Consider the following 109242-nt stretch of genomic DNA (forward strand, 5'->3'; position numbering starts at 1 on the left):
GAAAGTGATTCCGCTGCACTCGAGTTCGGGACGCGGCGCGGCTGCGCGCCGTGCTGCCGCCGAGCGGGTCGACAGTTCGCGCCGCCATCCCTCGCTGATGTCCGAGCCGGGCAACCGCGCTTCGGCCGAACAGATCGCCGCCGTGGTGCGCGAGATCGACCAGCGTCGCGGTGCCGCGGCGGGGTCGCCCGCCGACGACGGGACGCCCAACGAGCTCGCCAGGCGCATCGCCGCCGCCGGGGATTTTGTCCGCAAGCGGATGACGGGCGACTACGACGTCGATGAGTTCGGCTTCGATCCCCACCTCAACGACGCGATCGTCCTGCCTTTGCTGAGAGTGTTCTTCAACTCCTGGTTCCGCGTCGAGGTCAGTGGGATCGAGAACCTACCGGAGTCCGGGGCGGCCCTGGTGGTGGCCAACCACGCAGGCGTGTTGCCGTTCGACGGGCTGATGACGTCGGTGGCGGTGCGCGACCAGCACCCCGCGCACCGGGATCTGCGCCTGTTGGCCGCCGACATGGTCTTCGACATGCCGATGGTCGGTCAGGCCGCGCGCAAGGCCGGCCACACCATGGCCTGCACGGACGACGCGCACCGCTTGTTGGCCGCCGGCGAACTCACGGCAGTCTTCCCCGAGGGGTACAAGGGCCTGGGAAAGCATTTCAAGGACCGCTACAAGCTGCAGCGGTTCGGCCGTGGCGGGTTCGTCTCGGCGGCGCTGCGGACGAAAGCGCCGATCGTGCCCTGCTCGATCGTCGGCTCCGAGGAGATCTACCCGATGATCGCCGACGTCAAGTTGTTGGCGCGGCTGCTGGGCCTGCCGTATTTCCCGATCACGCCGCTGTTCCCGTTGGCCGGGCCGCTGGGCGTGATGCCGTTGCCGTCGAAGTGGTACATCCAGTTCGGTGAGCCCATCGACACCGCCGACTACGACGAGTCGGCGGCCGACGATCCGATGGTCACCTTCGAGCTGACCGATCAGGTACGCGAGACCATTCAGCAGACGCTGTATCAGCTGTTGGCGAATCGCCGCAACATGTTCCTGGGGTAGGTAGCCGGGCTACTTCTGACCAGCTGTTACTTCTGACCCGCGACGAACTTCGACAGCGCCGCCTCGCGCCCGGCGGTGACCTTCGCGGTGATCTCGTCGGCCTCGTCGTCGTGGGCGGCCTCGCCCATGACGGTGACGATGCTGGTGACCACCGGGTTCCCGTCGTCGTCGGTCACCTCCCCGCGGATCTCGGTGAGCACCGCGCCGTGCGATTCGGTGACCGAGTCCAGGTAGGAGTCGAACCACAGCTTGTCGCCGGCCAGGATGGGCCGGTGGAAGATCAACTTCTGATCGCGGTGCAGTACCCGCTGCATGTTGATCGGTAGGTCGAACTGGTTGAAGATCTCCTGCTGGACTCGCCGGCCCGCGACCGCCATGAACGTCAGCGACGCGACCAACGCGTCGTAGCCGCACTCCTTGGCCGCCTCCTCCTCGAAGTGCGCGGGATGGTCGTCTTTCACGGCACGGGCGAACTCGCGGATCTTCTCGCGGTTGACCTCGAAATAGTCCGGATACCGGTAGTGGGTTCCGATGATGCTCTCAGCGATACTCATGCGCGATCCGCTTCGCTCCTCGCTTTGACTCGTGCGCTGCGGTCTTCTCCGTTGCTCAGGTGGCGGCGCGAGCCTATCAGCGCGCACTCGGCGGCCGTCACACCTTGTCGCGGCGTGACACCGCCGCCGCCAGCGCACCGCCGACGGCGCCCAACGCCAGCGCCGAAGGCACCCCGATCCGGGCGGCCTTCCTGGCGGTGCGGAAATCGCGGATCTCCCAGCCCCGCTGGCGGGCCAGATCCCGTAGGTCGGCATCCGGGTTGATCGCCACCGCGGTCCCGACCAGCGACAGCATCGGCACGTCGTTGAAGCTGTCGGAGTACGCGGTGCAGCGCCGCAGATTGAGGCCCTCGCGGATGGCCAGCGACCGCACCGCGTGCGCCTTGCCGGTTCCGTGCAGGATGTCGCCGACCAACCTGCCGGTGAACACGCCGTCCACCGACTCGGCGACGGTCCCCAGCGCGCCGGTCAGCCCGAGCCGCCGGGCGATCGTCGACGCCAGCTCGTACGGCGTCGCGGTGACCAACCAGACCTGCTGGCCCGCATCGAGGTGCATCTGGGCCAGCGCCCGGGTTCCCGGCCAGATCTTGTCGGCGATGATCTCGTCGTAGATGTCCTCGCCGAGCGCGATCAGTTCGGCGGTGGACCGGCCCTCGATGAAGGCCAGCGCCTTGCGCCGGCCCGCGGCCACGTCTTCGCTGCTCTCCCGCCCGGTGAGCTGGAATTTCGCCTGCGCCAGCGCGAATCGTGCCAGGTCGGAATAGGTGAAGTACTCCCGGGCGGCCAGCCCACGGGCGAAATGCACCAGAGACGAGCCGTGCACCAGGGTGTTGTCGACGTCGAAGAACGCCGCTGCGGTCAGGTCCGGCGGCGGTGGAGGAGGGGCCGGCGTGACGTCCGGCTCGAGGAGCCCGTCCGCGGCGACCTGCGCGCTGGCCTGGCCCGCGAGTTGCTGTTCGGGACTGTCTAACCCGAAATCAGATCCCCCGGTACCGGACACGACTACCAGATTAGGACACCGGATGGTGATACTGACGTGGTGGACCGGCAGGTGGAGTTGCTGACCCGTCAGGGTTGCCCGATGTGTGTGGCCGCGGCGGCCCAGCTGGCGCAGCTGGCCGGCGAATTGGGCTTCGTTCTCACCGTGACCGATGTCGACGCGGCCGCGGCCACCGGTGACACCACACTGCGGGCGGAGTTCGGTGACCGGCTGCCGGTGGTGCTGCTCGACGGGGCCGAACACAGTTACTGGGAGGTCGACGAGACCAGGCTGCGGGCCGACCTCGTGAGGTGAGTCGGCGCCTCGGCGACGGATCGGGCAAATTTGGTAGCCCAGCTGGTTAACGACTACCGTTGAACGCGTGGTCAGCGTGGTGAGGGAGCCATGAGCGTATTGCTTTTCGGGGTTTCGCACCGCAGCGCGCCGGTGTCGGTCCTCGAGCAACTGAGCACCGACGAGTCCGATCAAGCCAAGATCGTCGACCAGGTGCTCCAATCGTCGCTGGTCACCGAAGCCATGGTGCTCTCCACGTGCAACCGCGTCGAGGTCTACGCCGTGGTCGACGCGTTCCACGGCGGACTCTCCGTGATCGGGCAGGTGCTCTCCGACCACTCCGGGATGTCGCTTCACGATCTGACCAAGTACGCCTACGTCCGCTACGCCGAAGCCGCCGTCGAGCATCTGTTCGCCGTGGCCAGTGGACTGGACTCCGCGGTCATCGGTGAACAGCAGGTGCTCGGCCAGGTCCGGCGGGCCTATGCCTCCGCGGAGGCCAACCACACCGTCGGCCGCACGCTGCACGAGCTGTCGCAGCGGGCACTGTCGGTGGGCAAACGGGTGCACTCCGAAACTGGGATCGACGCTGCGGGGGCCTCGGTGGTCTCGGTGGCGCTCGACCTGGCCGAGGCCAAACTCCCCGGCGGGCTGGCAGGGAGGTCCGCGACCGTCATCGGTGCCGGATCCATGGGCGCGTTGTCCGCAGCGCACCTGGTCCGCGCAGGCATCGGCCGGGTTCACGTGGTGAACCGCACGCTTCCGCGAGCCGAGCGACTGGTGCAGATCCTGCGTGAGCAGGGCGTCGACGCCCACGCGTTCCCGTTCGACCATCTGCCCCCGCTGCTCGCGGATGCCGACCTCGTCGTCTCCTGCACCGGTGCGGTGCGGCCGGTGGTGTCACTTGCCGATGTGCACCGCGGCCTGGCCCACGGCCAGGAGCGCAAGCAACTGGTGGTGTGTGACCTCGGGATGCCCCGCGACGTCGACCCTGCTGTTGCCGGGTTGCCGGGCGTCTCGCTGGTCGACATGGACCGGATCCAGCGGGAGCCGTCGGCCCGCGCTGCCGCCTCCGACGCCGAGGCGGCCCGCACCATCGTCGCCGCCGAGGTAGCCAATTACCTGGCCGGACAGCGGATGGCCGAGGTGACCCCCACTGTGACCGCGCTGCGGCAGCGGGCCGCCGACGTGGTCGAGGCCGAACTGCTGCGGCTGGACAACAGGTTGCCAGGATTGGACACAGCCCACCGCGACGAGGTGGCCAGGACGGTGCGCCGCGTCGTCGACAAGCTCCTGCACGCGCCGACGGTGCGGGTCAAACAATTGGCCAGCGCACCGGGTGGCGACAGTTACGCCGAGGCGCTGCGCGAACTGTTCGAACTCGACCAACAGGCCGTCGACGCCGTCGCAGCCGGTGAACTGCCTCTCGTCGGCGGTGGAGCCGAATTCGCACCGGTCGCTGCCGGTGATGAATTCGACACCACAGCAACAGATCTCGACCAGACCGAGTAACATTCCTGCACCCCGAAAGCCACTAAGTGATCCGTATTGGGACCCGGGGAAGCCTTCTGGCGACAACCCAGGCCGGTGTCGTCCGAGACGCATTGATCGACCGCGGGCACGCCGCCGAGTTGGTCATCGTGTCCACCGCCGGTGACCGCTCCGCCGCACCGATCGCCGACATCGGCGTCGGAGTGTTCACCGCGGCGCTACGGGAAGCCATCGCCGACCGCACCGTCGACATCGCCGTGCACTCCTACAAAGATTTGCCCACGGCCACCGATCCGCGCTTCGTGATTCCGGCGATTCCGGTGCGCGCGGACGCCCGTGACGCTCTGGTGGCGCGCGACGGGATGGTGCTCGGGGAGTTGCCGACCGGGTCGGTGATCGGGACGTCGTCCCCCCGGCGGGCCGCGCAGCTTAGAGCACTGGGTCTCGGTTTGGAAATCCGCCCCCTACGAGGCAACCTAGATACCAGGTTGAACAGGGTAAGCAGCGGTGATCTCGACGCCGTCGTGGTGGCCCGGGCGGGATTGGCCCGCATCGGTCGTCTCGACGCTGTCACCGAGACGCTGGAACCGGTACAGATGTTGCCGGCGCCGGCTCAGGGTGCGTTGGCAGTCGAGTGCCGTGCCGGTGACACGGCGCTTGCGGAACTGTTGGCGGATTTGGACGACGCCGACACCCGGGCATCGGTCACCGCAGAGCGAGCCCTGCTGGCCGAACTGGAGGCGGGGTGCTCCGCACCGGTGGGCGCGATCGCAGAGGTGGTCGAGTCGATCGATGAGGACGGCCGAGTCTTCGAAGAGCTGTCGCTGCGCGGCTGCGTGGCGACGCTGAACGGATCCGATGTGATCCGTGCGTCCGGTATCGGGACACCCGGTCGGGCACGAGAGCTTGGGCTCTCGGTGGCCGCGGAGTTGTTCGAGCTGGGGGCACGCGATCTGTTGGACGAACGCGGGAGAGAAGGATGACTCGCCAGATGAGCCTGCGAGGGCGCAAGGGCAAGCCCGGCCGCATCACGTTCGTCGGCTCCGGGCCCGGGGACCCGGGTCTGCTGACGGCACGTGCCCGCACCGTGTTGGCCAACGCCGCCTTGGTTTTCACCGACCCTGACGTGCCCGAGGCGGTGCTCGCCCTCGTCGGGTGCGAGCTGCCACCGCCGTCGGGCCCGCTGCCGGCCGCCACGGAGCAGCCGGCCAAGACGTCCGGCGCTGCCGACACGTCCGGGGACGCCGCCAAACCGACGGCCGAGCCGGACCCGTCTCCGGTGATCCCGGGGGGCCCCGATGTCCGGCCCGCGCTGGGTGACCCGGCCGAGGTCGCCAAGATCCTGGTCACCGAAGCGCGCACGGGCGTGGACGTCGTACGGCTGGTCGCGGGTGACCCGCTGTCGATCGATGCGGTGATCACCGAGGTGAACGCGCTGGCGCGCACCCAGCTGACCTTCGAGATCGTCCCCGGACTGCCCGACACGACCGCGGTGCCCACCTACGCGGGACTGCCGCTGGGCTCGGCGCACACGGTTGCCGACGTGCGCGGCGACGTCGACTGGGCGGCGTTGGCCGCCGCACCGGGACCGCTGATCCTGCACGCCACGGCCTCTCATCTGCCCGAGGCGGCGCGCACGCTGATCGAGTACGGCCTCGCCGACAACACGCCGACAGTGGTGACCGCCAACGGCACCACCTGCCAGCAGCGCTCCGTCGAGACCACGCTGGCGGGCCTGATGGACAAGTCCGTCCTGGCCGGCACGGGTCCCGACGGGCTGCCCGCGGCGACTGCGGGCGCCCTGGTCGTGACGATCGGACGGACGGTCGCCAACCGCGCCAAGCTGAACTGGTGGGAGAGCCGGGCCCTCTACGGGTGGACCGTGCTGGTGCCCCGCACCAAGGACCAGGCCGGTGAGATGAGCGACCGGCTCGTCGGACACGGCGCGCTGCCCATCGAGGTGCCGACGATCGCGGTCGAGCCGCCGCGCAGCCCGGCCCAGATGGAAAGGGCCGTAAAGGGGCTGGTGGACGGCCGGTTCCAGTGGGTGGTGTTCACCTCCACCAACGCGGTGCGCGCGGTGTGGGAGAAGTTCAACGAGTTCGGACTCGACGCCCGCGCCTTCTCCGGGGTCAAGATCGCCTGCGTCGGCCAGGCCACCGCCGACCGGGTCCGTGCCTTCGGCATCAACCCGGAGCTGGTGCCCAGCGGTGAGCAGAGCTCGCTCGGCCTGCTCGATGAATTCCCGCCGTACGACGACGTTTTTGATCCGGTCAACCGGGTGCTGTTGCCCCGGGCCGACATCGCCACGGAAACGCTGGCCGAAGGCCTTCGCGAACGTGGTTGGGAGATCGAGGATGTCACCGCGTACCGCACGGTGCGAGCCGCGCCGCCGCCGGCGCACACCCGCGAGATGATCAAGACCGGCGGGTTCGACGCGGTCTGCTTCACGTCGAGTTCGACGGTGCGCAACCTCGTCGGTATCGCCGGAAAGCCGCACGCCCGTACCATCGTTGCCTGCATCGGGCCCAAGACCGCGGAAACCGCGGCGGAATTCGGTCTGCGCGTCGACGTGCAGCCGGAAGTGGCCGCGGTGGGTCCGTTGGTGGAGGCGCTGGCCGAGCACGCCGCCCGGCTGCGCGCCGAGGGGGCACTGCCGCCGCCGCGGAAGAAGAGCCGGCGCCGGTAGTTCGGGAAGGGACAGCTTCACATGCCTTTTCCGCGCCACCGCCCACGGAGACTGAGGTCCACCCCGGCGATGCGCCGGCTGGTCGCGCAGACTTCACTCGAGCCGAGGCATCTTGTGCTGCCGATGTTCGTCGCCGACGGGATCACCGAGCCCCGGCCGATATCGTCCATGCCCGGCGTGGTGCAGCACACCCGCGAGTCGCTGCGCCGTGCTGCCGCCGACGCGGTGGCGGCAGGGGTCGGCGGGTTGATGCTGTTCGGGGTGCCGCGCGACGAGGACAAAGATCCCGAGGGCACCGCAGGCACCGATCCTGACGGCATCCTCAACGTCGCGCTGCGGGATCTCGCCACCGACCTCGGCGATGACACGGTGCTGATGGCCGACACCTGCCTCGACGAATTCACCGATCACGGCCATTGCGGAATAGTGGACCGGGTCGGCAGAGTAGACAATGACGCCACCAACCGTCGTTATGTCGAACTCGCTGTGGCACAGGCTCATTCAGGTGCCCACGTCGTCGGGCCGAGCGGCATGATGGACGGGCAGGTCGCCGCCATCCGCGACGGCCTCGACGCCGCCGGGCACTCCGACACCGCGGTCCTGGCCTACGCCGCGAAGTTCGCCTCGGGCTTCTACGGGCCGTTCCGGGAAGCGGTGGCCTCCAGCCTGGAGGGCGACCGTCGCACCTACCAGCAGGACCCGGGCAACGCGCGCGAGGCGGTCCACGAGGTGGAGCTCGACCTCGACGAGGGTGCCGACATCGTCATGGTCAAACCCGCGATGGCCTACCTCGACGTGGTCCGCGCCGCCGCCGACATCTCGCCGGTGCCGGTGGCCGCCTACCAGGTGTCCGGCGAGTACTCGATGATCAGCGCCGCGGCGGCCAACGGCTGGATCGACCTGCGCACCGTCGCGCTGGAGACGCTGACCGGAATCCGTCGCGCCGGCGCCGACATCGTGCTCACCTACTGGGCCGTCGATGCCGCCGGCTGGTTGACGTGACCGAACCGCCGGAGACCAGACCGGCCGGGTCATCCCCCACCCGGCCACCCGATGTCGACACCGGGTTCTGGCTGTGGGTGGTGGCGCTGCCGTTGATGGTGACCGGCTATGTCGTCGACATGTTCACCGCATCCGAGCGCCTGCCCGGACCGGTGGTGGCGTTCTCCCTGGTGATCCTGTTCGTCATCACCGTCGTCGTCGCGACGTTCCTCGTCCTGATGAGGCAGGGATACCGGTGGGTACGCACGGTGCTGACCGGCGGTGCTATCGCCGCCGTGGTGTTCTCGGCGTCCAGCCTGTTCACCGCTGACCGCCATGCGTTCGCGGCGCTGGCCTACGCCGGTCCGGTGATCATCGGCTCGGTGCTCATCGCCGGCGGGGTGTTCCTGCTGCATCGCAAGGACGCCCACGAGTTCTTCACCCGCTGATTCGCTAGGCTGACCCGACCATGACCGACCCATCGCCCGTGCCGCCGACGCGGCCGCGTCTGGTCGACATCGCGTACTGGTGCTGGCTGCTCGCCGGGATTCTGCTGGTGGCATTCGGTCTGCTGCTCGGATCCACCCGCGGGGACATCCCGCTCTTCCTGCGCGGCTTCGGGATCCTCTTTGCGGTGTCCGGTCTGGTGCTGGGATTCTTCGCGGGCAAGATGCGCAACGGTCATCCAGGTTTCCGGCGTGCGGCGCTCGGGCTCGCACTCGGACTGGTGGTGCTGCTGGTGATGTTCACCTTGGTGTCGCGGGGCGGGGTCTGGCTGATAGTGATGATCCCGACGGCCGCCGGAGCGATCTTGCTGACCCGTCCGGACGCACGCGCCTTCTATGAGCAGGAGGGGCGCGAGTGACCTTGAACGGCCCCGATGCCGACAGCTCAGCCGGCGGCGAACCCACCCAGGTCGTGCTGTTCTCCGAACCCGGCGCCAGCTGGCTGTGGCTGCTGGCCGGTCCCGCCGCTGGGATCGCGATGATGCTGATCCAGTTGTCGGCCGGTTACGGCATCCAGTGGTTCGTGCCCGGCCTGTTCTTCGTGCTGGTCTCCGGGTTCCTGGCGATCCAGGTCAAGGCGGCCCGGATCCACACCTCGGTGGAACTGACGGCGCACAAGTTGCGGCAGGGCACCGAGACCACGCTCACCGACGAAATCGTGCGGATCTATCCGGAAGCCACCGGCGCGGAGACGCCGAAATGGCAGTACGCGCGGGCGCTCGGCGAGCTCACCGGAGTGCCGCGGGGACGCACCGGCATCGGTGTGCGGTTGTCCAACGACCGCACGGCCCAGGCGTGGGCGCGCAAGCACCACCACCTGCGGGAAGCGCTGACCAATCTGCTCGAGGAGCGCATCCCGCCGGAGTCGAAGTCGTGAGGTCGCGGCGCGCGGTGCTGGAGTTGTTGCTGGCCGGCGGCGCGGCCGTGGCCTGTGTGTTCAGCTGGCTGGCGGCGAGCTCGGAGGTCGTGGTCGCACCGGTGCTCGAGGGAGAGCCGGCGACGGCATCGGTGGTCTACTACCCGCCGCTGCTCACGCTGTCGTTGCTGCTCGCGACGGCCGCCGGGGTGCTCGCCGTGCTGGGCGTGAGTCGGCTGCGCCGGGGCGCTTCCCCCGCGAAATATCATTCCGGGTCGCTACCAGCACCCAATCCACAGCCGTAGGTTCACTCTCGCGGGCATGCCGTGTGGGCCTCACCACAAGCCCTTGGTACAAAGTGCAAAATCTGTAACACTGTGCGGATGACCGAGTTGGCGGACAAGAGCGGACACCTCGACAGCCCGGTGCCCGAGGCGCTGCCGCTGGGCCCGCAGTCGCTGGTCTGGCGGTACTTCGGCGACAACCGGATGTATCTGATCGGCCCGCGGCCTGCGGTACTGCAGAACATGCTGGCCGAACTCGGCCAGGGTGTGTACGACCACTCGACGTTCTTTGCCGACACTGCCGAGCGGCTGCGGCGCACCATCCCGCCGATCTTCAACACCGTCTACGGCTCCGACGACGAGAACGCCGGCCAGCAGGTCCGCGACTTCCACCACCACGTCAAGGGTGACCTGCCCGGCCCCGACGGTGAGGTGGTCGGTCGCTACCACGCGCTGGACCCCGACACCTACTTCTGGGCGCACGCCACGTTCGTCGAGCAGGTCTACTACTTCGCCGACACGTTCGTGAAGCGGCTGACCGACGCCGAGCGGGAGCAGATCTGGCTCGAATCGAAGACGTGGTACCGCCGCTACGGCGTCAGCGACCGACCGATGCCGGCGACCTACGCCGAGTTCGTGCAGTACTGGAACCGGATCATGGACCAGGTCGTCGTCGCGCACCCCACCGCGAAGTACGGCGTCGGCTACGTCACCAAGGGATTCCCGAAGCCCAAGGCGGTGCACCCGCTGGTGTGGCGGCTGGTCGAACCCGTCTTCAACCCGCTGGCCGCGTTCCTGACCACCGGCGGGCTGCCGCCGCGGGCGCGCGAGCTGCTGCAGCTTCCGTGGACCGACAAGCAGGAGCGCCGCTACCAGCGATTCGCTGCGCTGTGGCGGTCGCGCCCGGTGAACTGGATCTGGGACCATCTGCCGATGCGGGTGCGCTACAGCGGTTACGCGGTCAAGGGTTATGCCCGGTCCTGACGGGGCCACCGAACAGATCCTCGACGCCGCCGTCGTCGAGTTCGAACGCCATGGCTTCCGTCGGGTCGCGCTCGACGACGTCGCGCGCCGCGCCGGCGTCAGCCGCACCACCATCTACCGGCGCTTCGCCAACAAGGACGAACTAGTCGGCGCGGTCGTCGAGCGGGAGAACGTCCGGCTGTTCGCCGACATCGCAGTCGAACTCAAAAATTCTGGGCCGCAGTCGAATTACTACGTCGAAGCGTTCACGCTGTCGATCCTGAAATTCCGCGGGCACCGGGTGCTGCACCAGGTGATCACCGACGAGCCCGGCCTGGTGCTGGAGTTGGCCGGGCGCTATCACCGCGCGGCGATCGAGCGGATGGCCGAAGCGCTGCGGACGATCTTTCCGCCGGGTTTCGCCGAGCGGATCGGCGCCGAGGCCGTCGATGAACTCGCGGACTGCATCCTGCGTTACGCCGCAATGGTGCTGCTGCTGCCCAGCACCCAACCGTTGGACACCGCCGACGACATCCGGGAATTCGCGCGTCGGCATTTTTTGCCGAGCCTGCCTGCGGCGCTGCGGAGCGTGCCGGCCTGAGGTGTTTTGCAGATCACAGTTTTGGGCAGCCCGCACCGCATGGAACAGGAATCTGAGGGCAACAGCCAGCAACTCACCGAGAAACCCGAGGTGACCGACGCGCACAAGGAAAAAGCCCGTAAGGTCGCCGAGAACAACCCCGACGACCAGCCGACCACGACCTTGCCCGGCACCGGCGGCACTGTCGCCGGCACGGCCGTCACCGACTGGGTCGACGACAACGACAAAGGCAAGGTCGAGACCAGCGCCGAAGAAGGCAACGTGCAGTACCGCAACACCGACGAGTTCCGGGAGAAACTCGAGGGTTGACGGCGGTGGTCGCGGGCAGGCCCCGGCCTCCCTAAGCTGGATTCTCGTGACGCCCCTCGACCAGATCGCGCCGGCATTCGTCGACATGGCCCACTCGATCGTGTGGGCATCGGTGGCCACCGTTGATGCCGACAGCAAACCGCGTTCCCGCATCCTGCATCCGATCTGGGAATGGGACGGCACCGATCTGTTCGGGTGGGTCGCGACGGTGCCGAGTCCGGTGAAGCGGGCGCACCTGGCCGTACATCCCGACGTGTCGGTGAGCTACTGGACCACCAACCACGACACCTGCGCAGCCGACTGCCTGGTCGAGTGGTACACCGACGACGAGACCCGCACCGCGGTGTGGGAGAAGTTCGCCACCGGACCTGAACCGGTCGGGTACGACCCGGCCGTCATCCCGATGTGGAAGGACGGGCCCACGTCCGAGCAGTTCGCGGTCCTGCGGCTGGCGCCCTATCGGCTCCGGGTGATGCCGGGTGCGGTGATGACCCAGGGCGCAGGCGAAGTGCTGAGCTGGCACGCGTCATGACCGCGCCCCCCACCGAGGCCGGCCTGCTGCCGCTGGCTCCGAGAAACCCGCTGCCCTATCGGCAGCTTCTCAAGCTGGTCCGCGCGCTGGACACCGGTCAGCTGACCATCCGTGCCGCCGGCGGACCCGTCACCCGTATCCAAGTGGTGCCGAAATGGCTGTTCCCGCCCTTCGTGGCGGTGTTCTCGCCGGACGCCATCCGCGATGTGATCGGCCGCAACGACGCGCTCTCCGAGCGGTGCATCGTGCACGACGAGGTGCGCGACATGGCCGGCGACAGCCTGTTCGTGCTGCCCAACGAGTTGTGGCGGCCGCGTAAGCGAGCGTTGCAGCCGGTGTTCACCAAGCACAACGTGCGGTCGTTCGGCGGCCACATGTCACGAGCCGCCGAGGAGTTCGTGGAGGACCGGCGCGCCGGCGGTGAGGTCGACCTGGACGTGGAGTGCCGGCGCATCACGATGCAGTCGCTGGGCCGCTCGGTGCTGGGTGTCGACCTCAACGACAGCGCCGAGGCCATCGCCGAGCACATGCACGTCGCGTCCGCCTACACCGCCGACCGGGCGCTGCGCCCGATCCGGGCGCCGCGCTGGTTGCCGACACCGGCGCGGCGGCGTGCCCAGTTCGCCGTCAGATCGATGCTGAAGATCACCGCCGACATGCTCCAAGCGTGCCGGGACGACCCCACCCGGGACGCCCCGCTGGTGCGCGCGCTGATGGCGGCTACGGATCCGGAAACCGGCCGGGGGCTGTCCGACGAGGACATCTGCAACGACCTGCTCATCTTCATGCTCGCCGGTCACGACACCACTGCCACCGCGCTGACCCACGCGCTGTGGCTGCTCGGCCGCCATCCCGAGGCGCAGGACCGGGTGGTGGCCGAGGCTACCGCGGTGGGCGACCGGCAGCTCGAACCCGACGACGTGCCCCGCCTGGGCTACACCACGCAGATCCTCCACGAGGCGCTGCGGTTGTGTCCGCCCGCCGCGGGGGTGGGCCGGATGACGCTGCACGACATCGACGTCGCCGGCTACCGCATCGAAGCCGGCACGCTGGTCGCGGTCGGAATCTATGCGCTGCACCGCGATCCGGCGATCTGGCCGGACCCCGAGCGGTTCGACCCGGACCGGTTCAGCCCGGAGAACGTCAAAGCCCGTGACCGCTGGCACTTCCTGCCGTTCCTCGGGGGCGGCCGGCCGTGCATCGGCGAGCACTTCGCCCGACTCGAGACCACGCTGGCACTGGCGACGATCGTGCGGGCGCTGCGGATCGAGTCCCACGCCGCCGACTTCCCGGTCGACGTGCCGTTCACCACGGTCGCTCGGGGCCCGATCCCGGCCCGGGTCACCCCGCGCGGCTGAGCCGTCGGGGCTACAGCCGCTCGATGCCCGGCACCACCCAGTCGCCTTCGAGCACCGCGTCCTGCGGGTCGTAGACACGCAGGTACACCCGGAAAGCACCATCCGGCACGGGGATCCAGTTGACACTCGGGTCCTGCGGATCCTCCTGCGAGAAGACGATGTCGATCGAGCCGTCCTCCTGGTAGACCAGGTTGCCCGACCCGGTGCTGCTGACGGCGTAGATCTCCTGCTCGTTGGGCACCAGGAAGCCTTCGGCGTCGTAGACGGTGATCGACCAGAACGCGTCCGCGGGCGGTTCCTGGCCGGGCTCGAAGTGCAGCTGATAGGAGTTCTTCCCGTTGAGCCGTCGCAGGTTCTCGTCCAGGAACGCCGTCGCGTAGTAGGCCTCCTCGGGTGTGTTGGCACCCAGGCCGATCTTGGCCACGCCGGCACGCAGCAGGTAGTCGGTGCCGTAGTCGCCGATCGCGGGGTCGGGCGAGGCCCAGCCGTCGTTGCGCACCGCCATGCTGTACTGCGCGATGCTCACCAGAGGGTCCAGGAGTGCTGAGACGGTACGCACGGCCGCCTGCGCCGCCCATTCGGACGCCGGGCTGAGGTTGGCATCGGAGACCTCCAGGCCCGGTCCGACACCGATGCGGACGAGCTCGGCGAGCTTTTCCGCATCGCTGTCCGGGGGCGGGCTGGCCACCATCGCCGCACTGATCGCGTCCAGCGCCTCGATTCCGGTCGGCAGGGGCGCCGAGGTGGTCGTGTCGAAGTCCTCGATCGGGTAGGTCTGCGGACCGCCGGGCGGGGTGATGGCGTACTGCCGCATCAAGGCCACGGCCTCCTGCTGGTCGGCTTCGTCGCCGGCGAGGGTGCGGCCCAGCAGCCAGATGTCGGCGTACGGGACGACGATGACCTCCGCGTCCGGTGGGATCTCGCCTTCCGGGCCGTCCTCCCAGACGATCGCGTAACTCGCGGCCTCCGATCCCGTTGTCCGCGAGCCGATGTAGCCGACCACGTTGGTGTACGGGTCCATCAACTGGAAGACGAAGTACCGGTCCTCCATGTCGGGATGCGACAGCACCACCGGGCCCTCGCTGAGATCGAGGTACGCCAGTGTGTAGAGGGTGTCGACGTTGGGCGCGACCACCAGGTGCTGGTCGGGGTCGATATAGCTGGTCAACGCAATCAGGGTGTTGGTTGCCGGCGCTTCGGCCTGCAGGCGTTCGGTTTCCAGTAACGGGTATCCGTAGAGGTACGCCTGGGCGGCCAGCAGTGCCGCCTCGAGCGGCCTGGGCGGCGGCGCGATGCTGACGTCGCCGGCCGAAGTGACCGCCACGTTCACGGTCACGGTGGGCGCCTGGAGTATTCCGGCCAGCCCCAGTAGCCCGTAGTAGTGCGGGGGGTTTCCGGCGGTGTCGTCGACGGTGATGGTGAATTGATCGACCACCGCGGACCCAGCCGGAACGTCGGGCACGTAGGTGAAGTGGCCCTGGTCGTCGACGACGACGGTGCCGTGCGTAGGAGCGCCGGTCACGGAGTAGGTCAGCGGATCGCCTTCGTAGTCCGTGGCGTTGAGGTCTCCGACGACGGCCCCGTCGAGGGTCAGCTCGGTGGACGCGGTCGGGTCGGCGGCAGGGCGCTGGTTGTTCCACTTGTACTGCGACTGGCGCACCAGCAGCCACAGTGACTCCAGGACGCGCGGGACCGGCAAGCCCGGCCCGGGCAGGTTCGTCGCGAACCGACCCAGGCCGATCCAGGTCATGACGTCGGCGACGATGCTCTTGTAGGTCACCGGAGCCGGTTCGGCCGCGGCGGGGGAGCTCAGCGCTGCCGTGACGGCTGATTCCGAGGCGGCGCCGAGCGGCGTCTGGTGGACTTCAGCGGAGGTATCGGCGACGGATATCGCCGCGGTGCGGGTTGCAGGTCGAATGGTCTCGGTCTCCGTATCCCGGAGCCGTGCCGGCCGCCGCTCGTTCACGTCGGATCCCGCAACGGTTGCTTGCCCGGGTTGCGCAGTTGGCCGGCGCGCCGTGTCGGCGTCATCGCGTCCGTCATCGCGGGAACCGGTCGTGGTCGAGACTGCAGGTTCGTCCGGAGTTGCTGTTGTGGACGGGTCATCTTTCGCGGGCGGTTGCTCGGAATCGCCGTCATCAGCACCGGACGTCGGGGTTTCAGCGGATTCCTCGGCCGCTGCGGAATGCGGGTCCCGCCCGGAGCGATCCCTGTGGCGTTTTGCGGCCGGCTCCTCGTCGGCATCGGAGTCTGCCACTGGCGCCGCGTCGACATCGGTGTCGGATTCGTCGACCGCTGGCTGGCGCAGCCGGGCACCGGATACGGGCCCGGTTCTGCTGCGCGAGGAGGGCCCCGCGGCATCAGAGTCGCTGCCTGCAGATCTGCGTGGTCGCTCCGTCGCGGTATTACTGGTGGATGGTCGAGAAACTGCGCCCCTGCGCCCATCGGAATCGTCGCCCGGCGAGGCACTTGCAATCCCCGAGCCGCCGATCATCGCCATCGCGACACCCGCAGCCGCCACAGCAGCAGCTGCAGGCAACCAACGTGGGGCTTCAGACGAAGGTGACAGGGCCGTGCTTACCGGTGCACTTCCGGGGGTTTCGGCGTTCATCTGACTTTCTTTCCTTTGTTGCGGCGGGCACATCTTGCGGCGCTTGGCTCAACGGAAAGTATTAGACATGCATACGTGTCCAAAGGCAAGGCCTGCGATCGTGATCGCGTACCCCGCGCAGGGTGCTGGTTCGCCGAACGGGAGTAACGATGGCCGGATCTGAATCCGCGCCGCAGCCGCTGCCCCGCGGTCGGCACAAGCTCAGCAAACAGGAAGTTCTCGAATCGCAACGTGAGCGCCTGCTGATCGCGATGGAGGAACTGGTCAACGAGAACGGCTACGTGGCGACGAGCGTGCCCAAGGTGGTTCGCCGGGCACGGGTCACCGACCGCACGTTCTACGCGCTGTTCGAGGACAAAGCTGATTGCTTCATCGCCACCTGCGAGCGACACGGTGACCAGCTGCGGGACCTACTGGCTGGCTACGTGCGCGAGATCGAAACGGCCGAGGACCCCCTCGCCGCTTTCGATGCCGGCCTGCACATGTACCTGCAGTGGTGGATGGATCGACCGGGCGGCGCGCGCGCATTCTTCGTCGACATTCTCGTCGTGGGCGATCGAGCCTTCGCGTCGCGGGATCGGCGCGCGAGTATCTTCGCCGATGCGCTGCGGCGTATCGCCGTGGTGCTCCGTAGCCGAGTGGGGGTCCAGGGCGAGCCCTGCGAGGTGGATGCGGTGGCGGCGGCAACGTTGGCCAGCGAACTCGTCGCCCGGAAGGTGCGGGCCGGGCGCATGGCCGAACTACCCCAACTACATTCCGACCTGCGCCGTGTACTCCTGCTGTTGCTGATGGCCGAGGAACCGCGGACACAGAGCTGAAGATTCGGACTGCCGCGCGCCTCCAGGCGTCAGGCGTCAGGCGTTGCCGCCACCGATCCACCATGCGACCGCGGCGAGCACCACCAGCACTGCCGCCGCGATAATCCAGGCGGTGACGCCGCCGAAGCCCGCGCCGACGCCGGCCACCCCGCCGGGATCCGCCTGGGTGATCACAGGTGCGATGAGATCAGTCATGTTCTCGTGTCGTCAGGGATCAACCCCGCCGCAGCAGGACCGCCGATTCGAACGGCAGCCGGGCGAACACCGGTCGCATCATCCCGGTGACGTGAGCCGACGCCTCGTCGCGGCTCATCACCTGCGGCTCGGTGACCGGGAAGGTCCTGCCGTAGCGGCGCATGGTGCCGCCACCGGCCGCGGTGAGGTTCTTCAGCCAGTCCCGGTCCGGTCCGTAGGTGAGCAGCACCGCCACCCCGTCGGCGGTGCTGAACACCGTCAGCGGTGTCCGGTAGTGCTTGCCGGACCGGCGGCCGATGTGTTCGAGGATTCCCATGGTGGGCGCCCAGCCCGCCCACATGCGTTGGATCGGGTTGGTGACGTGGCGGTTGAACCGGGCCAGCCATTGCGGGAGTTGCATGAGACCCATCACACTCTTTGTCCATGGCGTATCTCAAGCCCCCGTGGTTCGTGGCGACCGTGTTCAACAGGTTCGCGATGGCCACCGGGGTGGGCAACAGCGAGCCCCTGACCGTCACGAAGCGGGCCAGCGGGCAGCCACAGCAGATCCCGGTGGTGGTCCCGGAGGTCGACGGCGTGAAGTACCTGGTGTCCACCCGCGGTGAGTCGCAGTGGGTGAAGAACGTGCGCGCCGACCCACACGTCATGGTGGGCTCGGTGAAGTACCTGGCAGCAGAGGTACCGGTGGACCAGAGAGGGCCCATCCTGGCCGCGTACAAGCCCAGGGCCGGCAGGGTGGTCGAGGGGTACTGGCGCAAGCTGCCCGAGGACGCCGATCACCCGGTGTTCGCGCTGACACCGCTTCACTGACACCACTACACCCTGTAGTTGACCCAGGGCGCGCGGCTGGGACACTGGTGCCATGAGCAGTACCGACTTGTCCGCGAAGCTGTTCGCCGACGCGTGTTCCGTGATTCCCGGCGGGGTGAACTCCCCGGTGCGGGCGTTCTCCTCGGTCGGCGGCACGCCGCGGTTCATCACCTCCGCCGCGGGCTGCTGGCTGACCGACGCCGACGGCAACCGCTACGTCGATCTGGTGTGTTCCTGGGGGCCGATGATCCTCGGCCACGCCCACCCCGCGGTCGTCGAGGCGGTGCAACGGGTGGCCGCCGACGGGCTGTCGTTCGGCGCCCCGACCCCGTCGGAGTCCGAGCTGGCACGCGAGATCATCGGCCGGGTGGCCCCGGTGGAGCTGCTGCGGCTGGTGAACTCGGGCACCGAGGCCACCATGAGCGCGATCCGGCTGGCCCGCGGCTACACCGGCCGCGCGAAGATCGTCAAGTTCTCCGGCTGCTACCACGGCCACAGCGACGCGTTGTTGGCCGACGCGGGGTCCGGGGTCGCGACGCTGGGGCTGCCGTCGTCGCCGGGTGTGACGGGCGCCGCCGCGGCCGACACGATCGTGCTGCCGTACAACAACATTCCCGCGCTGGAGGAGGTCTTCGACCGCTTCGGCGACGAGATCGCTTGCGTCATCACCGAAGCCAGCCCCGGGAACATGGGTGTGGTGCCGCCGCAGCCCGGGTTCAACGCCGAGCTGCGCCGGATCACCGCCGAGCACGGTTCGCTGCTCGTCGTCGACGAGGTGATGACCGGCTTCCGGGTCAGCCGATCCGGTTGGTACGGGCTGGATCCGGTCGATGCGGACCTGTTCACGTTCGGCAAGGTGATGAGCGGCGGGCTGCCCGCCGCGGCGTTCGGCGGCAAGGCCGACGTGATGGGCAGGCTGGCCCCGCTCGGGCCGGTGTACCAGGCGGGCACGCTGTCCGGGAATCCGGTCGCGATGGCGGCCGGGCTGGCCACCCTGCACGCCGCGGACGACGCCGTCTACGCCACCCTCGACGCCAACGCCGACCGGCTGGCCGGGCTGATCAGCGGCGCGCTCAACGATGCCGGTGTCGCGCACCAGATTCCGCGGGCCGGCAACATGTTCAGCCTGTTCTTCGGCGATGCGCCGGTGACGGATTTCGCCTCGGCCAAAGCCACCCAGACGTGGCGCTTCCCGGCGTTCTTCCACGCCCTGCTCGACGCGGGCGTCTACCCTCCGCCCAGCGCCTACGAGGCCTGGTTCGTTTCGACCGCGCTCGACGACGACGCATTCGACCGGGTCGCGGCGGCACTGCCCGCTGCGGCCCGCGCTGCGGCGCAGGTTTCGGAGCCGGCATGACGCAGACGAAGACCGTGGTGCACGTGATGCGCCACGGCGAGGTGCACAACCCGGAGCAGATCCTCTACGGCCGGTTGCCCGACTATCACCTCTCCGACCGGGGCCGGGTGCAGGCACAGGCGGTGGCGGACTGGCTTGCCCACCGCGACATCACCCATGTGGTCGCCTCGCCGCTGGAACGCGCCCAGGAGACCGCGGCGCCGATCGCCGCCCGGCACGGACTGTCGATTAACACCGACGACGAACTCATCGAGTCCGAGAATGTCTTTCAGGGAGAGCGGGTCTCGCCCGGTGACGGGGCGTTGCGCAACCCGCGCAACTGGTGGCACCTGCGCAACCCGCGCACGCCGTCGTGGGGAGAGCCCTACGCCGAGATCGCGGCGAGGATGATGCGGGCGCTGCATCGTGCCCGCGCCGACGCCGCCGGCCACGAAGGGGTGTGCGTCAGCCACCAGCTGCCCGTCGAGACACTGCGCCGTGCGATGACCGACAAAGCGCTGCACCACTTTCCGACCAGGCGGATGTGCAACCTGGCCTCGGTCACGTCGTTCTACTTCCACGATGACGTCTGCGTGGGCTGGGGATACGCGGAGTTGGCCGGCAAGTGAGGCGATCGGTGCCCCGGGTCGGACGGTTGGTCACGCTCATCGTGGGCGTGGCCATGCTCGGGGTCACCGGATGCTCCACCGGCAGTGACGCCGTCGCCCAGGGAGGCACATTCGAGTTCGTCGCCCCGGGCGGCAAGACCGNCATCTTCTACGACCCACCGGCGAGCAGAGGTCACCCCGGGCCGCTGAGCGGCCCGGACTTGATGGACACCGACAAGACGCTGTCGCTGACGGACTTCGCCGGCAAGGTGGTGGTGATCAACGTGTGGGGGCAGTGGTGCGGCCCGTGCCGCACCGAGATCACCCAGCTGCAGCAGGTCTACCAGGCGACCCGTGACCAGGGGGTGGCGTTCCTGGGCATCGACGTGCGGGACAACAACATCGACGCGCCCCGCGACTTCATCATCGATCGGGGCGTGACGTTTCCGTCGATCTACGACCCGCCGATGCGCACCATGATCGCGTTCGGTGGCCGCTACCCCACGACGGTCATCCCGTCGACGATCGTCCTGGACCGCGAGCACCGGGTGGCCGCGGTGTTCCTGCGTGAACTGCTCGCCGAGGACCTGCAGCCGGTGGTCGAGCGGCTGGCGTCAGAGACCCCGGAGCAATGAACCTCGACCAGATCGGTGAACTGACGGCCAGCGGTCCGCTGCTTCTGGCGCTGTCGATCAGCGTGCTGGCGGGCCTGGTGTCGTTCGCCTCGCCGTGCGTCATCCCGCTGGTTCCCGGCTACCTGTCCTATCTGGCCGCGGTGGTGGGGGTCGACCCCGGCCCGGCGGCTGGTGCCGGCGCGCCCGGGACGCTGGCGCTGCGCGGCGCCCGACTTCGGGTGGCCGGGGCCGCGGCGCTGTTCGTCGGCGGTTTCACGGTGGTGTTCGTGCTCGGCACTGTCGCGGTACTGGGGATGACGACCACGCTGATCACCAACCAGCTGCTGCTGCAACGCATCGGCGGGGTGATCACGATCCTGATGGGCCTGGTGTTCATCGGTCTGGTTCCGGTGCTGCAGCGGGACACCCGGTTCACCCCGAGGCGGATCTCCACCCTGGGCGGAGCCCCACTGCTCGGTGCGGTGTTCGCACTGGGGTGGACACCGTGCCTGGGACCCACGCTGACCGGGGTGATCGCGGTGGCGTCGGCGACCGAGGGCAGCAATGTGGCACGGGGTGTGGTGCTCGTCGTCGCCTACTGCCTCGGCCTGGGAATCCCGTTCGTACTGCTGGCCTTCGGTTCGGCGCGCGCCGTCGCCGGACTCGGCTGGCTGCGCCGTCACACCCGCACCATCCAGATCTTCGGGGGCGTGCTGCTGATCGGAGTGGGCATCGCCCTGACCACCGGATTGTGGAACGAGTTCGTGTCCTGGGTGCGCGACGCCTTCGTCAGCGACGTCAGGCTCCCGATCTGATGACCGCCCCGCCCCCCGGCGCGCGAGCAGACACAAAAGGCCGCGACACGCCGCATACTCGGGGACCTATGCGTCTGCTCGCGCTGATACGCAACACCTGGCGCACCCTGACCTCCATGGGGACCGCGCTGGTGCTGCTGTTCCTGCTGGCGCTCGCGGCGATCCCGGGAGCGCTGCTGCCGCAGCGAAACCTCAACGAGGTCAAGGTCGCCGAGTACATCGCCGCCAACCCCACCATCGGACCGTGGCTGGACCGGGTCCAGGCGTTCGACGTGTTCTCCAGCTTCTGGTTCACGGCGATCTACGTGCTGCTGTTCATCTCGCTGGTGGGCTGCCTGACACCACGCCTGTTCGAGCATTTCCGCAGCATGCGGGCCAACCCGGTACCTGCACCGCGCAATCTGGGGCGGCTGCCCAAGCACCACACCGCCGAGGTGCGCGGCGACGTCGCCACGGTGGCGGCCGCGGTCGACGAACGGTTGCGGGGGTGGCGGCGAATCACCCGCCGAGCCGGCGCCGGGGACGGAGAGTCCGCCGAGGTCACCGAGATTTCGGCGGAGAAAGGCTATCTGCGCGAGTTCGGCAACATCGTCTTCCACTTCTCGTTGCTCGGTCTGCTGGTCGCGATCGCCGCAGGCAAGCTGTTCAGCTACGAGGGCAACGTCATCGTCATCGCCGACGGCGGGCCGGGGTTCTGCACGGCATCACCCGCCGCGTTCGACTCGTTCCGGGCGGGCAACACCGTCGACGGGACCTCGCTGTATCCGATGTGTGTGCGGGTCAACGATTTCGAGGCCACCTACCTGCCGAACGGGCAGGCGGTGTCCTTCCAGGCGGACATCGACTACCAGGCCGGCGACGATCTCGACACCGGCACCTGGCAGCCGTACCTGCTGAAGGTCAACGAGCCGTTGCGTGTCGGCGGCGACCGGGTCTACCTCCAGGGCCACGGCTACGCCCCGACGTTCACCGTGACCTTCCCCGACGGACAGACCCGCACCCAGACACTGCAGTGGCGGCCCGACGACCAGATCACGTTCCTGTCCTCGGGAGCGATGCGTTTCGACCCGCCCGGTGGCACCTACGCCGACGAACGGGAGCGACGCAGCAACCAGCTCGCGGTCCAGGGGTTGTTCGCGCCGACCGGGGAGCTCGACGGCACCCTGCTGTCGTCGAGCTTCCCCGCGCTGAACGACCCCGCGGTGGCGATCGACGTCTACAAAGGTGACACCGGCCTGGACACCGGGCGCCCGCAGTCGCTGTTCTCGCTGGACCCGCGGATGATCGACCAGGGCCGGCTGGACAAGGTGGCGCGGGTCAACCTGCGCGCCGGCGAGGACACCCGCCTCGACGACGGCACCGTGGTGCGGTTCGACGGCGCCACCCCGTTCGTCAACCTGCAGGTGTCCCACGACCCCGCCCAGATCTGGGTGCTGGTGTTCGCGATGACGATGATGGCGGGCCTGCTGGTGTCGTTGATCGTACGGCGGCGCCGCGTCTGGGTGCGATTGTCGTCGGAGGCTGCAGGTACCGTGAACGTCGAGCTGGGCGGCCTGGCCCGCACCGACAACTCGGGCTGGGGTGACGAGTTCGAGCGGCTGACGGCGCGGCTGCTCGCCGGAAGCGAGACCGGTGCGCCGGTTGGTGAAGACAAGAAGGCGGATCGTTCATGAATTCCACCGATATCGACCTCGGGCTGGCCCGTTACTCGGACTGGGCGTTCACGTCGTCGGTGCTGGTGCTGGTCGTGGCCCTGCTGCTGCTGGCTGTCGAGTTGGCCTACAGCCGCAGCCGGAAGGTCGAGACCCGGGAGCTGGTGGGTGCGGGCGTCTCGGAGACGGTCGCGGTCGACAGCGCCACCCCGGGCGTGGTCGCCGACACCCCGCGGCGGTCGTTGGACGAGCGCGTCGGCTCGGCCGGGCTGGCGCTGATCTACGTCGGCATCGCGGCGCTGCTGGCGTGCATCGTGTTGCGGGGTCTGTCCACCGCACGGGTGCCGTGGGGCAACATGTACGAGTTCATCAACCTGACCAGTTTCTGCGGCCTGGTGGCCGCGGCGGTGGTGTTGCGCCGGCCGCAGTACCGGTCGCTGTGGGTGTTCGTGCTCGTCCCGGTGCTGATCCTGCTCACCGTGTCCGGTCGCTGGCTGTATTCACACGCCGCGCCGGTGATGCCCGCTCTGCAGTCCTACTGGCTGCCCATCCACGTGTCGGTGGTCAGCCTGGGCTCCGGGGTGTTCCTGGTCGCCGGCGTGGCCAGCGTGCTGTTCCTGCTCAAGATGTCGCGCCTCGGCGAGCCGGGCCGCCCCGGCGTCGTCGCCCGCGTCGTGCAGCGACTCCCGGACGCCCAGATCCTGGACCGAATTGCCTATCGCACAACGATCTTCGCATTCCCGGTGTTCGGCTTCGGGGTGATCTTCGGCGCGATCTGGGCCGAGGAGGCCTGGGGCCGGTACTGGGGCTGGGATCCCAAGGAGACGGTGTCGTTCATCGCGTGGGTGATCTACGCGGCCTACCTGCACGCCCGCTCGACGGCGGGCTGGCGGGACCGCAAAGCCGCGTGGATCAACGTGGCCGGCTTCGTGGCGATGGTCTTCAACCTGTTCTTCATCAACCTGGTGACCGTCGGGCTGCATTCGTACGCAGGCGTCGGCTGAGCGCTGTCTGGCGAGCAGGAGGGAGGAGACCGACCCGTGTCTGACCTGCCGGGTGGTTTTCGGGCACAGCAACGGTTCGTCGACCCGGCGGCCGCGGTGCCTGCCGAGTGGACGGCCCCGACCCCACCGCACGGAGTGCCACCGGTCGTCGCTGCCCGCCCACCGGAGCCGGCGCTGCCCGCGCCGGCACCGCCCGATCCGGCCGCCCCCGATCCGCCGCCGTACCTCGATCTGTCCACCGTCGCGCTGCTCGGCAAGCCCAGGCGGGCGCCGTCGGCGGGCTGGCGCAAGTGGGTGTACTGGTCCTCGGCCAAGCTGATCAACCTGGGGGAGAGCCCGAAGGTGCTTCGCCACGACACCCTGGTCGCGCAGCTGCAGCGTCCGTTGCGCGGCTGTTACCGGATCGCGCTGCTGTCCCAGAAGGGCGGTGTCGGCAAGACCACCATCACCGCGACGCTGGGCGCCACGTTCGCCACCAACCGCGGGGACCGGGTGATCGCGGTGGACGCCAACCCCGATCGCGGCACGCTCAGCCAGAAGGTGCCGCTCGAGACGCCGGCCACCGTACGGCACCTGCTGCGCGACGCGGAGGGGATCGCCGCCTACAGCGATGTCCGCCGCTACACCTCACAAGGTCCGAGCCGGCTGGAGGTACTGGCGTCCGAAACCGACCCCGCGGTGTCCGAGGCGTTCAGTTCAGACGACTACCACCGCACCCTGTCGGTGCTGGAGCGGTTCTACAGTCTGGTGCTCACCGACTGCGGCACCGGCATGCTGCATTCGGCGATGTCCGCAGTGATCGACAAGGCCGACGTGCTGGTGGTGATCAGTTCCGGTTCGGTGGACGGCGCGCGCAGCGCTTCGGCGACGCTGGACTGGCTCGACGCCCACGGCTACGAGGACATGGTCAGCAACTCGATCGCCGTCATCAACGGGGTGCGGCCACGCTCGGGCAGGGGCACGAAGGTCGACCTCGCCAAGGTTGTCGACCACTTCGCGCGGCGCTGCCGGTCGGTGTGTCAGGTGCCGTTCGACCCGCACCTGGAGGAGGGGGCCGAGATCAGCCTGGACCGGCTGCGACCACAGACCAGGGAGTCCCTGATCGAACTGGCTGCCGCGGTGGCACAAGGCTTTCCAGGTGCACGTCGGCACGGCGACCCAGCCGTCGACTAGGTCGGCGATGCGCGGTCAGGACCGCGGTTGGTCGTCTCGCGGATTGATCCGCCGCAGGAAATCCGGATCGTCGTCCGGTCCGATCACCCGGGTGCGCGGTCGATTCGCGGCCATCCGGGTGACCCGCCAGCCGACGTAGACCAGTGCGGCCAAGACGATCAGCAGGAGCAAATAAGCCACCTAAAACCTCCTTCCTGTCAATATACGCGTCATGGGTAGGCTCGGTCCGTGTCTGACGGACCGCCCAGATCCCGCCTGCTACTCGACGTGCTCGCCTACGTCGCGGCCCGCCTCGTCCTCGTCCTCGTCACGACGCTCGTGATCATCGGGGTCGGACGCCTGTTCGGGGTCCGGGACTTCCCGGTGGTGGTGGCGTTGCTTTTTGCCATCGTGATCGCGCTGCCGCTGGGTATCTGGCTGTTCACCCCGCTGCGGCGGCGCGCCACCGAGAGCATCGCGACGTGGGATGAGCGCCGCCGCCGCGACCGCGAACAACTGCAGGCCCGACTGCGGGGCGACGCCGCACCTGAAGATCCCGCCGCGCCGGACGGCGAACCCCGCGACGGCTGACGAAAGTCTGACCTATTACGGATCCGTCATCGCGGGTCTATTACTGCATAGCTGAGGCCGCCGCTGGGTAACCCGGGTCACATGACGGAACAGCAGCTGATGACCCGTCACCAGGCCATCAGTAACCACAGGAATATCACTAGCCACAGAACCCCGATTAGCCACAAGGCTCTGTACCGACGGTGGCTGGACGAGTTGTGGGGCGGGTACCGCATCGCCGAGGAACTCGTGTCCCCGGATTTTGTCGGGCACTGGCCCACCCGGGACGTCCACGGGCCCACTGAACTGCAGAAGGTCGTCGACAACACCCGTGGTGCGCTGCGGGAACTGAGGTTCGTGGTCGAGGTCGGCCCGTTCGTCGACGGCGACATGGTGGCAGCCCGGTGGATCGCCACGGGTGCGGGCGCCACCGGCCCGACCCGGTTGACCGGCAACGACATCCTGCGGGTCGCCAACGGAACAGTCGTCGAGTACTGGAGTGGTATCTCGCCCGGTTAGTCGGCTGCGGCGTCGCGCAACAACCGCCGCAGCACCTCGAGGGGATCGCCGTCGGTGGGATCGAGTCGGCGCCCGTCCGGCGACTGCGTGGGCTCGGGGTCGGTGATCGCCGGGGCCGCGGGCGGCGGCAGGTCCGCGGGCGGCGGCGGCGGTGTCACACCGGGCGGGACCAGCGTGCCGAGCGCGTCGATCTTGGCGGTCAGACGCGCCTGCGCGTCCTGGCGCACCGCGCGTCGCTGCGGGTCAGGGTCGTTGTTGCCGTCGAAACATTCAGCTGGCGCATCGGCGATCATCGTCAGGGCGCTCTCGTAGCGGTCCCGCGCGGCGTCCAGCCGGGCTTCCCATGCCTCGATGTCGCCCTGGCGTTCCCGGACCAGTTCGAGGTTGACGCGCACCGGGCACGAGTGCGCCGGGTCGGTAGCGGCCAATACCGTCGAGAACTCCGGTTCGGCGACCTCCAGGCTGGCGCGCTGCTGCTCCTCGCGGGCGCGGCCCTCGAGCACCGCGAGCCCACCTGCGGCGAACGCGGTGGTGTCGGGTTCGAGCACGTCGGCGATGCGCAGCACCGCCACATCAGCGCGCAGCGAACCGATCTCCCCCGACACGTAGTGCTGCTGCGCCGCGCCACCCACGACGACCACGGAGATCAGCTTCGCCGCGAGCGCGAGCACGGCCGCGGCCACCGGAGCCGACGCGATCAGCAGTCGCCGTCGCAACCGCAGCCGGGCCGGCGCCGACACGCGCGTCACGTCAGCACCTGCCGTCGGGTCGACCGGTTCCGGCGCAACTCCCGCGCAGTCAGGTAGATCTCGGCGAGCAGCAGCAGCGACGCCAGCATCGTGAACAGCCAGTAGAGCTCGGACCGTTCGGGGGTAGCCTGCGGGTCGGCGGTCACCTCGGCGGTCGGTCTCGCGCCCGGTGGCACGGGCTGCCCGGGCTCACGCTGGATGTAGGGGACCCCGAGTTGCGCGGCGATGTCACGCAGCGCAGCCACGTCGAGGCCGGGCCCGCCGCCGTAGCCGAACACCGCCCCGCCGTCCACATCGCCGGTGTCGAACTGCCCCTGGGGTGCGGTGGACTGCCCGGCCCCGGAACCGAAGTAGTACACCAGGTTGTCCGCCTGCGGATACTGCTGCCGGGCCGCGATCAGCTGGTAGCGCAGCACGTTGGCGGCGGCACCGGCATTGACCTGGTCGCTGCCCGCGGTGGCGTCGGCGTAGGGGTTCAAGGCCTCGACGACCGGCTCCAGGCTCCAGGTGTCGCTCGACAGCGGCCAGTCGATCGCGGGCCGAGACGCGAACGCGATGACGGCGAACCGGGAGCCGGGGTGCGCGTCGATCAGCTCCCGCATGTCCTGGCGGATCCCCGCCATCCGGGTGCCCTCGCCATGGTCGGCGATCGCCGAGTCGGCAGAACGGTCCACGACGAAGTACACATTCGCCCCCCGGGCCGTCGGGGTGAGTTCTTCGGAGCCCACCGTCCCGGTTCCCGGCCGCGCGGCGGCCACCAGCACCAGCAGCACGGCCAAAGTCGTTCCGCACCAGCGCAGCATCGCGGTCCTGCCGGAGCGGGACCCGGCGGCCAGCCGCAGGGACACCACCCTCAGCGCGAGCAGGGCCACCACGATGACGCCCAGTGCGGGCGGCGGCAGCACCGGGTCGAACGTCATCGCCGCACCGCCATCAGCGACACGCCGAGCAGTGCGGCCAGCGCCAGCGCGGCCACGAGCACGACGACGGGGGTGTCTTCCCGGGAGCCGGCCCGCTCGCCGTCCTGGCCTGCCGGAGCGGCGCGGATCGCGTCGAGGTCACTGCCGAGGCCCGCGGCGTCGAATCGGTGGAACTGCCCGCCGGTCACCTCCGCGAGGGTGGCCAGTGTGTCGGTTTCGCGACCGGGTGTGGCGATGGCATTGACCTGTACGTCGGCCTGCTGTGCCATCTCGGTGACCTGGGTGTCTGTGAACAGCGACGGCGTGGTGTCCTCGGGTGGGCGCAGCGCGCCGGGGCCAAGGTAGATCAGCGACCTGTGGGTGTCACTCGCGGTCTCGAACCCGGGAAAGCCGGTCAGGCACAACGCCAGAACGTCGGCGACGGTCGGCGAGTAGTCGTTGTAGCCCACCGGCGCGGAGAACGAGTCGGTTCTGGCCCGCAGGCCGACGGCTTCAGCCGGGCTCAACGCCGCGGCGTCGGACTGCGCCTGTATCCGTGCCGCTTGTGCGTAGTCACCGAAGCGGCCGGCGGCGAACTGGTGGTCACGGGTCAACGGGACCACCCTGCGGTTCGGCGACGTCAGCCCGATTCGCTCGGTCCCGTAGGTGGTCGCCTGGCGGGCGAAGTAGGTCAGGAACTGGCCGGTGGCAGGGTCGGTGACGGGCTGGCCCACGCACAGCATGATGTCCTCACGCGCAGCGGAGTCGTTGGTGCCCCAGAGCGTTCCGACAGGCCGGGCGCTCGCGAGCACCGTCGTGCCGAACAGCAGTGTCAGCAGGGCCAACAGCACCGCGCTGGCCCGGGTGCGGCGGCGAATCACCGCCCGGTACTCGGGTAGCCCGGTCAGACGTGCGGTGTTGGCCAGGGGCCGGCGGCCGCGGGCTCGTTCGGTGGGCAGCAGCATCGCCAGCGCGCCGGTCAGCACCAGCGCGCCGAGCCCGGCGATCACCACCGCCCACCACATCAACTCCACGAGCGGATCAACTCTTCTGTCTGTTCACCCAACCGGGCCACATCAACGGTCGCGGAACTGTCGAACTGTGCATCACCCAACGCCGAGAGGACCGGTGCGGCGGGGGCCAGATCACCGGCGGCGACCGCGCGCAGTTGCATGTACTGGGCCCGAAGCCCGGTGGCCTGATGCAGGAAGCTGCGCAGGGTGCGGCTCAATTCCGCACCGGCCTGTACGCCGGAGAGCTCTCCGGCGCGGTGCCGGCGGGTGATCGATTGGACCGTCCGGGCGAAGCGGTACCGCAGCACGCGGGCGTGGGCCACCCTGACCACCGGTATCCGGCGCAGCCGTTCGGCGGGCATGGTCGCGATGAAAACGCTGGTATACCAGGCGATGACGACGATCAGCAGGGCCAACCCGAGCCACAGCCATCCGGTGGCGTAGCCGCGCGGTCCACTGACGAACTCGAGCAGATCATCCGGCACGCGACCACACCCCCGTCATCTCGACGATCTTGCGGCGGACCTGATCGCTACCGGAGATCGTGGCGTGCGGAATCGCCTGTGAGGTCATCAGTTCGGCGAGTTCGCGGGCACGTCGCTGCTCGGCGCGCTGGTAGGCGGCGACGACGCGCGGTTCGGCCGTCACGGATCCGAGCACCACCCGCCCGGTGGCGACGTCGTACGCGTCGTCACCACCGGCGGCGGTCGCCGGCAAGTCCGGGACCATCGCCCACATCACGTCGTGCCGCGCGGTCAGCCGGCCGAGCACCTCGTCGAGGCGCTCGTCGCGGTCCGGTTCGTCGGACACCACGATGATCAGCATCGAGTGTCGGTAATGTGTTGCCACATAAGTCAACTGGCAGACGATGTCACTCGGACCGGACGGGGTGGGGCCGGCCGAATGAAGGTGGTAGCCGGCGAGCAGGCTCTCGATGTGGTTCTCGCCGCGGCGCTGGCGGACGTTCACACTGCCGCGGGCATCGCCGTACACCATGCCGACTTCGTCGGTGCGGCCGAGCGTAATCAACCCGATGGCGCCCAGAATGTTCAGTGCGACATCGCTTTTGCGCTCGCCACCCGGTGCGAGGGCCGACATGTTGCGGCCGGTGTCGGCCACGAGGAGAACCTTGTGGTGTTTTTCGGAGACGAACCTCTTGATGAGCACGCTGGCGGACCGCGCCGAGGCCTTCCAGTCGATGTCGCGGACGTCGTCACCCGGCACGTAGGGCCGCAGTTCGTCGAATTCCAGGCTGCGGGTGTGCAACAGCGCGTAGCGACCGCCCTCGAGCATGCCGCGGGTGTCGCTGCCGAAGTGGGCTCTGGCCCGGTGGAGGTGCTTACCCACTGCCCGCCCCGCTCAGGGCACCCGCACCGACTGCAGTGCGGCCTCGATCACCACGTTGGCGGTCACCCCTGCGCTGGCCGCCTCGAACCCGAGGATCAGCCGGTGCTGCAGCACCCGGTGCGCCAGATCGGCGATGTCGCCGGGGATCACGTGGTTGCGCCCGGACAGCACTGCCAGCGCACGGGCCGAGGTGCACAACGCGATGGTCGCCCTGGGGCTGGCGCCGTATTCGATCAGCCTGGCGATCTGCCGCGGCAGGTGGTTGCCCGGGTCGCGGGTCACGCCGACCAGTCGGCTGGCGTAGAGCATCAGGTCACGGCTCATGTGCACCTGGCGGGCGACCCGCTGCAGGTGGCGGATGTCCTCGAGGCCGACCACCGGCGGCGTCCGGTGGTCCCGGTCATATAGCCCGGCGTCGCGTCGGCTGAGCACCTCGACCTCCTGCTCGGGCGAGGGGTACTGGACGATCTCCTTGAGCAGGAACCGGTCGGTCTGAGCCTCGGAGAGCGCATAGGTGCCTTCCTGGTCGACCGGGTTCTGGGTGGCGATCACCAGGAACGGCTCCGGGATGGGATAGACGGTGCCGGCGATGGTCGTCTGGCGTTCCTCCATCGCCTCGAGCATCGCGCTCTGGGTCTTGGCGCTGGAGCGGTTGATCTCGTCGAGCAGCACGACGTTGGCGTGGACGGGTCCGAGCTGGGTGACAAACGACGTGGTGGCCGCGTCGTAGACCTGGGTGCCGATGATGTCGCTGGGCAGCAGGTCGGGGGTGCACTGGATGCGCCGGAACACCCCGTCGATGGACTCGGCGACGACCCGCGCCGCGGTGGTCTTGGCCAGCCCGGGCACGCTCTCCAACAGGATGTGGCCGCCGGTGAGCAGCCCGATGAGCAACGACTCCCGCAGGTGCTCCTGGCCGACGACCTTCGCCGAGAACGCCTCGGAGAGCGCCCTGACGATGCGTTGTGCCTCGTCAGGGTCGTGGTCGGACGGTATCCGGGCTGCGGTCATCCAGCGGTATGTACCACGCGATTCGGGCGTGCAAACCGCCGCTGGGCGACGACTACCACGCCGAAGTCGCCCGGAATCAGCCGAACATCAACGCGCCGGCCACTGCCAGCGCCCACACCAGCATCGCCAGCCCGGTGTCTCGCAGCACCGGGATCAGCTCCTTGCCGCCCTGCCCGCCCCGGACCGGCCTGGCCGCACGCACCGCCAGCGGCAGCGCCACCAACCCCACCGCAGCCCACGGCGTCGCCGGCATCAGCACCAGCGGCACCGCGAACGCCACCACCAGCAACCCACAGAACAGCAGCCGGGTCCTGGCGTCGCCGAGCCGAACCGCCAGGGTGATCTTGCCGGACTGGGTGTCGGTGGGGATGTCACGCAGATTGTTGGCCACCAGCACCGCCGAGGACAGGCAGCCCATCGCCACGGCGAGCGCCCCGCCGACCCAGTCGACGCGCAGCGCCTGGGTGAACTGGGTGCCCAGCACCGCGACCAGGCCGAAGAACACGAACACGGCGACCTCGCCGAAGCCCAGGTAGCCGTAGGGCTTGGAGCCGCCGGTGTAGAGCCACGCCCCGGCGATGCAGACCGCGCCGACCGCGATCAGCCACGGTGCGCTGAACCAGGCCAGCACCAGGCCGGCGACCGCGGCGACGAGCAGGCTCGCGATCGCGGCCGTCAGCACCGACCGGGGCGCTGCGAGCCTGGAGCCGACCAACCGCAGCGGCCCGGCCCGCACATCGTCGGTGCCGCGGATGCCGTCGGAATAGTCGTTGGCGTAGTTCACCCCGATGATCAGGGCGATCGCCACCAGCAGCGCCAGCAGCGCCTTCCACCACGATGCGGCACCCAGCCACGCTGCAGCGCCCGTCCCGGCGATCACCGGTGCGACGGCGTTCGGCAACGTCCGGGGACGCGCTCCCTCGATCCACTGGGCGAAACTGGCCACTGCGTCAGTCTTGCAGGTGCCCGGTTTGCTCCCCGCGTGCGCAGGGTTCCAACCGTGGCACACTGAGCGCATGGACGACCGACTGAGCAAGAACGAGATCCGGAAGGACGCCGTACAGGAGATCGTCGGTGCCGGTGCGTCGACCGTCGGTGAGGTCACCTCGATCATCACGACCGCGGTCAAGGACGTCGCGAACGCCATCGGCGGGCTGGCCACCGACGTGTTCGAGATCCGTGACGGCGCCCGGCGCGCAGCACAGCGCAACGCCGACGAGACCGACGCCGAGTAGTTCGCCGGTCAGCCCTCGGGTCGCTGACCGCGGGTGCCGCCGGCACCCCACACCACCGCGTGATCCGTGGTGCGCGCGTAATTGTCCGGTGTCGCCGGATCACCGGAAACCAGCACCGCCCCCCAGTCGACGTCGGGATGTCCGACCAGCCTGCTCGGCACCTCGTTGAGCTGGCCGAACGTCGCGAGTCCGGCAAACGTCCCGCCCAGGTCGGGGTCGCGGTCCTCGGTGAACCACGGCCGCGGTGACTCGATCACGGTGCGGGGTGTGGTGGCGACGCCCCCCGCCACCTCGGCGATGTCGTGCACACAGGGGAACAGGAACGACTGCGGCCAGCTGATCAGCACGGGTCCGCGGCCGGCCAGGAAGTCGGTCAGCGGAATGATCGTGCGCAACCGGGGGCCGGTGAAGGCCAACCAGCCGGTCTGGTCGGTGCGGTCGTCGACGGCGTGGATGCGTACCCGGTCGGCCCCGGCGGGCACCTCGGCCGAATCCACGCCCACCGAGCGCCACAACGGATGCTCGGGGTCCTCGTCGGATGCGGGCCGGTCGACCGGTTCGGCGGCACCCAGGACGGCGACGGTCGGTCCGTCGGCCCGGCCGAACTCCAGCACCAGCGAGTTGCCGTCCGACGTGCGTCCCGAGACCGACAGGGCCACACCGTTATCCGGCGCCAATGGTGGTAACGCAAACCATCCGGTGACGATCTCGCCGGTGGCCTGCGCGCCGGGGGTCCGGCTGCCCCACAGGTACTCCGAGGTGCCGCTTCCGGGCCGGTCCGGAGGCGGCGCCCCCGGGTAGAAACCCGTCGACTCGGCGAACCCGGAACCCCGCCCGCCCGGTTCCGTTGCCCTGAGCACCTGGCCGTCGGGCAGCACCTCGACGTCGTCTGCCAGCCCGCACACCTGCCCGCCGGCGATCCGGTCGAGGTTCGCCATCGCCAGCGATCCGGCGGATCGGCGCAACGGCGCCGCGACGAAGGAGCCGATGAGCACGGCCAGCGCCGTGCCGAAGGTGACCAGGGTGAGCACCGCGGGCCCGAGCGCCGGCCACTGCGCCGACGGCCTGCGTCGCAGCACGGCCAGCGCCGTCAACATCCCCGCGGCGAGGACGCCGGCCCACAACAGAGGGTTGTCCAGCGGCACGCCGAGGGGTCGGACCGGGCCGTCTGACCACGGCAGGTCGTACACCGCGGGCAACCACCAGGCATTCGGGCCGGCGAAGGCCAGCGCGGCGGTCGCGGCCAGTAGTACCGAGCCGATGACACCGACGACGGCGACGACGCGGTCCGGGGTGCGCGCCCGGCGCACCACCAGCATCACCGCCACGGTCAGGAACGCCGCGAACAGTCCGGCCGTCGCCCCGAAGTGGTAGGACCACTTCGACGGCCCGAGCGCCAGCAGCAGCAGCGCGACCACCACGACGGCGGCCAGTCGCGCCGCCGTCGCACCGAGCACGTCGCGTCCGCGGCGGCGTGCGGCCAGCACACCGACGATCGGCAGCAGCGCGATCGTGAACAGCACCGGCAGCCGCTTGGCGAAGCTGCCCTGCTGGTCGGTCTGCAGCAGGTACCCGTACCGGGTCGGCTCCTCGTACCAGGGCAGCGAGGGGCCGAAGAACCTGTGCCAGTCGGTGGCGGTGACGAGCGCGTCCCACGTCTGGTCGGCGAAGATCACTGTGAGCCCGACGGCGCCCACACAACACAGCAACACCACGGTCGCCGACAGTTCGGCACGGGAGGGAGCTCCCGCCCGCGCCGCCGCCATCAGCCGGGGAGCAAATACCAGGATCGGTGCGGTCACCAGCACGGCGGTCGGGCTGATCGGGATCGTGAGCGCGGCCACGAGCACCAGCCAGGCCAACCCGGCCGGGTCCCGCGCCCGCCACGCCAACGCCAGCGCCGCGGTGACACCGAGCGCGACGTAGGACTCCGGTCGGGTCCCGAGGTTGAACGGCAGCCAGGCGACGAGCAGGCACACCGCGGCGAGCATCCGTATCCGCGCGTTCGCCGGCAGCGCGGCACCGAGCACGCCGCGGCTGAGCACGAACCACGTCGCGACCCCGAGCACGGTGCTGGGCAACCTCAGCCACAACGGGGCGAGGCTGAGCTCGGTCAGCGGTGAGAGCAACTGCTGGCTCAGAGAAAACGGGACCTCGGCGGCGTTCCACCACCGGTAGTAGTTGCCGGGGTCGCCGGTCGCGGCGAAGTTGCGGGCGATCATCGTCGCCCAGCCGTCGTCGACTGCGAGCGGACCGATCACGGCCCACCCGCAGAACACCGCGATCACCGCGGCGTCGATCCACCACAGCCGGTTCCCGCGCAGCCCGGGGCGGCGCCGGCCGGGCGGGCCGCGATCCCGACGAAGTAGGACGAGCGCGGCGACGGCGCACAGGAGCTGCACCCCGACCACGAGCGTCTTGAGCAGCGTCGGCGTCGTCGCGAACGGCCCGGCGACCACCGCGGACACCGAGAGCCCCGCGGCCTGCGCCGGATCGAGGTCGGTGCGGAACCCGAACACCCGGGGCACCGGTTCACCGGCGAGATGGCTGGTGCGACCGGCGGCCTGCCGGACCGCCAGGCCGCCGGGGACCGATTCGATGGTGATCCGGCAGTCCGCGGGGACCGCCGGGACGGGCAGGGGCTGCGTCCGGTCGCCGAGTCGCAGCAGCACGCCGTCCGCCGAACCGGTTACCACCAGGCCGTCACCGTCGGAGCCGGTGGCCAGCACGGTGACCGGCGCAGTCTGGGAGGTCGCTGCGCGCAGCGCCGAGCAGGGAATCGTCGCCGTGAGCTCGGCCGGGCGGTACGGCACCACCAGCGCGCTGGTAGAGGTCGTCGGCTGGTCGGGGACCGGCCACGTGATGGTGGTGCGCTCGGCGATGACGGGGGCGAAGGGTAGGAACAGCGCTGCCGCGACACCGGTCAGGCCGATGAGCAGGGCCAGCCAGGTCCGCTGTCTGGAGGTGTGTGGCCGCATAGAGTTCTCCGTCAGCCTGCCGATTGTTCGCCCCCGCGGCACGGGCATCCGGGGCGTCGTCACCGCAACGTCATGCTTGGTGCGGCATCCCGATGATCCACAATGGTCGGATGTTAGGTGTCATCGGCGGTAGCGGCTTCTACACGTTTTTCGGTCCTGATGCCCGAGCGATCAACCTGGACACGCCGTACGGGTCACCGAGTGCGCCGATCACCGTCGGCACCATCGGTGACCACGAGGTGGCGTTCCTGCCCAGGCACGGCGCCAACCATGAGTTCTCACCGCACACCGTGCCCTACCGGGCCAACATGTGGGCGCTGCGGGCGCTGGGGGTGCGGCGCATCTTCGGCCCGTGCGCGGTCGGCAGCCTGGACCCACAGCTCGGTCCGGGGGCGATGGTGGTGCCCGATCAACTGGTCGACCGGACGTCTGGACGGCCTGACACGTACTTCGACTCCGGCGGTGTCCATGTCGACTTCGCCGACCCGTACTGCCCGTCGCTGCGGGCAGCGGTGACCGGACTGCCCAGCGTCGTCGACGGTGGCACGATGGTGGTGATCCAGGGTCCCCGGTTCTCGACGCGTGCGGAGAGTCAGTGGTTCGCCGGCCAGGGTTTCCGGCTGGTCAACATGACGGGCTACCCCGAGACTGTACTGGCCCGGGAACTCGAGATGTGTTATGCGGCAATTGCTTTGGTCACCGATCTGGATGCGGGCATCGAGAGCGGCCAGGGGGTGCGGGCGGTGGACGTGTTCGCGGAGTTCGAACGGAACCTGGTGCCGTTCAAGCAGCTGGTCCACGAGGCCATAGAAAGCACCGCTCGGGTCAATGAATGCACGCACTGCATGCCGCACGAGGGTGTCGCGCTGCCGATCGAGCTTCCGTGAGAGTGCTGCTGACCGGTGCCGCCGGATTCATCGGCGCGCGCATCGCAGCCCTGCTGGCGGACGCCGGCCATGACGTCGTCGCCGCGGATGCGATGCTGCCCGCCGCGCACGGCGAGGGTGCCGAGCTGCCCGCAGGCATGCACCGGGCCGACGTCCGGGACGCCGCGGCCGTCGCCGAGCTGCTCGCCGGAGTGGATGTGGTGTGCCACCAGGCGGCGGTGGTGGGCGCCGGTGTGGACGCCGCCGACAGCCCCTCCTACGCATCGCACAACGACTACGGCACCGCGGTGCTGTTGGCCGAGATGTTCGCCGCCGGCTGCCGCCGACTGGTGCTCGCCTCGTCGATGGTGGTCTACGGCCAGGGTGGTTACGTCTGCCCGCAGCACGGTGCCGTCGACCCGACGCCGCGCACCCGGGCCGACCTGGATGGCGGGGTGTTCGACCACCGCTGTCCGGTCTGTGGCGCGCAGGTGAGGTGGGATCTGGTCGCCGAGGACGCACCGCTGCGGCCGCGCAGCCTCTACGCGGCCAGCAAGGTCGCACAGGAGCACTACGCGCTGGCCTGGAGCGAGTCGACGGGCGGCTCGGTGGTCGCGCTGCGGTATCACAACGTCTACGGACCGGGCATGCCACGCGACACCCCGTACTCGGGCGTCGCCGCGATCTTCCGGTCCGCACTCGAAGCAGGTTCCCCGCCAAGGGTTTTCGAGGACGGTGGCCAGATGCGCGACTTCGTCCACGTCGACGACATCGCGGCGGCGAACGTCGCCGCGATCGAGGCCGACTCCGACGGTTTCGACACGTTCAACGTCTGTTCGGGACAACCGGTGTCGATCCTCGACGTTGCGACCGCGCTGTGTGACGCGCGCGGTGACTTCACGCCGGTGGTCACCGGCGAGTACCGCAGCGGCGACGTCCGCCACATCGTCGCCGACCCGGCCAAAGCCGAACGGCTGCTGGGGTTTCGCGCCGCCGTCGATCCGGCCGACGGGCTGCGCGCATTCGCCGGTGCGCCGCTGCGCGCGTAGGAGCAGATGCTGGGTCGCCGAGTGGTCCGCCTCGCCGTTATCGTCACGCTGGTGACGTCGGGACTGCTCGGGCTGCTGTGGTCGCAGCAGCGTCGCCTGATCTACTTTCCATCGACCGATCCGGTGCCGCCGGCGTCGACAGTGCTGCCGGGGGCCCGCGACGTCGTCATCCCCACCGCCGACGGACTGCAGCTGGGTGCCTGGTTTCTGCCCGGGGGCCCGGGCCCGGCGGTGCTGATGCTCAGCGGCAACGGCGGGGACCGCACGATGCGGGCGCCGCTGGCCGCAGCCCTGCACGGCATGGGTCTGTCGGTGCTGCTGCCGGATTACCGCGGTTATGGCGGCAACCCCGGGCGGCCCACCGAGGACGGACTGGCCGACGACGCGCGCGCCGCCTACGACTGGCTGGCCCGCCGGCCGGGCGTCGACCCCGGTCGCATCGCCGTCTTCGGCGAATCGCTGGGCGCCGCGGTGGCGGTCGGCCTGGCCGTCGAACAGCCGCGGGCGGCGCTGGTGCTGCGCTCACCGTTCACGTCGCTGGCCGACGTCGCCGGGGTGCACTACCCGTGGCTGCCGGTACAGCGGTTGCTGCTGGATCGCTATCCGTCCATCGACCGGATCGGTGCGCTGCAGGCTCCGCTATTGGTCATCGCCGGCGAGGACGACAACATCGTGCCCTGGTCGCAGTCGCGCCGCCTCTATGAGGCGGCCCCCGAACCCAAGGAGTTCGTCTCCATCGATGGGGCCGGTCACAATGACCCGGCACTGCTGGACGGGCAGCGAATGCTGACCGCCATCCAACAGTTCCTTGCCGCGAACTCGGTGTAGCTCGTCCCGCTCAGCGTGACCAAGTGCGCCGAAACCGGGGTTGTCGAATTATCTTGACGGCCGTCAAGTAATACTGCTGACATGACCTCCAAAGCGCTCTGCGAAAAGTTCGGCGTCGACTTCCCGCTCTTCGCGTTCAGCCACTGCCGCGACGTGGTCGCCGCCGTGACCAACGCCGGCGGCTTCGGCGTGCTGGGCGCCACCGCCTACAGCCCCGAGCAGCTGGACCAGGAGCTGGCCTGGATCGACGACGCGGTCGGTGGCAAGCCCTACGGCGTGGACCTGATCGTGCCGGCGAAGTTCGAGGGCAAGGGTGAGAAGCTCTCCGGTGCCGACCTGGCCGAGCGCATCCCGCAGAACTACCGCGACCTGGTCGACGAGCTGCTGGCCGCCCACGACATCGAACCGGAGCCCAACCGACGGCTCGGTGGTTCGTCGCTGTCCGGCAACACCGGCCGCGAGCTCCTGGATGTCGCGCTGACCCACCCGGTCAAGCTGATCGCCAACGCGCTGGGCGTCCCGCCGGACTACATGATCGAAGCGGGCAAGGAGCGGGGGATCCCGGTCGCGGCGCTGGTCGGCGCCAAGGAGCACGCCGTCAAGCAGGTCGCGGCCGGCGTGGACCTGATCGTCGCGCAGGGCACCGAGGCCGGTGGGCATTGTGGCGAGGTCAGCACGCTGGTGGTGGTTCCGGAGGTGCTGGCGGCGATCGAGGAGATGGGTGCCACGACGCCCGTGCTGGCCGCGGGCGGAATCGTCACCGGACGGCAGATGGCCGGCATGGTCGCGATGGGCGCCGCGGGTGCGTGGACCGGGTCGGTGTGGTTGACCACCGAGGAGGCCGAGACGGCGCCGCACACGGTCGCCAAGATGCTGGCCGCGACGTCCCGCGACACCGTCCGCTCGGCCGGCCGCACCGGCAAGCCGTCGCGTCAGCTGGTTTCGGAGTGGACCGACGCGTGGGTGCCGCACGCCGGCGGGCATCAGCCGCTGCCGTTGCCATTGCAGTCGATGTTGTGTGAGCCGGTGATCCGCCGCATCGACGTGCTGGCCTCGCAAGGGCATGAAGGTGCCCAGGCGCTGGCGACCTACTTCGTCGGTCAGGGCGTCGGGCTGATGAACAAGGTCAAGCCGGCCCGCGAGGTGGTGCGGGAGTTCATCGAGGACTACCTGGCCGCCGCCGAGCGACTCAACGGCTCACTGCCCGGCTGACGCCTTCCCGCGAAATATCGTTCCAGGCTGTGAAAGTGGCCTCGGCGACAACCCGGAATGATATTTCGCGAGCAGACTCAGTCGGTGGCCAACGGCAGGCGCACCTCGAAGCGGGCGCCGGTCGGCAGGTTGTGCGCCGACAGCGTGCCGCGATGGGCCTGCACCAGCCCCGCCGCGATCGCCAGCCCGAGACCCGATCCGCTCGGCAGCGACGAATCCGCCCGCGGGACACGGTTGTTCGACCCGCGGTAGGCGACGTCGAATACCCTGGGCAGGTCCGCCTCGTCGATGCCGACACCGGTGTCGTCGACGCGGGCCCACGCGCTGTCCTGGTCGGAGCCGAGCGCCAACTCGACACTGCCCCCTTCGGGGGTGTGCGCGATGGCGTTGGCCACCAGGTTCGACAGCACCCGGACCAGTGCGCGGTCGCTGCCCACCACCCGCACCGGTTGCGCGGGCAGGTCGGCCTTGAGCTGCACCCCCGCGCGTTCGGCGGCGATCCGGTGCGCGGCGAGCACGTCGTCGACCACCTCGTCGAGGGCCACCTTGTCGAACGACGGGGTCAACGCGCCGGCGTTGATCTTCGACATCTCGAACAGGTCGTCGACCATCTCGGAGAGCCGCACCGACTCGTGTTCGATGTGCTTGGCGTGCACTTTCACCTCGTCGTCGGGGACGACGCCGTCGGCGATCGCCTCCGAGACCGCGCGGATGCCCGCCAGCGGGGTGCGCAGATCATGGCTGACGAACGCCACCAGCCGGCGCCGCGATTGCTCGGCGGCGCGCTCGGAGTCCCGGATCTCGGCTTCCCAGACAGTGCGCCGGGCCTGGTAGCGGCCCAGCATCACGGCCGCCGGGATCGTCACGATCGAGACGATGACCAGCACGACGGCGGTCTGCTCGAACGTCTCGGTGACCATGAACCCGCTGGCGCCCAGCACCCCGGTGAACGTCGCCAGTACCGGGATCAGCACCAGGGCCACCATGCTGACGGCCAACGACCACGTGCGGGCCAGGCGGATGACCACCGCGCCCAGCAGCACGACCGGCACCGAGCAGGCGAGCGCCCATCCGATGATCTCCAGGAAGTCAGTCGTCAGCATCCGGTCGCCCTGACGTCACGCGGGCGGAGGTCCACATGTAGCCGCGCCCCCACACGGTCTGTACTCGATGCATGTCGCCGAGCTTGGAACGCAACCGCTTGACGTGCACGGTCACCGTCGACAGGTCCCCGAAGTCCCAGTGCCACACTTGCCTGAGGAGATCCTCCCTGGTGAACACCGTGTCGGCGTGGGTGAGGAAGAACAGCAGCAGATCGAATTCCCGGTTCGTGAGATTGACCGGCCTGTTGTTGATCGTGACGGTGCGGGACGCGGTGGACACCGTGAGGTCGCCGGCCTTGATGTCCAGCGGCACCACGCCGCCGGGTGAGGGGGAGCGACGCAACACCGACCGGACCCGCAATGCCAGCTCGCGCGGGCTGAACGGTTTGGTCAGGTAGTCGTCGGCGCCCGCCTCCAGACCTGCGATGCGGTCCTCCTCCTCGCCCAGGGCGGTCAGCAGGATCACCGGCACCGTGTAATCGCCGCCCCGCCGCAGGCTGCGGCACAGCGACAGGCCGTCCGGGCCGGGCATCATCACGTCGAGCACGGCCACGTCGATGCGCTGCGAACCGAGCAGCCGCAGCGCCTCGGTGCCGTCGTTGGCGATCGACACGTCGAGTCCGTCGCGCTCCAGATAACGGCGCACCACATCGCGGACGACGTCGTCGTCGTCGGCGATCAGAACCCGGGTCATCACACCGAGGTTAGCCCCACACCTTCACTACCAGCGCCTACGTCACTGTTTTGTCAGCCTTGCACGTCGCGGGACCAGGGGATTTCATTTACCGTATGCGGATATGCCCGACAGCCCGGTCACGGTGGTGCTCCCGTGTCTCGATGAGGCTGCGTCGCTTCCCGGGGTGCTGGCGGCGCTGCCGGCTGGGTATAGAGCTCTTGTGGTGGACAACAACAGCACAGATGGCACAGCGGAGGTGGCACGCCGGCACGGCGCCGACGTCGTCGCGGAACGCAGGCCGGGATACGGGTCTGCGGTGCACGCCGGCGTGGCCGCCGCGACGACGCCGATCGTGGCGGTTCTCGACGCCGACGGGTCGCTGGATCCCCGCGAGCTCCCCGGGTTGGTCGACGACGTCGAGCGCGGCGCCGACATGGCGATCGGGCGCCGCCGCGCGGTGCCGGGCTTGAAGTGGCCGTGGCACGCCCGCCTGGGAACGGCGGCGGTGTGCTGGCGACTGCGGACCCGGCATGGCCTGCAGGTGCACGACATCGCACCGATGAGGGTGGCGCGGCGGGAGCCGTTGCTGGCCCTCGGGGTCGCCGACCGGCGCTCCGGGTATCCGCTCGAGTTGCTGGTGCGTGCCGCGCAGGCCGGCTGGACGGTCACCGAACGTGATGTCGCGTACGGTCCGCGCACCGGGGGCACCTCCAAGGTCAGCGGTTCGGTCAAGGGCAGTGCCATTGCCGCGCTGGACTTCTGGCGGGTGATCTCGTGATACCGGTGAGCGTGTTGGTGGTCGCCAAGGCGCCGGTGCCCGGGCTGGCCAAGACCCGCCTCGCCGCCGACCTCGGGGATGACGCGGCCGCCGACATCGCCGCCGCGGCACTGCTGGACACGTTGGACGCCGTCGCCGCCAGCGGGGTGGCGGCCCGGGTGGTGGCGTTGACGGGCAACCTCGACGACGCCCAGCGCTGTGGCGAGATACGTTCGCGCCTTGAGGATTTTGTCGTCCTCGAGCAGCGCGGGACGGACTTCGCCGATCGGCTGGCCAACGCCCACGCCGATACAGCCGAGGCCACCGGCGGGTTGCCGGTGCTGCAGATCGGGATGGACACCCCGCAGGTGAGCCCGGAACTGATCGGGCGGTGTGCGCAGGCGCTCGCCGCCAACGACGCCGTGCTCGGCATGGCCCGCGACGGTGGCTGGTGGGTGCTGGGCGTCACCGACGCCGCGATGGCCGAATGCCTGCGCGGTGTTCCGATGTCGGTGCCCGACACCGGAAACCAGACGTTGACCGCGCTACGGCACAAGGGCGTCGATGTGGAACTGGTCGGTGAGCTCGCCGACGTCGACACCATCGACGACATCGACACGGTGCGTCGCGACTGTCGGTCCGATTCCCGGTTCCGCCGGATCACCGAAACCGTGGCGCGCTGATGTTCGGCCAGTTGTACGATCGCGCGCTCGACGGGGAACGGTGCTGGGTCCGCCACGACGACGGGCGGGTGAAGAAGCTTCCGGTCCGCAGCTGGCTGGGTGGGCGTCATGCCGACGCCCGGTTCGACCACGCGGTGGTCGGGATGTGCAAGGGGCCGACGATCGACCTCGGTTGCGGGCCAGGACGTCTGGTCGCGCACCTGGTGCAGCGCGGGATCCCGGCCCTGGGGGTGGACCTGTCGGCGACCGCGGTGGCCCTGGCGCGCAGCAGTGGCGCGCCGGCGCTGCGTCGCAACGTCTTCGAGCCACTGCCGGGCACCGGCCGCTGGCAGACGGTGCTGCTGGCCGACGGCAATGTCGGGTTGGGTGGCGATCCGAAGAGGGTGCTGCGCCGGGCTGCGGAGCTGTTGCGTCCAGGTGGCCGTTGTGTCGCCGAATTCGATTCGGCGACAACAGGGATCGATGTCGGTTGGGTTCGGCTGGAGTCGTCGCGGGCGATCGGTCCGTGGTTTCCGTGGGCGTCGGTGGGCATCGACTGCGTGCCCTCGCTGGCCACCGAGGTGGGGCTGGCGCTCGCGGGAATCGAACGGATCGGCAGCCGGGTGGTCGCCAGCCTGGCCGCGACCTGATCGCCTGACTGCTACCAGTTCGTCAGGATCAGGTGGTTGAGCGCAAGCGCGCCGGTGACGTTGAGCGCCAGCCACCATCGGTGCGACGGCCGGGGAAGCAGAGCGGCAGCGGCCACCAGCCACATCGTGAACGGCAACCAGATGCGTTCCGTCTCAGCCTTGCTCAGCCTGGACAGGTCGGCGAACACGATGGCCAGGAGTGCGCCGAGCACCAGCAGGTACAGCCCGGACCGCCGCCTGATCGCGGCGATGTCGAACACCCGCCCGATGCCGGCGACGCTGCCCAGCCCGATCGCGCACACCACGGCCGCGAAATTGGCCCAGCCCCAGTACTGGAACGGCCGGTCGGCGGCGATGCCCTGCCAGTAGCGTTCCTGCACCAGCAGGTAGCCGTCGAACCACCAGAATCCGGCGGCGACGAACACCACCACCACTGCCAACGCGGTGATCAGCGCCGGCGCCAGCGTGCCGAGCGCGGCGCGCCAGGTGGTCGCCGTGAGCAGGACCGCCACCGCCGGAAAGGCCATCAGCACCAGCCCGTAGTTGAGGAGCACTCCCCAGCCCAGCAGCAGCCCGGCTCCCGCGGCAGCCAGCACCGGCAGACGTGCCGTCCCGCTGACCGCCAGCGACAGCAGGGTGATGCCCCAGGCTGCGACGCCCGCGAAATAACCGTCGGCGGAGACCGCGACCCAGATGGCGGTGGGCGCCACCGCCACGAACGGCGCCGCCAACCGGGCGGTGTCCTCGTCGGCCAGCGCACGGACCGTCACGACGATCGCGGCTGCCACACTCGAACCTGCCAGCAGGCACAGCAGCCCGGCCCACGCGCCGCCGCTCAACCCGATCCGGTCGAGCCACACGAACGTCAGCAGCGCGCCGGGTGGGTGTCCGGACACATGGGTGATCCAGGAATCAGGCTGGTAGTCGAGGATTCTGCCGGCGAACGAGCGCACTGCTTCGGGTATGTCGGTGACGCTCGGCACCTGTCGCAGGTATTCGTGGCGGGCGGTGAGCCGCCCGGCGAAGCCGCGCTGCCAGCCGTCGATCATCGCCAGGCTGAACGCCCACCCGCAGGACACCACCCACACCGCCCAGGGCAGCCCGCGCCAGGGCAGCCGCTGCGCCAGCGACGGCCCCCACAGCACCGCCGCGGCGGCGATCGCGATCGCGGGGACGGTGCCGGGGCCGACGTGGGCGTTGTACCAGCCGAAGATCGGCGCGGTGCCGGCGAAGGTGCGGAAGCGTTCTTCGGACGCGTTGATCAGCGGGGTGACGATGCCCAGATCGAGGTGCGGGATCACGAACGCCGCAACGACGAGCACCACGGCGGCGCTGACCGCGATCACCTCTCTGCGACCGATGGGCACGACCGCCAGCTTATTGCCGTCCGCGGACCCTGACGGTGCCCGCCCCGAACGATTCGGTGACAGCCCGGCTCAGTACAGCACCGAGCGCATGTTCTCCTCGCCGAGATACTTCTCCAGCTCTTCGAGGCTCATGTCCGTATAGATGGACTTGGCCAGCTGCGCGGCGCTGGGCACCGCGCCCGGTTGCCAGCTCTCCGGCTTCCAGGCGTCGGACCGCAGGAATGCCTTGGCGCAGTGGAAGAACACCTCTTCGATGTCGATCTGCAACGCCAGGATGGGCCGTTTGCCCCGCACCGCCATCGTGTCGAAATAGTCGGCGTCGGCGAAGATCCGGGCGCTCCCGTTGATCCGCAGCGTGTCGCCGCGGCCGGGGATCACGAACAGCGTGCCGACGTGCGGGCGTTCCAGCACGTTGAGGTAGCCGTCGACCCGCTTGTTGCCGGGACGCTCCGGGATCGCGATCGTCGTCGGGTCGATGACGTGCACGAACCCGGCAGGGTCACCTTTCGGGGAGACGTCGACGCGGCCGTGGGCGTCCGTCGTCGCCACGAAGCCCAGCGGCGAATGGGCCAGCCAGTGTTGGTGCACCGCGGACAGTCGGTCGCCGACCTTGTTGGCGACGGCCTCGTTCGGACAGCCGACGATCGCGCGGAGTTCGTCGGCGGAGGTCACTTCTGTGCTCATCCCACCATCATGCGCGTGCCCGCCGACGACCGGTGGGCTACGGTTCGTCCACGCCGAACATCCGGCTGAGCTCGCGGCGGTCGAGCTTGCCGATTCCCCGGCGCGGCAGCGCTTCGACGATGTGCATCTGGCGCGGGGCCGCGGTCGGCGACAGCGTGTCGCTGACGTGAGAGCGCAGCTGCGCCAACGTGATCGTGGCGCCGGGCTCGACCACCACCGCCGCCGCCACCCGCTGGCCCAGTCGTTCGTCGGCGACGCCGAACACCGCGCACTCGGACACCGCGGGATGTGTCGCCAGCGCCGCCTCGACCAGCCCGGGCAGCACGGTCAGCCCGCCGGTGCTGATCGCGTCGTCGACCCGGCCCAGGACGGTGAGCTCACCCGCACCGCCGAGGACGCCGAGGTCGTCGGTGCGGAACCAGCCGGCTTCGGCGAACGGGTCCGGCGCCACGGGGTTGCGGTAACCGGCAGCGACGGTCGCGCCGCCGAGGCAGATCCTGCCGTCGGCGTCGATCTTCACTCCGACGCCGTTCAGTGGCGCCCCGTCGTACACACAGCCGCCGGCCGTCTCGCTCATCCCGTAGGTCCTGACCACGGAAACACCTGCGGCCGACGCTCTTTCGGCGACACCGGCCGGCATCGGGCCGCCGCCGACGAGCACCGCGTCCAACTCGGCCAACGCCCGGGTGGCCTGCGGGTCCCGCAGCGCCTTGTCCAGCTGAGCCGCGACCAGTGATGCGTAGCGCCGGCCGGAACCCAACGCGGTGACGGCGGCGGCCAGCTCGGCGGCGTCGAACGCGGCCGGGACCGCGACCGGCGCAGTGCCCGCCACCACGCTGCGGACCAGCACCTGGAATCCGGCCACGTGGTGGGCGGGCAACGCCAGCAACCAGCGGCCGGCACCACCGAGCCGGTCATGGGTGGCCTCGGCGCTGGCCCTCAGGGCCGAGGCGGTGAGCAGGGCGCCTTTCGGGGTGCCGGTGGTGCCCGAGGTGGACAGCACCACGGCCACGTCGTCGTTGATCTGCTCGCCGGCGCGCAACGCCGTTGTCAGCTGCGATGTCTGCTCGGGGCTGTCGGCGGGCACCGGCAGCACACTGACGCGACCGTGGAGCATGTCGTCGATCACCGGCAACGCCGACAGAGCTGCGGCGCCGGACCCGATGCCGACCGGACGAAGGATGGCTATGGCTGACCTCCACATCAGGACGGGACCCTCGGCGACCCGATACTAGCTCCCGGCCGCGGGTTGAACAGCAGATGAAGACCTCGCCCGGGCAGGTGAACACCGGTTCGGCAGTAGGGCGGATCCGCCTCGGAGCCCGCAGAATTGACGATATGACCGCGCGCCTCGTCGACAACGTCGTCTCCTGGTTGCAGGAGGGCTATCCGCACGGGATCCCGCGTCAGGATTACTTTCCGCTGCTCGCGCTACTGGCCCGGTCGCTGTCCGACGACGACGTCGTCACCGTCGCGCGGGAGGTGCTACGCGGCGAGGATTCGGGCGCCGTGACGCCGCAGGAGGTGCGTGCTGCGCTGCATGTGGTCACCGCCACCGAGCCGGACGCCGAGGAGATCGAGCAGGTGGCCGCACGGTTGGCGTCCGTCGGCTGGTCGGTGGTGGCCTCTGCGCGCTGAAACTCAGGCGCGCTGAACTCAGTCCCGGGTGTCCCACTCAGTCGCGGCTGTCACGGCGCAGGGGGTGGTCGTCGGGCACCTGCACGAAGATCAATGTCACCCCGTCGGGGTCGATGACGTGCATCTCGTGCAGCCCCCACGGTTCACGGCGGGCCTCGCGGGCGATGTCGACGCCGCGGTCCCGTAGCTCGGTCTGCGCCGCCTCTATGTCCCGGACCTGCAGCCACAGCGCTCCGGGGAACGGCGGGGCGCCGTGGTCGGGGGCGCCGTGGCCGGCGAGTTCGATCAGCGACTGGCCGGCGTAGAACACCGTGCCGGCGCCGTACTCCCGGGCGACGGCCAGGCCGATGCCATCGCGGTAGAACGCGACCGACCGCTGATAGTCGGCCGGCCGAAACAGCATCCGACTGGCCAGGATCTCCATGCAACCGTGTCTATCACGCGGCAGCGGACTCAGCCGATGTGCCTGCCGGTGTGCTCCCAGTACGGACTGCGCAACTCGCGTTTGAGCACCTTGCCGCTGGGCGTGCGGGGCAACGCCGCCACGAAGTCGACGGTCTTGGGCAGCTTGAAGCCGCCGAGGCGGGCCCGGGCGTATCCGATCAGGTCGGCGCCGCGCAGCGTGGCGCCCGGCGTCGGCACCACCACGGCTTTGACCGCCTCGCCCCACCTGTCGTCGGGCACCCCGATGACGGCGACGTCGGCCACCCCGGGATGGGTCATCAGGACGTTCTCCACCTCGATCGGGTACACGTTCTCCCCGCCGGAGACGATCATGTCCTTGATCCGGTCCTGCAGGTACACGTAGCCGTCGGCGTCGACGTAGCCGGCGTCTCCGGTCTTGAGCCACCCGTCGGGGGTCAGGGTGTCCGCGGTCGCCTCGGGGTTGTTCCAGTAGCCGAGCATGTTCTGCTCGGAACGGGTCCACAGCTCGCCGACCGTCCCCGGGGCGGCATCGGCGCCGTCGCCGTCGACCACCCGCAGCGCTACCCAGGGATACGGCCTGCCGCAGGAGCGCAGCCGGCCCGGCACATGGTCGGTTCCGTCGAGTTGGGTGATCGAGCCGGTGGTCTCGGTCATGCCGTACACCTGAGCGAACACCGCGCCGAACCGTTCCATCCCGCGGACCAGCACGTCGTCGCTGATCGGTGAGGCGCCGTAGACGAGCACCCGCAGGTGGGAGAAGTCGCAGTCCGCGACCGCGGGGGTGTCGAGGAGCAACTGGATCACCGCGGGCACCAGCAACAGGTTCGTGACGCGGTGGGTGGCGATCGCCTCCAGGATCGCGGCCGGGTCGACATCGCGCAGCACGACCGTCGGGGCCCCGTGCCACAGCCCGGCGAACGCCCATCCGGACCCGGCCATGTGGAACAGCGGCATCACGGCCAGGCTGACGGCGTCGGCGCCGAACCGCCACGGGCCGGCGACCCCGGCGGTCTTGCAGCGGTAGTTGGTGTTGGTCAACATGACGCCCTTGGGCAGCCCGGTGGTGCCCGAGGTGTACATCAGGGTCACCAGGTCGTCGGGTCCGGTGGTGACGCCGGGGTCGACGGTTGGGTGGGCCGCCACCCAGTCCGCGAAGTCCGGCCAGCGGTCGTGGTTTCCGATCGCGATCACCTCGGCGTTGAGCTGGTCCTCGATGGCCTCGATGTGGCCGAAGAACTCCTCGCCGACCACGATCGCCTCGGCCCCGCAGTCGACGACGATGTGCCGGATCTCCGGGGCGGCCAGCCGCCAGTTGACCGGGACCGCGACGGCACCCAACTTGGCCAGCCCGAACACCACATCGAAGAACTCGGCACCGTTGCGCTCGACGAACGCGACCCGGTCGCCGAACCCGATGCCTGCCGACGCGAACGCCTGGGCCGTACGGCTGGATCGCGCGTCGAGTTCACCGAACGTGATGGTTCGGTCACCGACCACCAACGCGGGCGCGCCGGGGCGGTCCCGACCGTGCACCCGGACGACATCGACCAGGCCGGTGATCCCGGGGACGGTCATCGGTCTCCGGGCTGCATCCGTTGGCGTTTCATCAGCGAGTCGACCGCGGCGGGGGCGATGCTGTTGATCGCGGCGGCGGTGACCGCGATCCGCGGCGCGATGCTGACCGGGCGGTCGCGCGCGGCGGTGACGATCCAGCCCGCGGCCTCGTCGGCGGACAATCCCGGCAGGCCGTCGTAGGCGCGGGTGGGTGCGATCATCGGGGTCTTGACCAGCGGGTAGTACAGCGTCGTGGAGTGCACACCGCGCCCGCTCCACTCGGTTTCGATGATCCGGCTGACCGACGACAGCGCCGCCTTCGAGGCGTTGTACACGCCGAACAGCGGCGGCGACTCGGTCTTCACTCCCCAGGTGGACACGTTGATCACGTGGCCGTCGCCGCGCGCGATCATGCCCGGCGCCAGGCCGCGGATCAGCCGCAGCGGCGCGTAGTAGTTCAGCGCGATCGTGCGTTCGACGTCGTGCCAGCGTTCCAGCGATTCGGTCAGCGGTCGCCGGATGGACCGGCCGGCGTTGTTGACCAGGATGTCGACGCCGCCGAGGTCCGCCTCGACCGTGGCGACGAGGTCGTCGACCGCGTCGAGATCGGACAGGTCGCAGGCGTGGGCGCGGGCGTTCCCGCCGGCGGCGGTGATGCGTGCGACGACCGCGTCGAGCAGTTCCGCGCGGCGGGCCACCACCACGACGGTGGCGCCGCGGCGGGCGAGCTTGGCTGCCGCGGCTTCGCCGATGCCCGAGGACGCACCGGTGAGCAGGATGCGTTTGCCCTTCAGGTCGACCACCTCGCGGTTGGGTCGGTACTGCAGCAGCGTCGGGAGGATGGGGGGTCGCATGCTGGTCAGCACGACCTGATCGGCCAGCCGGCGAAGCGGGTTCCTGCTAGTCACGTAGCGAGTCTAGGTATCCCGCCGGAACGGTATTCCAGCAGGCGTCCACGCGGTTTTTCTCTGCTGGAATACCGTTCCGGCGACAACTCAGGCGAGCAGCTTCTCGGTCAGCTCCCACAGCCGCTCGGCCGATTCTGGGTCGACGGCATAGCCGGTTACCCCCGGCGTGGTCTGGAGCGGGCCGCTGCCCAGGTCGACCGTGACAGGCCGGGCGTCCGCCTCCAGCGGTGCGATGTCGTTGTCGGTCAGATACACGCCACCGATCTCGGCGAGCAATGGGCTGGTCGCGGCGAACACCTGCGTCGCAGCCCCCTGCTGCGACGTCTTCATGTCCCGCTCGGGGTCGATGATCGGCTCGTCGTTGTCGTCGATGAGCCCCATCGCGCGCCAGTCCTCGATGCTGAACGACGGCCCGAGGTTGGTCGAGACGATGCCGCCCGGGTGCAGTGAGTAGCCGCGGATGCCGTCGTCGGCCCACCGACGGTCAAGTTCGACGGCGAACAGCACGTTGGCGGTTTTGGACTGACCGTAGGCCACCATACCGTCGTAGTCCTTCTCGAAATGCAGTTCATCCCAACGGATGTCGGACAGGTGATGACCCCAGGACGATACCTCGACGACGCGCGCGCCTGCCGCCTTGCGCAGCGCAGGTAGCAACGCGTGGGTCAGCTGAAAGTGTCCGAGGTGGTTGGTGGCGAATTGTGCTTCGTACCCGCGGGAGTCACGGACGAGCTCGCCGCCCATGATTCCGGCGTTGTTGATCAGGATGTGCAGCGGACGTCCGGAGTCGCGGTACCGCGCGGCGAATGCTTCTACCGAGGCGGGATCGATGAGATCGAGCTGATCGACCTCCGCGCCCTTTATGCCGTCCACCGCCTCGGCCGCCGTGGCGGGATTACGGCTGGCGACGACGACGTTGGCACCAGCATTGGCAAGTGCACGGGTGGTCTCGAGTCCGAGGCCCACATGCCCGGCGGTGACGACGACGTTGCGCCCGGACAGGTCGATGCCGTTGACGACCTCCTCGGCGGTCGAGGCAGCGGTGAAACCGGATCCGATGGGGTGTTGTTTGTTGGTCATCGGTCCACAGTGCGCCCGAATGATTGGACTTTGAATGGTTGTGCGTCCATATTTCTTGCGCGATAGTACGGATATGGTTCGAGATCAGCTCTCCGACGTGTTCGACCTCATCGAGGTCCAGGGCCTCGTGTCGGGTGGGTTCTCGGTGCGCGGGGACTGGATCTGCCACTTCGACATCCATGACCCGCTGAAGATGATCGCCGTGGTCTGCGGGCACATTCGTGTCACCGCCGACGGCATCGGGCCCATCGACCTCGCCCCTGGCGATGTCGCGATACTCAACCGCCGCACGCGCCTGGTGCTCCAGGGCGGTTCGGGACTCGACGCGCCCACCGAGCTCGTGATCGACGAATCGGATACCTTCGTACGGGTCGACGGCGCCAACTGCAGCGACTCCGACGTGATCATCGGAGGTCACATCGACGTCAACCCGATCGGACAGGCGCTGCTGATGCAGGCCCTACCACCCGTCGGGCATGTGCGCGCCTCCGCGGCCGAGGCGACCAACCTGCACGCAATCCTCAACCGCCTGCTCGACGAAGTGACCGGCGACCGGGTCGGTGCGGCATTCGCAATCAAACAGCAGGGCCAGCTGCTGCTGCTCGAGGTGCTTCGCGCCTACATCGCCCAGAACGATCAACTCCCACCCGGGTGGCTGCGCCTGCTCACCGACGACAGGCTGCGCCCGGCGGTGTCGCTGATGCACGACAATCCTGGAAAGCCTTGGCGCCTAGAGGTACTCGCTCGCGCTGCGGCGATGTCACGCACGTCGTTCGCGGAGCGGTTCCGCACTGTCGCCGGAGTGCCGCCGCTGACGTACCTGAGCAACTGGCGCATGCAACTTGCCAGGCATGCGCTGCGTGACGACGACGCCCGCGTGGGCACTCTCGCCTTTCAGCTCGGTTACACCTCGGAGAGTGCGTTCAGCAACGCCTTCAAGCGCGAGGTCGGGATGTCGCCACTGCGCTACCGCGCCAGCGTTCGCGATGAATCGCCAGTCGCCGCGCAGTCAGTACCGGTATGAGGATCAACGGAAAGCTGGACAAGCGCTTCGGGGAGACCGACACACCGGCCGACTGGGAGACCGTGCGCGATGTGTTGGCCGCCGCCGAGCTTTACTGGTTGACCACTGTGCGCGCCGACGGTCGGCCGCATGTCACGCCACTGGTCGGTGTGTGGGTGGATCAGAGCTTCGTGTTCTGCACCGGCAGCGAGGAGCAGAAGGCGCACAACCTGAACGGCAACGCCAACGTCGTCGTCACCACTGGGGCCAACAGGTGGAAGGAAGGCTTGGACGTCGTTGTGGAAGGACGGGCCGAACGGGTCACGGGCGGGGATGTGTTGCGAGGGCTCGCCGATGCGTGGCGCGAAAAGTACAACGGCGAATGGGATTTCGAGAACGACGACGAGGTCTTCGACCCTGACGCCGGACGGGCGCACGTGTTCCGGGTGGCGCCGGCGAAGGTCATCGCGTTTGCGAAATCACCCCACGGCCAGACCACGTTCCACTGGTGATTTCGGCGCGGTTTGTCACGCTCAGGGTGACGAAACGCGCCGAAATCGCTAGAAATAGCGCGGGAACGGGCTCCAGTCCGGGTCGCGCTTCTCCAGGAACGCATCGCGGCCCTCGACTGCCTCGTCGGTCATGTAGGCCAGCCGCGTCGCCTCGCCGGCGAACAGCTGCTGGCCCACCAGGCCGTCCTCCGGCAGGTTGAACGCATACTTCAACATCCGGATCGCCTGCGGCGACTTACCGTTGATCTCCAAAGCCCATTGCAGCGCAACGGTTTCCAGATCAGCGTGATCAGCCACCTCGTTGACGGCGCCCATCGCGTGCATCTGTTCGGCGGTGTAGGTGCGGCCGAGGAAGAAGATCTCGCGGGCGAACTTCTGCCCGACCTGACTGGCCAGATACGCCGACCCGTAGCCCGCGTCGAAGCTGCCCACGTCGGCGTCGGTCTGCTTGAAGCGTGCGTGCTCACGACTGGCCAGGGTCAGGTCGCACACCACGTGCAGCGAGTGCCCGCCGCCGGCGGCCCACCCGTTGACCAGACAGATGACGGGCTTGGGCATGAACCGGATCAGTCGCTGCACCTCCAGAATGTGCAACCGTCCGGCGCGGGCGGGGTCAACGCTCTCGGCGGTGTCGCCCGAGGCGTACTGGTAACCGCTGCGGCCGCGGATGCGCTGGTCGCCGCCCGAGCAGAACGCCCAGCCGCCGTCCTTGGGCGACGGCCCGTTGCCGGTCAGCAACACCACGCCGACGTCGGAGGACATCCGGGCGTGGTCGAGGACGCGGTAGAGCTCGTCGACGGTGTGCGGACGGAACGCGTTGCGCACCTCGGGCCGGTCGAACGCCACCCGGACCGTCGGTGTGCGAGCGCCGTCGGCGACGTGGCGGTGGTAGGTGATGTCGGTCAGGTCGTCGAAGCCGGCCACCGGCTCCCAGAGACTGGCGTCGAAGGGGTTGGTCACGGGGTCACACGCTATCGAAGCGGAACACCGAGCAGCGTCCGGCCAACGCCTCGAACTCGTTGGGGTCGGGTCCGGTGACCAGCCCCGCGTTCTTCATGAAGCTCACACCGGTCGGCACGAGGACAGGGAACTGCCGCAGCAGCGGGCGGGCCTGCTCGGCGCTGAGCTCCACCATCCGTACCGGCTCACGCACCTTGCCGCGCACCAGAACCGCATCGGGATTCGACTGGGCGTTGCGCACCCAGTCCGCGCCGGGGAACCCGCCGACGACATAGCGCTTCCCGTCGACCTCGAACGGCGTGATCGGCGTCGAGCGCGGCTGGCCGGACTTGCGACCGGTCACCGTCAGCACCAGCGGACCGTCCTTCATCAGGCCGGTCCTCATCGCCACCATCAACACCTTGTTCATCGGTTTGAGCCACCACGGCGGCTTCGGATCGGCCATGCCCTCCAGTGTGCCGTCACAGCCCGTGGGCCTGTAGTGCCGAGACCAGACCGTCCGCGCGCTGCGACGTCGGCAGCGGGTCGACGAGCGCGAAACCGCAGCCCAGCGCGCGGGCGCCGCCGTCGGCCTCGTCGCTGTCGCCGACCATCAGCGTCCGCCCGGCGGGCACTCCCAGCCGGTCCAGGGCGGTCTGGAAGATCGCCGGATCCGGCTTGACGGCACCGACCTCGAACGACAGCACGAACTCGTCGACCGCGCCCGCCAGGCCGACCCCGTCGAAAGCCGGCCGCAGGTCGAAGGCGATGTTGGACACCACCGCGATGCTGATGCCGTGCTGGCGCAACGCGCCGAGCACCGCGGCGGTGTCCGGGTAGGGCGTCCAGCTCGCCGGGTCGATCACCCGGGCGTACAACGACTCGGCGTGGTGGCGGGCCAGGCCGGATTCGCGCAACACGTGCAGGTAGGCCTCGCGGTGCAGGTGCGGCGCCAGGTCCCGGTTCACCCATGCGTGCAGCGCCTCGGGCGTCATGTGCACCGACCGGCCGGTCGGGGCGGTGAGTCGCCGCATCAGCTCGGCCTGCACGTGGCCGTCGATCTCGCGGCGGTCGTCGCTGTCGAGTTCCATGCCGGCGAACCAGCTGTCGTCCTCCTCGAGCCGGAACAGGGTGCCGGAGAAATCGAACAGCACAGCAGCGACGTCGTTCACGCCACCATCGTGCCAGGTGTGAAATGCCCGCCAAACGGCTAAATAAGCGCATGGCCGCGTCCGAATCGTTCCCGCTGCAGACTGTCGTGGTGGTTCCCGCGCACAACGAGCGGGCGCATCTGCCGGAATGCCTGCGGGCGCTGACCACCGCCGCGCTGTGCCTTCCGACGCCGGTCTCGGTGGTCGTGGTGCTCGACTCGTGCGACGACGACAGCGAAGGACTGGCCGGCCGGTTCGGTCCCGACGTGCATTTCGTCTCGGTGGACGCGGCCAATGTCGGCGCCACCCGTGCCGCCGGGTTCGAGTACGCGCGGTCGCTGTTCGCCGGGGTCGACCCCGCGGACACCTGGTATGCCACCACCGATGCGGACAGCGTCGTCGACGCCGACTGGCTGGTGCGGATGGTGGACCCCGATCTGCACGCCGACGCGGACATGGTGCTCGGGGTGGTTCGCGTGCCGAACTGGCGGAACTTCTCCCCCGCAGTGGTGCGCCGCTACCTGCGTTCGTATCGGTCCAGCGGACCCGGTCACGACCACGTGCACGGGGCCAACATGGGTTTCCGGGCCGACGCCTACTGGCACGCGGGCGGCTTCCGTGCCCTGGCCACCGGGGAGGACGTCGCACTGGTGCACCGTTTCGAGGAGGCCGGGCTGAGCGTGCACCGCGACCGGGAGTTGTCGGTGGCGACGTCGGATCGGCGCGAGGGCCGCGCCCCCGGCGGCTTCGCCCAGCACCTGAAGAGCCTGGCGCGGCGGCGGCCCCAACCGAAGGCCGGTGCAGGGGCGTGACGGTGGCGATGGTCAACACGTGGCTCGCGTCGGGTGCGCTGGATCTCCCGCTGCCCGGGGCAGGGGCGACGGCCCAGCGCTTCCACCGGTTGGCCGCACTCGCCGAGGCCGATGTGGTGGCAGGGCGGCTCGCCGAAGCCCACCTCGACGCGCTGGCGATTCTGGCCGAATTGGACAGCCCCGCACCGCAGCCCGGTCAGTTGTGGGGGGTGTGGGCCGCGGAGTCCCGTGACGCGGTCCTGGGCGCCCGCGACGACAGGGGTCGTGTCGTGCTGGACGGCACCAAGGTGTGGTGCTCGGGAGCAGGGTTGTGCTCGCACGCGCTCGTCACCGCGCGGCTGTCCACCGGCGAGCGCGGGTTGTTCGCGGTCGCTCTCGAAGACCGTGGCGTGCACCCGCTGCCGAGCAGTTGGCGCAACGCCGGGATGGCTGAGTCCGATACCCGGGCAGTGCAATTCACCGCCACGCCGGCGGTCGCCGTCGGACATCCGGGCGAGTACCTATCCCGGCCGGGATTCTGGCACGGCGCAGCAGGGGTCGCGGCGTGCTGGCTCGGCGGCGCCCGGGCGGTGGCGGCGCCGCTGTACGCCAGGGCGGGCGCCGAGACCGCGGACGCGCACGCCCTGGCGCACCTCGGTGCCGTGGACGCGGCGCTGGCTGCCGCCGACGCCATGCTGATGTCGGTGGCCCACGAGATCGACGAGGATCCGTTGAACCGCAAGGGCCGTGCCGAACTGCTGGCGCGACGCGCCCGTGCCGTGGCCGAGACCGCTGTGGGCGAGGCGGTCGACCGGACCGCGCGGGCGCTGGGCCCGGCACCGCTGTGCCTGGACGCGGCGCACGCGCGGCGGGTGGCCGACCTGTCGATCTACGTCCGGCAGAGTCATGCCGAGCGGGATCTGGAACGCCTGGGCGTGCTCGCAGGGGGTGCGTCGTGACCACCGCGCGGACCGGCAATTCCGCGCGGCTGGCGGCCCGACCGCTGGCCGACGGCGGCACCCCGACGGATGCGTGGCTCGACGCCGGGTTGCGGCTGCCCAGCCTCGATCTGGGCGACTGCCCCGAGGTGGTGCTGGTGGGCGCACACCCCGACGACGAGACCCTGGGGTTCGGTGGTACGGCGGTGCAACTGGCCGAGGCCGGGGTGCGGGTGCAGATCGTCTCGGCCAGCGACGGCGGCGCTGCTCACCCGAATCAGTCGCTGCTGCAACGGTTTCAATTGGAGCGAGTGCGGCGCGCGGAGCTGCGCTGCGCTGCCGGGGTGTTGGGACTCAATGCTCCGTTCTGCCTGGGGCTTCCGGACGGGCAGATCGCCCAGCACGAGGATCGGCTGGCGGATCTGCTCACCGAGTTGCTGGCCACCAAGCCGGCCGGGACGTGGTGCGCGGCGACCTGGCGTGGTGACGGTCATCCCGATCACGAGGCGGTCGGTCGGGCGGCCGCCGTGGCCGCCGAGCGCAGCGGCGCAGTGCTGATGGAGTACCCGGTGTGGATGTGGCACTGGGCGCACCCCGATGACACCGCCGTACCGTGGGATCGCGCATATTCGGTTCCGCTGAGCCGATTCGCCGTCGAGCGCAAGAACCTCGCGGCCCAGACCTTTCGCAGCCAGTTCGTGCCGCCGGCACCGGGGGTCCCGCCGGTGCTTCCCCCGTTCGTGCTGAGCAGGCTGCTGGCGGTGGGTGAGGTGGTCTTCCGCTGACTACACGACTGCCCGACAGCTACTTCGACCGTATGTACGCGGAATCGGCGGATCCGTGGCACCTGCAGGCGCGCTGGTACGAACAGCGCAAGTACGCGATCACCACCGCGTTGTTGCCCTATCCGCGCTACCGGCACGCGTTCGAGCCGGGCTGCTCGGTCGGCGTGCTCACCGAGAAGCTGCTCGACCGGTGTGACCATGTGACCAGCACCGACATCAGTGTCGGCGCGTTGGACGCCACCCATCGGCGGCTGCTGGCGCGCGGCATGCGGGATCGGGTGACGTTGTTGCGCGGCTCGCTCGACCAGCCCTGGCCCGCCGGACCTTTTGATCTCGTGGTGCTGTCGGAGCTGTGCTACTACCTGCAGCCCGAGTTGCTGCGGGAGGTGCTCGACCGGGAGGTGCCGCGGCTCGGTCCGGCCGCGACGGTGGTCGCGGCACACTGGCGCCACCGGGTGCAGGAGTATCCGATGGCCGGGGACCGGGCCAACGACATCATCGGCGCGACGCCGGGTCTGCATCACCTCGGGGTGTATCGGGATGCCGACGTGGTGATCGATGTGTTCGACAGAGGCGGGGGAGCGTCGGTCGCATCACGCACCGCGGTCCCCGGTGCCTAGCCACCTCTGGCTCGAGAAGCTTTGGTCTGCAACACTTCGCGCTCGCGGTCGTTGGCGGCCAGTGCGGCCGCGCGGTCGAACTGGACTGCCGCGTCGGCGGTGCGGCCGAGTCGCGACAGCAGTTCTCCGCGCACGCTCGGCAGCAGATGGGATCCGTCGAGACCTTCGATCCGGTCGAGGATTCCCAGTGCCCGTGACGGTCCCGTCTGGGGGTCGGCCATGGCCACGGCGATGGCCCGATTGAGTTCGACCACCGGAGACGGAGCGAGCGCCAGCAGTGCGTCGTAGAGGGCGACGATGCGCGGCCAGTCGGTGTCGCCGGCGGTCGGTGCGACTGCGTGACATTCGGCGAGTGCGGCCTGCAACGTGTAGTAACCCCAACCGATCTGATTGCGCGCCAGCGCATCAGAGGCCCGCTGCAGCGCACGCACGCCACGCTGGATCTGAGCACGGTCCCACCTGGCGCGGTTCTGCTCCTCGAGGAGAATCGGTGTGCCGTCGGCGTCGGTGCGGGCTCCCAGGCGTGAGGACTGGAACTCCATCAGCGCGACCAGCCCGTGGACCTCGGCTTCGTCGGGGGCCAACGCCGCCAGCACTCGGCCTAGACGCAGTGCCTCGCTGCACAATTCGCCGCGGACCCAGCGCTGTCCGGCGGAGGCGGCATACCCCTCGTTGAAGATCAGGTAGATGACGTTGAGGACCGAGGACAACCGCTGCGGGTGCTCCGAGCGGCCCGGAACCTCGAACGGCACCCCGGCAAGCGCCTTCTTGGCCCGGACGATGCGTTGGGCGATCGTGGCCCGCGGGGTGAGGAACGCCTTGGCGATCTCGTCGGTGGTCAGGCCGCCGACCACCCGCAGGGTCAGCGCGATCTGGTTCTCCCTGGACAGCGTCGGGTGGGCGGACATGAAGATCAGCAGCAGCACGTCGTCGTCGATGCGGTCGGGGTCCCAGGTGTCGTCGACGTGATTCTCCAGCTCGCGGGCCAGCACGGCGTACTTCGCGTCGAGGGTGTCCTGCCTGCGCCAGTGGTCGACGGCCTTGCGTTTGGCGACGGTGGTCAGCCACGCGCCGGGATTGCGGGGGACCCCGGTGCCCGGCCACTGGGTCAGGGCGTCGACCAGGGCTTCCTGGGCGAGGTCCTCGGCCAGGCCGATGTCCCCGACCGTGCGGGTCAGGGTGGCGACGATCTTCGCGGCCTCGATGCGCCACACCGCATCGACGGTCTGTCGCAGGTCGGCGGCGTCCACGTTCCCCATTATTTCCCGGAGCTCAGCGCCCGAGCACCGGCGAGGCGGGGATCGAAGCGGGCGGCTACCGGTTCGGCTCAGACGTAGCGGGCGCGGCCCGCCAGGGCGCCCGCCACGATCTGTACGGCGTAGACCACCAGGAACATCGTCCACGGAACCGTCCAGCCGTGGGACATGTCGTGGAGCAGGCCGAACAGAAACGGACCGGTGCCCGCGAGGAGGTAGCCGAATCCCTGCGCCATGCCCGACAGTTGCGCGGTGTCCTCGGAGGTGCGGGCACGCAGCGCGATCACCGCGAGCGCCATCGCGAACGCGCCCATGCCGACGCCGATCAGCACGCTCCAGAGGACCGGTTGTGCGGCCGGCGCCACCATCAGGCCGACCGCGCCGGCGAAACCCACCACACCGAGCCCGACGATCCACCCGCTCTGGTTGGCGCTGCGGGCCGCCAGCGGGGAGATCACCAGCGCCACCGGCACCCCGATCAGCGACACCAGCCCGACGAGCAGCCCGGCGTGCAGCTTGCCGATCCCGTTGTCGATGAACACCTGCGGCAGCCAACCCATCACGATGTAGGCCATGAACGCCTGGCAGCCGAAGAACAGCGTGACCGTCCAGGCGAGCGGGTTGGCCAGCAGTGAGCGCGGCCGCGCTGAAACCCTGCTCTGCTCGGCCCACGTCCCACGGTGTCGCCGGGCGGCCGGCAGCCACACCGCGAGCGCCACGAATGCCACCACCGCCCACGTCGCGAGGGCGAGGCGCCAGCCGCCGAGGGGGTCCTCCAGTCCGGGTGTCACGGCTGAGCCGAGCGCACCGCCGCCCTGCAGCGCGGCGGTGTAGATGCCGGTCATCAGGCCGACCCGGGCCGGGAACGAACCTTTGATGACGACGGGGATCAGCACGTTGATCAGCGCGATGCCGGCGCACGCGACGAGGGTGGCGCCGATGACGACGTGCGGTCCGTCGACCACCCGCGCCGCCAGACCGACGGTCAGCGCGAGCATGGCCGCCGAGATGGTGCGCCCGAGACCGAACCTCGAGGACAACCGCGGCGCAGCCAGACCGGCGGCCGCGAAGCACAACGCGGGCAGGGTGGTCAGCAACCCCGCCCAGGTGGCGGATACCGCGAGGTCGGTGCGCATCTCGCCGAGCAGTGGGGCCACGCTGGTGACGGCGGGTCGTAGGTTGAGGGCGGTCAGGACGACCGCCACCGCCAGCAGCGCTCCGCCGGCGACCGTGGGAACGCCGTCCCGGCCGTCGGCTGCGGGTGGGTGGATCTCCGGCGGGGTACTGCGCACCCCGCTACACTGCCATACATCCCATGATTGGTTGAAAGGATGTCTTTGTGCCGTTGAGCACTGCGCGGCGCGCCGGCCTGGTCGAGCAGGTCATCGACCAGCTTCGCCATGCGGTGTCGGCCGGTGAATGGCCGGTGGGTCAGCGCATCCCCAACGAGGCGGTGCTCGTGGAGTCGCTGGGGGTGGGACGAAACACCGTGCGCGAGGCGGTCCGCGCCCTGGCCCACGCCGGAATCCTCGAGGTCCGGCAGGGGGACGGCACCTATGTCCGGGCGACCAGTGAGGTGTCGGGGGCGCTGCGCCGACTCTGCGGCGCCGAGCTTCGCGACGTCCTCCAGGTGCGCCGCGGGCTGGAGGTCGAAGCGGCGCGCCTGGCGGCCGCCCAACGCACCGAGGCCGACCTGTCCGAGCTTCGAGCGTTGCTGGCCCGCCGCGACGGGTACCAGGCCGGAGGGGACACCGACGAGTTCGCGCGCGCTGACGCGGAGTTCCATCTCGCCGTGGTGCGAAGCTCACACAACCCGATGCTCACCGAGCTGTACCGCGGCCTGATCGAGGCCATCACGGCCAGCGTCGCGACCACCCACGAGAAGCCGGTGGAGATCGTCGATCACGCAGTGCTGCTCGAGCACATCGCCGCCGGCGATGTGGAGCGGGCGGCGCTGACGGCGGCTGCGCTGCTCGACGGCATCCTCACCGCCCTGGACGGCTAACCGACAGCCCGGCCCGAACTCTCCCAGAACTGCGCCCGCACCGCCTTCTTGTCCGGCTTGCCCAGCGCGGTGACCGGCACCGACTCGACGACGATGACCTGCTTGGGCACGTGCACCGACCCCTTGCGCTCCTTCACCGACGCCTGGATCTCGGCGGTCATGGCCGCGACGGTGGCGTCGTCGGATTCGATGTCGGGTCGCAGCACCACCACGGCCGTCACCGCCTCGCCCCACTTCTCGTCGGGGGTGCCGATCACGCATACCTGGGCGACCGAAGGATGTTCGGCCACCACGTCTTCCACCTCACGCGGGAACACGTTGAAACCACCGGTGACGATCATGTCCTTGGTGCGGTCGACGATGAAGTAGAAACCGTCGGAGTCTTCGCGGGCCAGGTCGCCGGTACGCATCCAGCCGTCACGGAAGGTGTCGGCGGTGGCATCGGGAAGGTTCCAGTACCCCCCGGCGAGCAGCGGTCCCGATACGCAGATCTCACCGACCTCACCTTGCGGAACCGGCTGACCGTCCTCGCCCAGCAGCGCCACCCGCGCGAACAGCGTCGGGCGCCCGCACGAGGTCAGTCGCTTCTCGTCGTGGTCCTTCTTGGACAGGTAGGTGATCACCATCGGCGCCTCGGACTGGCCGTAGTACTGCGCGAAGATCGGCCCGAACCGACGGATCGCCTCGGCCAACCGCACCGGGTTCATCGCCGAGGCGCCGTAGTAGACGGTCTCCAGCGACGACAGATCCCGGGTGTGGCTGTCGGGGTGGTCCATCAGCGCGTAGATCATCGACGGCACCAGCATGGTCGCGGTGATCTTCTGCTCCTCAATCACCCGCAGCACCTCGGCCGGGTCGAACTTCGTCAACACGATCAGTTCGCCGCCCTTGACGATGACCGGGGTGAAGAACGCCGCACCGGCGTGGGAGAGCGGTGTGCACATCAGAAAGCGCGGGTTCTCCGGCCACTCCCACTCCGCCAACTGCACCGTGGTCATCGTGGTGATCGACTGCGTCGTCCCGATGACACCCTTGGGCTTGCCGGTGGTGCCGCCGGTGTAGGTGAGCCCACCGATGTGATCGGGCGGGAGGTCGGCGGCAACCAGAGGCTTGGCCGGGTACTTGGCCGCTTCGGCGTTCAGGTCGATGGCCTTGACACCGCTGTCGGCGAGTTCGGCGGGCACCGGGCCGATCGTCAGGATCTGCTCGAGCGAGGGCACCTTCTGCATCAGGCCGAGCGCGCGCTCGACGAACATCGGGTTGGGGTCGATGATCAGCGAGGTCACCTCGGCGTCGGAGAGCACATAGGCGTGGTCGTCGAGCGAGCCGAGAGGATGTAGCGCGGTGCGCCGGTAACCCTGGGACTGGCCGGCGCCGATGATCATCAGCACCTCAGGGCGGTTGAGGGAGAGCAGACCGACCGCCGCTCCGGTCCCGGCGCCCACCGCTTCGAAGGCCTGGATGTACTGGCTGATCCGGTCGGCGAGCTCGCCGCCGGTCATCGTGGTGTCTCCGAGGAACAACACCGGCCGGTCCTTGTGGCGTTTGAGCGCACCCACTGTGAGGTGGCCGGAGTGCAGGGGATGGCGCAGCAAGTCACTCATGGGGACCAGACTAGAACGTGTTCCAATTGCAGTCACAGGGTCTGCGCCATTTCCGCCGGACTACTGCCAGACGCCCTCTTTCTTCCACTTCAGTTCCTTCTGGACCCATTCGTTGTCCTGCGGGAACTCCTCGGTCTCGGTGACGCGTCGCACCTCCAGCCGGGCGCCCGGGCCCAGCGGGCACTTGCGCGCCCACTGCTTGGCCTCCTCGATCGACGACACCCCGAGCATCCAGAAACCGTTGAACAACTCCTTGGCCTCGGTGTACGGGCCGTCGGTCACCACCGGGGTGTCGGAGTCGAAGTCGACGACGAAACCGTCCTCCGGCCCGGCGAGTCCCTCACCGGCGAGCAACACCCCGGCCTTGATGAGCTCTTCGTTGTAGCGGCCCATCGCCTCGATCACGTCGTTGAAGTCGACGTTCTCCATCGCCTTCTCGGCCTCCGGGGTCGACCGCAGGATCAGCATGTAACGAGTCATCAGTTCTCTCCTTCGTTCTCGGGAAGGCTCGTCCAGTCTTGTTCGGGCGGCCCTCACACACACGTCGATCAGCGAGACCGGAAATCGACACCAACGAGGAAATTTTCTTCAGGAGCCCGGGAATCGGCTCGGTACACGTCCCCCAACGCAACCAGCCCTTGCGGGCAGCCACGCTGCCGCATGGATTCCGGGAAACGGTTCCGACCCAAAATGTTAACGTGCATACTTTGACGACGGGCGTAGGTCTGGCTCCTCAGTGGGGTGGCGAGGCGCTCGACAATCGCATCATAACTGTTGTTGTATATCGAAATCCAGCATGAACGGCGGGCGGTCAGATCTCACGCGGCACGGAAGTCACGGATATTAAGTGAACAACGATTCGAATCATGTCGATCATCCACCTACCCGCGGAGGTCGGGCACTGGGAGGCGGTGTCGACGAGATCGTGGGCTGGGCCGACGGTTACGTCAGGCGCCATCCGCTGGCGTCGCTGTCCACCGTCGGGGATCAGTTCGTCCTCGGGGTGCGCACGCTGCAGTACCTGCTGATCGACCTGCTGACCGGTCGCTTCCAATGGCAGGAATTCATCAAGCAAGGCGCCTTCATGGCCGGAACGGCCGTGTTGCCCACCGTGCTGGTGGCTCTCCCGATTGGCGTCACGCTGTCCATCCAGTTCGCCCTGCTGGCAGGTCAGGTGGGCGCCACGTCGCTGGCAGGCGCCGCAAGTGGGCTTGCCGTCATCCGCCAGGCAGCGTCGTTGACTGCGGCGGTCCTGATGGCCGCGGCGGTCGGATCGGCAATCACCGCGGACCTGGGATCCCGCAAGATGCGCGAGGAGACCGACGCCATGGAGGTGATGGGGGTCTCGGTGATCCGGCGGCTCGTCGTTCCCCGATTCGCCGCCGCCATCCTCATCGGCGTCGCGCTCACCGGCGTGGTCTGCTTCGTCGGCTTCCTTGCCAGCTATCTGTTCAACGTGTACTTCCAGAACGGCGCACCCGGCAGCTTCGTCGCCACCTTCGCGTCGTTCGCGACCACCGGAGACCTGGTGGTGGCACTGGTCAAGGCTGTGATCTTCGGCGCCATCGTCGCGGTCGTCTCATGTCAGAAAGGCCTGTCGACGAAGGGCGGTCCCACCGGGGTGGCGAACTCGGTGAACGCGGCTGTGGTCGAGTCGATTCTGGTGCTGATGATCGTCAACGTCGCGATCAGCCAGCTCTACATCATGATGTTCCCGCGGGTCGGGCTGTAGTGATGGCGGCGTCGACGTTCTCACCCGCCGTGGTCGGCGGGCTGTTGCGGGTGTACCGGCGGGGTACGACGCCGGTCGTGCGGCTCGGTCACATGCTGGTGTTCTTCGGCCGCGCCGTGATGGGTGTTCCGGTGGTGTTGCGGCACTACCGGAGCGAGTTCACCCGGCTGCTCTCCGACGTCGCCTGGGGCAACGGCTCATTGGTGGTCGGCGGCGGAACCGCCGGGGTGGCCATCGTGCTCGGGATCACCGTCGGTGCGCTGGTCGGCATCGAGGGATACAACTTCCTGGACCTTCTGGGGCTCGGCCCAGCCACCGGTATCATCTCGTCGTTGGTGAACACCCGCGAACTCGCGCCTATCGCGGCGTCGCTGGCTTTCGCCACCCAGGCTGGCTGCCGGTTCACCGCACAGCTGGGGTCGATGCGCATCGCCGAGGAGATCGACGCACTCGAATCCCTTGGCATCCGCCCTATCCCGTACCTGGTGACGACGCGGTTGATGGCCTCGGTGATCGCGGTGATACCCCTCTACGTCGCGTGCCTCGCGGTCAGCTACCTGACCACCCAAATTGTGGTCCAGATCATCAGCGGCGGGTCCACGGGTTCGTACCTGCACTATTTCAGCTTGATGCTGTCCGGCCAGGACATCCTCTACTCGGTCCTCAAGACCATCATCTTCGTGTGGATCGCGTCGACGGTCCAGTGCTACTACGGCTTCTACGCCAGCGGCGGCCCAGTCGGTGTCGGCGTCGCCGCCGGCCATGCAATGCGGGCCAGTATCACCGTGGTGATCATGGTCAACATGCTGCTCACGATGGCGCTGTGGTCCATCGATGCCGGAGCGAGGTTCGGAGGCTAGATGGCGAATCCCTTTGAGCTGGACGGGCGTGGTCCCACCGAACGGCAATTCCTCGGCAGCGGCATCGCGCTGATCGTGATCACCGCACTTGTCGCCGGCCTGCTTCTGCTCAAGTCCACCGGACGCCTTGAGTCCAGCGTGCGGGTGGTCGCAGCCCTGGTTAACGTCGGCGACGGCCTGCCGCAGCGATCCGACGTCAAGTACCATGGTGTGCTGGTCGGCGCCGTTCAGAGGGTCACGCCCGCGGAGTATGGCGATCCCAACTTCGTTCACATCGTCCTCAAACCCGAATATGCAAAGTCGATTCCGGCTGCCGTGACCGCGCGGGTGGTGCCCAGCAACGTCTTCGCGGTGTCGTCGGTGCAACTCGTCGACCCTGCCGGGCCGGCCAGCGGTGTGAGCCCCGGACCCACCATCGCGTCCGGCGCCGAGATCCCCGAGGACACCGAGTTGCCGACCGTGCTGTTTCAGACCACCATCAGCAAGCTGCGGGACATCCTCGCTGCGACCGGGCGCGGTCGCGAGGACGACACGATCGGCATTCTCGCCGCGGTGAACGCGGCCACCGAGAACCGTCGAACCGAATTGCTCACCAGCGGTGCACAGTTGAACCGGCTGGTCGATCAGCTCGATCAGATCGTGGCCACTGAGCCGGATCAGACCACGGTCTCGGCACTCGTTGACGCGACGCGCGGCCTTGCGCAGACCGCCCCCGAGCTCGTCGATGCGCTGCACCAGGCGGTGCAACCCATGCAGACGCTCGTCGAGCAGGACGCACAGCTCACCGCGCTCGTCAACGGCGGCATCCACACGGTGGGCACGACGCACACCGCGCTGAACAACCACACCGATCGGATGGTCCGGATCACCACCGAACTGACCCCGGTGATCGGCAGCCTGGCCCAGACCTCGCACCACTGGGTGCCCGCGTTCGTCAAACTGAATCAGTTGTCGGACCGGTTCTTCGACGAGGTCTGGATCCACGAGCGGGACATCGGCAACATGCGGGTGAATCTGTCGTTCGCGCCGACCTACTCCTACACCAGGGCGGACTGCCCGGAGTACGCCGGGCTGAAGGGGCCGAGTTGTTTCACCGCCCCGCTGGTGCCGACACGGCCCGAACTACCGGATGTGCTGTTGCCGCAGAACTACCAGCCGCCTGCGGACCTGATGCCCCCGCCGGGCACCGAGATCGGGCCCAGTGGCAATCTGGTCGCCGTGGGTCCACCGCTGGTGAACCCCAATCCCGATCTGACGGATCCTAATCCGCCGCTACCACCGTGGATGCCTCCGTCGCAGCCGGTGCCCGGCACCGCCAACCCGGTGCTGGTCCCTGTCCCCCCGCCGCCGGTGCCGTTGTCGCCGCCGGCCCCGGTCGCGCCGCGCCCGGGTGATCCCCCGATGGCCGCGGAGGCCGCACCGGCCTCCTACGGCGGAAACGTGGGACCTGTTGGCAGTCAACAGGAACGCACCCAGCTCGGCATCGTCACCGGCCGACCGGCCACGGTGGCGACCCAGCTGCTGCTCGGTCCGGTCGCGCGCGGCACGACAGTTGCCATCAGCGAGGAGCCTCGATGAAACACCGCGGCGCAATGGCAGGATTGTCGATCTTCATGGTCGTGGCCGTCACGCTGACGTGGTTGGTGTATGTCACGCTCCGGCGAGATGTGGCGGGGACGACCGCGCCGTACGCCGCGATGTTCACCGATGTGTTCGGCCTGCGTGAGGGTGATGACGTCCGAATGGCCGGGGTTCGTGTCGGGCGTGTCCAAAGTATCGAGCTGCAAGGTGATCTCGCCAAGGTGTCGTTCGTGGTGCAGAGCAACCAGCAGCTGCTCGGGACCACTGTCGCCTCGGTGACGTACCAGAACATCGTCGGTCAGCGTTATCTCGGTCTGTCGCTGGGTACCAGGGGAGAGCCCGACCCATTGCCGGCGGGCAGCGTCATCCCCCTCGAGCGGTCCGATCCGTCGTTCGACGTGACCAGACTGCTCAACGGTTACGAGCCGTTGTTCAGCCTGCTCAACCCGAGGGATGCCGACAACCTCACCCGCGGCGTCATCCAGTCGCTACAGGGTGACGAGGCGTCGATCACCGCACTCGTGGACCAGACATCCCGGTTGACCGATTCGTTCGCCGGCCGCGACGAAGAACTCGGCACGGTGATCACCGACCTGAACATGGTGATGAGAAACCTCGCCCGGCACAACGACAGCCTCGATCAGATTCTCACCGAGGCGCAGTCGGCGGTGTCCATCTTCGACGGGCAGCGTTCCGAGTTGGTGGACTCGACGGGGTCGATCGCACGGGTGGTGCAGCAGCTCTCGGAGATCACCGATGAGGTGTATCCAGATCTGAAGGAACTTGTGGATCGTCAGCCCGGGTTCGCCCAGCACATGGTCGGCATCGAACCCCAGCTGGCGTTCACCGGCGCCAATCTGCCGTTGCTGCTCAAGGGTTTTGCGCGGCTCACCGGTGACGGGGCGTACGCCAACGCGTATGCCTGCGACCTCAACGCCACCGGATTCTTCCCCGGACTCAACGATGTGGTGCCGATCGTTGTCGACGCGGCGACCCCCGGCAACAATGCCCGTTACTCCCCGAAATGCAGGAACATGGCAAATGGCTGAACCGAAGAAGAAGTCGCGGCGGCCACTGGAGGACCGCAACAAGGTCGGCCTCGGCCTCGTAGCGATCATCGTGGTGAGCGTGCTGGTCGGGGCGCTGCTGCTGGTGCGGGCCACTGACGTCGGTTACCGTCACTACACGGCGCAGTTCCTCCAGGCCGCTGCGCTGCGACCGGGCAATCCGGTCACCGTCGCCGGCATACCGGTCGGCGAGGTGACGAGCATGGAGCTGGCGGGCGACCATGTCAAAGCCGGTCTGAAGGTGCGCAATGACGTCGAACTCGGCGCGGACTCCCGGGCGATCATCAAGGTCACCACCATTCTCGGTTCGCGCTACCTGTCACTGCAGCCCGCCGGCGAGGGCTCGCTGCCCGAGGGCAGCTTCGACCTCGCGCACACCGAGGTCCCCTACGACCTGCAGGAGGCCCTGACAGACGTCACGACCACCTACGAACAGGTCGATTCCGACCAGTTCGCCGAGACGCTCGGAATCCTCGGCGAGCAGTTGCAGGGGCTGCCACCGGTGGTCCCGCAGGCGCTGGAGAACACCCATACGCTGTCGACGATCGTCGCCGACCGACGCGACCAACTCGGTTCGTTGCTGGAAACCACGGAATTGGTCAGCACCACCCTGCGCCGTCAGCAGGCGAACATCGCCAGCATGGTCCGGCAGGGTAACGATCTGTTGGGCGAGTTCGTGATGCGGCGGGCATCATTCCACGCCATGATGGACGCGATCACCAATCTTGTTGAGACGCTGAGCAACATCGTGATCGACGACCGTGACGAGCTGGAGGGGCTACTGGTCGATGTCCGGGAGCTCTCCGACATGCTCGGCCAGAACGACGCGATGCTGCGCAGTGTCCTGCAGTCGGCCCCGCTCGCGTTGCGCGGACTGGCCAACGCCACCGGTTCGGGCAACGCGGTCGATTTCAACGCGGCCAACGGATTGCTCGTCGATTCGTGGGTGTGCGCGATCAGCGGCCGGGCCAAACAATTCAGCATGATCGAGTACCTGAAGGACTGCAAGTGACGACCGTTAGAGCAAGGCTGGTAGCGCTGTTCGCCGCAGCAGTGGTGATTGCCGGCGGCATTGCAGCATCCGGATGGTCCGTTGTCTCGGACCGGTTCGACACCATCTCGGTGACCGCGCAGTTCGACAATGTGGCTGGACTCTATGAGGGCAATACCGTTGCGGTACTGGGAATGCCGGTGGGGCAGGTCACCAAGATCGTCGCGAAGGGCGGCTACGTGGAGGTGGAGTTCACCGTTGACGGTGACGTCCAGGTGCCTGCTGATGTCCAGGCGGTGACCATATCGAACTCGATCCTGACCGACCGGCAGATCGAACTGACACCGCCCTACCGTGGTGGGCCGACCTTGCAGCACCGCGACACCATCGGCCTCAATCGCACAACAACGCCGGTCGAGTTCGCCAGGGTGCTCGATGTGCTCGACAAGCTGTCCACCTCGCTTCGCGGCGACGGCCAGGGGGGCGGTCCGGTCGCCGGCGTCGTCGACGCCAGCGCCGCGATTGCCGACGGGAACGGTCAGGCGATGAAGGATGCGCTCGGCGAGCTGTCCGAAGCCCTGCGGCTGAGCTCCGAGCGGGGCGCGGTGACCGGGGGCCAGTTGAGCGCGGTCATCAGGAACGTCAGCACGTTGTTCGAGGCGGCGGCCGACAACGATGCCACCCTGCGGGAATTCGGCTCGCATGTGAGGCAACTCAGTCAGGTACTCGCCGACGAGCACTTCGGTACCGGGACGACCGGCAAGAAGATCGATGACGTGGTCAACCAGTTGGGTGAGGTGCTGGTCACCCACCGGGATGCGATCAAGCAGATTGTCGCCAACGGCGACATTGCGCTGAACACGACGGTGGACCATCGGCGGGATCTCGCAGAGCTCCTCGACCTGACCCCGATGACACTGGACAACATCTACAACGCGATCGACCGGACCAACGGGGCGGTTCGCGTGCATGTGCTCACCGACAAGGTGCTGTTCGACACCCAGACGGTCAAAGAGATGTGCAACATGATGGGTTTGCGTCAGCTGGGCTGCAGTACCGGCACCCTGCAGGACTTCGGTCCCGACTTCGGTCTGAGCTACGTGCTGGACGGCCTCGCAGCGATGGGGCAGAAGTGATGGCCCACCCCGGAAAGTCGCTGGTTGCACTGGCACTTGCCACCTGTGTCTCGATATCAGGTTGTGCGACAGACGGATTGGCGAGCCTACCGCTGCCGGCGCCCGGCGGGGGTTCAGATGGTTTCATGTTGACAGCGGTGTTCTCCAACGCGCTGAACCTGCCGGCGATGGCGAAGGTCAGGCTCGCCGGGGCCGACATCGGACAACTGGAGTCGATGGAGGCACACAATTACACCGCGGTGACGACGTTGCGCATCAGGGACGGAGTGCAGTTGCCGCAGGGCAGTACCGCCGAGTTGCGGTCGGCGACACCGCTGGGGGACGTGTTCGTCTCGATCCGGCCTCCGGGTGCGGTGCCGGCGGGAACGCCGTTGCTCGGGGACGGAGACACCATACCGATCGAATCCACCACTGCGGCAGCCACTGTCGAGTCTGTGTTGAGCTCAGCGGCGATCCTGGTGAACGGCGGTGCGGTGCGCAACTTCACCAACGTCATCAATGGTCTGGGTCGTGCGACGGGTGATCAGGGCCAGGCATTCGGTGACCTGATCCGCAAGACCAACCACACCCTGGGGACGCTGAACAATCGGTCCGACCAGATCGCCACCTCGCTGACCGAGACGTCGCGACTGGTCGAACAGCTGGAGGCCAAGAACGACGATCTCGGCGAGTTGATGGAGCAGGCCGGCCCGGCCACCGAGACACTGGCCGCCCACACCAACGAGATCGCCGATCTGGTCCTGCAGATCGGCGGCACCGCTGAGCAGTTGACGAAGTTCCCGTCGATCGCGGGAACCGACACCAGCGGTCGAAGTGTCATCGCGGACGCCAACACGATCGCCGAGGCGTGGAACGACGTGGTGCTGACCCCCGATGCGACGCTCTACGCGCTGAACCGGTTGATGCCGCCATTCGTCAAGTCGACGACGAGCAATGCGATTGCGGTGCGGGCCAGCATCGATCGGTTGGTGCTCGGTTCGATTCCCGATATCGGGTTCGCCGGCGACACCGGTTTGCACGGGCCCAAGCGCTACAACTGGCATCAGCTCGTCGGGTCGATTCAGTACACCCTCTTCCGGTTGCAGGAGCGGATCGTGGGGAAGGGACCCGGAGTGCCGCAGTTGCCGGTCATGCCGAGTCTCACCGACCCGGGGCAGATCGTGACCGCCCCGGGCGCAGCGGCGCCGGCCCCGCCCCCACCGCCGGGGGCGGTACCGCAGGCGCCACCGGCATCGGTATGGACTCCGCCGCCGACACCCGCGTCACAGGCACCTCCGGGACCCGGGGCGCCGGCGCCGCCGGGATCCGCGCCGTTGCTGCCGGCTGAGGCACCACGATGATCGGCGTCGTAGCGGACCACATCGTCGGTATCGTCCGCGTCGGCCACCGGCGCCGGGCCTGGGTGTCAGCGGGCGCCCTGCTGCTGACCTTGGTCGTGGCGAGTGGATACCTGTTCATCGGTGCGCTGCAGGTCAACCCGGTAGCGTCGAGCTACCGGGTGACGGTGAAGCTGCCGGAATCCGCCGGTCTGCTGCCGAATCAGAACGTCACATTGCGCGGCGTCCCGATCGGCCGGGTCGAACGCCTCGACATCACTCCCGCGGGCGTCAACGCGGTCGTGACGGTCGATTCGACGGTTGCGGTCCCGGCGTCGAGCGAGGTACGGGTGTCCGGGTTGTCACCGGCCGGTGAGCAGTACATCGACTTCGTCGCAGCCAGCGGCGAGGGGCCGTATCTGAGTGACGGAAGCGTGGTGGCCGAGGCAGACACCACGGTGCCGGTGAGTCTGGCCGATCTGCTCGCGAACGCCGATGGCGCGCTCGCGCAGGTGGATACGACCAAACTCGAGCTCATCCGCAAAGAGCTCAGCATGGGCGACGCCGGACCGCAGAAGCTCGCCGACATCATCGACGGTGGCACATTCCTGCTGTCGACCCTCGATTCGGTGCTGCCCGAGACCACCAGCATGCTCCGCACCAGTCGCGTGGTGCTCACCCTCGCAGCCGACAAGAACGAGGGCATCGGAGTCGCCTCGGAGAACCTCGACCAGACTTTCAACGGTGTGAACCGGATGCGGGACGGTTTCCGCCGGCTGACCAACGAGGCTCCGGAGGCGTTGACCGCCATCGACAATCTGTTCCTCGACAACTCCGACACGATGGTGCAGCTGCTGGGGAACCTGACCACCACTTCGCAGCTTCTCTATCTTCGGGTCCCGGCCTTGAACGCGTTGTTCCCCGATTACCGCACCTCGGTCCTCGACGCCATCGGCAGCATCATGCACGACAACGGGCTGTGGGCCACCGGGGACATCTATCCGCGCTACACCTGCGATTACGGAACACCCCGCCTGCCACCGTCCTCGGCTGACTACCCGGAGCCTTTCATGTACACCTACTGTCGAGACGATCATCCCGGCGTCCTGGTCCGCGGAGCGAAGAATGCGCCCCGTCCGGCCGGCGATGACGGCGCCGGCCCGCCGCCGGGCGCCGATCTCGGCCGCACCACCGATCCGACACCGCGAGGGCGCTACACGATCCCGACGCCGTACGGCGGTCCGACACTGCCGATCGAGCCGCCCCGATGAAACCCGACGAAGAAAGTCGCCAGGAGATGAATGTGTCTGTCAAGACCGACCGGAAACTCGACGACGAGACTTCCGACGCCGCACCCGAGGGTGACGAGGCCACACCCGAGGCTGCACCCGATACCGAGGCTGGCGACGACGGAGCCGACGACGGCACGGAAAGCGTGGCAGCCGAACGGAGGCCGTGGCAGCGTCGCTTGGTGGTCGCGGCGGTGGCGGTACTGATCGTCGGCGGATTCGTGACGTCGGGATTCTTGGGGTGGCAACTGTGGCAGGACCGGCAGGTGGCACGTGCTGGGGAGCAGGCGCAGGCGGCTGCGGTCGAGTACGCGCAGGTACTGACGAGCATTGACTCCGCCAGGGTCGACGAGAACTTCGATCGGGTGCTCGACGGCGCGACCGGTGAGTTCAAGGACATGTATTCCGAGTCCAGCGTGGAGTTGCGGCAGTTGCTCATCGACAACGAGGCGGCCGCGCACGGCGTCGTCGTCGAGTCGGCGGTCCAGTCCGAGTCCAAGGATAAAGTGGTGGTGCTGCTGTTCGTGGATCAGTCGGTGTCCAATTCTTCGATTCCCGACCCGCGAATCGACCGAAGCAGGATCAAGATGACGATGGAGTACGTCGACGAACGTTGGCGTGCAGGCAAAGTCGAGCTGCCCTGAGGTGGAATGGTCGATGGTGCGGTTCAGCGGGATGACGGCCACGGTGCTGGCGGCCGGCGTGATTGTGGCACCGACAGCCGCGGCGTCTGCGCAGACTTTCTGCGCGGAACTCGGGGGTGCCTGGAACGGCCAGTACTGTCACACCTCGGTGCTGTCGGACCGAAAGGCGATGCGCGACATCAAGGTGGCGATCCCCGCAGAGGTCGTCGACGACCCGGTGGCCGGACCGGTGGTCCGCAACTACCTGCGCACGCTGGTGGACAACTGGCGGACCGCGGCGGTGAAGATGGTGGCCGACAGCTTCGGCGAAGGCAACTACCAGATCTTCCGACGTGCCGGTGTGATGACCCTGGTCTACCGGGAGACTTATCACGCTGACGGTCCCGACTTCAACAATGCGTACCGCACATTCACGTTCGACACAACCAACGGGCGGCAGCTGCAGCTGGCCGATGTGGTGAAGCCGACTCTTGATCCGTTGGTGGTGATTCCACCGCTGGCGGAGCCGTTCGTGAGGCAGGCGCTCGACGTGGCCCCTCCCCAGCACGAGCCGGGAAGCTACCCGTTTGTCGTCGACCGTTGGACACCGGACAACGTGTACTCCGGCGGTTACAAGGCCTGGGCGCTGACCCCCGATGAGCTGATCCTCTACATGCCGGACTATCCCGTGGGACGCGATTCCCCCACGAACTTCACGCCGGGTGTCATGCAGTGGTCGATGGACGGTGGGACCGTGCAGGCGCATATCCCGCTGGTTGCGCTGGCGCCGGTGCTGCGTCCCGAATTCGGCGGTTCCTGAACATGTTCGGCATTCGAACCCACTGTCTGGTTCTGGTTCTCGTGGTGCTGCTGATGGTGGCGTCACCGGTGAGTTCGGCGGAACCCGGCCAGAACGGAGTCGCTCCGTCGCTGCCGCCTTTCACCCCGTACCCGTCGGACTGGTCGCCTGACTACACGGTGTTCCCGTACGACGTCTGGCGGTCGCGGGTCACACCTGAACAGATCACCGCCCAGCGGGAATCCTGTCAATGGTTCAACGCCCGGTACGACCAGTTGCGGCAACAGGCCTTGGGGTTTCAGCATTTTCTCGGAGACCAGCACGATGACTGGTCGGCGACCGGTGTCCGGGAGGCCGGTGATGTCGTGGCCGCCAACCTCGACCAATCGGCGGCCTTCTTGAACCCCCGCGCGCACACCTTGTTCATCGTGAACTACCCGGATCTGAGCGACTATTCGCCGCTCTTCCACGGCGACTCGATCTACCGGCTGTGGTACCAGCTGACCCAGATCAGCGACAAGATCTCGCGGCGGCTGCCGTCGGGTCAGATCAGCGCCAACACTGCGACCCTGAATGTCTACGGCAGGGCGATCCGCGATTCCGGGGTCTGCGAAGGCGCCTGACTGCGGCGCCGCCGGCCGAGACGAGGCGCGTCCCATAGCCCGGTCCCTGCCACAGCCTTGACATGCTGACACAGATCGCTAGTTTCTGTGTCAGCGATGAGTTCGGGAGGCGCCATGGTTGCGGTCATCAAGGATTCTGCTCAGCAGATCCCGCCCGAGGTCCGGCCGAAGGTGATCAACGAGTTCCGTAAGCACTCGGGCAGCGTCCTGGGTGGTTTCTTCGGTGCCGCGGCTTTCGACGAAGTGGCGCTGGTGCCGGTGGCGGCCGCGGTCGACAAGACCGGACGGTTCGAGTCGAACTTCGCCGATCGTGGTGTGCGCAGCGGGTTCTCGGCATTCCTGGCGATATGGGGTGACGCCACCGATCGCGCCGCCGAGGGGGAGCGGCTCAAGACACTGCATCGTGACGTGCGTGGACGTGGCAAGGGTGAGTTCGCCGACGTGCGCTACAGCGCGCTGGACCCACGGCTGTGGAACTGGATCGCGATCAGCGGGCTGTTCCTGGTGCTCAACTCGTTCACACCGTGCACCGGCATCACGTTGACCGAGGACGAACGTGAGGTCGCCTACCGGCAACTCCTGGAGTCGTTTCGCGCCCTGGAACTGCCGGGCAAGAACGCCAAACTTCCGGCCAGCTACGCCGAGGCCGTCGAGTACTACGAATCCATGGTCGACGGCGAACTGGCCGCGAATCCGTTTCTGCGCCGGGTCACCGAGAACCTGACCCGGTTGCCGCTGCCGACGCTGGTCCTTCCGCCGGCGCTCCGCCTGGCGCTCACGCCGTCCTGGCTGGTGCTTCGTCCGCTGGCCGGACGTGTGGTCAAGGTGTGCTCGTTCGGCATCCTGCATCCAGGGGTGCGTGAACTCACCGGGTTCGAATGGCAGAGCCGCCATGACCGGGAGTTCGCCCTCTACAGCCGGCTGCTACAGCTGGCGTGGCGGACCCTCCCGGATCGAGTGTTGCTGATTCCGTTGGCCCGCAACCGCATCGAGTACGAGAAGTTGGTGCGACTGCATCGTTCGGTGGGGCTCGAGTCGTTCGCCCCGCCTGCGGGCAGCTGCCCGGCCGGCTGACACGGGCCGGTTCATGCGACGACTTCGCAACACCGACAGCCGCACCGAACAGGAGTCGGCGATTCTCAAGGCGGCCGCCGAAGAGGTCGCGTTGGTCGGGATCGGCCGCCTGAGTATGGACGTGGTGGCCCGCCAGGCCGGGGTCAGCCGCAGCACGCTGTACCGGCGGTTCCCCAGCCGCGACGCGTTGATCACCGAACTGGGCCGCCAGACCTTCGAGTTCGCGATGGCGCGGCTGCAGACTGTCGCGATCGACTCGGGACCGCAGGCCGCCTCGGTGGCCGCGTTCCGCGAGGGGGTCCGGCTGCTCACCGGCGAACCGGTGATGCGCCGGTTTCTGCAACTCGACGGTGAGTTCACCGCGACCACCGAGATGGTCGCCGAGGCACGGCTGTTCCTGGTCAGCGCGGCGACGGCGATGGCCAAGGCGCTGCGGGCGGCCGGTGCGACGATGTCCGACCACGAACTGATGGCCGTCGCCGAGGTGCACATCCGCCTGGCGGCGTCGCTGGTTCAGGTCAACACCGACGTCCTCGATGTCACCGACGACGACGCGGTGGCGCGGTACGCGAAGACCTACCTGGCACCACTGGTGCACTGACACGAATGAACCTTCACATAATCAATCCAGTCATGGACAAAACGTCCATATTCACCTCGACCAGCCCGCATATATGGATGAAACTGTGAGTCACATCTGGATGATTGAGCGAAACCGGACAGCGATGCGTGTCGGCGTGGCACGCTTCTGACCATGGCTGATCTGCCCGCTCCCCGATTCCTCGACGACCGCGTAGCGCACTGGGCCGCCACCACGCCCGATGCCGAAGCCATGGACTACCTCGACCGGTCCTGGACCTGGGCGCAGTGGAACGACCGCGTGCGCCGGCTGGCCGGTGCGCTCACCGAACGCGGCGTCCAGCGTGGGGACGTCGTCGCTTTCCTGGACAAGAACCACCCGGCGTGCGTGGAGCTGACGTTCGCCGCGGCGTCGCTCGGCGCCGCCAACGCGATCGTCAACTTCCGGCTGGCCGCCGACGAGCTCGACTACGTGCTCAACGACTCGGGTGCCAAGGTGCTCATCGTCGGAACGGAGTTCAAACCCGCAATCGACAAGATCCGCGACAAGCTCACCAGCCTCGAGCACGTCATCGCCATCACGCCCGAGGGCGACGACGAGTACGAGGCGATGCTGGAAGCGGCGACGCCCGCCGAACGCGGCGACGACGTCGACCCTGATGACGTCGCCATCATCATGTACTCCTCGGGCACCACCGGGCGGCCCAAGGGCGTCGAGCTCACCCAGGCCAACATGATCGCCCACACCGTCAACGCCCACGAGGGCTTCGAGTTCGACGAGGGCGACAAGAACATGGTGTCGATGCCGCTGTTCCACGTGGGCGGCTCGTCGTACGTGCAGTTCGGCATCCACGACGGCGTTCCGAGCGTGATGACCCGCGACGTGGACGGCGCTGCGCTGGCCGGGGCTATCCTCAAGGGCGCCAACCGAACCTTCTTGGTCCCCGCGGTGCTGGCCAAGGTGCTCGAATCCGGCGAGGACGCGGTCAAGTTGTTCAGCGCGCTCAAGACCTACGGCTACGGTGCGTCGCCGATGCCGCTGCCGCTGCTGCGGGCGGCACTCGAAGCCTGGCCGAACACCGACTTCATCCAGGCTTACGGGCTCACGGAGCTGTGTGGGGTGATCAGCCATCTGATGCCCGAGGCGCACCGCGCCAAAGACCATCCGGAGCGGTTGACGAGTGCGGGCACCCTGGTGCCCCAAGCCGAGGTCCGCGTCGTCGACCCGGACACCCTCGACGATGTCCCCGCCGGTGAGCAGGGTGAATTGTGGTTCCGCTCACCGCAGTTGATGAAGGGCTACCACAACAAGCCCGAGGCCACCGCCGAGGCGATCACCGACGACGGCTGGTTCCGCACCGGCGACGTCGGCCGCGTCGACGAGGGTGGCTACATCTTCGTCGAGGACCGGCTCAAGGACATGATCATCTCCGGCGGCGAGAACATCTACTCCATCGAGGTGGAGCGGGTGCTCGCCGAGCACGAGGCCGTGGTGGAGGTCGCGGTCATCGGTGTGCCCGACGAGCGATGGGGCGAGGTCGTCAAAGCGGTGGTCGTGGTCGAGTCGGAGGTCTCCGAATCGGACCTGATCGCGTTCGCCCGCGAGCGGCTGGCCGCCTACAAGTGCCCCAAGACCGTCGACATCACCGACGAGTTGCCGCGCAACCCCACCGGCAAGATCCTGAAAAAGGATCTGCGCAAACCACATTGGGAGGGGCGCGACCGCGCGACGGTTTAGGCCTCGATCGGTACCGCGACCTCGTTGCGGCGCCGGAACGGCAGCGTCCACGGCGGGTCGTAGAACCACGCCACCGCCTCACCAACCGCTTCGATACCGTTGTCGCGCAAGGCTTTGTGCAACCGTTCGGTGGCGGCGGCGACGGCCCTCGGGCCGCGGTCGCCGCTGAACCGCAGCACTGCCACCGTCTCCGCGGGCACCGGGACCAGCCGCACCGCGTCGTCGTCGGGCTTCGGCAGGGTTTCCATCGACCACTTCGACGGCATGAAGAAGCGCACCGTCCAGCCGTCCTCGGCACTGCCGGTCTGGGAGACCGGTGCGGTCATCGCGATGTCCTGACCCGCAGACTGCTGGCTGACCGGTGCGGTCATCGCGATCTCGGTGTCGTGGTGGTTGCCGCCGAAGATGTAGCCCGCGAGCCGGCGGAAGCCGGTGTTCAGCGCGGCCTGCTTCTCGCCGGCGACGGTGGTCTCGGCGGCGATGCGCGGTCCGTACTGTCGGATCTCCACGCCGTCGGTCAACGGCCGTCGCAGGTGGTGCGGTTCCTCGGTGCCGACCCGGATCCCGACGATCGACAACACGGACTCCCCGACCTGCCCGGCGATCTTGATGATGCGGTTCATGTCAACTCTCCTTTCTCGACAGGCTGGCAACTCGCAGCCCACCTGCGGAACCCTCGCCCGGTGGGGTATTCGTCGCCGGGGCCGGTGCGGATGGGTTGTAGATCGCTGTGGCCGGGATCAGACGACTCGCCGAGTCCACTGCGTGATGAGGCGCCGCCGATGCTCGACCTCGGCGTCACTGGTGCCGGCCGATATCGACGCCGTCATCTCGTCGATCGCCTCGACGTAGCGTCCGTCGCGGGCCAGCAACTCGGCGCGCACCGCATGCCAGCGGTTGTCGGGCTCGAGTTCGGTCAGTGCGGCCAGACCCGCCGACGTTCCCTGGGCCTCTGCCACCGCGACGGCCCGGGCGAGTCTGGCGGAGGGACTGTGGTGCACGCCGACGAGCAGGTCGTAGAGCCGCACGATCTCGGTCCAGTCAGTGTCCCGGTAGGACGCCGCGGTGGCATGTTCAGCCGCGATCGCCGCTTGCAACTGGTAGGGGTCACCGATACCGCCGGAGCGCCGCAACGAAGCTGCCAGCAACGAGCGTCCTTCGTCGATCGCCGCGGCGTCCCACGCCACCCGGTCCTGCTCGGCCAGGACCACCGGATTGCCGTCGGTGTCGGTGCGGGCGCTGCGACGGGCCTCGGTCAGCAGGATCAGGGCAAGCACCGACATCGGTGCCCCTTCGTCGGGCATCAGCGCGCAGACCAGCCGTGCCAGCCGGACCGCTTCCCGGCAGCCGTCCACATCGCTGAGCTCGCGGCCGGCGGTCGCGCTGTGGGCGCTGGTGTACAGCGTGTAGACCACTGCGCACACCGCCGAGAGGCGTTGCGGCAGCTCGTCGCTCGACGGCACCTGATAGGGGATCGCGGCGCGCGCGATCTTGGCGCGGGTCCGGGTCAACCGCTTGGCCACCGCGGACTCGCTGCTCAGCAACACCGCGGCGATCTGGGCGGGCGACAGTCCGCACAGCACCCGCAGGGCGAGTGTCACCTGGGCTTCGAGAGCCAGTGCGGGGTGGGCGCAGGTGAACAGCAGCCGCAGCATGTCGTCCTCGACCACAGGCCCGGGTGGTGGCTCGTCGTCGAAGTGCAGGTCCATGGCGGCACGCTCCTTGGCGGTCCGAGAGCCCTCGCGGCGGATGACGTCGATGGCCGCCCGCCGGGCGGTGACGGTCAGCCAGGCGCGTGGCGATTCGGGCACCCCGGTGACCGGCCACTGCCGCAATGCGCGGGCAGCGGCCTCCTGCACGGCGTCCTCGGCGAGGTGCAGGTCGCCGAGGACCCGGGTGAGGGTGGCCAGGATGTGCGCACCCTCGACCCGGATCGTCTCGGCCAACCGACTCTCGGCTGTGCTCACCCCGCGAACTCGATGACCGGACGCACCTCGACCGCACCTCCCCACGCTGCGGGAATCTCGGCGGCCATCCGCAGGGCCTCGTCGAGGTCGGCGGCCTCGATCAAGAAGAACCCGGTGAGCGCTTCCTTGGTTTCGGCATAGGGCCCGTCGCTGAGGACGACGTCACCGCCGCGAGCGCCGGTGACCCGCACGGTGGTGGCGGTCGAGGTCGGGTACAGCGCGGCGCCTCCGCGGATCGAACCGCCGTGTGTCGCCCCGAACTCGCGGTATTCGGCCATCTCGGCCGCCTGCTCGGGGGCAGTCCAGTCGACGTCTGCGGTGTAGGTGAGTGCGGCGTACTGAGGCATGTGCGTTCTCCTTCTGATGGGGTGACCCGTTTGTGGAATCACATCAAGAAGACGAACGGGACGCACCGAAAAGGACATCCTCGTGCGGTGTGACTCCCGCGCGCGTTCGGCGGACCGGTCAGCCGGCGTTGGTAGCGTGTGGGAACGGGCGTCCGGTCCGAACCGGGGCCCACCGATGAAGACGACCAGAAGCCGTGGGCTGCAATGAGTGTTGACGATGTCGACGTACTGGTGACCGCACACGGGGCGGTGGAGTTGTCCGACCTGCTCGAGCGGCTTCACGTCGTCGCGCTGCCGATGCGGGTGCGCTTCCGCGGCCTCACCACCCGCGAAGTGGCGTTGATCGACGGCCCTGCCGGATGGGGGGAGTTCGGGGCCTTCGTCGAGTACGAGCCGGCCGAGGCCGCCCAATGGCTGGCCGCGGGCCTGGAGGCGGCCTACGGCACTCGGCCCGAGGTCCGTCGGGACCGCATCCCGATCAACGCCACGGTGCCCGCCGTCGCGGCCGCCGAGGTCGCCGGGGTGCTCGACCGCTTTCCCGGCGCGCGGACGGCGAAGGTGAAGGTCGCCGAACCCGGACAGTCGCTGGCCGACGACGTGGCCCGGGTCAACGCGGTACGTGCGCTGGTGCCGACGGTGCGGGTCGACGCCAACGGCGGCTGGGATGTCGACGCCGCCGTCGCTGCGGCGCGGGCGCTCACCGCCGACGGACCGCTGGAGTATCTCGAGCAGCCCTGCAGGACCGTCGGTGAGCTGGCCGAGGTCCGGCGTCGCGTCGACGTTCCCGTCGCCGCCGACGAGAGCATCCGCAAGGCCGAGGACCCGCTGCACGTGGTCCGCTGCGGGGCCGCCGACGTCGCGGTGCTCAAGGTGGCGCCGCTGGGTGGTGTTCACGCCATGCTGGCCATCGCCGGTCAGATCGACATCCCGGTCGTCGTGTCCAGCGCCCTGGACTCCGCGGTGGGGATCGGCGCCGGGCTGGTCGCCGCCGGTTGCCTGCCTGACCTGCCCTATGCGTGTGGCCTGGGCACCGGGGGGTTGTTCGTCGACGACGTCGCCGAGCCGGTACCACCGGTCGACGGCCACCTGCCCGTGACGACCGTGACACCCGACCCGGCGCGACTCGAAGCGCTGGCAGCGCCGCCTGCGCGCAGGCAGTGGTGGATCGAGCGCATCCGCGCCTGCCACCCCTTGTTGTCCTGATCTGTGGGATACATGGCCTGGACGCCATGGGCTGACTGGCCAACACTGGGTGCATGCGGCGCACGGTGCTCATCCTCGGCTTCGAAGGTGTGCAGGCTCTCGACATGGTGGGCCCGTTCGAGGTGTTCACCGGGGCATCGCAGTATGTGCGCACGCACGGCGGCGATGAGGGATATGACGTGCGCATCGTGTCGTCGGGTGGGGCCCCGGTCAGCACGGGCACCGGGCTGACGCTGGTCGCCGCGCCGCTGCCGGACCCCGGCGAGGCGGTGGATACCCTGGTTCTGCCCGGTGGCTGGGGTACCGAGACCGCCCGCAACGACGCCGAGTTGATCGACTGGATATCGACGGTGGCAGGTCATGCCCGCCGCGTGGTCAGCGTCTGCACCGGGGCGGTGCTGGCTGCTGCGGCCGGTCTGCTCGACGGCTGCGTGGCCACCACCCACTGGGCGTTCGCCCCGCAGCTGGCCGCCGAATTCCCGTTGGTCACCGTGGATTCCGATCCGATCTTTGTCCGCAGTTCCGAGAAGGTGTGGACCGCTGCCGGGGTCACCGCAGGTATCGACCTGGCGCTGTCGCTGGTCGAGGATGACCACGGTACCGAGGCCGCACAAACCGTCGCCCGTTATCTGGTGATGTACCTGCGTCGCCCGGGCGGACAGACCCAGTTCGCCGCACCGGTGTGGATGCCCCGCGCCCGTCGCACCCCGATCCGCGACGTGCAGGAAGCGATCGAGGCCGAACCCGGAGGGGCACACAGCATTTCCGAGCTGGCCCGCCGCGCGGCGATGAGCCCCAGGCACTTCACCCGGGTGTTCACCGAGGAGGTCGGCGAAGCGCCCGGCGCCTACGTCGAACGGATCCGCACCGAGGCCGCTCGCCGCCAACTCGAAGAAAGCGGGGACACCGTGACGGTCATCGCCGCGCGGTGCGGCTTCGGTTCGGCGGAGACGTTGCGCCGCAACTTCGTTCGCCGCCTCGGTATCTCTCCAGATCAGTACCGCAAGACATTCGCCTGACTCGACAAGGAGATCGACCATGCAGATCGCGATCATGCTGTACCCGGGATTCACCGCGCTGGACTTCATCGGCCCCTACGAGAGCCTGCGTTACCTGCCCGACGCCGAGGTCCGGTTCGTGTGGCACCAGCCCGGTCCGATCGCCGCGGACTCGGCGGTGCTGCTCGTCGGTGCCACCCATTCGTTCGACGAAACCCCCTCGCCGGACGTGGTGCTGATCCCGGGCGGCTTCAGCACCGTCGAGCACGCCCGCGACCCGAAGGTGCTCGACTGGGTGCGCACCGCGCATCAGACCTCGACGTGGACGGCGTCGGTGTGCTCGGGTTCGCTGATCCTGGCCGCCGCGGGCCTGCTGGAGGGCAAGCGGGCCACCTCCCACTGGGCGGCGTTGCCGGTGCTGCGCACGTTCGGCGCGCAGCCCGTCGGCGACGAGCGCATCGTCTCCGCCGACGACAAGACCGTCACCTGCGCCGGGGTGTCGGCCGGTATCGACCTCGGGCTGTGGCTGGCAGGCCGCATCGGCGGCGAGGGCAAGGCCAGGGCCATCCAGCTGTCCATGGAGTACGACCCGCAACCGCCGTTCGACTCCGGCCACATGTCGAAGGCCTCGGCGAGCACCAAGGCGCTGGCCACCGCGATGATGTCCAAGGAGCTGGCAAAACCTGCAGCACTGGCGGCGAGCACCGGACTGTTGTGGGACGCGGCCCTGCGCACCGTGCGATCCCGGCGTGCTCGTCGCCGGTCAGCGACGATGATCACGCCGAAGTCGCCGACCGGATGACCGCGATGACCCGCTCCGGGTACTCCACCAGGTCCAGCCAGGTGAACCGCAGCACCTGCCATTTCAGCAGCACGATGCCGTTCTGACGGACCCGATCCACCTGGAACTCCTCGACACGGCTGTGGAAGGCGAAGCCGTCGACCTCGATGGCCACCTTCTGCCGGGGGAAGCCGACGTCGACCCGGTAGCCGCCGACGCGGTAGTTCGCCTTCCAGCCGGTGATACCGGCCTCGCGCAGCAGCCCGTGCAGCAGTCGCTCGGCCTCGGAACGAGCGCCGCTGTCCGCTGCCCGGAGCAACCGCCGGGCTCGGGGTGCACCGTGCCTGCCCTTGTGGCGGAGGTGAGCCTGCCACAGCGTCGGCAAGTCGACCCGGGTCTGCAGCGCCCAATCCATCAGCTTCGCGCCGCCACCACCGATGGCAGCGGCCTCGACGACGGTCAGAGGCAGATTGGTCACGCGCATCCCCTTGATCTCGGTGACATCCGAGCGGTGGAGGTCCCGCCGTCGTGGTCGGCAGCCCTGGCGTTTGCGGCCGTTGCTGTCCCGCGGCAGGGTCACTTCGACCACTTCAGGCGCGAACTTCGTGAGGCCGTGCCACCACGCCGCCGTCAGCCCGCTGCCGACGGCTCGCGGGCCGTAACCCCAGACCGCCGCACGGACGCGGGCGGCGTCGGTGAACGGCCGGTCGTCGGCGAAGTACACGCCGCGGGCGCAGCGCACCCAGCGGCCCGACGTGATGCGGCGTTGGATGCCGGAGTGGCTGAGGCCGGCTGCGCGCGCCTGTTCGAGCGTGATGACACCGTCGTGGCGTCGCAGATACCCGTCGAGCATGCTGTTCGGACGCAGCCGCCGCCCGGCAGGTTCCGTTCCCCGTGACTTCGGCGTGTTTGTCGTCGCTGAGCGGCGATATTCACGCCGAAACAACGCCTGCAGTAGCCTCTGCGGGGTGAATTTGGCATATGACGACCGCGGCGCGGGGGAGCCGGTGCTGTTCATCGCAGGTCGTGGCGGCGCAGGGCGCACCTGGCACCTGCATCAGGTACCGGTGTTCACCCGTGCCGGCTACCGCTGTGTGACATTCGACAACCGCGGGGTCGGCGCCACCGAGAACGCCGAGGGGTTCACCACCGAGACGATGGTCGGCGACGTCGCCGATCTGATCGAGAAGCTCGACCTCGGCCCGGCCCGGATCGTCGGGGTGTCCATGGGCTCCTACATCGCCCAGGAGCTGATGGTGGCCCGGCCGGAGCTGGTGCGATCGGCGGTGCTGATGGCCACCCGCGGCCGCCACGACCGCTCGCGCGACTTCTTCTGGAAGGGCGAGCTGGCGCTGGCGGAGTCCGGCGTTCAGCTCCCCGTCGAGTTCGAGGCGAAAGTCCGCCTGCTGGAAAGCTTTTCGCCGAAGACGCTGAACGACGACAGCGCAGTACGCGACTGGATCGACATGTTCACGATGTGGCCGCAGAAGCCGACCCCCGGCATGCGGACCCATCTGACCATCGCCCCGCGGGAAAGCCGCCTGGCCGCTTACCAGAATGTGACCACCCCGGCGCTGGTCATCGGTTTCGCCGACGACGTGGTGCTGCCGCCCCATCTGGGCCGGGAGGTCGCCAACGCGCTGCCCAACGGGCGTTTTCTGGAGATTCCCGGCGCCGGGCACCTCGGGTTCATCGAGAAGCCCGAGGTGGTCAACACCGCGATCCTGAAATTCTTCGCCGATAGTCTGTAGGGATGAACCCCTCGACCGCGCAGTCCCGGGTGGTCGTCGACGAACTGATCCGCGGCGGTGTCCGCGACGTGGTGTTGTGCCCGGGGTCGCGCAACGCCCCACTGGCGTTCGCGCTGCACGACGCCGACCGCGCGGGCCGGCTGCGGTTGCATGTGCGCATCGACGAACGCACGGCCGGCTTCCTGGCGATCGGCTTGGCCGCCGCCGAGCGGGCGCCCGTCTGTGTGGCCATGACGTCCGGGACCGCGGTGGCGAACCTGGGCCCGGCGGTGGTGGAGGCCAACTACGCCCGGGTGCCGCTGATCGTGCTCTCGGCCAACCGGCCTTACGAACTGCTGGGCACCGGCGCCAACCAGACATTCGAGCAGCTGGGTTACTTCGGCACCCAGGTGCGTGCCAACATCAGCCTCGGCCTGGCTCCCGATCTGCGTGGTGGGGTTTCCGGCGAACTCGACACCTTCAACGCGCAGTGGCGGTCGGCGACGTGCCGGGTTCTGGTGGCGGCCATGGGATCTCGGTCGGCAAACGCCGGACCTGTGCAGTTCGACATTCCGCTGCGCGAGCCGCTGGTGCCCGCCGCCGACGACGTTGACGAGCCAGGCCGGCTGTATGCCCCAGAAGGCCGTCCCGACGGGAGGGCGTGGACCTACACGCCGCCGGTGACGTTCGACCAGCCGCTGGACATCGACCTGACGGCCGACACCGTGGTCATTGCTGGGCACGGCGCAGGTGTGCATCCGAATCTGGATCATCTGCCGACGGTCGCTGAGCCGACCGCGCCGCCCGCGGGCAACCCACTGCATCCGTTCGCGCTGCCGCTGCTGCACCCGAAGCAGGTCATCATGCTGGGCCGCCCGACCCTGCACCGACCGGTGTCGGCGCTGCTGGCCGACTCCTCGGTGCCGGTCTTCGCGCTGACCACCGGCCCGCGCTGGCCCGACGTATCGGGCAACTCGCAGGCGACCGGCACACGCGCAGTCACCACCGGCACGCCGTCGCCGGACTGGCTCCGTCGCTGCAAGGAGGGCAATCACCATGCCGTCAGCGCCGTGCGCGAGCAGCTGGCTGCCCATCCGTTGACCACCGGCCTGCATGTCGCCGCGGCGGTGGCGGATGCGGTGCGCCCGGGCGACCAGCTGGTGCTGGGTGCGTCGAACCCGGTCCGCGACATCGCCCTGGTGGGGTTCGACGCCACCGGTGTGAAGGTGCGCTCCAACCGCGGCGTGGCGGGGATCGACGGAACGGTGTCCACCGCGATCGGGGCTGCGCTGGCGTTCGAACGCGCCGGCGGGGGCCGCACCATCGCGCTTCTGGGGGACCTGACGTTCGTGCACGACAGCTCGGGGCTGTTGATCGGGCCGACGGAGCCGACACCACGCAATCTCACCATCGTGGTGTCCAACGACAACGGCGGCGGCATCTTCGAGCTGCTGGAGCAGGGTGATCCGAGGTTCGCCGACGTGTCGTCACGCATCTTCGGCACTCCCCACGACGTCGATGTCGGTGCGCTGTGCCGCGCCTACCACGTGGAGAGTCGGCAGATCGAGGTCGGCGAACTCGACGACGCGCTCGACGAGCCGGGTGACGGCATGCGGGTGTTGGAGGTGAAGGCCGACAGGTCGTCGTTGCGGGCGTTGCATGCGTCGATCAAGGCTTCACTGTGAGCGAAGCGAACAAGACGGCTCGGGTGAGCGAAGCGAACAAGACGGCTCGGGTGAGCGAAGCGAACAAGACGGCTCGGGTGAGCGAAGCGGCCAGCGCAGCGTTCGCTCGATTGAAAGCGTTGTGGCGTCTGATCATTCCGCACCTTTACGGTGAGCCGGGAGAGACGCGCGGCGGCCGCATCGTGCGGCGTATCCGGATCGGCATCGTGGTGGCGGCATGCCTGGTGACGTTGCAGTCGGTGCTGCTGGTGGCCGGTGCCTGGCGCAACGACCAGCAGATCGAACGTCACCTCGGGGTAGCCGAAGCCAACGTGCTCGACGCCGGCCCGCGACGGTCGACCATCGAGTTCGTCACGCCCGACCGGGTGACCTATCGTCCCGAACTCGGCGTGCTGTACCCGTCGGAGCTGGAACCCGGGATGCGCATCTATGTCGAGTACGACACCAACAACCCGGATCTGGTGCGGGTACGGGACCGCGATGCCTCGCTGGCGGTCGTCCCCGCGGGATCGATCGCGGTCGTCGGGTGGCTGGTCGCAGGTGCGGCGCTGGGCATGACCGCGATGTTGGAACGGCGCCTGGATCGACGCGACGTGACGGTCTAGTCAGGACGTGACGAGTTCGTCGAGCCAGTCGTCGTCGTAGATGTCGAGCTTCTCGCCGGCCTGCAAGTCGTAAACCGTTGGGGTGCCGGTCTGCAGCGGATCGATGTCGAACAGGTAGCCGAAGTTGGCTTCCTCCATCTCGGCGACGTCGACAGCTTCTCTATCACCTGCGACGGAATCGGCTACGGTGTCGGACATCCCCGCGGCGGACGCCATCTCGCGGAGTTCATCCGCGGTGAACGGCTGCCCACCGGAATCCTGGCTGGCCCAGAGCTCTTCGACGAAGCGCTGAAACTGGGAGCCGTCGGCCGCCGCTCCGGACACCGGCGGTTGTGTGGCCAGGAACATCGCGTTGGCGACCTTCGACGAGTATCCGTCGTAGTCGTCGTCCATGAAGGTCAGGGGACGGTAGGTGACCTGCAGGCTGCCGACGCTGATCAGGTAGGCCAGCTGGTCACCGAAGTCGGCTTGCAGGTCGGCGCAGTGACGGCACTGCGGTTCGGTGAAAATCTCGATCTGTGCGGGCGCGTCGTCGAACCCGGCGACGATCCCGTACCCGTCGGAGGCCACGCTCAGGGGCACCCTGGTGGGGTCGGGAAGGGCGGTCCCGGTGATCTCATTGGCGCAGCCGACGACCGCGAGCAGCAGCCCGAGGATTCCGATGACCACCGTCGTCCTGGAAATCCGCATGTCGAGAGAGTAGTTGCGCCCGGCAATTCGTGTGGCATATCCCTTCTGGCAACCTCGCCGACAGATGGTGATGTCACTGTCCCAGTGTGCGGGTCGCGATCGTCGCAGAATCATTCCTCCCGAATGTCAACGGCGTCACCAACTCGGTGCTCCGGGTGATCGAGCATCTTCGCCGTACCGGCCATGAGGTGTTGGTCATCGCCCCGGACACCCCGCGCGGGCAGGCTCCCGCCGACAGGGTGTACGAGGGTATCCGCGTCCACCGGGTGCCGTCGCGGATGTTCCCCAAGGTGACTTCACTGCCGCTGGGTGTGCCGCGGCCGCGGCTGGTCGGCGTGCTGCGCGGGTTCGACCCCGACGTGGTCCACCTTGCTTCGCCTGCGCTTCTCGGCTACGGCGGTCTACACGCCGCGCGCTATCTGGGCGTGCCGACGGTCGCGGTGTTCCAGACCGACATCGCGGGCTTCGCGAGCAGCTATGGCATCGGGATCGCCTCACGTGCGGCGTGGGCGTGGACCCGACATCTGCACAAGCGGGCTGACCGCACTCTGGCTCCGTCCACATCAGCGATGGAAGATCTTGCTGCGCATCGTATTCCGCGGGTTCACAAGTGGGCGCGCGGGGTGGATGTGACGGGCTTCGCGCCTTCGGCGCGCGATGAACGGCTGCGCCGGTCCTGGTCTCCGGACGGCAAGCCGGTCGTCGGGTTTGTCGGGCGCCTCGCGCCCGAGAAGCATGTGGAACGACTGGCGGCGCTGGCCGGTCGCGATGATCTGCAGCTCGTTATCGTGGGCGACGGCGTCGATCGGGACAAGCTCCAAACCGTGCTTCCCCGTGCGGTTTTCACGGGATCCCTGTACGGCGACGCTCTGGCCACCGCGTACGCCAGCATGGACGTCTTCGTGCACCCCGGCGAGCATGAGACGTTCTGCCAGGCGGTGCAGGAGGCGATGGCCTCGGGGCTGCCGGTCATCGCGCCCGATGCCGGCGGCCCTCGTGACCTCGTCGCGCCGTACCGCACCGGCCTGTTGCTGCCCGTCGGTGAGTTTGAAGCGCGGTTACCGGAGTCGGTCGACCATCTGGTGGCCGAACGCCGTCGCTACTCGCTGGCGGCCCGCCGCAGTGTGCTCGGCCGGACCTGGCCGGTGATCTGCGACGAACTGGTCGCCCACTACGACGAGGTGCTCGGGTTCGGCGCCGCGAAAGCGGCGTGACCCCTGGGTCCACACTCAGCCGCGGTGCGGGACGAACTCCTGCGCCTTGGTCTTGGTTCCCTGGACCATCAGATGCCAGGCGGCGGGATCGCCCTTGAGGATCGAGGAGGTCAGCTCCTTGGCCTGTTCGTAGGTGGCGTGCGGCGGTATCGGCGGCACCTCGGGGTCACACCGGAAGTCCAGCACCACCGGTCCGTCGGCGGACAGCGCCTGATCCCAGGCGGAGCCGATGTCGTCCTCGTTGTCCACGGCGATGGCCTGCAGTCCCATCACGCGGGCCACCTCGGCATAGGACACTTCGGGAATGGTCTGCGATTCCTCGAACTTCGGTGCGCCGCCCATGGCTCGCAGTTCCCAGGTGACCTGGTTGAGGTCGTTGTTGTGGAACACGCAGATGATCAGCCGCGGATCCGTCCATTGCTCCTGGTAACGCCTGATGGTCAGCAGTTCGGCCAAACCGTTCATCTGCATCGCGCCGTCGCCGACCATGGCGATCACCGGCCGGTCGGGATGGGCGAACTTGGCGCCGATCGCGTACGGCACCCCGGGGCCCATGGTGGCCAACGTGCCTGACAGCGACCCGCGTACTTCGTTGCGGAAACGCACGCAGCGCGCATACCAGTTGGTCGAGGACCCGGAGTCGGCCGTGACGATCGCGTTGGCAGGCAGCCGTTCGGACAGTTCCCAGGCGACGCGCATCGGGTTGACCGGCTTGGCGGACAGCATGCTCTGCCGCTCGATGGTTTCCCACCAGCGGGCGACGTTCTTCTCGATCGTCTCCTGCCACGACCGGTCTTCGTTGCGTTCGAGCAACGGAATCAGCTTGTCCAACGTGGACGCCGCGTCGGCGACGATGTTGAGTTCGGTCGGGTAGCGCATGCCGATCGCGGTGCCGTCGATGTCGATCTGGATACCGCGTGCCTTCCCGAAGTCCGGCAGGAACTGGCTGTACGGGAAGTTGGAGCCGACGATCAGCAGGGTGTCGCAGTCGCGCATCAGTTCGTAGCTGGGTCGGGTGCCCAGAAGTCCGATCGAACCGGTGACATACGGCAGGTCGTCGGAGAGCACATCCTTGCCCAGCAGGGCCTTGGCCACGCCGGCGCCGGTGAGTTCGGCGACCTGTTGAACCTGGGTGGCAGCCGAGCGCGCACCCTGCCCGATCAGGATGGCCAGTTTGCTTCCGGCGTTGATGATGTCGGCGGCCCAGCGCACCTGGTCATCGTGGGGCACCACAATCGGGTGCTCATAGCCCGGAGTACTCGACGGCACATGCTTGAATTTGTGTCCCGGCGCCTCGTAAGGCTGTTCCTGCAGGTCAGATGGGATGATAATGGCCGTCGGCGCGCGCCGGGTTAGCGCGGTTCGGATGGCGCGGTCCAGCGCGTTGGGTAGCTGACTCGCCACGTTGACCTCGACCAGGTACTCGCTTGCAACGTCCTTGTACAGCGCTTGGAGGTCGATCTCCTGCTGGTAGCTGCCGCCCATGGCGCTGCGCGCGGTCTGCCCGACGATCGCCACCACTGGGACACGGTCGAGTTTGGCGTCGTACAGACCGTTGAGCAGATGCACCGCCCCCGGTCCCGAGGTGGCCATGCAGACGCCGACGCGACCGGAGAACTTCGCGTAGCCCGTTGCTTCGAACGCGGCCATCTCCTCATGCCGGGCTTGGACGAACTGCGGCTTGTTGTCGGCTCTTCCGAAGGCGGCCACCAGGCCGTTGATTCCGTCACCAGGGTAGGCGAACACTTGCTCGACGTTCCATTCGCGCAAGCGCTTCACCAGGAAGTCCGCCACGTCTTCTGCCATATTCCTCCTCCGCGGTGTGGGGCGCACCAGTTAGTGCGCCGCTTCGCTTCCGGGCGAGTACCCGGGTCCGCAGGCTCGAAACAGCAAGCAGGAGTGCTAAAACGTGGCCACGATTCCACTCGCTTCCGATGTCGATCCAGGGCTGATCGAACTCCGCAGTCAGTTGCGTACGCGCAATGGATTCCGGTAGCAAGGAGAGATGCAGCGCATCGGCCGATCAGGACGACGCGGGCCAGAGCAGTGTCAGGACGCTGGCTTCGTCGTTGGTCTCGTCCGCCGCTTCGGCGAACGCGGCGAGCGCACCGGCGAGTGCGTCGCGTTCGGCGGCCGCCATCCGGCGCAGGATCCGCTGGATGGCTGTCCTGCGCCGCCGGGTGACGTTCTCCACCAGTCGGCGTCCGGGCAGGGTCAGGGTGAGGACGATGTTGCGGCGGTCCACCTCGGAGGGCCGGCGGTCCAGCAAGCCCTCTTTGATGAGTCGATCGCACGTGCGGCTGGCGTTGGACGGGTTGACGTCCAGACCGGCGGCGACCGAGGCGAGATTCATCGGGCCGCGGGTGTAGACCATGACAAGCACCCGGAACTGCGGAACCGTGACGACGTCGTCGACACCGGCCATCGACGCCGCGGCGATGCCGACCAGCGCACGGGACGCCACCAGGACGGCGTCAACCTGCTCGGGCGCCGGGGTATCGGTCGGGGTGCGCGCTCGGCGCTGCTGAGCCATGTCGTGGATTCTGCTCAAGGACCTTTATGTGCGGCAAGCGAGTGCGCCGGAACAGCGACGAACGGAGGAGCGACATGACACCGCCCCACTCCACAGGCAGGGTGAAACTGGCAGAACGAGCGCTGAAATCGCGCGCCTTGATGCGTGCACCCATCTGGGTCTACCGCGCCGGTCTCGGCTTTGTTTTCGGCCACCGCATGTTGCTGCTCGAGCACAAGGGCCGTAGGACCGGCGCCGCCCGGTTCGCCGTGCTCGAGGTTCTCGGGCATCCGGCACCGGATCGTTATCTGGTGGCGTCGGGATTCGGTGAGCGGGCGCAGTGGTTCCAGAATGTGCTGGCGGAGCCGAACGTCAGGATCTCGACCGGATTTCGCCGGGCGGTACCCGCCGAAGCCCGTCGCCTCACCACCTCCGAGGCGGATGCCGCGCTCAAGGCGTACGTCACCCGACATCCACGTGCCTGGGCCAAGTTGGGGCCGACGTTGGAGAACACGCTGGGACGTCCGATCGAACTCCACGACACTGCCCTGCCGATGGTCGAATTCCACCTCGGCTAAACCGCGTCGCGGCGTCAGCCCTGCGCTTCGACCGCCACCGGCTGCCATTGCTCCCAGGTCGCGAGCCGGTTCTCGTAGTCGGCCTTGGCCAGTTGCAGCGGCACCGCGCCGAAGAACACCCGCAGCGGTGGTTGCGGCGCGTCGACGACCTTGAGAATCGCGCGGGCCGACGCCCGCGGATCCCCGGGCCGCGCCGAGCGCGACGCCCGCCGCTGGTCGGACTGGGCATGCGCCTGCGCGTAGTCGGGCAGCGCCTCGGCGCGCTTGGCCGACGGGCCCGCCCAGTCGGTGGAGAAGCCACCGGGTTCGATCAGCGTGACGTGCACTCCGAAGGGCGCCACTTCCTGGGAGAGGGCCTGGGAGAAACCTTCCAGCGCCCACTTCGACGCGTGGTACATGCCTACATCGGGGAAGGCCGTGATGCCGCCGATCGAGGACACCTGGACGATGTGTCCACTGCGCTGCGCCCGCAGGTAGGGGAGCGCGGCCTGGGTGATCCACAGCGCACCGAACACGTTGGTCTCGATCTGTGCGCGCGCCTCGGATTCGGAGAGTTCCTCGATGAACCCGAACTGCCCGTAGCCGGCGTTGTTGACGACGATGTCGAGCCGACCGAAATGCTCGTGGGCCTGCTGGACTGCGGCGAAGTCGGCTGCCCGGTCGGTGACGTCCAGCGTGATCGGAAGCAGCGCGTCGCCGAACTCGGCGACGAGGTCGTCGAGGGTGGACACGTCGCGTGCGGTGGCGGCGACCTTGTCGCCGCGCTGCAGCGCGGCGATCGTCCATTCGCGTCCGAAGCCGCGGGAGGTGCCGGTGATGAACCAGATCTTTTCGGTCATGGGTGGATCAATGCGCACGGCGCCGCCGTGCATTCCCATCACAAGCAGGTTCACAGGTAGCGTCGGTCGGGTGAATCGCGCGTCGCTGGAGAAGGATCCCCATGAGGTCGCGTCGATGTTCGACGGCGTCGCACGCCGTTACGACCTGACCAACACCGTGCTCTCGCTGGGCCAGGACCGGTTCTGGCGCCGTGCCACCCGCGAGGCGTTGCGGATCGGGCCGGGCGACAAGGTGCTCGATCTGGCGGCCGGCACCGCTGTGTCGACCGAGGAGCTGGCGGCTTCGGGTGCGTGGTGTGTGGCCGCGGACTTCTCCGTCGGCATGCTCGGCGCGGGTGCGGCCCGCCGGGTGCCGAAGGTGGCGGCCGATGCCACCCGGCTGCCGTTCGACAACGGGGTGTTCGACGCGGTGACGATCAGCTTCGGCTTGCGCAACGTCGTCGACCACTCCGCGGGGTTGCGGGAGATGGCCCGGGTGACGCGCCCGGGTGGACGGTTAGTGGTCTGCGAGTTCTCGACGCCGACCAACACGCTGTTCTCCACGGTGTACAAGGAGTATCTGATGCAGGCGCTGCCCCGGATCGCCCGCGCGGTGTCGTCGAACCCCGACGCCTATGTGTATCTGGCGGAGTCGATCCGGGCGTGGCCGGAGCAGCCCGAGCTCGCGCGGCGCATCGGTGCGGCCGGCTGGACCGACGTGCGGTGGCGCAACCTGACCGGCGGCATCGTCGCGCTGCACGCCGCCACCAAGCCGCACTGACTCCGTTCCGCGAGCGCGCGGGTCTGCACACCGACACGCCGCGCCGGCCGTACATTCGCGCGCGTTCGTCGCCCGCGAAAGCGCCCCTTCGGCACCCGGAACAGCGCTACCGTCACGACCATGCCGCAGGGACGACACGCAGACCCCGACGCCACGCTGGGCTCTGACCCGCGCTCGGATCCTCGCATGGTCGAGGCATTCTCCCGATTCGGTTTGGAGGGGCGGATGCCGTCGAGCGGGCTGACCGTCGACTCGCCGCTGGAAGAGCGGCACGCGTTCGCGGCCATGAGCGAAGAAGCCATCGGCGCGATCTTCGAAACGCTGGCCACCGACGTCACCGAACCCGACGGTGTGTTGTCCACCACGACAACCATCACCGGTGTCGATGGCAACGACATCACGCTGTACATCAGCAGGCCTGATGACGCTGATGGCCCGCTACCGGCCATCCTGCACCTGCACGGCGGCGGAATGGCGATCGGCAGCGCCACGGACCTCTGCTACGTGCGGCTGCGTGGACATCTCGCCGCGACCGGGCTCGTCGTCGTCGGGGTCGAATTCCGCAACTCCAGCGCCAAACTCGGCTCGCATCCGTTCCCGGCAGGGCTCGACGACTGCGCGTCGGCCGCCCATTGGGTCAGCGCCAACCGCCGCGACCTCGGCATCAGCCACATCGTCGCCTCCGGGGAATCCGGTGGCGGCAACCTGACACTGACTTTGGCGCACAAGGCGAAACGGGAGGGTTGGGTCAACGAGATCGCAGGCTTCTACGCGCAATGCCCGTTCATCTCGAACCGGTGGCTCGACCAGTGCGACGATCTGCCCTCGCTCGAGGAGAACGACGGATACTTCATCAGTCGCGAACAGGCCGCACTGCTGGGATCGCTTTATGATCCCGACAGCGCACATGCCGGCGATGCCACCTGCTGGCCCGCGATGGCCACCGACGACGAGCTGAAAGAGCTTCCTCCACATGTGATCTCGGTCAACGAGCTCGATCCGTTGCGCGACGAAGGCCTGCAGTACTACCGTCGGCTGCTGCGTGCCGGGGTGCCTGCTGTCGGACGGGTGGTGGCCGGCACCTGTCACGGCGGGGACCTGCTGTTCGGCAGCGCGATGCCGGAGGTGTTCGGTGCCAGCGTCCGCGACGTCAGCGGCTTCGCGCGCTCGCTGGCCTAGGTTCGGCGAGCGAGCGTGTCTGCACCTCGACGCGCCGCAGTAGACGTACCAACGCGCACCCTCGCGGCGCTCGACAGTGTCAGCAATGTTCCCACTGCCGCGCGGACTGACCGCCGACGTCCGGATCGTGGATCTGCTGGAAATTGCGCCCGCCTCGACCGAAGGTGGCGATGACCGCGGGAGGCGTCGCGGACTCGACGATCGGGGCGGTCAGCCACCGGCATGCCCGGACGTGGACCAGGTCGACGTCCTCGCCTTCGGCGTCGTAGAAGTACGGCCCGTCGAGTCGGCCCAGCCAGTACAGCCCGGCGGCGTCGCGGGTCCACACGAACGACCCGTCGGGCACGTCGGCGAAGCGCTCGACGCGGCGGGCCAGCCGCTCCGGGTCACGATCACCGCCGAAACCGCACAGCCCCAACGCGTGTGCCCGCTCGATCGCACCCTGCGGATCCACGTCGTCACGGCGCGAGCGCAACGGTGCCCGGTACACGGACGTCACGCTCGCCCCACGATGAACGCGCGCAAATGCACACCGATAGCGGCGCGCCGGTGTACAAACACGCGCGCTCGCGGAACTCGCGGAGCGAAGGCACCTGTCATGTGAAGGGGCGGCGCGCGTCGACCCGGCCCGAGAGCCGGCCCGCCCCGCGCCACACCCGGGCCACCGCGTCGGCGTCCTCGTCGGTGACGAAGTTGCCCATCACCCGCACCGCGATCTTCATCAACGCCGACGACCGCATCGCCAGCGGCCCGGCCGCCGGCAGGAACCGCGGGAATGTCAACAGCAGCGCCAGCCGGCGTGCCACCGAGAACCCCCGCGCGTAGTGCTCGTGCAGCACCGTCGGCCACGCACCCGAATAGTCGTCGAGCCCCAGCAGGTCCACCGCCAGCCTGCCGGTCTCCAGCCCGTAGTCGATGCCCTCGCCGTTGAGCGGGTTCACACACGCCGCGGCGTCGCCGATCAGCATCCAGTTGCGCCCGGCGACCCCGGAGACGGCGCCGCCCATCGGCAGCAGAGCCGACAACCCGGCCCGCGGCTGCCCGTCGAAGCCCCACTCCTCGCGGCGCAGATCGGTGTAGTAGCTCATCAGTGGGCGCAGCGCCGCGTCGGCGGGCCGTTTCGAGGTGGCCAGCGCCCCGACGCCGATGTTCACCTCGCCGTTGCCCAGCGGGAAGATCCAGCCGTACCCGGGCAGCACCTCACCGTCGGGAGAGCGCAGCTCCAGGTGGGAGGTGATCCACGGTTCGTTGCTGCGCGGGGTGGCGATGTAACCGCGGATCGCCACCCCGTAGACCGTCTCCTTGTGCCATTCGCGGCCGAGGATGCGGCCCAGCGTGGAGCGGGCGCCGTCGGCGACGATCAGGTCGGCGCACCGGACCATCTCCCCGGAGGCAAGCACCACACCCGTCACCCGGCCCGACGGATCACGTTCGACGTCCACGGCCTTGGCGCCGAGCTTCATCTTCGCGCCGTCGTCGACGGCGACCAGACGGATCCGCTCGTCGAGCTCGGTGCGCGGTACCGCGCTGCTCGACGGTGGGAACGACGGACCCGGCCACGTCACCTCGACGTCCGCGCCGAACCCCGACATCCGCAACCCGCGGTGGGCGATCTTGTCCTCCAGCCAGGAGCCCAGCCCCAGCCGTCGCAGTTCGGCGACGGCGCGGGGCGTCAGCCCGTCACCGCACGCCTTGTCTCGCGGGAACTGGGCGGAGTCGATCACCAGCACGTCGCGCCCGGAGCGCGCCGCCCACGCCGCCGCCGCCGATCCGGCGGGCCCGGCCCCGACCACCACTACGTCAGCGCTGCTCGACGCCTGGTTCGCCTCGCCCGCCGGACTGTCCACGTCTCCCAGTATGTTGGCAGTGTGAGGACACCGGCGAACGTGGTGGCGGGAGTGGACTTCGGGGACCCCCGGTTCGCGCAGGACGTCCGAGACGGAGTGGCCCGCATCGAGGCGCTGATGTCCGAGGAGCTGGGCCGGGCCGACTCACTGATGGCCGAGGCCGTCAACCATCTGTTCCAGGCCGGCGGCAAACGGTTCCGGCCGCTGTTCACGGTGCTGTCCGCGCAGCTGGGGCCTGACCCCGACGCCTGGCAGGTCACCGTCGCCGGCTCGGTGATCGAGCTGGTGCACCTGGCGACGCTGTACCACGACGACGTGATGGACGAGGCGCAGATGCGCCGCGGAGCGCCCAGCGCCAACGCCCGGTGGGGCAACAACATCGCGATCCTGGCCGGCGACTATCTGTTCGCGACGGCGTCGCGGTTGGTGTCCAAGCTGGGTCCGGAGGCGGTGCGGATTATCGCCGACACCTTCGCGCTGCTGGTGACCGGCCAGATGCGGGAGACCCGCGGCACGGCCGACCACGTCGACTCGGTGGACCACTACCTCAAGGTGGTCTACGAGAAGACGGCGTGTCTGATCTCGGCCTCCGGCCGGTTCGGGGCGACGTTCTCCGGCGCCGACGCCGACCAGGTCGAGCGGCTGGCCCGGCTCGGTGGAATCGTGGGCACGGCCTTCCAGATCTCCGACGACATCATCGACATCGACAGTGACCCCGACGAGTCGGGGAAGGTGCCCGGCACCGACCTTCGCGAAGGTGTGCACACGCTTCCGGTGCTGTACGCGCTGCGCGAGACCGGCCCGGACGCCGAACGGTTGCGTGAACTGTTGGCCGGCCCGGTCAACGACGACGACGACCTGGCCGAGGCGCTTCGGCTGTTGCGCGCCTCACAGGGCATCGCGAAGGCCAAGGAGACGGTGGCGGGGTATGCCAAGCAGGCTGAGGTGGAGCTGGCGCAGCTTCCCGATGGGCCGGGGCGTCAGGCGTTGGCCACGTTGGTGAACTACACCATCACCCGGGACGGCTGAACCCCGAAGGAACCAGCAGGTGCCACCTGGGCGTTGACTACAGCGATGACTCTCGCAGCTTTCGCGAGTCGGCAGCTTTTCAAGGAGGAGCCACGATGACTTGGCATCCACACGCCAACAGGGCGAAGACGTTCCTGTTGCTGGTGGTGTTCTCGGGTCTGATCGTCGGTGTCGGCGCCATGTTCGGGCGCAACATCATGTTCCTGGCGGTGCTGTTCGCCGTCGGCATGAACGCCTATGTGTACTTCAACAGCGACAAGATGGCGTTGCGCGCGATGCACGCCCAGCCCGTCACCGAGATGCAGGCGCCGGTGATGTACAAGATCGTCCGCGAGCTCGCGACGACAGCCCGGCAGCCGATGCCCAGGCTCTACGTCAGCGACACCGCCGCGCCGAACGCGTTCGCCACCGGCCGCAACCCGCGCAACGCCGCGGTGTGCTGCACCACCGGGATCCTGGGAATCCTCAACGAGCGCGAGCTGCGGGCCGTGCTCGGCCACGAGCTGTCTCACGTCTACAACCGCGACATCCTGATCTCGTGTGTGGCGGGCGCGATGGCCTCGGTGATCACCGCGTTGGCCAACCTGGCGTTCTTCGCGACGATGTTCGGCGGCAATCGGGGCGGCGGAACCAATCCTTTTGCGATCCTTCTGGTTTCGCTACTCGGCCCGATCGCCGCGACGGTCATCCGGCTGGCGGTGTCGCGGTCGCGGGAGTATCAGGCCGATCAGTCCGGCGCCGAGCTCACCGGTGATCCGCTGGCGCTGGCCAGCGCGCTGCGCAAGATCAGCGCCGGGGTGCAGCAGGCGCCGCTGCCGCCGGAGCCGCAACTGGCCGACCAGGCGCACCTGATGATCGCCAACCCGTTCCGCGCGGGCGAGAAGATCGGCAAGCTGTTCTCGACGCACCCGCCGATGGAGGACCGGATCGCCCGGCTGGAAGCGATGGCAGGCCGCGGCCCCTACTGACCTCCGCCGGAACGGTATTCCGGCAGGTCCGCACGCGCATTTTTGCTGCTGGAATACCGTTCCGGCCAAAGCGTCGCGGCGCGGTCTCGGAGCGCAGGGTGCGCGCCCGCAACCCGCCGCTTAGGGTGAGCGGCGTGCTGACCAGAATCCTCACCGGGGCTGCAGCGGCTGTGGCGGCCCTGGCCCTGCCCGGCGTCGCCGCGGCCGACCCGCCCGCGCTGCCGAACGTCAACGCCATGCCGCCGGTCAATCCGATGGACTTCGCCGCGAACGAGGGTGCCTGGTACTCCTTCGGTGTCCCGGGCGGGGTGACGTGTGTGATGGACCGCCAGACCGGCAGCTACGGCTGCAGCGGTCCGTTGCCTGCGGCGCCGGGCGGCGCGAACCTGGTCACCGGCTGGGTCGGCGGCAGCCCCGGCTTCAGCAACTCCGACCGCCCGATGTACGGCGCCGTCGACAACCCCCGGCCGCTTCCCCCCAACACCCGGATGAGTTTCCGCACCGTGAGCTGCGGCACCGACGGCGTGGTCACCTCCTGCCTCAACACCGTCGACCAGTCGGGCTTCGTCCTCAGCCCTGCCGGCAGCTTCACCTTCTGAAACACTGCTGCCCTCGTCGACGACACATAGGCTGTGACCGTGCGCAGCAGAATTCTCCTCGGCAGGCTCGTGGCTCCCGCGTGTGTCGCCGCGGCCGCTGTTCTCAGCGTGTCGGGTCTGGCCGCGGCCCAGCCCCCGCCACCACCACCCACGCCGCCGGCCCCCGACATCAACGCGATGCCGCCGGTGAACCCGAAGGACTTCGCGGTCTACGACGGCTCGGCCTACGTGTTCGGCTCAGCAGGGCTGACCTGCATGCTGCAGCGCTCCGGCGGCTACGGCTGCAACGGCCCGATCCCCGCGGGACCGGAAGGTGCGAACCTGGTCGGCGGTAGCTCGGGCGGAGTGCCGACCTTCGGCGCGTCGGCCACCCCGATGTACGGCGGGCCGGTCAATGAGCTCCCGCCGAACACCCGCTTGAGCTTCGGCACCGTCAGCTGCGGCGGTGACGGGGCGATGACCGCCTGCGTCGACAGCAAGAACCAGTCGGGTTTTGTGATCAGCCCAGCCGGTTCGTTCATCGTCAACGCGGTCAACCCGTTGGTGGCCCGGCCCGAGGGCACCAACCCCTACATGAACTGAGGCTCAGAAGCCGGACCCGTGCACCTCGTGGCCGGGTTTTTCCACCATCAGGCCCCGGTAGGCCTGCTCGACGCTGGAGCCGTGGTTGACCACGCCGTCGACTTCCCGCGCGATCGGCATCGTGATGCCGCACTTGTCGGCGAACTCCATGATCACGCTGGAGGCCTTGACGCCCTCGGCCACCTGGTTCATCGACGCGATGATCTCGTCGATCGGCTTGCCCGCGCCGAGCTGCTCGCCGACGTGCCGGTTGCGGCTGCGCTGGCTGGTGCACGTGACGATCAGGTCGCCCATTCCGGCCAGCCCGGCGAAGGTGTCGCGGTGCCCGCCCAGCGCTTCGCCCATCTTCGACATCTCCCGCACCGCGCGGGCCATCACCATGGCGCGGGTGTTCTCCCCGATGCCGAGTGAGTAGCCCATGCCCACCGCGATCGCGTACACGTTCTTCAGCGCGCCGGCCATCTCGACGCCGATGACGTCGTCGGTGGTGTAGGTGCGGAAGCGCTTGGTGCGGAACAGCTCTCCGAGGTGCGCGGCGAGGCCCTGATCAGGCATCGCGAGCACCGCGGCGGCCGCGTAACCGTCGGCCACCTCTCGGGCGATGTTCGGGCCTGCCAGGATTCCGGCCGGGTGGCCGGGCAGCACCTCGTTGACGATCTGGCTCATCCGGTAGTTGGTGCCCTGCTCGAGGCCTTTGACCAGCGACACCACCGGGACCCACGGGCGCAGTTCGCGGGCCAACTCGGTCAGCACCGCACGAAAGCCGTGGGACGGCACACCCATGACGATGACGTCGGCGCATTCGGCGGCCTCGGAGAAGTCGGTGGTGGCGCGCAGCGTCTTCGAGAGCTCGACGTCGTCGCCGAGGTACTTGGTGTTGCGGTGGTTGTTGTTGATGTCGTCGGCGGTCTCCTGGGAGCGCACCCACTGCAGTGTCGGTCCGCGCCGGGCGCAGATCGACGCGACGGTCGTCCCCCAGGATCCACCACCGAGGACGACGACGTTGGGTTCGCGCTGCTTGGGTGCCATAGCGACACATTAGGGCGGCCGCCTCGGCTGCAGGGCGGGTTTGGCGAGCATCGCCGAAAAACCGCGCTGAACTGGTAAAGCATCTATGTGCTTAGTGTGGATGCTAAGGTGCCATCGTGCGTACCACCATCCGTATCGACGACGCGCTGTATCGCGAAGTCAAGGAGCGTGCGGCCCGCACAGGCCGAACGGTGGCCGCTGTACTCGAGGACGCAGTCCGCCGGGGCCTCAATCCGGCCGACGCCGGCGCACGCGAGACCTTCTCGGTGCAGCCCATAGGCGAAGGCGGACTGATGCCCGGCGTGGATCTGTCGTCGAACGCCTCGCTGTCCGAGAGCATGGATACCGAGGAATCGCTCGATGCGATGCGTTGACACCAACGTTCTGGTGTACGCGTACCGCGCGGACCTGCCCGAGAATCAGACGTACCGAGTGCTCCTCGAGCAATGGGCGAACGACGACCAACCCCTTGGCATCCCCGACGTCGTCACAAGCGGTTTCGTGCGGATCATGACAAATCGCAGGGTGTTTCGTGAGCCCACTTCACCGGCCGAAGCGTGGGCAGCGGTCGATGCCTTGCTGCGAGCTCCGGCGACGATCGCCCTTCGGGCCGGCTCACGCCATTGGGACCTGTTTCGGCAGTTGGCCGCTGACATCGACGCCCGCGGCAACGACGTGCCCGACGCCTACCTCGCCGCGTACGCAGTCGAGAACAACGCGACATTTCTGAGCGCCGACCGCGGCTTCGCCAGGTTCGGTCGACTGCGTTGGCGGCATCCGGTGGACGGCGTCAGCGGTAGTTGACGAACTGCACGGCGACGTCGAGGTCGGCGCCGCGCAGCAGTGACTGCACCGCCTGAAGGTCGTCGCGCTTCTTGGAGCTGACGCGGATCTCCTCGCCCTGGATCTGCGCCTTGACGCCTTTGGGGCCTTCGTCGCGGATGAGCTTGGTGATCTTCTTGGCTTCCTCGCTGCTGATGCCCTGTTTGAGGGTGCCGCTGACCTTGTAGGTCTTGCCGCTGGCCTGCGGATCCCCGGCGTCGAACGCCTTCATGGAGATGTCGCGGCGCACCAACTTCTCTTTGAACACGTCGACGGCGGCCTTCACCCGCTCCTCGGTGGAGGAGACGATCTCGATGGCCTCCTCGCCCTTCCACTCGATGCTGGTGTCGGTGCCACGGAAGTCGAAGCGCGTGGACAGCTCTTTGGCAGCCTGGTTGAGCGCGTTGTCGACCTCCTGGCGATCGACCTTGCTGACGACGTCGAACGATGAATCCGCCATTGGACTCGTCCCTCCCTCGATGGTGGTGTGAGTGCTTGGTTCCATCTTGGCCGCTGCGCGGCACAACGTGAACACCGGCCCCCACCCGCCGGTTTGTGCCGGGGGCCGGTCGTCGTTGTATCCTGCTGAACGCGCTTGGAGCGCACACGCAGCACCCAGGCAGGTTGCCCGAGCGGCCAATGGGAGCGGACTGTAAATCCGTCGGCTTACGCCTACACAGGTTCGAATCCTGTACCTGCCACGCTGATCAGGCCCCCTTCCGAGGGGGCCTGATTGCGTTCAGGATGGACGCCATTCACCGCCGCGCCGCGGGTGAGCCCGAACGGGCTCGGGCCGGTACGAACTCACTCGGCAGGAGCGGGTATCGCTGTCAGCGGTTGACCTTGCTCAGCAGCCCACACCATGTCGATGCAGAATTTCTCACCAATCGGAAGCTCCTTCGGCGTCGAGACGTGCTGCCAAAATGCGTTCTCACTGAGCAAGCCGAGGGTGCCAACCCTGACCTCTTTCTCAACTCCCGGAACCCGCACCGTGACCGATCCGTCCGCTACGTCCATCTCGAATCGGTACGTGCCGTTCAGTGCCAGGGGCGGGTTGAACGTACCCTTGGCCACCTGCGCAGGTGTGTCGCCGTCCCGATGCTTGGATAACCGCCAGCTGGCGGGGGAGACCGTGAGCTGCACCAGGTTTCGGCCCAGGCTGTCATCTGCTGCGATGCCCATGACCAGCGTCTCGTATCCTCCGTTTCTGACCTTCGTCCAGCGTCCCTCCGCGCCGATGCGACGAACGGTGCCTCGAAGCGTCTGGACTGCGTAGACGTTGGTGTCGTCGGACGACACGAAGTGGCCATCGCGGATGAACGCGCCTGTCTCCACCGGAAGGGCGGGGTTGGCGGGTTCGCCTCTGCGCATCTCCCATCTGACGCCCAGACCACCGTCGGTGTTGGGACGCTCGAAATCATCGACGAACGATGCGCCCGGCGCCAGTGGAGGGGGTGGGGGAGCGACGGGCGCCGGCGGCGTGTAGCGAGATTCGTACGGCGGCGGTTCATGAGCACAAGCACTGACCGCCGTGAACAGCAATGCAGCAGCAAACAGTCGCTTCGGCCCCACCATGCATGAAGTTTAGTCGGAGTTATCCCTGAGCCAAGCCAAAATGGTGGTGCGGGTGCACCCGCCGGTCTTCCGCTTGCCCCTGACGATCCCGTGTCACTCAGAACCGATCAATCACCCAGAGCACCGCAGCGCCGGGAATACCCGCTGCCGTTTCCGCGGTAGATACCTGACATGGACAAAGCAGCATTCGACGAGATGAACCGCACGGTGATCGCGGAGTTCCGCACCAAAGGCGGCACGGCCGGCGGGGTGTTCGAGGGCAAGCCGTTGGTGCTCGTGCACCATGTCGGCGCGAAGTCGGGCACCGAGCGCATCGCTCCCCTCGTGCCGCTGTTGGACGACGGCCGTATCTTCGTCTTCGCCAGCAAGGGCGGCGCCGACAACCACCCGGACTGGTACCACAACCTGATGACGCACCCGGAGGTCACCGTCGAGCAGGGCACCGAGACGTTCCGCGCCACCGCACGGGCACTCGAGGGGGACGAGCGCGACGAGGTCTACGCCAAGCAGGTCGCTGCGGAACCGCAGTTCGGTGACTATCAGCGCAAGACGACGCGGGTTATCCCGGTCGTCGAATTGGTGCGGGCCAGCTGATCACAACCGCCACAGCGACTCCTGCGCCACGCTCGCCACCAGGGTGCCGTCCTCGTCGACGATCGATCCGCGGGCCAGGCCGCGGGCGTCGCTGTGGCTGATGGCCTGGGCGTCGTAGAGATGCCACCGCTGCGGGTCGAAGGGGCGATGCAGCCACAGCGCGTGGTCGAGGCTGGCCGCGCCGCCCTGGGGGAGCTGCTCTCCGGGCGGCCGGGCGGTGGCCACCATCCCGACGTCGGAGATGAAGGTCAGCGCACACGCCCGCAGTAGCGGGTCGTCCTCGATGGTGTCGCGGCTGCGAAACCACATCGGCTGGACCGGCCACTCGTCCATTCCGGCGCCGGCGGTGCGGATCTCGAAGTGGTCGGCCCACTGCTCGGGGAGCGGGTTCGCCAGCGTGGTGTCCGCCAGGGCGACGCTGGGCGACTCGGGCCGCTGCCAATTCGTGGTGGTTTCGGCCCGGTGGAACGAGGCCAGCATCTCGAAGATCGGCGCGCCGTCCTGGCTGGCGGTGATCCGGCGGGTGTTGAACGACTTGCCGTCACGGGTGAGTTCGACGACGTACTGCACGTCGACGCCGACCCGCCCACCTTTGATGTAGTACGCGTGCAATGACTGCGGCAACCGGCCGGACTCCAGCGTCGCGCCGGCCGCGGCCAGCGCCTGGGCGGCGATCAGCCCGCCGAACAGCCGGCCGCCGGCGCCGAAAGCTGCGGTACTGCGAAAGGTCTCACCCTCGCCGTCGAGTCGCACCAGGTCGGCGATCCAGCTCGGCATGGTCCTCCATCGGTGTTGAGCGCAGTTGCCACATGTTAAGGGTTCGCCGTGGACGGCTCTGACTGCGGGGCTGGGGGCGATTCGGTGATTCGGCATCAGCCCGCTAACCGCAGGTCTACGCTCGGGCTCAAGTGGGAGGGGGTCCCCGGGGTGGTGCAGCAACATATTGGTTGGGTCGCCGGTGTCGCGATGTCCGCAGGTGTCGGGGCGGCGGTGCTCCTCGGCGGGACGGCGGTGGCCGCCGCGGACACCTCAGCGTCGGACGCCTCTACGTCGGACACTTCTACGTCGGACACCACAGCGTCGGACACCACAGCGTCGGACACCGGCGATGCCGACAAGCGCGACCTCCGGGCCAAACGCTCCGACGAGGCGCCAGAGTCAGTGGTCGAGGACACCGACGTGTCCGACGACGAGGACATCGCAGACGAACTGGCCGACGAACCTGACGAGGCTGACGACGATATGGCGGACGTCGCGGCCGAGCCAGAGATCGACGACGTCGATTTCATCGAGGACGACCCAGCCGACGAGGACGTCGACGACTCGCTGCCCGCGCAGACTCAGGCCGTCGCTGCAGTGGTGTCGTCGGCACGGCGTGACGCCGAGGAACCCGCCGACACCGTCGCGGCCGCGAATGTCGCGAACTCGGCGCCCACGGTCACGACATCGGTCGACCGCCCCGACGGGCTGACCGGCGTCACCGACGTGACCGTCATCGGCGAGGACCCGGACGGCGACGCGCTGAGCTACACCGCCGACAGGGCCCGCTTCGGGCGGGTCATCGGTGACGGCACCGGCGCGTTCACCTACACGCCGACGAGTTTCTCCCGGTTGCTGGCCCGGTTCCTGCCGTTCATCCGCTCCGACCGGTTCGCTGTCACCGTGAGCGACGGTCGCGGCGGCGTCACGTCGACGACCGTGACCACCATGATCGTCCCCCTCAACAGTGCGCCGCGAGCCCGCGGCACCACCGTGAACACGCCCGCCGCGGGCACCGGTGCGGTGACCGGCAGGGTGACCGCCGTCGACCCCAACTGGGACAAGCTGAGCTTCGTCGGCGCCACCACGCAGACCGCCAAGGGCAGCGTCACCGTCAATGGCAACGGCACCTTCACCTACACGCCGACGGCGGCGGCCCGCCATCAGGCCGCGGCCATCACCGCATCGCCGGCCGACCGATCCGACATGTTCCGGGTGGCTGTCGCCGACGAGTACGGTGCTGTCACCGAGATCCCGGTGACAGTGGCGATCAGCCCGTTCAACACGGCGCCGACCGGCGGCGCCACCGTCAACGCCCCGAACGCCACCAGCGGCGTCGTCACCGGGGCGGTGATCGGGACCGACGCAGACGGCGACACGCTGACCTACAGCGGTTCCACCACCACCGAGAAGGGCACGGTCGTGGTGAGCGCGGACGGTGCGATCACCTACTCGCCCAACGACATCGCCAGGCTCCTGGCCGGATCGGTGTACTCCACGCCGGCTCGACGGTCCGACACCTTCGGGGTCACGATCACCGACGGACACGGCGGTAGTACCACCGTGACGGTCAGCGTCGTGATCACTCCCGACAGCCAGTCCCCGGCGACGGTGCCACAATCCACGTTCTGCGGCTGCATCCTGATGCCGGCCGACACCATCTATCACGCCGATATCCGGAATCTGCCCACGTTGGCCGAATCGGATGGCTGGATCGAACACCTCGGTGGTAGCAGGGGCGCGACCCTGCGTGCGGGCTGGGGCGGCAACGAGTGGATGGGCAGCACCGGCGGCATCCCGGTGAATGTGGTCGGCGCCGACCACCCCACGGAGACAGTGATTTTCAACCGCGGCTATTCGACCACGGGCCCCGGCATCGACGACCGGCCGTACGCGATCCCTGATCGACCCCTGGTCGAGGGCATGCCGTCGTATCCGGCGTGGGACCGGCACCTGTTCGTGTTCCAGGAGGGGACCTGCATCTCGCAGGAGCTGATCAACGTCGCCAACGGTGTCGAGCTGCCCGGCGCTGGAGTCCTCGACATCCTCGGCAACGCCCTCTACCGGTCGATCTGGGGGTCGTCCTGGATCGCGCAGGGCGGCGTGCACTACGACATGAATTCGGCGCTGTACCCGAGCATCGGCTTCGCCAACGCCGCGAGAATGCCGCAGGTGCCGATGATGCTGCGACCCGATGAGATCGAACGGGGATATGTCGACCACATGCTGGGCATCACGATAGCCAAAGACCTTGGCGCAGGCTATGTATGGCCGGCGCGCGCCGGTGACGGCAGCGGTGCCGACGGTGTGCCGATGGGCATGGTGTTCCGGCTGCGCGACGACGTCGACCTCAGCGGCTACGCCGAATCCACCCAGGCCGTGCTTCGGGCATTGCAGGTGCACGGAGCGGTCATCTTCGACTCGGGCGGACCGGGCAATGACGGCATGAATCTCGTCGGGATGAGCAACGGCTGGGAGGGCGTTGACCTGGCCGGCATGCAACGGGAACTGTCCACGATTCCGCTGCAGTGGTTCGACGCCGTCGACGTCACGGGCATCGCCGTCGATCCCGCTACCGGCTGGCAGATCGCCTCACCCGCCTAGTTGTTGCCTCGAACCACACCTCAAGACGCTCATCGAAGCGTGTCGGAGCGCCGGAAGGGGCTGCGATCGACGACATGACGTCATCATCGCAGCCACCTCCGACAAGTCCGGTCAGGCCGGCTTACGGAACCGCTGAATACCCCACGCGAGGTGACCCTGATCGGCGGCATCGACCCAATTGCGCAGCCCGACAACCATTTTGTCGAGATAGGCCGCCGACGACCGCTGCTCCAGCTCGGTGCGCCGGGACTGCAGTTCTTCGCGTACCCGGTCGTAGTGGGTGCGCAGGTTGTCGACCAGATCGACCTGATCGAGCACTTCGAATCCGACCGCCTGCGCGGCCTCCCGGTAGAACCGCATCGAGCCCAGATCGCGCAGGTTGAGCCGCTCGTAGACCGGTTGCAGGACCCCGTCGGGCACATCGTCGGCCTGCATGGGGTCGGTGAAGACCAGTTCGCCGCCGGGCTTGAGTAGCCGGAAGGCCTCGTCAATCACCTTCCGTCGGTCGGGCGCATGCAGAAAGGCGTCCTGGGACCAGACGACGTCGACGCTGCCACTCGGCATCGGCACGTCATCGAAGCTGCCGTGGACGACGTGGACCTGCCCTTCCAGTCTGGCGCGGCGGTTCTTGGTGCGGTTGACGTCGTTCTGCGTCTCCGAGATGTTCACGCATGTGACGGCGCAGCCGTGCTCCGTGGCCAACCGTCTCGCCGATCCGCCGTACCCGGCGCCAAGGTCGACGACCACGCTGGAGGCGTCGAGGCCCGACAGTGTGCGCGCCATCCGGTCGACCGTCGCGACTCCGGCCGCGCCGATGTCGCGGGTGTCCTCGTAACATCCGACGTGGATGTCCTCGCCGCCCCAGATCAGCGAGTAGAAATTGTCGGCGTCGTCGCTGTCGTAGTACGCCTCGGCGTCATCGGCAGCCGTCGCGCCCGACTCCACCGACTTCTCGGCGACGTGAACGAAGAAGTCCGGTTCGTTCTCCTGGTAGGTCTCCTGGAAGTCGCCGTAGGTGCGGACCCGTTCGAACCCGGCCTCCCGGATCAGTCGCCGCACGTAGTTCTTCCGCAACGGGAACATGTTGAGCGTGTATTCCGAGCCGTCGGGGAAGGTGTACTTGAACCGCGCCAGGCCGTCGTCAACGTGTTCCGGCTCGGCGGTGACCTGCTCGCCGCAGTAGTAGTACTTGTGTTTAGACGAGAACCCGTGGTCGAGCATCTCGTCGTAATTGCGCTGGTCGAGGATCAAGATGCCGTCGTGGCGCAGCGCGGCGTAGAACTCGGCCAGCGCGCGGCGGCGGTCCTGTTCGTCGTGCAGGTGGGTGAACGAGTTGCCCAGGCAGATGATGGCGTCGTACTTGCCCTGGATGGCCTTGTTCAGCTGGCGCCAGTCGGCCTGGACGCTCTTCAGGATCAGCCCGCGCTTCTTGCCGTTCTCGAAAGCCTTGGCCAGCATCGCGGCCGACCCGTCGGCGCTCGTCACGTCGAAGCCGGCTTCGGTCAGCCGGACCGAGTGAAACCCGGTTCCGGTGGCGACGTCGACGACGCTCTTCTTGTCGCGCGCGCGCAGTACGTCGATGAAGAACCGGCCTTCGGACTGGGCCCGCGCGTCCCAGTCGATCAGCTCGTCCCATTTTTCGACAAAGCTCATGACGTATTCGCCGCGATAAAGATCGGTGTTGCGGTCGGCCAGCGGATCCTGACCGTAGTCTTGCTCGTGCATCCGTAGTTCGGCATTGGCCAGGGTGCTCGTGGAAGTCATGCGACCTTTCTTTGCGTAGCTTGTCGCACGCATCCGAAGTCGCCGATGCGTGCGCTGTTCCTTCGTTCTGAGGACTGCGCACGCCGGGCGAAGGCGTTGCCGCGCCGTTCCCCGCAGAGCGGGGGA

At 68.4% G+C, this 109242-nt stretch carries 119 protein-coding genes and 1 tRNA gene (1 of these 120 only partly in view); 75 read left to right on the forward strand and 45 right to left on the reverse strand.

Features of this window, described 5'->3' with window-relative positions; all coding sequences use genetic code 11:
* Positions 1-1051, forward strand: partial view of a lysophospholipid acyltransferase family protein gene (locus BEMPMBAN_RS09850; RefSeq protein ID WP_159230165.1) — the 3' portion only. 20 nt of this gene lie to the left of the window's left edge; only the last 1051 of its 1071 coding nucleotides appear in the window; its start codon lies beyond the left edge, outside the window; its stop codon occupies positions 1049-1051.
* 26 nt (positions 1052-1077) lie between these two features.
* Here the strand turns inward: BEMPMBAN_RS09850 and BEMPMBAN_RS09855 are convergent, their stop codons facing one another.
* Both BEMPMBAN_RS09855 and BEMPMBAN_RS09860 read right to left on the reverse strand, forming a co-directional pair.
* Positions 1078-1605, reverse strand: a complete 528-nt coding sequence (locus BEMPMBAN_RS09855) for an FAS1-like dehydratase domain-containing protein (protein WP_159230166.1) — start codon at positions 1603-1605, stop codon at positions 1078-1080.
* A gap of 97 nt (positions 1606-1702) precedes the next feature.
* Positions 1703-2605: an HAD family hydrolase gene (locus tag BEMPMBAN_RS09860; RefSeq protein ID WP_159230167.1), complete on the reverse strand. Its 903-nt coding sequence runs from the start codon at positions 2603-2605 to the stop codon at positions 1703-1705.
* Between the two features lie 39 nt (positions 2606-2644).
* On the opposite strand from BEMPMBAN_RS09860, the gene BEMPMBAN_RS09865 reads away from it, so the two are divergent.
* From BEMPMBAN_RS09865 to BEMPMBAN_RS09930, 14 genes are all read left to right on the forward strand, one after another.
* Entirely contained in the window at positions 2645-2899 is a 255-nt protein-coding gene (locus BEMPMBAN_RS09865; protein ID WP_159230168.1) for a glutaredoxin family protein, read from the forward strand.
* Positions 2900-2989: 90 nt separating this feature from the next.
* Entirely contained in the window at positions 2990-4390 is a 1401-nt protein-coding gene (locus BEMPMBAN_RS09870) for a glutamyl-tRNA reductase (protein WP_159230169.1), read from the forward strand.
* Between the two features lie 26 nt (positions 4391-4416).
* A complete protein-coding gene (gene hemC / locus BEMPMBAN_RS09875; protein WP_159230170.1) occupies positions 4417-5352 on the forward strand; it encodes a hydroxymethylbilane synthase in 936 nt (311 codons plus the stop codon).
* Positions 5349-7058 carry a bifunctional uroporphyrinogen-III C-methyltransferase/uroporphyrinogen-III synthase gene (locus BEMPMBAN_RS09880; RefSeq protein ID WP_200845931.1) on the forward strand — a complete coding sequence of 570 codons (1710 nt, stop codon included), beginning with the start codon at positions 5349-5351 and terminating at the stop codon, positions 7056-7058. Before hemC ends, BEMPMBAN_RS09880 begins: the two co-directional genes overlap by 4 nt.
* Positions 7059-7079: 21 nt before the next feature.
* A complete protein-coding gene (hemB, locus tag BEMPMBAN_RS09885) occupies positions 7080-8060 on the forward strand; it encodes a porphobilinogen synthase (RefSeq protein WP_159230172.1) in 981 nt (326 codons plus the stop codon).
* Positions 8057-8488, forward strand: a complete 432-nt coding sequence (locus tag BEMPMBAN_RS09890) for a hypothetical protein (RefSeq protein ID WP_159230173.1) — start codon at positions 8057-8059, stop codon at positions 8486-8488. Before hemB ends, BEMPMBAN_RS09890 begins: the two co-directional genes overlap by 4 nt.
* Positions 8489-8508: 20 nt before the next feature.
* The gene (locus BEMPMBAN_RS09895; protein WP_159230174.1) at positions 8509-8904 is read left to right on the forward strand and encodes a hypothetical protein; all 396 of its coding nucleotides are present in this window, start codon (positions 8509-8511) and stop codon (positions 8902-8904) included.
* Positions 8901-9422: a transport-regulating membrane protein Mce1N gene (locus tag BEMPMBAN_RS09900; RefSeq protein ID WP_234897386.1), complete on the forward strand. Its 522-nt coding sequence runs from the start codon at positions 8901-8903 to the stop codon at positions 9420-9422. The genes BEMPMBAN_RS09895 and BEMPMBAN_RS09900 overlap by 4 nt, the downstream gene beginning before the upstream one ends.
* The gene (locus BEMPMBAN_RS09905; protein ID WP_159230175.1) at positions 9419-9706 is read left to right on the forward strand and encodes a hypothetical protein; all 288 of its coding nucleotides are present in this window, start codon (positions 9419-9421) and stop codon (positions 9704-9706) included. Before BEMPMBAN_RS09900 ends, BEMPMBAN_RS09905 begins: the two co-directional genes overlap by 4 nt.
* Positions 9707-9784: 78 nt before the next feature.
* Complete coding sequence (locus tag BEMPMBAN_RS09910) at positions 9785-10669, forward strand: oxygenase MpaB family protein (protein ID WP_159230176.1); 885 nt, start codon at positions 9785-9787, stop codon at positions 10667-10669.
* Complete coding sequence (locus BEMPMBAN_RS09915) at positions 10656-11249, forward strand: TetR/AcrR family transcriptional regulator (protein WP_159230177.1); 594 nt, start codon at positions 10656-10658, stop codon at positions 11247-11249. The genes BEMPMBAN_RS09910 and BEMPMBAN_RS09915 overlap by 14 nt, the downstream gene beginning before the upstream one ends.
* 39 nt (positions 11250-11288) lie before the next feature.
* Positions 11289-11558 carry a hypothetical protein gene (locus BEMPMBAN_RS09920; RefSeq protein ID WP_159230178.1) on the forward strand — a complete coding sequence of 90 codons (270 nt, stop codon included), beginning with the start codon at positions 11289-11291 and terminating at the stop codon, positions 11556-11558.
* Positions 11559-11643: 85 nt separating this feature from the next.
* The gene (locus BEMPMBAN_RS09925; RefSeq protein ID WP_425294958.1) at positions 11644-12090 is read left to right on the forward strand and encodes a pyridoxamine 5'-phosphate oxidase family protein; all 447 of its coding nucleotides are present in this window, start codon (positions 11644-11646) and stop codon (positions 12088-12090) included.
* Entirely contained in the window at positions 12087-13448 is a 1362-nt protein-coding gene (locus tag BEMPMBAN_RS09930; RefSeq protein ID WP_159230180.1) for a cytochrome P450, read from the forward strand. Before BEMPMBAN_RS09925 ends, BEMPMBAN_RS09930 begins: the two co-directional genes overlap by 4 nt.
* Before the next feature lie 10 nt (positions 13449-13458).
* Here the strand turns inward: BEMPMBAN_RS09930 and BEMPMBAN_RS09935 are convergent, their stop codons facing one another.
* Complete coding sequence (locus tag BEMPMBAN_RS09935; RefSeq protein ID WP_159230181.1) at positions 13459-15414, reverse strand: DUF1254 domain-containing protein; 1956 nt, start codon at positions 15412-15414, stop codon at positions 13459-13461.
* 794 nt (positions 15415-16208) lie between these two features.
* Between BEMPMBAN_RS09935 and BEMPMBAN_RS09940 the strand changes: the two genes are divergently transcribed.
* Complete coding sequence (locus tag BEMPMBAN_RS09940; protein WP_159230182.1) at positions 16209-16877, forward strand: TetR/AcrR family transcriptional regulator; 669 nt, start codon at positions 16209-16211, stop codon at positions 16875-16877.
* Between the two features lie 36 nt (positions 16878-16913).
* On the opposite strand, the gene BEMPMBAN_RS09945 is transcribed toward BEMPMBAN_RS09940, so the two are convergent.
* Together BEMPMBAN_RS09945 and BEMPMBAN_RS09950 are read right to left on the reverse strand one after the other, a co-directional pair.
* A complete protein-coding gene (locus BEMPMBAN_RS09945) occupies positions 16914-17072 on the reverse strand; it encodes a hypothetical protein (RefSeq protein WP_159230183.1) in 159 nt (52 codons plus the stop codon).
* A 19-nt stretch (positions 17073-17091) separates the two neighbouring features.
* A complete protein-coding gene (locus tag BEMPMBAN_RS09950) occupies positions 17092-17472 on the reverse strand; it encodes a nitroreductase family deazaflavin-dependent oxidoreductase (protein ID WP_159230340.1) in 381 nt (126 codons plus the stop codon).
* A 23-nt stretch (positions 17473-17495) separates the two neighbouring features.
* On the opposite strand from BEMPMBAN_RS09950, the gene BEMPMBAN_RS09955 reads away from it, so the two are divergent.
* From BEMPMBAN_RS09955 to BEMPMBAN_RS09990, 8 genes are all read left to right on the forward strand, one after another.
* Positions 17496-17882 (forward strand): nitroreductase/quinone reductase family protein, encoded by a 387-nt coding sequence (locus BEMPMBAN_RS09955; protein WP_159230184.1) that lies wholly within the window; start codon positions 17496-17498, stop codon positions 17880-17882.
* Between the two features lie 52 nt (positions 17883-17934).
* Positions 17935-19239, forward strand: coding sequence for a glutamate-1-semialdehyde 2,1-aminomutase (hemL, locus tag BEMPMBAN_RS09960; protein WP_159230185.1), 1305 nt, complete (start codon positions 17935-17937; stop codon positions 19237-19239).
* Complete coding sequence (locus BEMPMBAN_RS09965) at positions 19236-19847, forward strand: histidine phosphatase family protein (protein WP_159230186.1); 612 nt, start codon at positions 19236-19238, stop codon at positions 19845-19847. Before hemL ends, BEMPMBAN_RS09965 begins: the two co-directional genes overlap by 4 nt.
* 53 nt (positions 19848-19900) lie before the next feature.
* Positions 19901-20461 carry a TlpA disulfide reductase family protein gene (locus BEMPMBAN_RS09970; protein ID WP_159230341.1) on the forward strand — a complete coding sequence of 187 codons (561 nt, stop codon included), beginning with the start codon at positions 19901-19903 and terminating at the stop codon, positions 20459-20461.
* Positions 20458-21255: a cytochrome c biogenesis CcdA family protein gene (locus BEMPMBAN_RS09975; protein WP_159230187.1), complete on the forward strand. Its 798-nt coding sequence runs from the start codon at positions 20458-20460 to the stop codon at positions 21253-21255. Before BEMPMBAN_RS09970 ends, BEMPMBAN_RS09975 begins: the two co-directional genes overlap by 4 nt.
* 68 nt (positions 21256-21323) lie before the next feature.
* Positions 21324-22928 (forward strand): cytochrome c biogenesis protein ResB, encoded by a 1605-nt coding sequence (gene resB, locus BEMPMBAN_RS09980; RefSeq protein ID WP_234897387.1) that lies wholly within the window; start codon positions 21324-21326, stop codon positions 22926-22928.
* Positions 22925-23911, forward strand: a complete 987-nt coding sequence (gene ccsB / locus BEMPMBAN_RS09985; RefSeq protein WP_159230189.1) for a c-type cytochrome biogenesis protein CcsB — start codon at positions 22925-22927, stop codon at positions 23909-23911. The genes resB and ccsB overlap by 4 nt, the downstream gene beginning before the upstream one ends.
* Before the next feature lie 36 nt (positions 23912-23947).
* A complete protein-coding gene (locus BEMPMBAN_RS09990; RefSeq protein WP_159230190.1) occupies positions 23948-25084 on the forward strand; it encodes a MinD/ParA family ATP-binding protein in 1137 nt (378 codons plus the stop codon).
* Between the two features lie 15 nt (positions 25085-25099).
* On the opposite strand, the gene BEMPMBAN_RS09995 is transcribed toward BEMPMBAN_RS09990, so the two are convergent.
* Positions 25100-25264: a hypothetical protein gene (locus BEMPMBAN_RS09995; protein ID WP_159230191.1), complete on the reverse strand. Its 165-nt coding sequence runs from the start codon at positions 25262-25264 to the stop codon at positions 25100-25102.
* A 48-nt stretch (positions 25265-25312) separates the two neighbouring features.
* On the opposite strand from BEMPMBAN_RS09995, the gene BEMPMBAN_RS10000 reads away from it, so the two are divergent.
* Together BEMPMBAN_RS10000 and BEMPMBAN_RS10005 are read left to right on the forward strand one after the other, a co-directional pair.
* Positions 25313-25654 (forward strand): DUF4229 domain-containing protein, encoded by a 342-nt coding sequence (locus BEMPMBAN_RS10000; RefSeq protein ID WP_159230192.1) that lies wholly within the window; start codon positions 25313-25315, stop codon positions 25652-25654.
* An 81-nt stretch (positions 25655-25735) separates the two neighbouring features.
* Positions 25736-26152 (forward strand): ester cyclase, encoded by a 417-nt coding sequence (locus BEMPMBAN_RS10005; RefSeq protein ID WP_159230193.1) that lies wholly within the window; start codon positions 25736-25738, stop codon positions 26150-26152.
* Here the strand turns inward: BEMPMBAN_RS10005 and BEMPMBAN_RS10010 are convergent.
* The 7 genes from BEMPMBAN_RS10010 to BEMPMBAN_RS10040 all read right to left on the reverse strand — a co-directional run bounded on the left by BEMPMBAN_RS10010 (position 26149) and on the right by BEMPMBAN_RS10040 (position 32117).
* Positions 26149-26901, reverse strand: coding sequence for a hypothetical protein (locus BEMPMBAN_RS10010; protein WP_159230194.1), 753 nt, complete (start codon positions 26899-26901; stop codon positions 26149-26151). The genes BEMPMBAN_RS10005 and BEMPMBAN_RS10010 overlap by 4 nt on opposite strands.
* A complete protein-coding gene (locus BEMPMBAN_RS10015; protein WP_159230195.1) occupies positions 26898-27821 on the reverse strand; it encodes a vWA domain-containing protein in 924 nt (307 codons plus the stop codon). Before BEMPMBAN_RS10015 ends, BEMPMBAN_RS10010 begins: the two co-directional genes overlap by 4 nt.
* Positions 27818-28825, reverse strand: a complete 1008-nt coding sequence (locus BEMPMBAN_RS10020) for a hypothetical protein (RefSeq protein WP_234897399.1) — start codon at positions 28823-28825, stop codon at positions 27818-27820. The genes BEMPMBAN_RS10015 and BEMPMBAN_RS10020 overlap by 4 nt, the downstream gene beginning before the upstream one ends.
* The gene (locus tag BEMPMBAN_RS10025; RefSeq protein WP_159230197.1) at positions 28825-29298 is read right to left on the reverse strand and encodes a hypothetical protein; all 474 of its coding nucleotides are present in this window, start codon (positions 29296-29298) and stop codon (positions 28825-28827) included. Before BEMPMBAN_RS10025 ends, BEMPMBAN_RS10020 begins: the two co-directional genes overlap by 1 nt.
* Positions 29288-30160, reverse strand: a complete 873-nt coding sequence (locus tag BEMPMBAN_RS10030) for a DUF58 domain-containing protein (RefSeq protein WP_159230198.1) — start codon at positions 30158-30160, stop codon at positions 29288-29290. Before BEMPMBAN_RS10030 ends, BEMPMBAN_RS10025 begins: the two co-directional genes overlap by 11 nt.
* A 12-nt stretch (positions 30161-30172) precedes the next feature.
* Positions 30173-31171 (reverse strand): AAA family ATPase, encoded by a 999-nt coding sequence (locus tag BEMPMBAN_RS10035; RefSeq protein WP_159230199.1) that lies wholly within the window; start codon positions 31169-31171, stop codon positions 30173-30175.
* Between the two features lie 76 nt (positions 31172-31247).
* Entirely contained in the window at positions 31248-32117 is an 870-nt protein-coding gene (locus BEMPMBAN_RS10040; RefSeq protein WP_159230200.1) for a 1,4-dihydroxy-2-naphthoate polyprenyltransferase, read from the reverse strand.
* Positions 32118-32187: 70 nt separating this feature from the next.
* Here BEMPMBAN_RS10040 and BEMPMBAN_RS10045 point away from each other — a divergent pair, with 70 nt between their 5' ends.
* Positions 32188-32406: a hypothetical protein gene (locus tag BEMPMBAN_RS10045; RefSeq protein ID WP_159230201.1), complete on the forward strand. Its 219-nt coding sequence runs from the start codon at positions 32188-32190 to the stop codon at positions 32404-32406.
* Positions 32407-32414: 8 nt separating this feature from the next.
* On the opposite strand, the gene BEMPMBAN_RS10050 is transcribed toward BEMPMBAN_RS10045, so the two are convergent.
* A complete protein-coding gene (locus BEMPMBAN_RS10050; protein ID WP_159230202.1) occupies positions 32415-35384 on the reverse strand; it encodes an arabinosyltransferase domain-containing protein in 2970 nt (989 codons plus the stop codon).
* Between the two features lie 110 nt (positions 35385-35494).
* On the opposite strand from BEMPMBAN_RS10050, the gene BEMPMBAN_RS10055 reads away from it, so the two are divergent.
* The 4 genes from BEMPMBAN_RS10055 (at position 35495) to BEMPMBAN_RS10070 (ending at position 39339) form a co-directional block, all read left to right on the forward strand.
* Entirely contained in the window at positions 35495-36271 is a 777-nt protein-coding gene (locus BEMPMBAN_RS10055) for an S-methyl-5'-thioadenosine phosphorylase (RefSeq protein ID WP_159230203.1), read from the forward strand.
* The gene (locus BEMPMBAN_RS10060) at positions 36268-37299 is read left to right on the forward strand and encodes an NAD-dependent epimerase/dehydratase family protein (protein ID WP_159230204.1); all 1032 of its coding nucleotides are present in this window, start codon (positions 36268-36270) and stop codon (positions 37297-37299) included. The genes BEMPMBAN_RS10055 and BEMPMBAN_RS10060 overlap by 4 nt, the downstream gene beginning before the upstream one ends.
* Positions 37300-37305: 6 nt before the next feature.
* Positions 37306-38127: an alpha/beta hydrolase gene (locus BEMPMBAN_RS10065; RefSeq protein WP_159230205.1), complete on the forward strand. Its 822-nt coding sequence runs from the start codon at positions 37306-37308 to the stop codon at positions 38125-38127.
* Between the two features lie 81 nt (positions 38128-38208).
* Positions 38209-39339, forward strand: coding sequence for an NAD(P)H-dependent flavin oxidoreductase (locus BEMPMBAN_RS10070; protein ID WP_159230206.1), 1131 nt, complete (start codon positions 38209-38211; stop codon positions 39337-39339).
* A gap of 77 nt (positions 39340-39416) precedes the next feature.
* Here BEMPMBAN_RS10070 and BEMPMBAN_RS10075 read toward each other — a convergent pair whose 3' ends face one another.
* Positions 39417-40442, reverse strand: a complete 1026-nt coding sequence (locus tag BEMPMBAN_RS10075) for a sensor histidine kinase (RefSeq protein ID WP_159230207.1) — start codon at positions 40440-40442, stop codon at positions 39417-39419.
* Positions 40429-41136: a response regulator transcription factor gene (locus tag BEMPMBAN_RS10080; RefSeq protein WP_159230208.1), complete on the reverse strand. Its 708-nt coding sequence runs from the start codon at positions 41134-41136 to the stop codon at positions 40429-40431. Before BEMPMBAN_RS10080 ends, BEMPMBAN_RS10075 begins: the two co-directional genes overlap by 14 nt.
* 103 nt (positions 41137-41239) lie before the next feature.
* On the opposite strand from BEMPMBAN_RS10080, the gene BEMPMBAN_RS10085 reads away from it, so the two are divergent.
* The 3 genes from BEMPMBAN_RS10085 to BEMPMBAN_RS10095 are packed head-to-tail and all read left to right on the forward strand — an operon-like array spanning position 41240 to position 43187.
* Entirely contained in the window at positions 41240-41896 is a 657-nt protein-coding gene (locus BEMPMBAN_RS10085) for a glycosyltransferase family 2 protein (RefSeq protein ID WP_159230209.1), read from the forward strand.
* A complete protein-coding gene (locus BEMPMBAN_RS10090; RefSeq protein WP_159230210.1) occupies positions 41893-42558 on the forward strand; it encodes a TIGR04282 family arsenosugar biosynthesis glycosyltransferase in 666 nt (221 codons plus the stop codon). The genes BEMPMBAN_RS10085 and BEMPMBAN_RS10090 overlap by 4 nt, the downstream gene beginning before the upstream one ends.
* Entirely contained in the window at positions 42558-43187 is a 630-nt protein-coding gene (locus tag BEMPMBAN_RS10095; RefSeq protein ID WP_159230211.1) for a class I SAM-dependent DNA methyltransferase, read from the forward strand. The genes BEMPMBAN_RS10090 and BEMPMBAN_RS10095 overlap by 1 nt, the downstream gene beginning before the upstream one ends.
* 11 nt (positions 43188-43198) lie before the next feature.
* On the opposite strand, the gene BEMPMBAN_RS10100 is transcribed toward BEMPMBAN_RS10095, so the two are convergent.
* From BEMPMBAN_RS10100 to menE, 3 genes are all read right to left on the reverse strand, one after another.
* Positions 43199-44554, reverse strand: coding sequence for a hypothetical protein (locus BEMPMBAN_RS10100; protein ID WP_159230212.1), 1356 nt, complete (start codon positions 44552-44554; stop codon positions 43199-43201).
* A 69-nt stretch (positions 44555-44623) separates the two neighbouring features.
* Positions 44624-45238, reverse strand: coding sequence for a pyridoxamine 5'-phosphate oxidase family protein (locus tag BEMPMBAN_RS10105; protein WP_159230213.1), 615 nt, complete (start codon positions 45236-45238; stop codon positions 44624-44626).
* Positions 45239-45275: 37 nt separating this feature from the next.
* Positions 45276-46367 carry an o-succinylbenzoate--CoA ligase gene (menE, locus tag BEMPMBAN_RS10110; RefSeq protein WP_272952232.1) on the reverse strand — a complete coding sequence of 364 codons (1092 nt, stop codon included), beginning with the start codon at positions 46365-46367 and terminating at the stop codon, positions 45276-45278.
* 209 nt (positions 46368-46576) lie between these two features.
* Here menE and BEMPMBAN_RS10115 point away from each other — a divergent pair, with 209 nt between their 5' ends.
* Positions 46577-46876, forward strand: coding sequence for a DUF3349 domain-containing protein (locus BEMPMBAN_RS10115; protein ID WP_159230215.1), 300 nt, complete (start codon positions 46577-46579; stop codon positions 46874-46876).
* 37 nt (positions 46877-46913) lie between these two features.
* On the opposite strand, the gene BEMPMBAN_RS10120 is transcribed toward BEMPMBAN_RS10115, so the two are convergent.
* The 4 genes from BEMPMBAN_RS10120 to BEMPMBAN_RS10135 all read right to left on the reverse strand — a co-directional run bounded on the left by BEMPMBAN_RS10120 (position 46914) and on the right by BEMPMBAN_RS10135 (position 50844).
* Positions 46914-47300, reverse strand: a complete 387-nt coding sequence (locus BEMPMBAN_RS10120) for a VOC family protein (protein WP_159230216.1) — start codon at positions 47298-47300, stop codon at positions 46914-46916.
* A gap of 29 nt (positions 47301-47329) precedes the next feature.
* On the reverse strand, positions 47330-48877 hold the full coding sequence (locus BEMPMBAN_RS10125; RefSeq protein ID WP_159230217.1) for a long-chain-fatty-acid--CoA ligase: 1548 nt from the start codon (positions 48875-48877) through the stop codon (positions 47330-47332).
* On the reverse strand, positions 48874-49764 hold the full coding sequence (locus BEMPMBAN_RS10130; protein WP_159230218.1) for an SDR family oxidoreductase: 891 nt from the start codon (positions 49762-49764) through the stop codon (positions 48874-48876). The genes BEMPMBAN_RS10125 and BEMPMBAN_RS10130 overlap by 4 nt, the downstream gene beginning before the upstream one ends.
* 87 nt (positions 49765-49851) lie before the next feature.
* Positions 49852-50844 carry an SDR family NAD(P)-dependent oxidoreductase gene (locus BEMPMBAN_RS10135; protein WP_159230219.1) on the reverse strand — a complete coding sequence of 331 codons (993 nt, stop codon included), beginning with the start codon at positions 50842-50844 and terminating at the stop codon, positions 49852-49854.
* Positions 50845-50917: 73 nt separating this feature from the next.
* On the opposite strand from BEMPMBAN_RS10135, the gene BEMPMBAN_RS10140 reads away from it, so the two are divergent.
* The gene (locus tag BEMPMBAN_RS10140; RefSeq protein WP_159230220.1) at positions 50918-51868 is read left to right on the forward strand and encodes an AraC family transcriptional regulator; all 951 of its coding nucleotides are present in this window, start codon (positions 50918-50920) and stop codon (positions 51866-51868) included.
* A complete protein-coding gene (locus BEMPMBAN_RS10145) occupies positions 51865-52359 on the forward strand; it encodes a pyridoxamine 5'-phosphate oxidase family protein (protein ID WP_159230221.1) in 495 nt (164 codons plus the stop codon). Before BEMPMBAN_RS10140 ends, BEMPMBAN_RS10145 begins: the two co-directional genes overlap by 4 nt.
* A gap of 48 nt (positions 52360-52407) precedes the next feature.
* Here BEMPMBAN_RS10145 and BEMPMBAN_RS10150 read toward each other — a convergent pair whose 3' ends face one another.
* From BEMPMBAN_RS10150 to BEMPMBAN_RS10160, 3 genes are read right to left on the reverse strand one after another with little or no spacing between them, the layout of a single operon-like run.
* A complete protein-coding gene (locus tag BEMPMBAN_RS10150) occupies positions 52408-53319 on the reverse strand; it encodes a 1,4-dihydroxy-2-naphthoyl-CoA synthase (RefSeq protein WP_200845932.1) in 912 nt (303 codons plus the stop codon).
* Between the two features lie 4 nt (positions 53320-53323).
* Entirely contained in the window at positions 53324-53764 is a 441-nt protein-coding gene (locus tag BEMPMBAN_RS10155; protein ID WP_159230222.1) for a nitroreductase family deazaflavin-dependent oxidoreductase, read from the reverse strand.
* Positions 53765-53780: 16 nt separating this feature from the next.
* Complete coding sequence (locus BEMPMBAN_RS10160) at positions 53781-54470, reverse strand: HAD family hydrolase (protein ID WP_159230223.1); 690 nt, start codon at positions 54468-54470, stop codon at positions 53781-53783.
* Positions 54471-54520: 50 nt separating this feature from the next.
* Between BEMPMBAN_RS10160 and BEMPMBAN_RS10165 the strand changes: the two genes are divergently transcribed.
* From BEMPMBAN_RS10165 to BEMPMBAN_RS10180, 4 genes are read left to right on the forward strand one after another with little or no spacing between them, the layout of a single operon-like run.
* Positions 54521-55261 (forward strand): glycosyltransferase family 2 protein, encoded by a 741-nt coding sequence (locus BEMPMBAN_RS10165; protein WP_159230224.1) that lies wholly within the window; start codon positions 54521-54523, stop codon positions 55259-55261.
* Between the two features lie 8 nt (positions 55262-55269).
* Positions 55270-56199, forward strand: a complete 930-nt coding sequence (locus BEMPMBAN_RS10170; protein WP_425294959.1) for an acyl-CoA dehydrogenase family protein — start codon at positions 55270-55272, stop codon at positions 56197-56199.
* Entirely contained in the window at positions 56196-56963 is a 768-nt protein-coding gene (locus tag BEMPMBAN_RS10175) for a PIG-L deacetylase family protein (protein ID WP_159230226.1), read from the forward strand. The genes BEMPMBAN_RS10170 and BEMPMBAN_RS10175 overlap by 4 nt, the downstream gene beginning before the upstream one ends.
* Positions 56960-57583: an SAM-dependent methyltransferase gene (locus BEMPMBAN_RS10180; protein WP_425294960.1), complete on the forward strand. Its 624-nt coding sequence runs from the start codon at positions 56960-56962 to the stop codon at positions 57581-57583. The genes BEMPMBAN_RS10175 and BEMPMBAN_RS10180 overlap by 4 nt, the downstream gene beginning before the upstream one ends.
* On the opposite strand, the gene BEMPMBAN_RS10185 is transcribed toward BEMPMBAN_RS10180, so the two are convergent.
* The gene (locus tag BEMPMBAN_RS10185) at positions 57580-58842 is read right to left on the reverse strand and encodes an RNA polymerase sigma factor (protein WP_159230228.1); all 1263 of its coding nucleotides are present in this window, start codon (positions 58840-58842) and stop codon (positions 57580-57582) included. The two genes, BEMPMBAN_RS10180 and BEMPMBAN_RS10185, sit on opposite strands and share 4 nt — an antisense overlap.
* A gap of 68 nt (positions 58843-58910) precedes the next feature.
* Positions 58911-60131: a CynX/NimT family MFS transporter gene (locus BEMPMBAN_RS10190; protein ID WP_159230229.1), complete on the reverse strand. Its 1221-nt coding sequence runs from the start codon at positions 60129-60131 to the stop codon at positions 58911-58913.
* Between the two features lie 47 nt (positions 60132-60178).
* Here BEMPMBAN_RS10190 and BEMPMBAN_RS10195 point away from each other — a divergent pair, with 47 nt between their 5' ends.
* A complete protein-coding gene (locus BEMPMBAN_RS10195; protein ID WP_159230230.1) occupies positions 60179-60844 on the forward strand; it encodes a FadR/GntR family transcriptional regulator in 666 nt (221 codons plus the stop codon).
* Here BEMPMBAN_RS10195 and fadD8 read toward each other — a convergent pair.
* Entirely contained in the window at positions 60841-62448 is a 1608-nt protein-coding gene (fadD8, locus tag BEMPMBAN_RS10200; protein ID WP_159230231.1) for a fatty-acid--CoA ligase FadD8, read from the reverse strand. The genes BEMPMBAN_RS10195 and fadD8 overlap by 4 nt on opposite strands.
* A gap of 60 nt (positions 62449-62508) precedes the next feature.
* Positions 62509-62928, reverse strand: coding sequence for a YciI family protein (locus tag BEMPMBAN_RS10205; RefSeq protein WP_159230232.1), 420 nt, complete (start codon positions 62926-62928; stop codon positions 62509-62511).
* A gap of 421 nt (positions 62929-63349) precedes the next feature.
* Here BEMPMBAN_RS10205 and BEMPMBAN_RS10210 point away from each other — a divergent pair, with 421 nt between their 5' ends.
* From BEMPMBAN_RS10210 to BEMPMBAN_RS10275, 14 genes are all read left to right on the forward strand, one after another.
* Complete coding sequence (locus BEMPMBAN_RS10210) at positions 63350-64180, forward strand: MlaE family ABC transporter permease (RefSeq protein WP_159230343.1); 831 nt, start codon at positions 63350-63352, stop codon at positions 64178-64180.
* Between the two features lie 2 nt (positions 64181-64182).
* Entirely contained in the window at positions 64183-65040 is an 858-nt protein-coding gene (locus BEMPMBAN_RS10215) for an ABC transporter permease (RefSeq protein ID WP_159230233.1), read from the forward strand.
* Positions 65041-66618: an MlaD family protein gene (locus tag BEMPMBAN_RS10220; RefSeq protein WP_159230234.1), complete on the forward strand. Its 1578-nt coding sequence runs from the start codon at positions 65041-65043 to the stop codon at positions 66616-66618.
* Positions 66615-67670, forward strand: a complete 1056-nt coding sequence (locus BEMPMBAN_RS10225; protein WP_159230235.1) for an MCE family protein — start codon at positions 66615-66617, stop codon at positions 67668-67670. Before BEMPMBAN_RS10220 ends, BEMPMBAN_RS10225 begins: the two co-directional genes overlap by 4 nt.
* On the forward strand, positions 67663-68700 hold the full coding sequence (locus BEMPMBAN_RS10230) for an MCE family protein (protein ID WP_159230236.1): 1038 nt from the start codon (positions 67663-67665) through the stop codon (positions 68698-68700). Before BEMPMBAN_RS10225 ends, BEMPMBAN_RS10230 begins: the two co-directional genes overlap by 8 nt.
* On the forward strand, positions 68697-69815 hold the full coding sequence (locus BEMPMBAN_RS10235; protein WP_159230237.1) for an MlaD family protein: 1119 nt from the start codon (positions 68697-68699) through the stop codon (positions 69813-69815). Before BEMPMBAN_RS10230 ends, BEMPMBAN_RS10235 begins: the two co-directional genes overlap by 4 nt.
* Positions 69815-71155, forward strand: a complete 1341-nt coding sequence (locus tag BEMPMBAN_RS10240) for an MlaD family protein (RefSeq protein WP_159230238.1) — start codon at positions 69815-69817, stop codon at positions 71153-71155. Before BEMPMBAN_RS10235 ends, BEMPMBAN_RS10240 begins: the two co-directional genes overlap by 1 nt.
* Positions 71152-72402, forward strand: coding sequence for an MlaD family protein (locus BEMPMBAN_RS10245; RefSeq protein WP_159230239.1), 1251 nt, complete (start codon positions 71152-71154; stop codon positions 72400-72402). Before BEMPMBAN_RS10240 ends, BEMPMBAN_RS10245 begins: the two co-directional genes overlap by 4 nt.
* A gap of 26 nt (positions 72403-72428) precedes the next feature.
* The gene (locus BEMPMBAN_RS10250) at positions 72429-73064 is read left to right on the forward strand and encodes an Rv1363c family protein (protein ID WP_200845933.1); all 636 of its coding nucleotides are present in this window, start codon (positions 72429-72431) and stop codon (positions 73062-73064) included.
* A gap of 31 nt (positions 73065-73095) precedes the next feature.
* The gene (locus BEMPMBAN_RS10255; protein WP_159230344.1) at positions 73096-73863 is read left to right on the forward strand and encodes a mannan-binding family protein; all 768 of its coding nucleotides are present in this window, start codon (positions 73096-73098) and stop codon (positions 73861-73863) included.
* A gap of 2 nt (positions 73864-73865) precedes the next feature.
* On the forward strand, positions 73866-74465 hold the full coding sequence (locus BEMPMBAN_RS10260; RefSeq protein ID WP_159230241.1) for a hypothetical protein: 600 nt from the start codon (positions 73866-73868) through the stop codon (positions 74463-74465).
* Between the two features lie 114 nt (positions 74466-74579).
* A complete protein-coding gene (locus tag BEMPMBAN_RS10265; RefSeq protein ID WP_159230345.1) occupies positions 74580-75539 on the forward strand; it encodes an oxygenase MpaB family protein in 960 nt (319 codons plus the stop codon).
* 13 nt (positions 75540-75552) lie between these two features.
* On the forward strand, positions 75553-76140 hold the full coding sequence (locus tag BEMPMBAN_RS10270; RefSeq protein ID WP_159230242.1) for a TetR/AcrR family transcriptional regulator: 588 nt from the start codon (positions 75553-75555) through the stop codon (positions 76138-76140).
* A gap of 153 nt (positions 76141-76293) precedes the next feature.
* Entirely contained in the window at positions 76294-77856 is a 1563-nt protein-coding gene (locus tag BEMPMBAN_RS10275; protein WP_159230243.1) for a long-chain-fatty-acid--CoA ligase, read from the forward strand.
* Here the strand turns inward: BEMPMBAN_RS10275 and BEMPMBAN_RS10280 are convergent.
* From BEMPMBAN_RS10280 to BEMPMBAN_RS10290, 3 genes are all read right to left on the reverse strand, one after another.
* Positions 77853-78479, reverse strand: a complete 627-nt coding sequence (locus BEMPMBAN_RS10280; protein WP_159230244.1) for an SOUL family heme-binding protein — start codon at positions 78477-78479, stop codon at positions 77853-77855. The two genes, BEMPMBAN_RS10275 and BEMPMBAN_RS10280, sit on opposite strands and share 4 nt — an antisense overlap.
* 117 nt (positions 78480-78596) lie before the next feature.
* Complete coding sequence (locus BEMPMBAN_RS10285; RefSeq protein WP_159230245.1) at positions 78597-79823, reverse strand: RNA polymerase sigma factor; 1227 nt, start codon at positions 79821-79823, stop codon at positions 78597-78599.
* Positions 79820-80170, reverse strand: a complete 351-nt coding sequence (locus BEMPMBAN_RS10290) for a YciI family protein (protein ID WP_159230246.1) — start codon at positions 80168-80170, stop codon at positions 79820-79822. Before BEMPMBAN_RS10290 ends, BEMPMBAN_RS10285 begins: the two co-directional genes overlap by 4 nt.
* A 204-nt stretch (positions 80171-80374) precedes the next feature.
* On the opposite strand from BEMPMBAN_RS10290, the gene BEMPMBAN_RS10295 reads away from it, so the two are divergent.
* Genes BEMPMBAN_RS10295 through BEMPMBAN_RS10305 form a run of 3 tightly spaced genes read left to right on the forward strand, consistent with a single transcriptional unit; the run spans position 80375 to position 83173 of the window.
* Complete coding sequence (locus BEMPMBAN_RS10295; RefSeq protein WP_159230247.1) at positions 80375-81373, forward strand: o-succinylbenzoate synthase; 999 nt, start codon at positions 80375-80377, stop codon at positions 81371-81373.
* A 53-nt stretch (positions 81374-81426) separates the two neighbouring features.
* Positions 81427-82392 (forward strand): GlxA family transcriptional regulator, encoded by a 966-nt coding sequence (locus tag BEMPMBAN_RS10300; RefSeq protein ID WP_159230248.1) that lies wholly within the window; start codon positions 81427-81429, stop codon positions 82390-82392.
* Positions 82393-82411: 19 nt separating this feature from the next.
* Positions 82412-83173, forward strand: a complete 762-nt coding sequence (locus tag BEMPMBAN_RS10305) for a DJ-1/PfpI family protein (RefSeq protein ID WP_159230249.1) — start codon at positions 82412-82414, stop codon at positions 83171-83173.
* On the opposite strand, the gene BEMPMBAN_RS10310 is transcribed toward BEMPMBAN_RS10305, so the two are convergent.
* Positions 83148-84005, reverse strand: a complete 858-nt coding sequence (locus tag BEMPMBAN_RS10310) for a type IV toxin-antitoxin system AbiEi family antitoxin domain-containing protein (RefSeq protein WP_159230250.1) — start codon at positions 84003-84005, stop codon at positions 83148-83150. The two genes, BEMPMBAN_RS10305 and BEMPMBAN_RS10310, sit on opposite strands and share 26 nt — an antisense overlap.
* Positions 84006-84120: 115 nt before the next feature.
* On the opposite strand from BEMPMBAN_RS10310, the gene BEMPMBAN_RS10315 reads away from it, so the two are divergent.
* The 3 genes from BEMPMBAN_RS10315 (at position 84121) to BEMPMBAN_RS10325 (ending at position 87172) form a co-directional block, all read left to right on the forward strand.
* Entirely contained in the window at positions 84121-84903 is a 783-nt protein-coding gene (locus BEMPMBAN_RS10315) for an alpha/beta fold hydrolase (protein WP_159230251.1), read from the forward strand.
* A 2-nt stretch (positions 84904-84905) separates the two neighbouring features.
* A complete protein-coding gene (gene menD / locus BEMPMBAN_RS10320) occupies positions 84906-86567 on the forward strand; it encodes a 2-succinyl-5-enolpyruvyl-6-hydroxy-3-cyclohexene-1-carboxylic-acid synthase (RefSeq protein ID WP_159230252.1) in 1662 nt (553 codons plus the stop codon).
* 77 nt (positions 86568-86644) lie between these two features.
* Complete coding sequence (locus tag BEMPMBAN_RS10325) at positions 86645-87172, forward strand: DUF3592 domain-containing protein (RefSeq protein WP_159230346.1); 528 nt, start codon at positions 86645-86647, stop codon at positions 87170-87172.
* Here the strand turns inward: BEMPMBAN_RS10325 and BEMPMBAN_RS10330 are convergent, their stop codons facing one another.
* Positions 87173-87862 (reverse strand): DsbA family protein, encoded by a 690-nt coding sequence (locus BEMPMBAN_RS10330; protein ID WP_159230253.1) that lies wholly within the window; start codon positions 87860-87862, stop codon positions 87173-87175.
* Between the two features lie 86 nt (positions 87863-87948).
* Here BEMPMBAN_RS10330 and BEMPMBAN_RS10335 point away from each other — a divergent pair, with 86 nt between their 5' ends.
* Positions 87949-89076 (forward strand): glycosyltransferase family 4 protein, encoded by a 1128-nt coding sequence (locus BEMPMBAN_RS10335; RefSeq protein ID WP_159230254.1) that lies wholly within the window; start codon positions 87949-87951, stop codon positions 89074-89076.
* 15 nt (positions 89077-89091) lie between these two features.
* Here BEMPMBAN_RS10335 and BEMPMBAN_RS10340 read toward each other — a convergent pair whose 3' ends face one another.
* Positions 89092-90882 carry a thiamine pyrophosphate-requiring protein gene (locus tag BEMPMBAN_RS10340; protein WP_159230255.1) on the reverse strand — a complete coding sequence of 597 codons (1791 nt, stop codon included), beginning with the start codon at positions 90880-90882 and terminating at the stop codon, positions 89092-89094.
* Positions 90883-91099: 217 nt separating this feature from the next.
* The gene (locus tag BEMPMBAN_RS10345; RefSeq protein ID WP_159230256.1) at positions 91100-91609 is read right to left on the reverse strand and encodes a MarR family transcriptional regulator; all 510 of its coding nucleotides are present in this window, start codon (positions 91607-91609) and stop codon (positions 91100-91102) included.
* Between the two features lie 74 nt (positions 91610-91683).
* Between BEMPMBAN_RS10345 and BEMPMBAN_RS10350 the strand changes: the two genes are divergently transcribed.
* Positions 91684-92166, forward strand: coding sequence for a nitroreductase family deazaflavin-dependent oxidoreductase (locus BEMPMBAN_RS10350; protein ID WP_159230257.1), 483 nt, complete (start codon positions 91684-91686; stop codon positions 92164-92166).
* Positions 92167-92180: 14 nt separating this feature from the next.
* Here the strand turns inward: BEMPMBAN_RS10350 and BEMPMBAN_RS10355 are convergent, their stop codons facing one another.
* Positions 92181-93005: an SDR family oxidoreductase gene (locus tag BEMPMBAN_RS10355; RefSeq protein ID WP_159230258.1), complete on the reverse strand. Its 825-nt coding sequence runs from the start codon at positions 93003-93005 to the stop codon at positions 92181-92183.
* Positions 93006-93075: 70 nt separating this feature from the next.
* Between BEMPMBAN_RS10355 and BEMPMBAN_RS10360 the strand changes: the two genes are divergently transcribed.
* Both BEMPMBAN_RS10360 and BEMPMBAN_RS10365 read left to right on the forward strand, forming a co-directional pair.
* The gene (locus tag BEMPMBAN_RS10360) at positions 93076-93765 is read left to right on the forward strand and encodes a demethylmenaquinone methyltransferase (protein WP_159230259.1); all 690 of its coding nucleotides are present in this window, start codon (positions 93076-93078) and stop codon (positions 93763-93765) included.
* Between the two features lie 120 nt (positions 93766-93885).
* Positions 93886-94944, forward strand: a complete 1059-nt coding sequence (locus BEMPMBAN_RS10365; protein ID WP_159230260.1) for an alpha/beta hydrolase — start codon at positions 93886-93888, stop codon at positions 94942-94944.
* A gap of 79 nt (positions 94945-95023) precedes the next feature.
* On the opposite strand, the gene BEMPMBAN_RS10370 is transcribed toward BEMPMBAN_RS10365, so the two are convergent.
* The gene (locus tag BEMPMBAN_RS10370; RefSeq protein ID WP_159230261.1) at positions 95024-95443 is read right to left on the reverse strand and encodes a GAF domain-containing protein; all 420 of its coding nucleotides are present in this window, start codon (positions 95441-95443) and stop codon (positions 95024-95026) included.
* A gap of 97 nt (positions 95444-95540) precedes the next feature.
* The gene (gene menJ / locus BEMPMBAN_RS10375; protein WP_159230262.1) at positions 95541-96791 is read right to left on the reverse strand and encodes a menaquinone reductase MenJ; all 1251 of its coding nucleotides are present in this window, start codon (positions 96789-96791) and stop codon (positions 95541-95543) included.
* Positions 96792-96812: 21 nt separating this feature from the next.
* Here menJ and grcC1 point away from each other — a divergent pair, with 21 nt between their 5' ends.
* The 4 genes from grcC1 (at position 96813) to BEMPMBAN_RS10395 (ending at position 99969) form a co-directional block, all read left to right on the forward strand.
* On the forward strand, positions 96813-97820 hold the full coding sequence (grcC1, locus tag BEMPMBAN_RS10380) for a nonaprenyl/(2E,6E)-farnesyl/geranylgeranyl diphosphat synthase (RefSeq protein ID WP_200845934.1): 1008 nt from the start codon (positions 96813-96815) through the stop codon (positions 97818-97820).
* A 95-nt stretch (positions 97821-97915) separates the two neighbouring features.
* Entirely contained in the window at positions 97916-98788 is an 873-nt protein-coding gene (gene htpX / locus BEMPMBAN_RS10385; RefSeq protein WP_159230263.1) for a zinc metalloprotease HtpX, read from the forward strand.
* A 134-nt stretch (positions 98789-98922) separates the two neighbouring features.
* Complete coding sequence (locus BEMPMBAN_RS10390; protein ID WP_159230264.1) at positions 98923-99387, forward strand: hypothetical protein; 465 nt, start codon at positions 98923-98925, stop codon at positions 99385-99387.
* 33 nt (positions 99388-99420) lie between these two features.
* A complete protein-coding gene (locus BEMPMBAN_RS10395; protein ID WP_425294955.1) occupies positions 99421-99969 on the forward strand; it encodes a hypothetical protein in 549 nt (182 codons plus the stop codon).
* Between the two features lie 3 nt (positions 99970-99972).
* Here the strand turns inward: BEMPMBAN_RS10395 and BEMPMBAN_RS10400 are convergent, their stop codons facing one another.
* The gene (locus BEMPMBAN_RS10400; RefSeq protein WP_159230265.1) at positions 99973-100998 is read right to left on the reverse strand and encodes an NAD(P)H-dependent glycerol-3-phosphate dehydrogenase; all 1026 of its coding nucleotides are present in this window, start codon (positions 100996-100998) and stop codon (positions 99973-99975) included.
* Between the two features lie 116 nt (positions 100999-101114).
* Here BEMPMBAN_RS10400 and BEMPMBAN_RS10405 point away from each other — a divergent pair, with 116 nt between their 5' ends.
* Both BEMPMBAN_RS10405 and BEMPMBAN_RS10410 read left to right on the forward strand, forming a co-directional pair.
* Positions 101115-101372 carry a ribbon-helix-helix domain-containing protein gene (locus BEMPMBAN_RS10405; protein ID WP_159230266.1) on the forward strand — a complete coding sequence of 86 codons (258 nt, stop codon included), beginning with the start codon at positions 101115-101117 and terminating at the stop codon, positions 101370-101372.
* Positions 101359-101802, forward strand: a complete 444-nt coding sequence (locus tag BEMPMBAN_RS10410) for a type II toxin-antitoxin system VapC family toxin (protein WP_159230267.1) — start codon at positions 101359-101361, stop codon at positions 101800-101802. Before BEMPMBAN_RS10405 ends, BEMPMBAN_RS10410 begins: the two co-directional genes overlap by 14 nt.
* On the opposite strand, the gene BEMPMBAN_RS10415 is transcribed toward BEMPMBAN_RS10410, so the two are convergent.
* Complete coding sequence (locus BEMPMBAN_RS10415) at positions 101789-102280, reverse strand: YajQ family cyclic di-GMP-binding protein (RefSeq protein ID WP_159230268.1); 492 nt, start codon at positions 102278-102280, stop codon at positions 101789-101791. The genes BEMPMBAN_RS10410 and BEMPMBAN_RS10415 overlap by 14 nt on opposite strands.
* A gap of 158 nt (positions 102281-102438) precedes the next feature.
* Here BEMPMBAN_RS10415 and BEMPMBAN_RS10420 point away from each other — a divergent pair.
* Positions 102439-102521, forward strand: a tRNA-Tyr gene (locus BEMPMBAN_RS10420).
* Positions 102522-102624: 103 nt separating this feature from the next.
* Here BEMPMBAN_RS10420 and BEMPMBAN_RS10425 read toward each other — a convergent pair.
* Positions 102625-103395 carry a hypothetical protein gene (locus BEMPMBAN_RS10425; RefSeq protein WP_159230269.1) on the reverse strand — a complete coding sequence of 257 codons (771 nt, stop codon included), beginning with the start codon at positions 103393-103395 and terminating at the stop codon, positions 102625-102627.
* Between the two features lie 171 nt (positions 103396-103566).
* On the opposite strand from BEMPMBAN_RS10425, the gene BEMPMBAN_RS10430 reads away from it, so the two are divergent.
* The gene (locus tag BEMPMBAN_RS10430) at positions 103567-103989 is read left to right on the forward strand and encodes a nitroreductase family deazaflavin-dependent oxidoreductase (RefSeq protein WP_159230270.1); all 423 of its coding nucleotides are present in this window, start codon (positions 103567-103569) and stop codon (positions 103987-103989) included.
* Here BEMPMBAN_RS10430 and BEMPMBAN_RS10435 read toward each other — a convergent pair whose 3' ends face one another.
* Positions 103990-104766: an acyl-CoA thioesterase gene (locus tag BEMPMBAN_RS10435; RefSeq protein WP_159230271.1), complete on the reverse strand. Its 777-nt coding sequence runs from the start codon at positions 104764-104766 to the stop codon at positions 103990-103992. It abuts the gene before it with no gap.
* 189 nt (positions 104767-104955) lie between these two features.
* On the opposite strand from BEMPMBAN_RS10435, the gene BEMPMBAN_RS10440 reads away from it, so the two are divergent.
* Positions 104956-107352 (forward strand): cadherin-like domain-containing protein, encoded by a 2397-nt coding sequence (locus BEMPMBAN_RS10440; protein ID WP_159230272.1) that lies wholly within the window; start codon positions 104956-104958, stop codon positions 107350-107352.
* Between the two features lie 111 nt (positions 107353-107463).
* Here BEMPMBAN_RS10440 and BEMPMBAN_RS33250 read toward each other — a convergent pair whose 3' ends face one another.
* Positions 107464-109116 (reverse strand): glycine/sarcosine N-methyltransferase, encoded by a 1653-nt coding sequence (locus BEMPMBAN_RS33250; protein WP_234897389.1) that lies wholly within the window; start codon positions 109114-109116, stop codon positions 107464-107466.
* Positions 109117-109242: the final 126 nt, after the last annotated feature.

This window comes from Mycolicibacterium austroafricanum (assembly GCF_902705885.1).
Lineage (GTDB): Bacteria > Actinomycetota > Actinomycetes > Mycobacteriales > Mycobacteriaceae > Mycobacterium > Mycobacterium vanbaalenii_A.

Bases quoted from the DNA above. Each gene is read 5' to 3' on its own strand.
- BEMPMBAN_RS09855 (WP_159230166.1), bottom strand. From the start codon at position 1,605: ATGAGTATCGCTGAGAGCATCATCGGAACCCACTACCGGTATCCGGAC.
- BEMPMBAN_RS09870 (WP_159230169.1), top strand. From the start codon at position 2,990: ATGAGCGTATTGCTTTTCGGGGTTTCGCACCGCAGCGCGCCGGTGTCG.
- BEMPMBAN_RS09880 (WP_200845931.1), top strand. From the start codon at position 5,349: ATGACTCGCCAGATGAGCCTGCGAGGGCGCAAGGGCAAGCCCGGCCGC.
- hemB (WP_159230172.1), top strand. From the start codon at position 7,080: ATGCCTTTTCCGCGCCACCGCCCACGGAGACTGAGGTCCACCCCGGCG.
- BEMPMBAN_RS09895 (WP_159230174.1), top strand. From the start codon at position 8,509: ATGACCGACCCATCGCCCGTGCCGCCGACGCGGCCGCGTCTGGTCGAC.
- BEMPMBAN_RS09910 (WP_159230176.1), top strand. From the start codon at position 9,785: ATGACCGAGTTGGCGGACAAGAGCGGACACCTCGACAGCCCGGTGCCC.
- BEMPMBAN_RS09915 (WP_159230177.1), top strand. From the start codon at position 10,656: ATGCCCGGTCCTGACGGGGCCACCGAACAGATCCTCGACGCCGCCGTC.
- BEMPMBAN_RS09920 (WP_159230178.1), top strand. From the start codon at position 11,289: ATGGAACAGGAATCTGAGGGCAACAGCCAGCAACTCACCGAGAAACCC.
- BEMPMBAN_RS09925 (WP_425294958.1), top strand. From the start codon at position 11,644: ATGGCCCACTCGATCGTGTGGGCATCGGTGGCCACCGTTGATGCCGAC.
- BEMPMBAN_RS09930 (WP_159230180.1), top strand. From the start codon at position 12,087: ATGACCGCGCCCCCCACCGAGGCCGGCCTGCTGCCGCTGGCTCCGAGA.
- BEMPMBAN_RS09940 (WP_159230182.1), top strand. From the start codon at position 16,209: ATGGCCGGATCTGAATCCGCGCCGCAGCCGCTGCCCCGCGGTCGGCAC.
- BEMPMBAN_RS09945 (WP_159230183.1), bottom strand. From the start codon at position 17,072: ATGACTGATCTCATCGCACCTGTGATCACCCAGGCGGATCCCGGCGGG.
- BEMPMBAN_RS09950 (WP_159230340.1), bottom strand. From the start codon at position 17,472: ATGCAACTCCCGCAATGGCTGGCCCGGTTCAACCGCCACGTCACCAAC.
- BEMPMBAN_RS09955 (WP_159230184.1), top strand. From the start codon at position 17,496: ATGGCGTATCTCAAGCCCCCGTGGTTCGTGGCGACCGTGTTCAACAGG.
- hemL (WP_159230185.1), top strand. From the start codon at position 17,935: ATGAGCAGTACCGACTTGTCCGCGAAGCTGTTCGCCGACGCGTGTTCC.
- BEMPMBAN_RS09965 (WP_159230186.1), top strand. From the start codon at position 19,236: ATGACGCAGACGAAGACCGTGGTGCACGTGATGCGCCACGGCGAGGTG.
- BEMPMBAN_RS09975 (WP_159230187.1), top strand. From the start codon at position 20,458: ATGAACCTCGACCAGATCGGTGAACTGACGGCCAGCGGTCCGCTGCTT.
- resB (WP_234897387.1), top strand. From the start codon at position 21,324: ATGCGTCTGCTCGCGCTGATACGCAACACCTGGCGCACCCTGACCTCC.
- ccsB (WP_159230189.1), top strand. From the start codon at position 22,925: ATGAATTCCACCGATATCGACCTCGGGCTGGCCCGTTACTCGGACTGG.
- BEMPMBAN_RS10005 (WP_159230193.1), top strand. From the start codon at position 25,736: ATGACGGAACAGCAGCTGATGACCCGTCACCAGGCCATCAGTAACCAC.
- BEMPMBAN_RS10015 (WP_159230195.1), bottom strand. From the start codon at position 27,821: ATGACGTTCGACCCGGTGCTGCCGCCGCCCGCACTGGGCGTCATCGTG.
- BEMPMBAN_RS10020 (WP_234897399.1), bottom strand. From the start codon at position 28,825: ATGTGGTGGGCGGTGGTGATCGCCGGGCTCGGCGCGCTGGTGCTGACC.
- BEMPMBAN_RS10035 (WP_159230199.1), bottom strand. From the start codon at position 31,171: ATGACCGCAGCCCGGATACCGTCCGACCACGACCCTGACGAGGCACAA.
- BEMPMBAN_RS10045 (WP_159230201.1), top strand. From the start codon at position 32,188: ATGGACGACCGACTGAGCAAGAACGAGATCCGGAAGGACGCCGTACAG.
- BEMPMBAN_RS10050 (WP_159230202.1), bottom strand. From the start codon at position 35,384: ATGCGGCCACACACCTCCAGACAGCGGACCTGGCTGGCCCTGCTCATC.
- BEMPMBAN_RS10055 (WP_159230203.1), top strand. From the start codon at position 35,495: ATGTTAGGTGTCATCGGCGGTAGCGGCTTCTACACGTTTTTCGGTCCT.
- BEMPMBAN_RS10065 (WP_159230205.1), top strand. From the start codon at position 37,306: ATGCTGGGTCGCCGAGTGGTCCGCCTCGCCGTTATCGTCACGCTGGTG.
- BEMPMBAN_RS10070 (WP_159230206.1), top strand. From the start codon at position 38,209: ATGACCTCCAAAGCGCTCTGCGAAAAGTTCGGCGTCGACTTCCCGCTC.
- BEMPMBAN_RS10075 (WP_159230207.1), bottom strand. From the start codon at position 40,442: ATGCTGACGACTGACTTCCTGGAGATCATCGGATGGGCGCTCGCCTGC.
- BEMPMBAN_RS10080 (WP_159230208.1), bottom strand. From the start codon at position 41,136: ATGACCCGGGTTCTGATCGCCGACGACGACGACGTCGTCCGCGATGTG.
- BEMPMBAN_RS10085 (WP_159230209.1), top strand. From the start codon at position 41,240: ATGCCCGACAGCCCGGTCACGGTGGTGCTCCCGTGTCTCGATGAGGCT.
- BEMPMBAN_RS10095 (WP_159230211.1), top strand. From the start codon at position 42,558: ATGTTCGGCCAGTTGTACGATCGCGCGCTCGACGGGGAACGGTGCTGG.
- BEMPMBAN_RS10105 (WP_159230213.1), bottom strand. From the start codon at position 45,238: ATGAGCACAGAAGTGACCTCCGCCGACGAACTCCGCGCGATCGTCGGC.
- BEMPMBAN_RS10115 (WP_159230215.1), top strand. From the start codon at position 46,577: ATGACCGCGCGCCTCGTCGACAACGTCGTCTCCTGGTTGCAGGAGGGC.
- BEMPMBAN_RS10120 (WP_159230216.1), bottom strand. From the start codon at position 47,300: ATGGAGATCCTGGCCAGTCGGATGCTGTTTCGGCCGGCCGACTATCAG.
- BEMPMBAN_RS10125 (WP_159230217.1), bottom strand. From the start codon at position 48,877: ATGACCGTCCCCGGGATCACCGGCCTGGTCGATGTCGTCCGGGTGCAC.
- BEMPMBAN_RS10135 (WP_159230219.1), bottom strand. From the start codon at position 50,844: ATGACCAACAAACAACACCCCATCGGATCCGGTTTCACCGCTGCCTCG.
- BEMPMBAN_RS10140 (WP_159230220.1), top strand. From the start codon at position 50,918: ATGGTTCGAGATCAGCTCTCCGACGTGTTCGACCTCATCGAGGTCCAG.
- BEMPMBAN_RS10145 (WP_159230221.1), top strand. From the start codon at position 51,865: ATGAGGATCAACGGAAAGCTGGACAAGCGCTTCGGGGAGACCGACACA.
- BEMPMBAN_RS10155 (WP_159230222.1), bottom strand. From the start codon at position 53,764: ATGGCCGATCCGAAGCCGCCGTGGTGGCTCAAACCGATGAACAAGGTG.
- BEMPMBAN_RS10165 (WP_159230224.1), top strand. From the start codon at position 54,521: ATGGCCGCGTCCGAATCGTTCCCGCTGCAGACTGTCGTGGTGGTTCCC.
- BEMPMBAN_RS10170 (WP_425294959.1), top strand. From the start codon at position 55,270: ATGGTCAACACGTGGCTCGCGTCGGGTGCGCTGGATCTCCCGCTGCCC.
- BEMPMBAN_RS10185 (WP_159230228.1), bottom strand. From the start codon at position 58,842: ATGGGGAACGTGGACGCCGCCGACCTGCGACAGACCGTCGATGCGGTG.
- fadD8 (WP_159230231.1), bottom strand. From the start codon at position 62,448: ATGAGTGACTTGCTGCGCCATCCCCTGCACTCCGGCCACCTCACAGTG.
- BEMPMBAN_RS10205 (WP_159230232.1), bottom strand. From the start codon at position 62,928: ATGACTCGTTACATGCTGATCCTGCGGTCGACCCCGGAGGCCGAGAAG.
- BEMPMBAN_RS10215 (WP_159230233.1), top strand. From the start codon at position 64,183: ATGGCGGCGTCGACGTTCTCACCCGCCGTGGTCGGCGGGCTGTTGCGG.
- BEMPMBAN_RS10220 (WP_159230234.1), top strand. From the start codon at position 65,041: ATGGCGAATCCCTTTGAGCTGGACGGGCGTGGTCCCACCGAACGGCAA.
- BEMPMBAN_RS10225 (WP_159230235.1), top strand. From the start codon at position 66,615: ATGAAACACCGCGGCGCAATGGCAGGATTGTCGATCTTCATGGTCGTG.
- BEMPMBAN_RS10230 (WP_159230236.1), top strand. From the start codon at position 67,663: ATGGCTGAACCGAAGAAGAAGTCGCGGCGGCCACTGGAGGACCGCAAC.
- BEMPMBAN_RS10240 (WP_159230238.1), top strand. From the start codon at position 69,815: ATGGCCCACCCCGGAAAGTCGCTGGTTGCACTGGCACTTGCCACCTGT.
- BEMPMBAN_RS10245 (WP_159230239.1), top strand. From the start codon at position 71,152: ATGATCGGCGTCGTAGCGGACCACATCGTCGGTATCGTCCGCGTCGGC.
- BEMPMBAN_RS10250 (WP_200845933.1), top strand. From the start codon at position 72,429: ATGAATGTGTCTGTCAAGACCGACCGGAAACTCGACGACGAGACTTCC.
- BEMPMBAN_RS10255 (WP_159230344.1), top strand. From the start codon at position 73,096: ATGACGGCCACGGTGCTGGCGGCCGGCGTGATTGTGGCACCGACAGCC.
- BEMPMBAN_RS10260 (WP_159230241.1), top strand. From the start codon at position 73,866: ATGTTCGGCATTCGAACCCACTGTCTGGTTCTGGTTCTCGTGGTGCTG.
- BEMPMBAN_RS10265 (WP_159230345.1), top strand. From the start codon at position 74,580: ATGGTTGCGGTCATCAAGGATTCTGCTCAGCAGATCCCGCCCGAGGTC.
- BEMPMBAN_RS10270 (WP_159230242.1), top strand. From the start codon at position 75,553: ATGCGACGACTTCGCAACACCGACAGCCGCACCGAACAGGAGTCGGCG.
- BEMPMBAN_RS10275 (WP_159230243.1), top strand. From the start codon at position 76,294: ATGGCTGATCTGCCCGCTCCCCGATTCCTCGACGACCGCGTAGCGCAC.
- BEMPMBAN_RS10280 (WP_159230244.1), bottom strand. From the start codon at position 78,479: ATGAACCGCATCATCAAGATCGCCGGGCAGGTCGGGGAGTCCGTGTTG.
- BEMPMBAN_RS10290 (WP_159230246.1), bottom strand. From the start codon at position 80,170: ATGCCTCAGTACGCCGCACTCACCTACACCGCAGACGTCGACTGGACT.
- BEMPMBAN_RS10295 (WP_159230247.1), top strand. From the start codon at position 80,375: ATGAGTGTTGACGATGTCGACGTACTGGTGACCGCACACGGGGCGGTG.
- BEMPMBAN_RS10300 (WP_159230248.1), top strand. From the start codon at position 81,427: ATGCGGCGCACGGTGCTCATCCTCGGCTTCGAAGGTGTGCAGGCTCTC.
- BEMPMBAN_RS10305 (WP_159230249.1), top strand. From the start codon at position 82,412: ATGCAGATCGCGATCATGCTGTACCCGGGATTCACCGCGCTGGACTTC.
- BEMPMBAN_RS10310 (WP_159230250.1), bottom strand. From the start codon at position 84,005: ATGCTCGACGGGTATCTGCGACGCCACGACGGTGTCATCACGCTCGAA.
- menD (WP_159230252.1), top strand. From the start codon at position 84,906: ATGAACCCCTCGACCGCGCAGTCCCGGGTGGTCGTCGACGAACTGATC.
- BEMPMBAN_RS10330 (WP_159230253.1), bottom strand. From the start codon at position 87,862: ATGCGGATTTCCAGGACGACGGTGGTCATCGGAATCCTCGGGCTGCTG.
- BEMPMBAN_RS10340 (WP_159230255.1), bottom strand. From the start codon at position 90,882: ATGGCAGAAGACGTGGCGGACTTCCTGGTGAAGCGCTTGCGCGAATGG.
- BEMPMBAN_RS10345 (WP_159230256.1), bottom strand. From the start codon at position 91,609: ATGGCTCAGCAGCGCCGAGCGCGCACCCCGACCGATACCCCGGCGCCC.
- BEMPMBAN_RS10350 (WP_159230257.1), top strand. From the start codon at position 91,684: ATGACACCGCCCCACTCCACAGGCAGGGTGAAACTGGCAGAACGAGCG.
- BEMPMBAN_RS10355 (WP_159230258.1), bottom strand. From the start codon at position 93,005: ATGACCGAAAAGATCTGGTTCATCACCGGCACCTCCCGCGGCTTCGGA.
- BEMPMBAN_RS10365 (WP_159230260.1), top strand. From the start codon at position 93,886: ATGCCGCAGGGACGACACGCAGACCCCGACGCCACGCTGGGCTCTGAC.
- htpX (WP_159230263.1), top strand. From the start codon at position 97,916: ATGACTTGGCATCCACACGCCAACAGGGCGAAGACGTTCCTGTTGCTG.
- BEMPMBAN_RS10400 (WP_159230265.1), bottom strand. From the start codon at position 100,998: ATGGCACCCAAGCAGCGCGAACCCAACGTCGTCGTCCTCGGTGGTGGA.
- BEMPMBAN_RS10410 (WP_159230267.1), top strand. From the start codon at position 101,359: ATGCGATGCGTTGACACCAACGTTCTGGTGTACGCGTACCGCGCGGAC.
- BEMPMBAN_RS10415 (WP_159230268.1), bottom strand. From the start codon at position 102,280: ATGGCGGATTCATCGTTCGACGTCGTCAGCAAGGTCGATCGCCAGGAG.
- BEMPMBAN_RS10425 (WP_159230269.1), bottom strand. From the start codon at position 103,395: ATGGTGGGGCCGAAGCGACTGTTTGCTGCTGCATTGCTGTTCACGGCG.
- BEMPMBAN_RS10430 (WP_159230270.1), top strand. From the start codon at position 103,567: ATGGACAAAGCAGCATTCGACGAGATGAACCGCACGGTGATCGCGGAG.
- BEMPMBAN_RS10435 (WP_159230271.1), bottom strand. From the start codon at position 104,766: ATGCCGAGCTGGATCGCCGACCTGGTGCGACTCGACGGCGAGGGTGAG.
- BEMPMBAN_RS10440 (WP_159230272.1), top strand. From the start codon at position 104,956: ATGTCCGCAGGTGTCGGGGCGGCGGTGCTCCTCGGCGGGACGGCGGTG.
- BEMPMBAN_RS33250 (WP_234897389.1), bottom strand. From the start codon at position 109,116: ATGACTTCCACGAGCACCCTGGCCAATGCCGAACTACGGATGCACGAG.